The organism is Sphingobium sp. D43FB (assembly GCF_002312805.1).
GTDB lineage: Bacteria > Pseudomonadota > Alphaproteobacteria > Sphingomonadales > Sphingomonadaceae > Sphingobium.
Genome location: NZ_NMUA01000011.1, coordinates 54,380 through 154,813, shown reverse-complemented (window position 1 = coordinate 154,813; position 100,434 = coordinate 54,380). Strand labels below are relative to the sequence as shown.

Annotated in this window: 93 protein-coding genes, 3 tRNA genes and 1 riboswitch (1 of these 97 running past the window's edge); of the genes, 55 read left to right on the top strand and 41 right to left on the bottom strand. The window is 63.4% G+C overall.

The genetic code is table 11. The annotated features are described in order from the left end of the window. Positions 1-144: 144 nt before the first annotated feature. Together SxD43FB_RS11815 and SxD43FB_RS11810 are read right to left on the bottom strand one after the other, a co-directional pair. Positions 145-2,616 (bottom strand): strawberry notch-like NTP hydrolase domain-containing protein, encoded by a 2,472-nt coding sequence (locus SxD43FB_RS11815; protein WP_096062333.1) that lies wholly within the window; start codon positions 2,614-2,616, stop codon positions 145-147. A 72-nt stretch (positions 2,617-2,688) separates the two neighbouring features. Continuing rightward, positions 2,689-3,585 (bottom strand): toprim domain-containing protein, encoded by an 897-nt coding sequence (locus tag SxD43FB_RS11810; RefSeq protein ID WP_255245695.1) that lies wholly within the window; start codon positions 3,583-3,585, stop codon positions 2,689-2,691. 125 nt (positions 3,586-3,710) lie between these two features. Between SxD43FB_RS11810 and SxD43FB_RS11805 the strand changes: the two genes are divergently transcribed. After that, entirely contained in the window at positions 3,711-4,358 is a 648-nt protein-coding gene (locus tag SxD43FB_RS11805; RefSeq protein ID WP_096062348.1) for a lytic transglycosylase domain-containing protein, read from the top strand. A 214-nt stretch (positions 4,359-4,572) separates the two neighbouring features. Here SxD43FB_RS11805 and SxD43FB_RS11800 read toward each other — a convergent pair whose 3' ends face one another. From SxD43FB_RS11800 to SxD43FB_RS11750, 10 genes are all read right to left on the bottom strand, one after another. Next, the gene (locus SxD43FB_RS11800) at positions 4,573-5,775 is read right to left on the bottom strand and encodes an IS256 family transposase (RefSeq protein ID WP_096062347.1); all 1,203 of its coding nucleotides are present in this window, start codon (positions 5,773-5,775) and stop codon (positions 4,573-4,575) included. Between the two features lie 127 nt (positions 5,776-5,902). After that, entirely contained in the window at positions 5,903-7,117 is a 1,215-nt protein-coding gene (locus SxD43FB_RS11795) for a tyrosine-type recombinase/integrase (RefSeq protein ID WP_141249504.1), read from the bottom strand. Between the two features lie 1,674 nt (positions 7,118-8,791). After that, positions 8,792-9,142 carry a hypothetical protein gene (locus SxD43FB_RS25245; RefSeq protein WP_096062330.1) on the bottom strand — a complete coding sequence of 117 codons (351 nt, stop codon included), beginning with the start codon at positions 9,140-9,142 and terminating at the stop codon, positions 8,792-8,794. Between the two features lie 80 nt (positions 9,143-9,222). Then, complete coding sequence (locus tag SxD43FB_RS11780; RefSeq protein WP_255245694.1) at positions 9,223-9,612, bottom strand: hypothetical protein; 390 nt, start codon at positions 9,610-9,612, stop codon at positions 9,223-9,225. Positions 9,613-9,755: 143 nt separating this feature from the next. After that, positions 9,756-10,457 carry a hypothetical protein gene (locus SxD43FB_RS11775; RefSeq protein ID WP_096062328.1) on the bottom strand — a complete coding sequence of 234 codons (702 nt, stop codon included), beginning with the start codon at positions 10,455-10,457 and terminating at the stop codon, positions 9,756-9,758. A 263-nt stretch (positions 10,458-10,720) separates the two neighbouring features. Continuing rightward, positions 10,721-11,122, bottom strand: a complete 402-nt coding sequence (locus SxD43FB_RS11770; protein WP_141249503.1) for a hypothetical protein — start codon at positions 11,120-11,122, stop codon at positions 10,721-10,723. A gap of 175 nt (positions 11,123-11,297) precedes the next feature. Then, positions 11,298-13,262, bottom strand: a complete 1,965-nt coding sequence (locus SxD43FB_RS11765) for an AAA family ATPase (RefSeq protein ID WP_176482759.1) — start codon at positions 13,260-13,262, stop codon at positions 11,298-11,300. 203 nt (positions 13,263-13,465) lie between these two features. Further along, positions 13,466-13,720: a helix-turn-helix domain-containing protein gene (locus SxD43FB_RS11760; RefSeq protein WP_096062325.1), complete on the bottom strand. Its 255-nt coding sequence runs from the start codon at positions 13,718-13,720 to the stop codon at positions 13,466-13,468. Positions 13,721-14,160: 440 nt separating this feature from the next. After that, complete coding sequence (locus SxD43FB_RS11755) at positions 14,161-15,420, bottom strand: site-specific integrase (protein ID WP_096062324.1); 1,260 nt, start codon at positions 15,418-15,420, stop codon at positions 14,161-14,163. Positions 15,421-15,722: 302 nt separating this feature from the next. Further along, positions 15,723-16,535, bottom strand: a complete 813-nt coding sequence (locus tag SxD43FB_RS11750; RefSeq protein ID WP_176482758.1) for a sterol desaturase family protein — start codon at positions 16,533-16,535, stop codon at positions 15,723-15,725. Positions 16,536-16,702: 167 nt separating this feature from the next. On the opposite strand from SxD43FB_RS11750, the gene rmuC reads away from it, so the two are divergent. The 16 genes from rmuC to gltB all read left to right on the top strand — a co-directional run bounded on the left by rmuC (position 16,703) and on the right by gltB (position 34,058). Beyond that, positions 16,703-18,190, top strand: coding sequence for a DNA recombination protein RmuC (gene rmuC / locus SxD43FB_RS11745; protein WP_096062322.1), 1,488 nt, complete (start codon positions 16,703-16,705; stop codon positions 18,188-18,190). 95 nt (positions 18,191-18,285) lie between these two features. Beyond that, complete coding sequence (locus SxD43FB_RS25240) at positions 18,286-18,459, top strand: hypothetical protein (protein WP_176482757.1); 174 nt, start codon at positions 18,286-18,288, stop codon at positions 18,457-18,459. A 53-nt stretch (positions 18,460-18,512) separates the two neighbouring features. Next, a complete protein-coding gene (locus tag SxD43FB_RS11740; RefSeq protein WP_037475966.1) occupies positions 18,513-19,142 on the top strand; it encodes a nicotinate-nucleotide adenylyltransferase in 630 nt (209 codons plus the stop codon). A gap of 12 nt (positions 19,143-19,154) precedes the next feature. After that, positions 19,155-19,544 (top strand): ribosome silencing factor, encoded by a 390-nt coding sequence (rsfS, locus tag SxD43FB_RS11735; protein ID WP_037475965.1) that lies wholly within the window; start codon positions 19,155-19,157, stop codon positions 19,542-19,544. Between the two features lie 41 nt (positions 19,545-19,585). Continuing rightward, complete coding sequence (locus SxD43FB_RS11730) at positions 19,586-20,008, top strand: 23S rRNA (pseudouridine(1915)-N(3))-methyltransferase RlmH (protein ID WP_037475964.1); 423 nt, start codon at positions 19,586-19,588, stop codon at positions 20,006-20,008. A 4-nt stretch (positions 20,009-20,012) separates the two neighbouring features. Next, positions 20,013-21,248 carry a peptidoglycan DD-metalloendopeptidase family protein gene (locus SxD43FB_RS11725; RefSeq protein ID WP_255245693.1) on the top strand — a complete coding sequence of 412 codons (1,236 nt, stop codon included), beginning with the start codon at positions 20,013-20,015 and terminating at the stop codon, positions 21,246-21,248. A 118-nt stretch (positions 21,249-21,366) separates the two neighbouring features. Beyond that, positions 21,367-22,719, top strand: coding sequence for a S41 family peptidase (locus SxD43FB_RS11720; RefSeq protein ID WP_096062321.1), 1,353 nt, complete (start codon positions 21,367-21,369; stop codon positions 22,717-22,719). Between the two features lie 65 nt (positions 22,720-22,784). Then, the gene (locus SxD43FB_RS11715; protein ID WP_096062320.1) at positions 22,785-23,270 is read left to right on the top strand and encodes a disulfide bond formation protein B; all 486 of its coding nucleotides are present in this window, start codon (positions 22,785-22,787) and stop codon (positions 23,268-23,270) included. Continuing rightward, positions 23,267-23,821 (top strand): demethoxyubiquinone hydroxylase family protein, encoded by a 555-nt coding sequence (locus SxD43FB_RS11710; RefSeq protein ID WP_069065551.1) that lies wholly within the window; start codon positions 23,267-23,269, stop codon positions 23,819-23,821. Before SxD43FB_RS11715 ends, SxD43FB_RS11710 begins: the two co-directional genes overlap by 4 nt. A 13-nt stretch (positions 23,822-23,834) precedes the next feature. Next, a complete protein-coding gene (locus tag SxD43FB_RS11705; protein WP_096062319.1) occupies positions 23,835-24,374 on the top strand; it encodes a hypothetical protein in 540 nt (179 codons plus the stop codon). A gap of 90 nt (positions 24,375-24,464) precedes the next feature. Then, a complete protein-coding gene (locus SxD43FB_RS11700; protein WP_096062318.1) occupies positions 24,465-24,866 on the top strand; it encodes a hypothetical protein in 402 nt (133 codons plus the stop codon). 34 nt (positions 24,867-24,900) lie between these two features. Beyond that, positions 24,901-25,088, top strand: a riboswitch (yybP-ykoY riboswitch). Positions 25,089-25,105: 17 nt separating this feature from the next. Continuing rightward, on the top strand, positions 25,106-25,684 hold the full coding sequence (locus tag SxD43FB_RS11695; RefSeq protein WP_096062345.1) for a TMEM165/GDT1 family protein: 579 nt from the start codon (positions 25,106-25,108) through the stop codon (positions 25,682-25,684). A 233-nt stretch (positions 25,685-25,917) separates the two neighbouring features. Continuing rightward, positions 25,918-26,844: a complex I NDUFA9 subunit family protein gene (locus SxD43FB_RS11690; protein ID WP_037475950.1), complete on the top strand. Its 927-nt coding sequence runs from the start codon at positions 25,918-25,920 to the stop codon at positions 26,842-26,844. A gap of 152 nt (positions 26,845-26,996) precedes the next feature. Further along, positions 26,997-27,806 carry an undecaprenyl-diphosphate phosphatase gene (locus SxD43FB_RS11685; protein WP_096062317.1) on the top strand — a complete coding sequence of 270 codons (810 nt, stop codon included), beginning with the start codon at positions 26,997-26,999 and terminating at the stop codon, positions 27,804-27,806. 165 nt (positions 27,807-27,971) lie between these two features. Further along, the gene (locus tag SxD43FB_RS11680; RefSeq protein WP_096062316.1) at positions 27,972-29,417 is read left to right on the top strand and encodes an NAD(P)-dependent oxidoreductase; all 1,446 of its coding nucleotides are present in this window, start codon (positions 27,972-27,974) and stop codon (positions 29,415-29,417) included. A 102-nt stretch (positions 29,418-29,519) separates the two neighbouring features. Continuing rightward, the gene (gene gltB / locus SxD43FB_RS11675; protein WP_096062344.1) at positions 29,520-34,058 is read left to right on the top strand and encodes a glutamate synthase large subunit; all 4,539 of its coding nucleotides are present in this window, start codon (positions 29,520-29,522) and stop codon (positions 34,056-34,058) included. A 4-nt stretch (positions 34,059-34,062) separates the two neighbouring features. Here the strand turns inward: gltB and SxD43FB_RS11670 are convergent, their stop codons facing one another. After that, positions 34,063-34,551: a hypothetical protein gene (locus SxD43FB_RS11670; RefSeq protein WP_141249501.1), complete on the bottom strand. Its 489-nt coding sequence runs from the start codon at positions 34,549-34,551 to the stop codon at positions 34,063-34,065. Between the two features lie 177 nt (positions 34,552-34,728). Between SxD43FB_RS11670 and SxD43FB_RS11665 the strand changes: the two genes are divergently transcribed. The 7 genes from SxD43FB_RS11665 (at position 34,729) to SxD43FB_RS11635 (ending at position 39,795) form a co-directional block, all read left to right on the top strand. Then, positions 34,729-34,815: transfer RNA gene (locus tag SxD43FB_RS11665), tRNA-Leu, on the top strand. A 173-nt stretch (positions 34,816-34,988) separates the two neighbouring features. Next, positions 34,989-35,492, top strand: a complete 504-nt coding sequence (locus tag SxD43FB_RS11660; protein ID WP_096062314.1) for a DUF892 family protein — start codon at positions 34,989-34,991, stop codon at positions 35,490-35,492. Between the two features lie 73 nt (positions 35,493-35,565). Next, positions 35,566-36,141 carry an SRPBCC family protein gene (locus SxD43FB_RS11655; RefSeq protein ID WP_096062313.1) on the top strand — a complete coding sequence of 192 codons (576 nt, stop codon included), beginning with the start codon at positions 35,566-35,568 and terminating at the stop codon, positions 36,139-36,141. Then, positions 36,141-37,343: a zinc-dependent alcohol dehydrogenase gene (locus SxD43FB_RS11650; protein WP_096062312.1), complete on the top strand. Its 1,203-nt coding sequence runs from the start codon at positions 36,141-36,143 to the stop codon at positions 37,341-37,343. The genes SxD43FB_RS11655 and SxD43FB_RS11650 overlap by 1 nt, the downstream gene beginning before the upstream one ends. 23 nt (positions 37,344-37,366) lie before the next feature. Further along, on the top strand, positions 37,367-37,585 hold the full coding sequence (locus SxD43FB_RS11645) for a hypothetical protein (protein ID WP_096062311.1): 219 nt from the start codon (positions 37,367-37,369) through the stop codon (positions 37,583-37,585). A gap of 78 nt (positions 37,586-37,663) precedes the next feature. Then, a complete protein-coding gene (locus tag SxD43FB_RS11640) occupies positions 37,664-38,773 on the top strand; it encodes a Gfo/Idh/MocA family oxidoreductase (RefSeq protein WP_255245692.1) in 1,110 nt (369 codons plus the stop codon). After that, positions 38,770-39,795, top strand: coding sequence for an SMP-30/gluconolactonase/LRE family protein (locus SxD43FB_RS11635; protein WP_096062310.1), 1,026 nt, complete (start codon positions 38,770-38,772; stop codon positions 39,793-39,795). Before SxD43FB_RS11640 ends, SxD43FB_RS11635 begins: the two co-directional genes overlap by 4 nt. Here the strand turns inward: SxD43FB_RS11635 and SxD43FB_RS11630 are convergent. After that, positions 39,792-40,280: a MarR family transcriptional regulator gene (locus SxD43FB_RS11630; protein ID WP_096062309.1), complete on the bottom strand. Its 489-nt coding sequence runs from the start codon at positions 40,278-40,280 to the stop codon at positions 39,792-39,794. The genes SxD43FB_RS11635 and SxD43FB_RS11630 overlap by 4 nt on opposite strands. Before the next feature lie 281 nt (positions 40,281-40,561). On the opposite strand from SxD43FB_RS11630, the gene ectA reads away from it, so the two are divergent. The 11 genes from ectA (at position 40,562) to SxD43FB_RS11575 (ending at position 52,641) form a co-directional block, all read left to right on the top strand. Beyond that, entirely contained in the window at positions 40,562-41,047 is a 486-nt protein-coding gene (gene ectA, locus SxD43FB_RS11625) for a diaminobutyrate acetyltransferase (protein ID WP_096062308.1), read from the top strand. Positions 41,048-41,079: 32 nt separating this feature from the next. Then, the gene (ectB, locus tag SxD43FB_RS11620; RefSeq protein ID WP_096062307.1) at positions 41,080-42,384 is read left to right on the top strand and encodes a diaminobutyrate--2-oxoglutarate transaminase; all 1,305 of its coding nucleotides are present in this window, start codon (positions 41,080-41,082) and stop codon (positions 42,382-42,384) included. Positions 42,385-42,395: 11 nt separating this feature from the next. Beyond that, entirely contained in the window at positions 42,396-42,809 is a 414-nt protein-coding gene (locus tag SxD43FB_RS11615) for an ectoine synthase (protein ID WP_096062306.1), read from the top strand. Positions 42,810-42,833: 24 nt separating this feature from the next. Next, positions 42,834-43,751 (top strand): ectoine hydroxylase, encoded by a 918-nt coding sequence (thpD, locus tag SxD43FB_RS11610; RefSeq protein ID WP_096062305.1) that lies wholly within the window; start codon positions 42,834-42,836, stop codon positions 43,749-43,751. Then, positions 43,748-45,190 (top strand): aspartate kinase, encoded by a 1,443-nt coding sequence (locus tag SxD43FB_RS11605; RefSeq protein WP_096062304.1) that lies wholly within the window; start codon positions 43,748-43,750, stop codon positions 45,188-45,190. Before thpD ends, SxD43FB_RS11605 begins: the two co-directional genes overlap by 4 nt. A 15-nt stretch (positions 45,191-45,205) precedes the next feature. After that, a complete protein-coding gene (locus SxD43FB_RS11600) occupies positions 45,206-46,483 on the top strand; it encodes an MFS transporter (RefSeq protein WP_096062303.1) in 1,278 nt (425 codons plus the stop codon). A gap of 4 nt (positions 46,484-46,487) precedes the next feature. Next, positions 46,488-47,837: an MFS transporter gene (locus SxD43FB_RS11595; protein ID WP_096062302.1), complete on the top strand. Its 1,350-nt coding sequence runs from the start codon at positions 46,488-46,490 to the stop codon at positions 47,835-47,837. A gap of 157 nt (positions 47,838-47,994) precedes the next feature. Beyond that, positions 47,995-49,083 (top strand): endonuclease/exonuclease/phosphatase family protein, encoded by a 1,089-nt coding sequence (locus SxD43FB_RS11590; protein WP_096062301.1) that lies wholly within the window; start codon positions 47,995-47,997, stop codon positions 49,081-49,083. Further along, entirely contained in the window at positions 49,080-50,138 is a 1,059-nt protein-coding gene (locus SxD43FB_RS11585; protein ID WP_141249500.1) for a TonB-dependent receptor, read from the top strand. Before SxD43FB_RS11590 ends, SxD43FB_RS11585 begins: the two co-directional genes overlap by 4 nt. Positions 50,139-50,262: 124 nt before the next feature. Then, positions 50,263-51,774, top strand: a complete 1,512-nt coding sequence (locus SxD43FB_RS11580) for a phospholipid carrier-dependent glycosyltransferase (RefSeq protein WP_096062299.1) — start codon at positions 50,263-50,265, stop codon at positions 51,772-51,774. 42 nt (positions 51,775-51,816) lie between these two features. After that, on the top strand, positions 51,817-52,641 hold the full coding sequence (locus SxD43FB_RS11575; RefSeq protein WP_096062298.1) for a hypothetical protein: 825 nt from the start codon (positions 51,817-51,819) through the stop codon (positions 52,639-52,641). Between the two features lie 83 nt (positions 52,642-52,724). On the opposite strand, the gene SxD43FB_RS11570 is transcribed toward SxD43FB_RS11575, so the two are convergent. Then, positions 52,725-52,799: transfer RNA gene (locus SxD43FB_RS11570), tRNA-Glu, on the bottom strand. 101 nt (positions 52,800-52,900) lie between these two features. Beyond that, the gene (gene recJ, locus SxD43FB_RS11565; protein WP_096062297.1) at positions 52,901-54,667 is read right to left on the bottom strand and encodes a single-stranded-DNA-specific exonuclease RecJ; all 1,767 of its coding nucleotides are present in this window, start codon (positions 54,665-54,667) and stop codon (positions 52,901-52,903) included. A gap of 147 nt (positions 54,668-54,814) precedes the next feature. On the opposite strand from recJ, the gene SxD43FB_RS11560 reads away from it, so the two are divergent. After that, positions 54,815-56,932, top strand: coding sequence for a BamA/TamA family outer membrane protein (locus tag SxD43FB_RS11560; protein WP_176482756.1), 2,118 nt, complete (start codon positions 54,815-54,817; stop codon positions 56,930-56,932). After that, on the top strand, positions 56,932-61,140 hold the full coding sequence (locus tag SxD43FB_RS11555; protein WP_096062296.1) for a translocation/assembly module TamB domain-containing protein: 4,209 nt from the start codon (positions 56,932-56,934) through the stop codon (positions 61,138-61,140). Before SxD43FB_RS11560 ends, SxD43FB_RS11555 begins: the two co-directional genes overlap by 1 nt. 7 nt (positions 61,141-61,147) lie before the next feature. Here the strand turns inward: SxD43FB_RS11555 and SxD43FB_RS11550 are convergent, their stop codons facing one another. The 7 genes from SxD43FB_RS11550 to SxD43FB_RS11520 all read right to left on the bottom strand — a co-directional run bounded on the left by SxD43FB_RS11550 (position 61,148) and on the right by SxD43FB_RS11520 (position 67,767). Continuing rightward, positions 61,148-63,268, bottom strand: a complete 2,121-nt coding sequence (locus SxD43FB_RS11550; RefSeq protein WP_255245696.1) for a prolyl oligopeptidase family serine peptidase — start codon at positions 63,266-63,268, stop codon at positions 61,148-61,150. A 170-nt stretch (positions 63,269-63,438) separates the two neighbouring features. Then, positions 63,439-63,864, bottom strand: a complete 426-nt coding sequence (rplQ, locus tag SxD43FB_RS11545) for a 50S ribosomal protein L17 (RefSeq protein WP_037477453.1) — start codon at positions 63,862-63,864, stop codon at positions 63,439-63,441. Between the two features lie 172 nt (positions 63,865-64,036). Continuing rightward, a complete protein-coding gene (locus SxD43FB_RS11540; RefSeq protein WP_037477455.1) occupies positions 64,037-65,101 on the bottom strand; it encodes a DNA-directed RNA polymerase subunit alpha in 1,065 nt (354 codons plus the stop codon). Between the two features lie 119 nt (positions 65,102-65,220). Then, the gene (gene rpsK / locus SxD43FB_RS11535; RefSeq protein ID WP_004208752.1) at positions 65,221-65,610 is read right to left on the bottom strand and encodes a 30S ribosomal protein S11; all 390 of its coding nucleotides are present in this window, start codon (positions 65,608-65,610) and stop codon (positions 65,221-65,223) included. 78 nt (positions 65,611-65,688) lie between these two features. Then, entirely contained in the window at positions 65,689-66,057 is a 369-nt protein-coding gene (gene rpsM / locus SxD43FB_RS11530; protein WP_037477457.1) for a 30S ribosomal protein S13, read from the bottom strand. Between the two features lie 208 nt (positions 66,058-66,265). After that, the gene (locus SxD43FB_RS11525; protein ID WP_255245691.1) at positions 66,266-67,033 is read right to left on the bottom strand and encodes a glutaminyl-peptide cyclotransferase; all 768 of its coding nucleotides are present in this window, start codon (positions 67,031-67,033) and stop codon (positions 66,266-66,268) included. Next, positions 67,030-67,767, bottom strand: coding sequence for a folate-binding protein YgfZ (locus tag SxD43FB_RS11520; protein WP_096062293.1), 738 nt, complete (start codon positions 67,765-67,767; stop codon positions 67,030-67,032). Before SxD43FB_RS11520 ends, SxD43FB_RS11525 begins: the two co-directional genes overlap by 4 nt. 76 nt (positions 67,768-67,843) lie before the next feature. On the opposite strand from SxD43FB_RS11520, the gene SxD43FB_RS11515 reads away from it, so the two are divergent. Further along, entirely contained in the window at positions 67,844-69,175 is a 1,332-nt protein-coding gene (locus tag SxD43FB_RS11515) for a dihydroorotase (RefSeq protein WP_096062292.1), read from the top strand. Here SxD43FB_RS11515 and rarD read toward each other — a convergent pair. Continuing rightward, entirely contained in the window at positions 69,172-70,041 is an 870-nt protein-coding gene (rarD, locus tag SxD43FB_RS11510) for an EamA family transporter RarD (RefSeq protein ID WP_255245690.1), read from the bottom strand. The two genes, SxD43FB_RS11515 and rarD, sit on opposite strands and share 4 nt — an antisense overlap. 29 nt (positions 70,042-70,070) lie before the next feature. Further along, complete coding sequence (locus SxD43FB_RS11505) at positions 70,071-70,292, bottom strand: hypothetical protein (RefSeq protein ID WP_043150086.1); 222 nt, start codon at positions 70,290-70,292, stop codon at positions 70,071-70,073. Positions 70,293-70,451: 159 nt separating this feature from the next. Between SxD43FB_RS11505 and SxD43FB_RS11500 the strand changes: the two genes are divergently transcribed. From SxD43FB_RS11500 to SxD43FB_RS11465, 8 genes are all read left to right on the top strand, one after another. After that, a complete protein-coding gene (locus tag SxD43FB_RS11500; RefSeq protein WP_096062290.1) occupies positions 70,452-71,195 on the top strand; it encodes a hypothetical protein in 744 nt (247 codons plus the stop codon). An 89-nt stretch (positions 71,196-71,284) separates the two neighbouring features. Further along, the gene (crcB, locus tag SxD43FB_RS11495; RefSeq protein WP_096062289.1) at positions 71,285-71,671 is read left to right on the top strand and encodes a fluoride efflux transporter CrcB; all 387 of its coding nucleotides are present in this window, start codon (positions 71,285-71,287) and stop codon (positions 71,669-71,671) included. After that, the gene (locus SxD43FB_RS11490) at positions 71,668-73,122 is read left to right on the top strand and encodes an RluA family pseudouridine synthase (protein WP_096062288.1); all 1,455 of its coding nucleotides are present in this window, start codon (positions 71,668-71,670) and stop codon (positions 73,120-73,122) included. Before crcB ends, SxD43FB_RS11490 begins: the two co-directional genes overlap by 4 nt. Next, entirely contained in the window at positions 73,119-73,721 is a 603-nt protein-coding gene (locus SxD43FB_RS11485; protein WP_096062287.1) for an FMN-binding negative transcriptional regulator, read from the top strand. Before SxD43FB_RS11490 ends, SxD43FB_RS11485 begins: the two co-directional genes overlap by 4 nt. Beyond that, positions 73,718-74,377: an HAD-IA family hydrolase gene (locus SxD43FB_RS11480; protein ID WP_037474391.1), complete on the top strand. Its 660-nt coding sequence runs from the start codon at positions 73,718-73,720 to the stop codon at positions 74,375-74,377. Before SxD43FB_RS11485 ends, SxD43FB_RS11480 begins: the two co-directional genes overlap by 4 nt. Then, entirely contained in the window at positions 74,374-74,628 is a 255-nt protein-coding gene (locus SxD43FB_RS11475; protein WP_096062286.1) for a hypothetical protein, read from the top strand. The genes SxD43FB_RS11480 and SxD43FB_RS11475 overlap by 4 nt, the downstream gene beginning before the upstream one ends. Continuing rightward, complete coding sequence (locus tag SxD43FB_RS11470) at positions 74,625-75,314, top strand: ATP12 family protein (RefSeq protein WP_096062285.1); 690 nt, start codon at positions 74,625-74,627, stop codon at positions 75,312-75,314. Before SxD43FB_RS11475 ends, SxD43FB_RS11470 begins: the two co-directional genes overlap by 4 nt. Positions 75,315-75,421: 107 nt before the next feature. Continuing rightward, on the top strand, positions 75,422-76,204 hold the full coding sequence (locus tag SxD43FB_RS11465; protein WP_096062284.1) for a hypothetical protein: 783 nt from the start codon (positions 75,422-75,424) through the stop codon (positions 76,202-76,204). A gap of 35 nt (positions 76,205-76,239) precedes the next feature. Here SxD43FB_RS11465 and SxD43FB_RS11460 read toward each other — a convergent pair whose 3' ends face one another. Genes SxD43FB_RS11460 through SxD43FB_RS11450 form a run of 3 tightly spaced genes read right to left on the bottom strand, consistent with a single transcriptional unit; the run spans position 76,240 to position 78,724 of the window. Continuing rightward, on the bottom strand, positions 76,240-76,896 hold the full coding sequence (locus SxD43FB_RS11460; protein ID WP_096062283.1) for a murein L,D-transpeptidase catalytic domain family protein: 657 nt from the start codon (positions 76,894-76,896) through the stop codon (positions 76,240-76,242). Positions 76,897-76,948: 52 nt separating this feature from the next. After that, positions 76,949-77,260, bottom strand: coding sequence for a hypothetical protein (locus SxD43FB_RS11455; protein ID WP_096062282.1), 312 nt, complete (start codon positions 77,258-77,260; stop codon positions 76,949-76,951). Between the two features lie 6 nt (positions 77,261-77,266). Then, a complete protein-coding gene (locus SxD43FB_RS11450; RefSeq protein WP_176482755.1) occupies positions 77,267-78,724 on the bottom strand; it encodes a L,D-transpeptidase family protein in 1,458 nt (485 codons plus the stop codon). Positions 78,725-78,795: 71 nt separating this feature from the next. Between SxD43FB_RS11450 and SxD43FB_RS11445 the strand changes: the two genes are divergently transcribed. Continuing rightward, the gene (locus tag SxD43FB_RS11445) at positions 78,796-79,692 is read left to right on the top strand and encodes a histone deacetylase (RefSeq protein ID WP_096062280.1); all 897 of its coding nucleotides are present in this window, start codon (positions 78,796-78,798) and stop codon (positions 79,690-79,692) included. Here the strand turns inward: SxD43FB_RS11445 and SxD43FB_RS11440 are convergent. From SxD43FB_RS11440 to hisB, 7 genes are all read right to left on the bottom strand, one after another. Next, a complete protein-coding gene (locus tag SxD43FB_RS11440) occupies positions 79,689-80,258 on the bottom strand; it encodes a hypothetical protein (protein ID WP_176482754.1) in 570 nt (189 codons plus the stop codon). The genes SxD43FB_RS11445 and SxD43FB_RS11440 overlap by 4 nt on opposite strands. Before the next feature lie 74 nt (positions 80,259-80,332). After that, a complete protein-coding gene (locus tag SxD43FB_RS11435) occupies positions 80,333-80,653 on the bottom strand; it encodes a phosphoribosyl-ATP diphosphatase (RefSeq protein WP_037479619.1) in 321 nt (106 codons plus the stop codon). Between the two features lie 42 nt (positions 80,654-80,695). Continuing rightward, complete coding sequence (locus tag SxD43FB_RS11430) at positions 80,696-80,965, bottom strand: PEP-CTERM sorting domain-containing protein (RefSeq protein WP_096062279.1); 270 nt, start codon at positions 80,963-80,965, stop codon at positions 80,696-80,698. A 168-nt stretch (positions 80,966-81,133) separates the two neighbouring features. Next, a complete protein-coding gene (gene hisF, locus SxD43FB_RS11425) occupies positions 81,134-81,898 on the bottom strand; it encodes an imidazole glycerol phosphate synthase subunit HisF (RefSeq protein WP_096062278.1) in 765 nt (254 codons plus the stop codon). Then, entirely contained in the window at positions 81,895-82,632 is a 738-nt protein-coding gene (gene hisA / locus SxD43FB_RS11420) for a 1-(5-phosphoribosyl)-5-[(5-phosphoribosylamino)methylideneamino]imidazole-4-carboxamide isomerase (protein WP_096062277.1), read from the bottom strand. The genes hisF and hisA overlap by 4 nt, the downstream gene beginning before the upstream one ends. Continuing rightward, positions 82,629-83,243 carry an imidazole glycerol phosphate synthase subunit HisH gene (hisH, locus tag SxD43FB_RS11415; protein ID WP_096062276.1) on the bottom strand — a complete coding sequence of 205 codons (615 nt, stop codon included), beginning with the start codon at positions 83,241-83,243 and terminating at the stop codon, positions 82,629-82,631. Before hisH ends, hisA begins: the two co-directional genes overlap by 4 nt. Before the next feature lie 3 nt (positions 83,244-83,246). Beyond that, complete coding sequence (gene hisB, locus SxD43FB_RS11410; RefSeq protein ID WP_037479833.1) at positions 83,247-83,834, bottom strand: imidazoleglycerol-phosphate dehydratase HisB; 588 nt, start codon at positions 83,832-83,834, stop codon at positions 83,247-83,249. Positions 83,835-83,920: 86 nt separating this feature from the next. Between hisB and SxD43FB_RS11405 the strand changes: the two genes are divergently transcribed. Then, complete coding sequence (locus SxD43FB_RS11405; protein WP_037479831.1) at positions 83,921-84,397, top strand: ClpXP protease specificity-enhancing factor SspB; 477 nt, start codon at positions 83,921-83,923, stop codon at positions 84,395-84,397. A gap of 67 nt (positions 84,398-84,464) precedes the next feature. Here SxD43FB_RS11405 and SxD43FB_RS11400 read toward each other — a convergent pair whose 3' ends face one another. From SxD43FB_RS11400 to SxD43FB_RS11385, 3 genes are all read right to left on the bottom strand, one after another. Further along, complete coding sequence (locus tag SxD43FB_RS11400) at positions 84,465-86,966, bottom strand: TonB-dependent receptor (RefSeq protein WP_096062340.1); 2,502 nt, start codon at positions 86,964-86,966, stop codon at positions 84,465-84,467. Positions 86,967-87,382: 416 nt separating this feature from the next. Further along, positions 87,383-88,291 carry a Brp/Blh family beta-carotene 15,15'-dioxygenase gene (locus SxD43FB_RS11390; RefSeq protein WP_176482753.1) on the bottom strand — a complete coding sequence of 303 codons (909 nt, stop codon included), beginning with the start codon at positions 88,289-88,291 and terminating at the stop codon, positions 87,383-87,385. Positions 88,292-88,350: 59 nt separating this feature from the next. After that, positions 88,351-89,133 carry a bacteriorhodopsin-like gene (locus SxD43FB_RS11385; protein ID WP_096062273.1) on the bottom strand — a complete coding sequence of 261 codons (783 nt, stop codon included), beginning with the start codon at positions 89,131-89,133 and terminating at the stop codon, positions 88,351-88,353. A 479-nt stretch (positions 89,134-89,612) separates the two neighbouring features. Here SxD43FB_RS11385 and SxD43FB_RS11380 point away from each other — a divergent pair, with 479 nt between their 5' ends. Genes SxD43FB_RS11380 through SxD43FB_RS11370 form a run of 3 tightly spaced genes read left to right on the top strand, consistent with a single transcriptional unit; the run spans position 89,613 to position 93,042 of the window. After that, positions 89,613-90,350, top strand: a complete 738-nt coding sequence (locus tag SxD43FB_RS11380) for an ABC transporter ATP-binding protein (protein ID WP_096062339.1) — start codon at positions 89,613-89,615, stop codon at positions 90,348-90,350. Beyond that, complete coding sequence (locus tag SxD43FB_RS11375) at positions 90,347-91,789, top strand: DUF3526 domain-containing protein (RefSeq protein ID WP_096062272.1); 1,443 nt, start codon at positions 90,347-90,349, stop codon at positions 91,787-91,789. Before SxD43FB_RS11380 ends, SxD43FB_RS11375 begins: the two co-directional genes overlap by 4 nt. Next, the gene (locus SxD43FB_RS11370; protein WP_096062271.1) at positions 91,786-93,042 is read left to right on the top strand and encodes a DUF3526 domain-containing protein; all 1,257 of its coding nucleotides are present in this window, start codon (positions 91,786-91,788) and stop codon (positions 93,040-93,042) included. The genes SxD43FB_RS11375 and SxD43FB_RS11370 overlap by 4 nt, the downstream gene beginning before the upstream one ends. A gap of 39 nt (positions 93,043-93,081) precedes the next feature. On the opposite strand, the gene SxD43FB_RS11365 is transcribed toward SxD43FB_RS11370, so the two are convergent. Next, a tRNA-Thr gene (locus SxD43FB_RS11365) sits at positions 93,082-93,156 on the bottom strand. A 115-nt stretch (positions 93,157-93,271) separates the two neighbouring features. Here SxD43FB_RS11365 and SxD43FB_RS25900 point away from each other — a divergent pair. Continuing rightward, a complete protein-coding gene (locus SxD43FB_RS25900) occupies positions 93,272-93,397 on the top strand; it encodes a hypothetical protein (RefSeq protein ID WP_255245689.1) in 126 nt (41 codons plus the stop codon). Here SxD43FB_RS25900 and SxD43FB_RS11360 read toward each other — a convergent pair. Beyond that, positions 93,394-95,184 (bottom strand): aminopeptidase P family protein, encoded by a 1,791-nt coding sequence (locus SxD43FB_RS11360; protein WP_096062270.1) that lies wholly within the window; start codon positions 95,182-95,184, stop codon positions 93,394-93,396. The genes SxD43FB_RS25900 and SxD43FB_RS11360 overlap by 4 nt on opposite strands. 121 nt (positions 95,185-95,305) lie before the next feature. Between SxD43FB_RS11360 and SxD43FB_RS11355 the strand changes: the two genes are divergently transcribed. Both SxD43FB_RS11355 and SxD43FB_RS11350 read left to right on the top strand, forming a co-directional pair. After that, positions 95,306-97,369 carry a S9 family peptidase gene (locus tag SxD43FB_RS11355; RefSeq protein ID WP_096062269.1) on the top strand — a complete coding sequence of 688 codons (2,064 nt, stop codon included), beginning with the start codon at positions 95,306-95,308 and terminating at the stop codon, positions 97,367-97,369. A 141-nt stretch (positions 97,370-97,510) separates the two neighbouring features. Then, a complete protein-coding gene (locus tag SxD43FB_RS11350; protein ID WP_096062268.1) occupies positions 97,511-97,906 on the top strand; it encodes an acyl-CoA thioesterase in 396 nt (131 codons plus the stop codon). A 114-nt stretch (positions 97,907-98,020) separates the two neighbouring features. Here the strand turns inward: SxD43FB_RS11350 and SxD43FB_RS11345 are convergent, their stop codons facing one another. Continuing rightward, positions 98,021-99,871: an ABC transporter ATP-binding protein/permease gene (locus SxD43FB_RS11345; RefSeq protein ID WP_096062267.1), complete on the bottom strand. Its 1,851-nt coding sequence runs from the start codon at positions 99,869-99,871 to the stop codon at positions 98,021-98,023. Between the two features lie 251 nt (positions 99,872-100,122). Between SxD43FB_RS11345 and SxD43FB_RS11340 the strand changes: the two genes are divergently transcribed. After that, a protein-coding gene (locus tag SxD43FB_RS11340) for a hypothetical protein (protein WP_037476942.1) crosses the window boundary here: on the top strand, positions 100,123-100,434 show its 5' portion. 6 nt of this gene lie beyond the right edge of the window; 312 of the gene's 318 nt are visible here — the first part of the coding sequence; the start codon lies at positions 100,123-100,125; the stop codon falls past the right edge of the window.

Below are 100,434 nucleotides of genomic sequence, written 5' to 3'. Positions count from 1 at the left end.
CAATCCTAACGGCCCCAGCATTCAACCTTGTCAGGCAATTATCTGGAGTGAAATCATGGAAAACCGAAGGAAACCTGCGCCTCCCGCCGCCACGCTCGACATAAACTGCGACTGCAAAGAATATGTCTAATGTTGAGCTCAACATTACACGTAGTCGCGGGGACTGAGATCGATTTCCAAGTCTTCGCGTTCCTCATCGGAAAGATCGGCAAGGCGGCGATCGAGCATGGCCTCAGCGGTCGAAACCAGCTGGACGACCGCGGCATGTCCATCCGCTAGCGCCGCGTCGATTGCCGGTATCAGGCTCGGCAACTTCATCGAGAGGAGGAGCTGGGCAAAGAAGCGCTGCTTGGTTCCCTCGAAAATCGACAGCGCGGCCGACTTGGCACCGCTGTTGAGCGTGTTGCCGCTGTCCTGATCGACGATGCGGGTTTCCTCGAGCGCCTCGCGCAGGTTGGTATGGATCACTGCCCAGGCCTCGGCGTAGGCATCGTAAACCGCGATCTGGCCCTCTGTGAGGCAATGCTCGAGGATGTCGTATTCGACGCCCGCGAAAGACAAGGCACGCGCGGTGTAGAGGCCGAGTGATTTGAGATCGCGCGCGACCAGTTCCATCGCAGCGATGCCGCCATCGCGGATATCGGCCACGAAAGCTTCGCGGTTGGCAAAGGCGGTCTCCGGCCCCCAGAGTCCCAGGCGCGTTGCATAGGCGAGGTTGTTGACGTCCGAGGCACCGGTCGCGGAGGCGTAGAGCACTCGGGCGCGGGGCAGCAGGTTCTGCAGGCGCACGCCGGCGATGCCCTGTTCCGAACCTTTGACACGGCCACGCGAACCCTCACCGCCGGCGGCATTGGCCATGGCGTGCGCTTCATCGAAGACGATCAGCCCGCCGAAATGTTCACCCGCCCATTCGATGATCTGGTCGAGACGCGTGGCATCGCTCCTGCCGGAGCGCAGGGTCGGATAGGTGACGAAGAGAATACCTTCCCGCATCGAAACCTTCGTGCCGAGCTTCCATTGACCGAGCGGCTGAATGTCGATGGGCAGGCCTCCCAAGGCCAACCAGTCGCGCCGTGCATCCTCCAACAGGGCTTCGTTCTTGGATATCCAGATATGGCGTTTCTCACCGCGCACCCAGCGGTCGAGAATGACGCTGGCGACCTGGCGCCCCTTCCCAGCCCCGGTGCCATCGCCGAGGAAGTATCCCATACGATAGGCATGACCTTCGGCGCTGGGTTTGAGGATGCAGCCTTTGTCTTCCGGCGCGAACCTGCCCGGAAGATCGCGCGCATGAGCACTGGCCGCATAGATCAGTGTTTCTGCCTGCGCCGAAGAGAGCAGTCCCTTGGCGATGACGCCAGAAGGCAGCAAGGGCACTTGTGTCGGGATTGGCGCGGTGATGGAACCCATGGCTACGGACTCGACGAGCGGTGTTGGATGATCGGCGGCATCCGGGATCAATATGCGGCTTGGCCGATAGGGCAGATAGTGCCCGACCTGCTCGGCGATCGGCGCGGGTTCGGTCAAGGCCTCGAAGGTGCATGGGACAATGTCCGTCGCGGCACTTGCGCGAGCAGGTGGAACTGGACGCAGGCTGATTCCGCCAGTTACGAGGCTCAGCAGAGCTCCCTGCGGCCTCGTCGGCATCTCCGCCGGGAACTGATCGGTCTCCCTCAGCGGAAGAGCATCGATGATGTCACACAGCCCGGAAAGCGTGGATGTGGTCGCCGCAACGGGATCGTTGCTCGGCAGGGTCTTGTCGAGGACGATAAGCCTGGTCGTGATCGAGGTGCCCGAGCGCACGAAAGCGCGTTCGATCCGGGCATTGAGGCGCACAGCGATAGGACCGGTCGTGCCCGAAACAAAGCGATGCAGATCGAACCACTCGGGCATCACAGCAACGAGCCTGCCGCCTGCCACCAGCCGCTTCCAGCCCGAGCGCAGGTGCCGGCCGCCCGTTCGCCCATCAGCCCCGCGCTCGACTCCATGCGAATAGGGCGGGTTCATGAGGACAACGCTGGGGGCAAGATTGGGATCGAGCAACTCGTCGATCAGCTCACCGTCATGGCCGGAAATTGCGGCTTCCGGAAACAGGCTGGCAAGGCATTCACGGCGGAGCGGCGAGATTTCATTCAAGGCAAGACGGGCACCAGCGGCCTCGGCCCACACCGCCAGCATCCCCGTGCCGGCAGATGGTTCGAGCGACACCTCGGATGCGCCGAAGGCGCAAGCGCGTGCAGCAAGCCAGGCCAGGTACGGCGGTGTGGCGAACTGCTGCAGTTCGATTTGCTCTTCGCTTCGCACAGTCTGGCTCGGCAACTGGGCTTCGAGCCGGTCAAAGACGTCCCTGGCTGTTTCGGACGGTGATGACGGACTGAGCTTCGAGTTCCCCTGCAACCAAAGGACTTGCGCGAATTCGAGCGCGGCATGGGCATCGCGGACCGACCAGCGGGCATCAGCATCGCTGCCGCCGAACTGCTCAGTCAGAACGGAGTTGAGGATGGGACGCGTGATGACCTCGCCGACATCAAGGCGGGCTGCGAGCGATCTTGCTGCCGTAAGGACCAAAGGCTCGGGTGAGATTGGAAAGGCAAACGCGGGTGACAAATTGGACATAGGACCTCCTGACGAGACCCAATCCGTTTGCAGGCCTCAAAAGCCCCAAAGCCCACTCTCCTCTGGACCTGCTCAGGCACCCGCCATGGCTCGCGCCGTCAGAACATCGTTCCAGTCATCGCCTTCCTTCCCGGGGCGCCTCGGCACGATCCGGCGCCCCTCACATTGATAAGCCTCGCGGGCGCGCTCTTCGGCGAGGTTGCCGCCGGCATCGTGATCGATGAACAGGTGGAGTTCGCGCACGCTTTCAGGAATGGTCACCAGGCCAAACCGCTCATTGCCGAGTGTCGCCCAACACGGGATCCCAAAGAGCTGCTGGGCTGAAAGCGCGCTTTCAATGCCCTCGGCTAGCCCGAGCCTGCCGCCGCGCGGCATGGCTAACCGGACAGCCCCGGAACCAAGACTACCCAGGGCGCGCTTTGGGCCATCGAAACGCGCAAGCCGGGAAGTCTTCGGCTCAAGGAATGTGCGGTGAAGCGCGAGTATGCCCTCATCGTTGCGAACAGCGGCGAGCATGGCAGGGATGAACCGGACTGCTCCCTTGGGACCAAGCGGTGTTCGAGCGTGGTAGCGCAGGTCTGGCGAGAACATCCTGATCTGGCGGCCCGAAAGATAGGTCTGTGCCGGGCTGTCCGACAAGGCCGAGGCCGCCCGCCAAAGTCTGAGGGCGTTCTGGTTGACGACGTCATCTCGGGTCAGCGGCGCAATCGGCTCCCCTCTCCCGTCGAAGAGTTCGGCTGCTTTGACGCCAATCCGGTCCAGGCTCGCCAGGACCGCCTCGTTCGAGCATCCGGCAAAGCAGTGGAACAGGATCGCGCGAACGCCGATGGTGACGCTGAGCGACGGCGTGCGATCATCATGTGCAGGACAACAGCACATTCCGCGTGACCGCGACCAGGTGCCATCAAGGGCTTCAACGATTTCTCGGGCACGCTTTTCCAGGCGTTCCGGCATTCGGGTACGGGGCATGGGCTATCTCCAGTCCAACATGCCTCCACCGCGCAGCCTCCGCTCTGCGCCCATTACAATGCGTTTTCCTACAACACATGTTCTTTATATGTTCTCAGATGATTCGGCTAGAGAAGGAATCGCCTGTGACCAGAAAACCTTTAGCGGCTGCGTTGATCGCAGCGAGTGTGTCCTTTGCTTCCATAGGGCTGGCGCAAGAAGTGCCTGCACCAGAACCACCCTTGCCCGGTGGTTATCGAGTCGATGAGAATGCCAGCGGGTTCCAACTTGTCACCCATGGGGTCTGGGCGGCGGCGGCAACTGGCCGTGAACCTGCCCGACCCGCCGTTGCGTCAGGCAACGCCCCCTTCCAACCACCGAAAACACGATCCGCGACGCCTGCTCCATCGGGGTTTCGCAGGGCCACCTACCTGCGGCACGTTTACGCCGCAGAGAATCGATACTCCCTTCCAACCGGGTTGCTCGATGCCCTCGTCTGGACCGAATCCCGATATAATCCCCTTGCAGTAAGCAAGGCTGGTGCAGCGGGTCTTGGCCAACTGATGCCCGGCACAGCGCGCGATCTGGGTGTGGCTAACCGTTTCGATCCGATTGCGAACATATCAGGAGCCGCGCGCTACTTGCGGCAGATGCTCGACAAGTTCGGAGTGGTGCATCTGGCTCTCGCTGCTTACAACGCAGGCCCCGGTGCAGTCGAACGTGCTGGGGGGATTCCGCTTAATGGCGAGACCCCCACCTATGTGCGAAATGTCATGCGGCATTGGCAATTCTGAACATTAAAGCTTCCCATGCGTCGCGAGAGGGAACAGCCTCAAAAGCTACCTAGGATGCTACCTGAAGCTTGAGGCCCTAACCTCTCGCCAACCTAACTCCTTGAGATAATCGTGCGCCCGGAACGATTCGATCGTCCGACCCTCAGAGATGATGTCCCAGGGCGTGGTGTAGCTGGGGTCGGTCCCCGCTTATTCCGGCGTCAGTGTGAGCCGGTCATGTTCCGGGCACTGCCGAGAGCATGATGATGGGATTATCGCTGAGCGGGGCCATGGTTTCAAGCGTCATGTAGCGAGCCCGCTGGACGGCCCATTCGTCGCTTTGTTCCATGAGGATGGCGCCGACGAGTCTGGTGATGGCCGCTTCGTTGGGGAAGATGCCGACGACGTCGGTCCGGCGCTTGATCTCGCCATTGAGGCGCTCGATGGGATTGGTGCTGTGGAGTTTGGCACGGTGCTCCCTGGGGAAGGTCATGTAAGCCAGCACGTCGGGCTCGGCATCGTCCATCAGCGCGGCGAGCTTGGGGAGCTTGGGCCGCATCTGGTCGGCGACGGCGCGCCACTGCTGGCTGGCCGCTTCGGCGGTCTCCTGCGCGAAGGCCGTGCCGATAAAGGCCGAGACGACCCGCCTGCCGCTCTTGCCGGCATGGGCGAGGATGTTGCGCATGAAGTGGACGCGGCAGCGCTGCCATGTCGCGCACAGCAGCTTGGAGACGGCGGCCTTGATGCCTTCATGGGCGTCCGAGATGACCAGCTTCACACCCCGCAGTCCCCGCCGGGCAAGCTTGCGCAGGAAGGCGGTCCAGAAGGGTTCGGCTTCCGAGGGGCCGATATCCATGCCGAGCACCTCGCGGCGGCCATCGCTGTTGACGCCGACCGCAACGATCACCGCGACCGAGACGATCCGGCCGTTCTGGCGGACCTTCACATAGGTGGCGTCGATCCACAGATAGGGCCAGTCGCCCTCGATCGGCCGGTCGAGGAAGGCATGAACGCGCTCGTCGATATCTTCGCACAGACGGCTGACCTGGCTCTTGGAGATGCCGTCCATGCCCAGCGCCTTGACCAGATCGTCGACCGAGCGCGTCGAGATGCCCTGGATATAGGCCTCCTGGATCACCGCGGTCAGTGCCTTCTCGGCCATCCGGCGCGGCTCGAGGAAGCCGGGGAAGTAGCTTCCCTTGCGTAGCTTCGGGATACGCAGCTCGACGGTCCCGGCCCGGGTCTGCCAGTCACGCTCACGGTGGCCATTGCGCTGGACGAGCCGGGCGGGTGACTTCTCGCCGTATGCCGCACCGGTCAGGCCGCCGACCTCCATCTCCATCAACCGCTCGGCGGCAAACGAGATCATGTCGCGCAAAATATCGGCGTCCGGGGTCTTCTCGACCAGCAAGCGCAGGTGCATCATGGGATCGGTCATCGTGGTTCCTTCCATCAGGTTCGAGTCTTCCAACCCAAACCTATCCGGAAATCACGGTGACCACCTCAACACCCAGCTACACCACGCCCTGGGACATCATCCCCTCAGATTCACAACAAGAGCTCGACTAGCGATCGAGTACCTCCACGGCCTTAAGCTTATGCTCAGGCGCAAGGTGGGCATATCGAAGGGTCATGGAGTAGTCGCTGTGGCCAAGGAGTTCGCGAACCGTGTTGAGATCGACACCTCCCATCACCAGCTTCGACGCAAAGTGGTGCCGCATGTCGTGCCAGCGGAAGTCGGTGATGGCCGCGTTTTTTAGGAGCCGGCGCCAGGATGTGTTGACCCGATCGAAGCGGTTCCCGTCGTCATTGACGAACAGCAGGCCTTCACGCCTCCCCGTCTGTTTGCGCCATGATGCGAGCACGACCGTCGCCTCTCTATTCAGTGGGATGTGGCGGGTCCGCTTCGATTTTGCGGTCGCCCCGCTCACTGTCAAAATGCGCCTGTCGATGTCGACGTTTTCCCAGCACAGATCAAACAGCTCACCGCGTCTGGCACCTGTATTGATCGACAGGAGGACCAGCGGTTTCAGATGGTCTGTGAATGCTACGTCACGAAGATCCGGCAGGAGTTCGTGCTCCCGCGACTTGCGCCAAGCATTGGCGGAATCACGCTCAGACCTGCGCCGCTCTTCCCTGGCATCCAACGCAGTGCGCAGGCGGTTTTCCTCTACCTCAGTCAGATATCGCACCTTTATGCGGTCATCCGTCCGAGCCTTTTTCACTTTCTCCAGCGGATTCCGATCGAGCACTTCCCAATCGACTGCGCGGTTAAGGCAAGCCTTGATCGATGAGATGTCACGATTGATCGTTTCGTGGCTAAGGCCCCGCTCCACTTGCCCGCCGCGCCACCGCTCAATGTCGAGCGCCGTGACAGCGTCCAGCTTTCGGCTGAGCAGTCCCTTGAATGCGGTCTTGAGCCGCGCGAGGTTCTGCACGTGAGCGCGTTGATTTGCGCGAGCCCATGTCGCGTAATCACCATCGAGAAAGGCTTCGAGCGTCGGAACCTCGATTGGCGGTTTCCGGGCCTCGGCGGGATCGATGCCTCGATAGAAGTCGGACATTATCGCTTGCGCAGCATCATTGGCTTCGGAGTATCCAACTGCATCCGCGCGCCCGAGCCAAATCCGCTTTCCGCGGGCGTACTCGCAGTACCAAGACTTTACTCCGCTTGGCGTGACTCTGAGTACCAGGCCCTTCAGTCGGGTGTCACGATAATCGATCTGCTTCCCGGTGACGGCGATCTTCTTTACGAAGTCACGGGTGAGTGCGACGCGCATAATCAGGTCCTTCGATCCAAAATCCCCGGTGGTGCACTGGTGGTGCAAATCCGTGGAACGAGCATGAACATAATAGGAACATTTGCACCATCAGCGCAAGCTACTCATTCCCGAAAAACTACGGTGTTTCTAAGAAAAATGCATATTTACATTTACTTATAGGAGGCGCTCTGGGCGCGTTTAATCGGGCTGGGGGTGTGGGGGTCGGAGGTTCGAATCCTCTCGTCCCGACCAAAATTACCAGCAAAAGCAATGGGTTAAGTAAGCGTCGCTGCATCTAGCAGCGACACCAATTAGCGTCGTCTAGCACATGTCTAACAGCGCCGCCGACAGCCTGCGACTTCTCGCGATTCCCCCTTCATCGCAGCACCTCACGCCCGGGGGCGCTACCAGCGTCCAGCACCAGAATCTTACTATGATCGCCTAAGACCGCTATTGTGGACACTAAGGCACTGGCGTCCCTTCGCCTAGAATGGGCACTCAGCAAGCACGTTTTCGCCACTAAAGGGCGAAAAAATCCGTAACTTCCAGCGCCCCGAAAGCCTCGGAGTATACTGCGAAACGAGCGCGACTGAGGACTTGCACATCTCAATTGCTTCCCGTGCATTGGTATCGATCCGAACGTCCACAGACGAATTCCAACCGCTAACGTCGCACTTACTGACTAGGTTTGTGGCCGTCATCGCTGAGCAAACACGATAGGCGTCATCGACCGCATCAGGCGCGCGCTCCTCCGATGGAGATGAACCACATGCCGCGAGCGAAGCCAGAAGCGTCATTGGCAGCACCAACCTTACTTTCGAATGTGTCAACCAAACTCCCCCCTGACCACGCCGCTTAACTCACAATAGTTGAAAGGTTGCGCCCCGCGAGTCAACTTGCCTTGGCAGCGGACGCCCCACTCATAGCAGCACCCCACGCCCGAAGGCGCAGGGTGCTGGCAGCGTCAGGCGGGAGAAGAACCCGTCCCCGCTGCTGGACCCGATGTTATGGCTCGGGGGTCGGTGTCCTTAACCCCGGCGCGGCGTCAAAATGGAACCGCCGCGCTATCTGAATCTGTCCTCGTCTCCCCTGCATCCTTGTGCGCCGCTGCACAGCCGCAAGCGCAGAACGTCCTCTGAGAAAAATGGGCGGCGGCACTTGAGGCAGCGATGCCAGCCCACTTTTCTGACCACACGGTCGGGAATATCCACATCCGTAACCGGCTCCCGGCGCACGCACCCGTCAAACGGCCAAGGCTCCGGCTCGATGATGCCAATGGCGGCAGCTTGTCCCTTCATGCGGAGCGCCACTAGGGGATCGCGCGGACGACCTGCCGGGTTCGGGCTGTTCATCCCCTTACGCCAGTTTGGATTGCCAGCAGGGCGCTTTGGTGCAGGCGCAGATGGAGCAGGTGGCGCAGGCCGGGGCTGACGCTGCTGCTCCTGCCACGCTAGTAGCCACGCGGGCGCACCGTCAGCGGGCATATGCAACACCCTCCCAACTGCGAAGGGCAGCGACCACCTCAACCATGTCGTCAGCGGCAAGCGCTCCGCTCTCCACCCCCGGCAACACCTCGCGCTCTACCCAAGCGTCAAACGAACCATACCAAAGCGAGATAAGCGACGGCTTCGGCTTCCCTGCATCCTCCAACCGCGCCATCCGCTTCTGCAATGCCCGGATGCCCGCCACTGGTTATTGCAGTCCGAAGCGCTGGCGCAGATCAAAGGGCAGGTCCGGCGCACCAGCACGGACGGGCAGCGGTTCAGGCACGGACACGGGCACGGGCGCGACGGGGTCAGGCTCCGCAGCGACCACGGGGACAGACACCGATACCGGATCGCAACCCATGCTCGCCAGAATTGCGCGGATGCGCGGTCCAGCTTCAAGGGCATGGGCGAACCAGAAGGCAGTGATTGCCTGCTCCTCCTCCATCGCAGCGAAGTGACGGGGTGCTAGTGCAGCGCGAATCTTCGCCCACTGGTCCCGCTCCATGCGGCGGCGCTCCGCCAGCGATATGTCAGCTTTCAAGTGCTTCGTCGTCATGCCGTGCCCCCACAATGGGATTGGTCGGGCGGGTCGTTCGCATCGCCGCCTTTTCCAACCGAAGTGCAAATAATTGCAGTTTACGCTCTGGCACCGCTCGCCGCCTCCAACACCGCAATCCGGGCCTCAAGGTCTTCTTGCATTCGCATCGAGCCGAGATTTGAGATGGCGTCGATGACCTGCCTGCCAATGTCAGCCGGGACGCTTCCATCCGCGATTGCCGCGATCACCATTTCCACCTGACGGGAAACAGGTGCCTCCGGGTCAAAATCAAATTCGACCGGGCGCGCCACAGCCTTGAGCGAGGGGGTGACACGGCTGAGAATCAAACTGGCGCTGTTGCTGTCGCCAGCAAGCGCCTTCTCAATGATTACGTCCAAAATCCCGTCCGCGTTCTCCAACATGCGTTGGACCAGCTTGGATTGGGCGGTGCTACCGGGGGGACGGCCCGCCGGGTTGGGACTTTTCATGCCCTTTACCCATTTGGGGTTCCCCGGCGGTCCTGGCGTCGGCTTCGGCTCCGGGGGTGGCGCTGGCTCCCAGCCTTGTCGCCACGGAGGGGTGAGATTCGGGTCCATGATAGAGCAGCCTCAAATCAATCTGATTGGATGGTTCAAACCACGAACGACTTTTCAGCCGCCGCCTTTGCGGCACGGAGCTTTTGAACCTTGGCCTGCTTTGCGCCCACAGCCTGTTCCATTTGACCGAAAAGCAAGCCTGCGCGTTCGCCGAGCAATTCAAGTCCCGCCTTCGCCGCCCGCAATTGCTTGGCAGCACGAGGGTTCGTCTTTTCGTGATGGAGCCGGATCAGCACGTTTTGCATCTCAGGGGTGATGCCGGACAGGTAGGGAACACCGCCCAGCACCGCGCCCACCGTGCGCTCGTCACCCGCTTCAATCGCATTGCGAATAAAGCCCATCTGCTGACCTTCAGGCAGCCCTTTGACGTAAGCGCGAATCTCCGCTGACATGGCACCGACGCCGCGCCCCTCAATGGGTTGGGACAGGTCGCGCTCAAGCCCTTCAATCACGCGGGTCAGACCAGCGCTGGCACTGTCGAAGCGCTTCGCAAGCTGTAGGGTCAGCTTGTCTGCAAAATCCGCCGTTTGGATGACCTGTTGCGCCTCGTTCCAAGTCGGATTGGTCTTGGCAGCTTCACGGGCATCGTGGACGCGCCCGACACCGATATAGGCTTCGGTGAACGCCGCCTCGGTCCCCGCAAGAACGCTGGCGGTATCATCGTCGTATGCGTCAATCGCGCGCACAGTATCGGGGTGGAAAGACGGGGTGACGCGGGTGTCGATATTATCGGACATTTATAGAACTCCAATGTCGGATGCTGCTAGACATTGGCTACAGGCTAGGGATGTCGCTTGCATCGACACAAGCGAAAAATATTTAATAACAATCGCTTAGTTCAATTCGACAGCGACAGGCCGTGACATGCTATATGTGCGGGTCGGCGGAACTATTGCTGGCGCGGCAGCGATTTGGGGCGATTACAGCCCCGGCGCGCGTGCGCTGGCATATGGGTGGCGACGGACACCGTTTCGCGCACCAGTGCCCGGCGCAACCGCGCCTATGCCGCGAGCACCAGTGCCCGCGCCTGCGCTGCCCGCCGCATTTCCCGGTCCAACATCAGCACAGCGAACAACTGGTCCAAGAACTCCTTGAGTTGGTATGGCATGAACGGGTTGTCCGTATAGACCTTGGGGTCCCACGCCTCGCCGCGCTCAAATAGGTCAATCAATTCAAATGTAATCTTGCCGAGCTTCACGGCGGGCAGTTCGCCCTCCACGAAGAACAGCGATGCCTCGTTAGGAAGATTCCCAGCACCGGGAGACAGGCTGAATGAGGTAATGCTCAAATTCCAAGACGGGGAATGGCGCACATACCATTGCCCAAGCTGGCCAACACGGTTGAGCATGGTCAGGAACTGGCCCGGTTCAACCGGGTAATGATACCTATTTTCGTTAGTCACTTTCATTCTCCTTACAACATGATGCGATGCGGTGGCGCGGGCAGGCTACGGGCGGGCGCGTATGCAGGGGCGCGCAGGTCGGGTGGTAAACTCGGGGAAGTGGGGTCGGTGGTGGCCTAAGGGCTTGGTTTTGCTCACTCACCCCAGTTTCCCCACTATACCCCCCCCCCCCACTTTACCCCTTTTGTGCAGGAGGCTCTTTCGGTCGGCACCTCCAAGTTCCATCCGGGTTTTGCTTGTCTAGATGGTCTGCGCTGTGCTTGTTCCACCAACTCTCCGACACGACGCCCTCGCGCACGGCGGTCCACTTCACTTCGTCGACGGTTAGCCATGTGCCCGCAGGCTTGTTGGCGAACAGGCCCTTCAGCCACATTGCGAATTGGGGTTCCTGCCTACTCTTGGGACCGCGTGCAGGCCCCACGGCGGTCTTCGGCGTCAGCGCCGTATCCAGTTCATCCCAACTTGGGCGAGTGGCCGTGATGGGCTTGCCGTTTCGTTCGTCGGTGCCCACCGTCACCTTCTCGGTGCTGAACTTCCACGCACCACCCGGATGCTCGGGCAGGTTCACCTTCACTTGGATCATCGCCTTCTCGTGCGGACCCGGTTCGTATTCCTCGGTCGCGGGAGGCTCGATGACCGCGCACAGGCTGCGACAGGTCTGCGCGAACGCCGCTGAACCCATGACGCGGTGCAACATGGCGCGGCTGGTATCTTTTGCGAAATGCGTCACGCAAACGATAGCGATGTTATGTTCTTGCGCCAGGCGCAACCAAGGTTCGAGGATTGTGCGAAGCTGCCCAGCATCGGAGAGGTCCACCTTCCGCAGCTTCTGCCCCGGCAGGTAGCTGGTCACCGGGTCAATGACGAGCATGGCGAACGGCAACCCTTCCGCCCGTGCCGACCGGAGCCATTCGCTAACCGCTTCCAAGTCGTCCTGCATGGAGAAGGTGTTGCGCTTCCCCTGTTGAGTCACACCCTGAATCTCAATCACATTCTCAAGGTTGGCACCGCACGCCATCAGGCGCGGGACCGTCATTTCCTCGATGCTGTCCTCGCTGCCAAGCCACAACACCCGTTCCGGTTTCCGCCATGCGTCCGGGCACTCATACTCACCGGGCCAAGGCTTGCCGGTGGTAATGCGGGCGGTAATATCGCCAATGACCGTGGACTTGCCCGCCCCGGTTTCGCCAGCGAACAGCGTGATATAGCCCTTGGGAATCCAGCCAACCCAAAGCCATTCAATGGACCGCGCGGCGACCCCAGCGAGCGAGCGTCCAACGAGCTTGCGTGCAGGAGACGGGGATCCGAGGTCGATTGTGACGGTATCGGGCTGCGCCGCATTGCTGGCGGGGTTCACCCACCCGTGTTTCTGCGCCTCCGCAAAGACCGCTCGGTAGCCGGTGTCGCGTGGCTCAAAACCGGCCCACTTCCGCTCCGCCTTCTTCGGGTCGAACTTTTCGGAGGTGGCAGACCACTGCAACCAGAGGCCTCGCCCGGTGTCGCCAAGCTCCTTCAGAGCCAACCCCATGCGATACCAAACGTCATATTCGTCGGCGCGCATATGGAACAGCGCTGAGCGAAGTTCCGTTACCACCTTGGCATCGACGCAGACCTGCTCCGTGCTGGCAGACGCGGTGCGCCCAATGCCGTGACGGGGCGCAAGCACCTGTTCGACATGCCCCGCAAGGCAGACTAGCCCACCGTCTCGAATGGGCCATTCTGTGACGGTGAAATATCGCCCAGCGGCATAAGCCTCAATGCCCGTGCCGTTGGAACCTAGCGTGACGAAGTGCCGTCCATATCCAATTGCATGAGCGCCGCTCCCACTGGGGCTCCTCTCAACATATCCGGGGACGGTGTTCGCTAGGTCGGCAAGCCCCTTTTCCTGCACATGGTCAAAGTCGATACCCTGCCAATGCCCGCCAGTCCCGTCCGGTCCAAGTGCGAAGCCAAGGTGCCAACCGGGGTGGGCGGCAAGCGTGCCCTTCGCCTCATCGTAGCTGGCTAGCTGGGCAAGGTCGTCTGGACTGTCCAGCACGCCATGCCGCTTCTGACCATTGATATAGTGCGGCACCTTGTCTGGGCTGGCGACCAACCAACGGCGCTGCGCCTGCATGACGCTCATCACCGAGTCAGACATTGAATGCGCCCCTCCGGGTATGAGGGGATTCCAGCCCGTCGCCATCAACATCGGGCCAAGATTTACGCGGCCACCAAAATTGCCAAAAATGCGCCGGGGCTGGACGACCTTCGTGAAGGCCGTGTAAATTGCTGGTGTTCATTCGATACTCCAGCGGCAGGGTTCGCGCCCTGCCGTTTTCATGACGGAAAGGTCGGGAGGGGTCAGGCTGCCGCCTGTTCGCTGGTGCTGTAACGGGCACCTGCCGCCAGCCACGCGAGAACGTCGCGCTCCGCATAACGGATGATACGCGAACCGGGCGGGCTGAAATGGCGCAGCGGAACGCCGCGCGTGCGGTAGCCCTCCAGCGTGTCAACCGACAGCGCGAGAATCTCAGCCGTTTCTTTAGGGTCGAGGGGCCGTCCCTTGGGGACGTAATTGAACAGCTCACAGAGCTGGTCGAAAGACATATTCGTCATAGTCGAGCCTCATCACAAGACCGACTATTAAATCGGGTATATTGCCAGCCGCGACCGCAAAGCGGTGGGTTCGGTAACAGTCCATCAAAGATGAACCGGAAGCGGCTGGTGCTTATCCAACTATGGATTAGCTATGAAAGTTACCTTATGCTGCACGCTGCCGCGCGTGCAAGCACTATTTATTACGCATAAGCACATGCTTATTGCCATGTTCCATCTTGGAACACTCGCAGAATTTTTGATCTTCAAAACCGAGGGAGGGGTGATACCACAAGTAGCCCTCTCGACCGATTTTGCCGGAAATGCGCGATTTTGCGGGGCTGGCTACCCGACCTTCGCATAGGGGCCGCTACAGGGGCGATCGTGGTGCCACCCACCCCTACCCGGCGGCGCAATGGCGCCAGCGCTGTAGCCCCGGCGCAGCGGCGAAATACGGTGCATCACGCACGGAGAGCCACCACGTTTGCGCCGCTCGCCTTCGCCGCCTGCTGCTCAATCCAATCGCTGATTTGCTGGGTAAATGGCAGCAGATACTGAAGCTTCTGCGTGCGGGCATAGTGCTTCAATGTGATCGACTGCGGCCTATGGTTGGTCAGCAATTCCATCTTGTAGAGGTCGATGTCCAGCGTTGCCGCGCCCGTCGAAACATAAGTGCGTCGCAAATCGTGAGCCGAAATGGGCTGGTCGATTAGCTTGGCGATGCGCTCCAGCGGGGCACGGGTGTCGGTGACAAAGCCGCCCTTCCCGCGTGATGGGAAGCAATAGGGGCTGGCATCGTTGTCATCGTCCTTGGGCTTCCGTGCCCGGAGCAGTTCAACCGCCTGCGACGACAGCGGGAGCCAAACCGGATTGCCGTTCTTGGTGTTTGGCAGGTGGAACCATGCTTCATCCAGATTGACGTTACGCCACTCAAGGCTTGCCGCCTCTGACCTGCGGCAACCTGTGAGCATCAAAAATCGCACAAGGTCGATACCGGCAAGAGCGTCTTGATTCTTGGGATGTGCCCGCATTTCCGTGAGCAGGTTCCACGCTGCGCCGACATGCTTCTCGTCAATGTCGCGGGTGCGCGCCTTGAACCCCGGCCAGTCACCTTTCATTGCGGCGACCGGGTTATGGGTAAGGAGCGGCGTCCCGTCAGCGCGCTTATACCGGCGCATGGCGAAGTTAATCAGGACGGAAAGCGTCGTCATGGCAATCTGCGCCTGACCCGGTGCCGGGGTGCCGCGCAGCCCCTTGGTCGCCATCTCGGTATAGCGCTTCCGCACGTCCGCCTCGGTGATGGACGCGATGGGCTTGTCCTTCCATGCGGCGAACACCTGCTCAACGTGGCGGTTCTTCTCCACAATGGTCGTTTCCCGCAACATGCCGGGCCGCTCGTAGAAATATGCGTCCGCCACCTCGCGCAATGTCACCTTGGTAGCGGCGTCCTCCTTCTGCGCGTCACGGGGGTCGATGCCGTCCCGCATCTGCTGCAACACCTTCTGCGCCTTCTTGCGCGCCGTGTCCTCCGTATAGGTGCCGTAATTGCCGATGGTGAATTGGACTTGCTTCCCCTTCACCCGACCCATGACCATGAACACCCGCTTGCCCGTCGAGGTGACGCGCAATCCATATCCGCGCACCGCGTCATCCCAGTGCATTTCATACGCAGATACTGGAGGCTTCACCTTATCAATGAAGCTTTTTGTGAGTTTCACCATGACAAACCTCGTCTAGCAAGTTTCTAACACGTAAATACGTGCTACGACATGCGGCCACCGGCTTGCAAGTAATTCAATTTTTCATCTTAATGAGCATTTACAGGTCATTGCGTGCAACTACCGGCAACTAAGGATTTACTTGTCCCATACTGGGGGTGTGGGGGTCGGAGGTTCGAATCCTCTCGTCCCGACCAAGATTTTCGAGCATGTACAATGGGTTGCACGGGCAGCGAAAGCTGCCCGTTTCCGTTTGTGCGCGCCATGTAAGAGGCATGTAAGAATTGGGGGCGAACGCCCGATGTCTATCGCAGCTTCCTAAGCTGCAAGTCCTGCCGCGCCCGCACCGAGGCGCGCCTTTGCCGCCAGATTTGTACCGGTTTCCCAAGATAATCGAAGATCGTTCGCGGAGGAGAAACACCCTTGAGCCCCACATCGGGGTGCTCTTGCTCGCTCGGGAAATAGGCCGTACCGAACAACTGATCCCATATCGTGAAAATCGGCGCAAAGTTGTGGTCGAAATGCCTCTCCTCCATGCTGTGATGAATACGATGGAAGCGGCCATCCACAACGATCCATCGCAGCGGTCCTAAATGGACACGCGTGGGAGAATGCACAAAAAACGTCCAAAAGGAGATAGCCAGCATGGCGAGCACCGGCATGGCGACCGAATCTAAGCCCAGGAGGCTGAATGGCACCGCCTTAAACAGAAATTGGCTAATCGCCTGAAGAGGGTGGCCGTAAGCGTTAGCCCCGTGCAGTTCGGTCGGCGAATGGTGCACTGCGTGAATGGACCAAATGAACCGATGTTCAAATCTATGTTCCCAATAATTCGCGAAATCGTACATCAAAATCAGCACGACGACCTGAAGTGGACGGGAAAGCCCAGTCAGGTCCAAAATAGGCGATACGTCGAGCATATTCCACAGAGCCATAAGCGGCGGCAATATGATCCCGGCGAGTACAGGAAGAAGAAGGACAAACAAAACACCGGGAAAGCGGTCGGCGAGCGTGTATCGCTCTCGCTGGGAGATCAGCTCGACCGCTATGCAGAGCGTCAAAGCTAAAAGACTCGGCACCGCTAGCCAGGCATACCTCGCCGCGATATCCAAAATCATATTGCAAAATCCTGCTGGGTTGACACTGTCGCGATCATAAGAAGAAGCTTCTACGAAAGAATTAATCCAACACCTCGCTGGTAGCCAAAGCTGGCTCCCCCCCATCACCCCTTGCCCCCACCCCTTCCCCCCGCTAAGTTCCCTTTTCGTTCTGCAAAGGGAAATTTATGGACAGCCTTTCCGCCCTCCTGATTCTGGTCGCGCTGCTTGTCGGGCTGGCGGCGGGGTGGCTGTTGCGCGGGCGGATGCTGGCACCGTTGGCGGCGGAGAAGGCGGACCTTGCCGCGCGGCTCGAACTGGCCAGCACGCAGCGCAATGGCGCGATTGCCGAACTGGCGGTAGAGCAGGAGAGGGTGACGCAGGCCCATGCACAGATCGCCCGGCTCGACGCCGCGCAGGTCGCGTCGGCGCAGCGGATCGACGCGATCCAGGCCAGCGCGCAGCAGCGGTTCGAGGCAGCGCAGGCCGAGCGCGAGGCGGCGCTGCGCGAACTCGCGGCGCTCCAGTCCGACACGCAGGCGCGCACCGAAGCCTTCGAAGCGCAGATTGCCGCGCTCAAGGACGCCAAGGAACAGCTTTCCGCCCAGTTCAGCGAGATTGGCGGCAAGCTGCTGGGTGAAGCGCAAAAGACGTTTCTCGACCGCGCCGATCAACGTTTTGCGCAGGCGAACGAGAAGAGCGAGGCGCAATTGAAGACGCTGCTCTCGCCCGTCGAAACCACGCTCAAACGTTATGAGGAGGGATTGCAGCGGGTCGAGAAGGACCGTGTCGGCAGCTACGCCGAACTGCGCGAAGCGGTACAACAGGTGCATTTGGGCCAAGGGCAGGTGCGCGAAGAGACCGCCAAGCTGGTCAACGCGCTGCGCGCTGCGCCCAAGACGCGCGGCCGCTGGGGCGAACAGCAGTTCAAGAATCTGATCGAGGCCGCTGGCCTGTCGGCCCATGTCGATTTCAGCGAGGAAGTGTCGGTCACGGTGGAAGACGGCCGGTTGCGGCCCGACTTCATCATCAACCTGCCCGGCGACCAGCAGATGGTGGTCGACGTCAAATGCTCGCTCGTCGCCTATCTGAACGCTGTCGATCAGGTCGATTCGGCGCTGCGCGACGCCCATATGGCTGACCATGCCCGCGCGATGCGAACCCATGCCGACGCACTGGGGCGCAAGGCTTATTGGGAACAGTTCGACAAAGCGCCCGACTTCGTCATCATGTATGTGCCGGGGGACAATTTCGTCACCGCCGCGCTTGAAGCGGACATGGACCTTTGGGAGCGCGCCGCGCGCAATCGCGTCATCATCTGCGGCCCGTCCACCTTCCTGCCGCTCGCCCGGACGCTTGCAAGCCAATGGCGGCAAGCGAAATTGCAGGATCAGGCGCGCGAAGTCGCCGAACTGGGCAAGCAGCTTTACGAACGCCTCGCCGCCGCCGCAGGATCGCTCAAGAAGTTGGGCAATCGGCTCCATGGCGCGGTCGGGGATTATAACGCCTTCGTCGGCAGTTTCGAGGGTCGGGTGCTGGTGACGGGCCGTAAACTGCGCGACCTCAATATCGAGACCGGCGGCAAGGAATTGGACGAGCTTGGCCCGGTCGAGGCGCTGGTCCGCGAGCCCGCATCACCCGAAGCGCTGCGCGCCCTGCCCGACGCAGCGGAATAGCGCCACGGAACCAACCACCCTCCGCCTGCGTCTCTTTCATGAAGCCTTGAAAATCAAAGCCGTAAGGGTTGAGAGACAAGGGTCGGAGACTATCCATGTGGAAGCGATTGATCTTTAGGCGTGCGCCGCCGTCGCGCGCGGTGCCTGTCGAACCGGACATGCCACGTCGGCCGAGACAGGTTGAAGCCGATCATCCCTTTGCCGACCTCATCGCCAAACTGGATCGCATCCCCTATCCCATGCCGCATAAGGCGGCGCTCAGCTGCTAAGGCGCGCTGCCCGTCTCTTGCCCCCCTGCTTCTCCGCTGGCATGGCAAGAGCCATGACAAAGATCGGCCTGCTAGGCGGCTCCTTCAATCCCGCCCATGGCGGCCATCGCGCCATATCGCTGTTCGCGGCCAAGGCGCTTGGCCTGGACGAAGTCTGGTGGCTCGTTTCGCCTGGCAATCCGCTCAAGCCGCGCGCGGGCATGGCCCCCCTCCCCGCCCGGCTGGCCCACGCCCAGCAGATCGCCCGCCGCGCACCGATTCGCGCAACCTCGATCGAGGCGCGGCTTGGCACCCGCTACACCATCGACACGTTGCGCGCCGTCACTCGCCGCTACCCCAAAAACCGCTTCATCTGGCTGATGGGGGCCGATAATCTGGCGCAATTTGGCGATTGGCGCGACTGGCGCGGCATCGCCCGGCAAATGCCCATTGCCGTAATCGCCCGTCCAGGCTATGATAGCGCTGCCTATGGCTCTGCGGCCATGAGCTGGCTGCGGCGCTTCGTCCGGTCCCCGCGCCAGAGTGCAGACTGGACGAATTGGAGACCACCGGCGCTCGTGCTTTTGCGCTTTCGCCCTGATCCAAGATCGGCGACCCTGCTTCGGCAGGCGGACCCCCTCTGGCATCGCGAATATGAAACATCGTGTGCGCGAGATCCGCTCACGCGCCGGTTAGTGATCTAGAATGGAGCCTTTTTGACCAGACCCCACCCCGCCAACGACACGGCCGCATCGGCCGATAGCGTGGCCGCCCTGCACGCCCTCGTCATGCAGTCGCTCGACGACGACCAGGCGCAGGAAACCATCTCCATCCCCCTGGAAGGCAAGAGCAGCATCGCCGATTATATGGTGATCGCGAGCGGCCGTTCGTCGCGTCAGGTCGCGGCGATCGCCCAGCATCTGGCCGAACGGATCAAGAAGGAAACCGGCCGTTCGGCACGGGTCGAAGGGCTGCCGGTCGCCGACTGGGTGCTGATCGACGCGGGCGACGTGATCGTCCATCTCTTCAAGCCCGAAGTGCGCAGCTTCTACAATCTGGAACGCATGTGGGGCTTTGTCGATGCACCGGTTGCAGGGACAGCCTGAACCCTTCGACAGCCGAGTGACGACGGACTAGGAGGAGCGCCATGCTCCTCCACATCATCGCGCGCGGGAAAATAGGGCGAACGCCCGAAGCCGATCTGGTCGACCGCTATGCCAGGCGGTTGACCATGCCGCACAAGATCACCGAAATGCCCGACCGGGGCGGCAAGCTGCCGCCTGCCGCGCCCGGCACTGTAACGGTGATGCTCGATGAAAAAGGGCGGCAGCTTGGCTCGATGGAGTTCGCCCGGCGGCTGGAAGGCTGGCGCGACGCGGGCACCCGCGAATGCCGCTTCCTGATCGGCGCGGCGGATGGATTCGACGACGCCGACCGGGCCAATGCCGACCTGCTGATCGCATTCGGCGCGATGACCTGGCCGCATATGATGGCCCGCGCGATGCTGGCCGAACAATTGTGGCGCGCCTGCTCCATCCTTGCCAACCACCCCTATCATCGCGAAGGGTAGCGGCGTGAAACGGGGGGCGATCATCACCGGCGGGCTGCTCGCCCTTGTAGCGCTGGCCGCCACGCGCTTGCCCGCGGCCGACGATGCCGCGATCATTCTGCCCGGCACTGCAGGCACCACGCTGGCGCAGGAACAGGCCGCGCTCAAGGCCGCCCGCCGCCAGTCCGACGAAGCGCGCGATCGCTCCGCCCGGCTGGAGCAACAGGCCAGCGCGGCGCGCGACGACGCCGAGCAGGCGCGCCGCCGCGCCGCCGCCACCGCCGCGCGTATCCAGCAGGCCGAGGCCGATATTCAAGCGGCACAGGCCCGCATCGCCATCATCGCCCGCATGCAGCGTGCCCAGGCGGCGCGGCTGGCGGCGCGGCAGGAGCCGGTTGTGCGCCTGACCGCCGCACTGCAGATGATGGCCCGCCGCCCGCTGGCGCTGGCGCTGGTGCAGCCCGGATCGGTGACCGACGCGGTCCATATGCGCGCAGTGCTGGGGCAGATCTTGCCGGTCATCCAGCAACGCACAGCCGGGCTGCGCGCCGAACTTGCCCGCAGTCGCGCCCTGCGCGCGACCGCGCAGCAGGCCGCCGGTGCGCTGACCCAGGCGCAGGCCGACCGCCGCGAACGCCAGGCGGCACTCGCCGCGCTGGAGGCACAAAAGCGCGTCGCCGCGCGCGACTATCGCGCCAATGCAGGCCTTGAAAGCGAACGCGCGCTGGCGCTGGGCGAACGGGCGCGCGACATTGTCGATCTGATGGACAGGCTGGAGGAAGCAGGCGACCTGCGCGAACGGCTCGCCGCCCTCCCCGGCCCGCTGCTTCGCCCCGCCCGCCCGGATCAGACGGGCACACCCGCACCCGAAACAGCCCGCGCAGCAGGCGGGCCGCCGCCCTACCGCCTGCCCGTCATCGGCCAACTCGTGACCGGCATGGGCGAAGTGAATGACGGCGGCGTGCGATCACGCGGCCTCAGCCTCGTCACACAGCCCGGCGCCCAGACCGTCGCGCCGACCGCAGGGCGCGTTGCCTTTGCTGGCCCCTATCGCGGCTATGGCCAGATCCTCATCATCGACCATGGCCAGGGCTGGACTACCCTGATCACCGGCCTCCACCGCGTCACCGCACAGGTCGGCGATACGGTGCGTCAGGGCGACCCCGTCGGCATCACCGGCCAGGGCCGCCCGACGGTGACGATTGAACTACGCCGCAACGGCCGTCCGGTGGACATCGTGCCGCTAGTGGGCTTGGGGTGACAAAACTCCCATTAACCCGACGCTCATCGATACTGCGCGACATTGGTCGAAGCGCGCTTTTGCGTCGGAACGCGAATCGGCTTATGACGGGACGATGATGCCGGAATCAAGGATGCCCATGAAATCGACCTTTCTCCATGGCGCGCTTGCGCTTGGGGCGCTTGCGCTCATTCCCGCCGCCACCGCGACCTTCGCGGCGGGGGAAGCATCGAGCTACAAGGCGCTCGATGAATTCATGGACGTGTTCCAGAAGGTCCGCAGCGATTATGTCGAAAAGGTCGACGATGAAAAGCTGATCAAGGGCGCGATCGACGGGATGCTGGCCAGCCTCGATCCGCACAGCAGCTTCCTCGACGCGCGCGATTTCCAGAATCTGCGCACCCAGACCGAGGGCAGCTATGGCGGCCTTGGCCTGTCGGTCACGCAGGAAGATGGCGCGGTCAAGGTCATCGCACCGACGCAGGACACCCCGGCCTGGCGCGCGGGTATCAAGGCCGGCGACTATATCACCCATATCGATGGACAACTCATCTATGGCGGCACGCTGGACGAAGCGGTCGACAAGATGCGTGGTGCGCCGGGCACCGCGCTCAAGCTGACCATCGTGCGCGCGGGCCGCGACAAGCCGATCGACCTGACGCTGACGCGCGAGATCATTCAGTTGAAGCCCGTCAAATGGGAAGTGAAGAATAATATCGGCGTCATCAACATCGTCAGCTTCTCGGCCAATACCGGGGCCGACGTGCGCCAGGCGATCCGCAGCATCGACAAATCGCTCGGCCACAAGCCCACCGGCTATGTCCTCGACATGCGCTCCAATCCGGGCGGATTGCTGGACGAAGCGGTGGCCGTCAGCGACATTTTCCTGGAACGCGGCGAAATCGTGTCGCAGCGCGGCCGGGCCAAGGGCGATGTCGAGCGCTATTATGCCAAGCCCGGTGACGACGCCAAGGGCTTGCCGGTGATCGTGTTGGTGGACGCAGGCTCGGCCTCCGCCTCCGAAATCGTCGCAGGCGCCTTGCAGGACCAGCATCGCGGCCTGGTGATGGGCGAACGCAGCTTCGGCAAGGGCAGCGTGCAGACGATGCTGCCGCTCAGCAACACCAGCGCGCTCAAGCTGACCACCGCGCGCTATTATACGCCATCGGGTCGCAGCGTGCAGGAAGGCGGCATCCAGCCCGACATCCGCGTGCCGCAATTGTCCGATCCCGATTACAAGAACCGGCCGAAATATCGCGAAAGCGACCTGCGCCGTCATCTGATCAACGAGATCAAGACCGACGATAAGGCGCTGGAAGAAGATGCGAAGGACGATCCGCGCTTCACCATGACGGCCGAGGAGCTGAAAAAGCAGGGCGTCGAGGATTTCCAACTCGACTATGCGCTCAAAACGATCGCGCGCCTTGCCAGCACGCCAGGCGCGACGATCGCCCAGGCGCAGGTCGCGGCACGCAAGCCGGGGGCGAAGTAACGCGCGCCTGGCTGGGCACGCAAGTTCAGCATGACGAAAGGTGCGGGCGTGTCTAAGTGGGGGTGATGAGCAGACTCCCCCTTGCCCGCGCCCTCGCGCTGTTGCTGCCCGTCGCCCTGTTGGGCGGCGCCTACGCCTCCCAATATATTGGCGGTCTGCACCCGTGCGAAATGTGCTGGTGGCAGCGTTATCCGCATATAGCGGCGATCCCGCTCGCCTTGCTGGCCTTCGTGACGAAGGCGACGCCCCGGACCAGCGCTGCCTTCATCGCACTCGCCGCCATGGCCATTGCGGTCAGCGGTGGCATCGGCCTGTTTCATGCCGGGGTCGAATATGGCTGGTGGGAGGGTCTGACCGCCTGCTCCACTACCCCGACCGGCGGCAGCGCGTCGGACATATTGACCCAGATCATGGCGACGCCGATCACCCGCTGCGACGTTGCGCCATGGAGCCTGCTGGGCATCTCGCTCGCAGGCTATAATGGCCTCTTGTCGCTGGGTGGCGCGGTCGCCATCTTGGCACTGCTAAGCAAGAAGGGACGTCACGCATGAGCGGATCGAACGACTTTCCCCGTCCCGGCCAGCGCTTGCCCGATGGCGCGCGCGACTCCATGCTGCGTGTCGATCAGGCAGGCGAATATGGCGCGACCCGCATCTATGCCGGGCAGTTGGCGGTGATGGGCGACCGCCACCCCTATGCCCGCATCATCGCGGGCATGGCCGCGCAGGAGGAACGGCATCGCGCGACGTTCGACGCCATGATCGCCCGGCGCGGCGTGCGCCCCACGGCCTTGTCGCCGATCTGGAATGTCGCAGGCTTCGCGCTTGGTGCCGTCACTGCCGCGATCGGCCCGAAAGCCGCCATGGCCTGCACTGCCGCCATCGAAACCGAGATCGACCGCCATTATGCCGAGCAGTTGGAGCAGATCGGCACCGATGATGCGGAACTCTCCGAGGCCATCGCGGATTTCCAGGCAGAGGAAGTCGAGCATCGTGACGCCGCGCTGGCGCATGGCGCGGAACAGGCACCGGCCTACCCCCTGTTATCTGGCGCGATCCGTCTGGGATGCCGGGCCGCCATCGCGCTGTCGAAGCGCATCTGAAAAGGACGGACGAATGACCAAGACCCCGATGATTGCAGCCCTGGCGCTGCTGGCCGCCGCCGTCCCCGCCATGTCGCAACAGCCGACCGCGCCAACCGCCGTAACCGACCCGAATAACGAGAAGGTCAATATCGTCATCGTCTATGGCGAGGATGCTTGCCCGCCCAGCCAGGGCGACGAAATCGTCGTCTGCGCGCGCAAGGGCGAAGCGGAACGCTATCGTATCCCCGAACCGCTGCGCGGCGACCCCAACAAGCCGAGCAACCAGGCCTGGGGCGAACGGGTACGCTCGATGGAATATGTCGGACGCTCCGGCACGGAAAGCTGCTCGCCATCGGGCGGCGGCGGGGCGACCGGTTGTTTTGCTCAACTCGCCCGGCTCGCCAAGGCCGAGCGTCAGGCGCTCGACAATGCCAGTTGGAAGGATCTGGTCGAGGCTGAGCGCGCGAAGCGCCTGTCCACGATCGATGCGGACAGCGAAGAAATCGAGGCACGGGTGAAGGCTGAGGAAAAGGCCGCGCAGCAACAGGGCACCGGCCCGGCGCAACCCTGACGGTTTCGCATATCGGTCGGCGTCTTAAAACCGACCAGCCGGGGATTTGGGCACCCCCGGTTCATACAGGGGCATGAAGGAATTGACCCTATGCGACCTTATGTCGTGCTTCCCCTTGTCGGCCTGCTGCTGACCCCGCTGCTCTCGTCGCCTGCCCTCGCGCAGGCGGAGCCGCCGCCTGAGCGCACCATCAATCTGCTCGTTTATGGCGACGATCCCTGCCCGCAAGGTGAAGGCGACGAAATCGTCGTATGCGCGCGCAAGCCCGAGGCGGAGCGTTATCGCATCCCCAAGAAGCTGCGCGAAAAGCCAGCCGTATCGGGCGGCCCCGGCTGGGGTAGCCAGGTCGCGACGATGGAGGGCGTGCAACGGCAGAACCTGCCCAACAGCTGTTCGGTCAACGGGGCCAATGGCGCAACCGGCTGCACCGCCAAGATGCTGGAACAATGGTTTGCCGAGCGGCGCATGCAGCAAAGCCGTGGCGAACCCTAAGCGTCTTGCACAAATTGCGTCTTTGACCTAAGCACGACCCGTCATCTGGGGAGTAGCCAGCCGTTCCACCTATAGGGACGGGCCTTATGTCAACATATTTGGCCGAGAGGTCATGGCATGAGGGACGCGGGTATGTCCGCGTAAGGCGAGACCAATGGCATCGACGTTCCATGCCCGGCCGGGCGGGGAGCGCCGGTGGCATTGCGTCCTTCACTCCGCCCGGCCCCGGATAGATGCTGATGGAAGCCCTGCTCACCTCCTCCGCCCTCGTTGCGCTCGCCGAAATGGGCGACAAGACGCAGTTGCTCGCCATGTTGCTCGCCACCCGCTTTCGAAAGCCGGTGCCGATCATCTTGGGCATCCTGTTCGCGACGCTGGCCAACCATTTCCTCGCCGCGCTGCTTGGCCATTCGATCGCTGGCATATTGACGCAAGGCTGGTTCCGCTATGCGGTGGCGATCAGCTTCATCGCCATGGCCGCCTGGACCCTGGTGCCTGACACGATCGACGAGGATGAACCGCTCAAGGCACCATCCGGCGCAGGCGTGTTCATGACCACCCTCATCGCTTTCTTCCTGGTCGAGATGGGCGACAAGACGCAGGTGGCGACGATTGCGCTCGGCGCGCGGTTCGACAATCTGCTTGCCGTGACGATGGGCACGACGCTGGGCATGATGGTCGCCAATGTCCCGGCTGTATTGTTCGGCGAAGCGCTGGCGAAAAAAATCCCGATGCGCGCATTGCAGGTCGGCGCAGCGCTGCTGTTCCTGATCCTTGGCCTGTGGATGATCGCGGATCTTCAGGGCTGGATCGGGTAAGACGTTTATTTGGGAATGCGCCTTCGCGCATTCTTCCGCACCGGCCCTCACACCCACCCGGCCACCCAACGGCAGTATCATATGGGTGGCCGGGTGGGGGTGAGGGCCGGTGCGGACTTTGAAATGCGCCCTTTTGCGCATTTCCAAACACGCGCTAAGCGGTTGTCAGCGCCGCGCGGCTGGGGCAAGGGAAAAGCCAGCATATTCCTTTTCGAACGGACGTGGGACAGGTGATGAAAGACAGTCTGGTAACGGTGTTCGGCGGCGGCGGCTTTGTCGGTCGCCAGGTGGCACAGGCGCTGCTGGCGCGCGGCGCGCGGGTGCGGATCGCACAGCGCGATCCCTCGACGGCGTTGCGGGTCAAACCGCTGGGGGGCCTTGGCCAAGTCCAGTTCATCGCCGCCGACATCCGCAATCCCGCCAGCGTGGCGCGCGCCATCGCGGGCAGTGATGTCGTCATCAACCTGGTCGGCATATTGAAGGGCGACTTCGACGCCTTCCACCATCGCGGCGCGGCCAATGTCGCCAAGGCCGCGGCGGACGCTGGCGTCACCGCGCTTGTGCATATGTCGGCGATCGGCGCGGACCCGGAAAGCCCGTCCGCCTATGGCCGATCCAAAGCGGCGGGCGAAGCGGCGGTCAAAGCGGCCTTCCCGACCGCGACCATCATCCGCCCGTCGATCATCTTCGGCGCGGAAGACCAGTTCCTCAACCGCTTTGCCGAAATCATCGGCATGCTGCCGGTCATCCCGGTGATCGGCGCAGCGACGAAGTTCCAGCCGGTCTATGTTGCCGATGTCGCCCACGCCATCGCCAATGCGGCGGAGCAGCCCGGCGTCCATGGTGGTCAGACCTATGAGCTGGGCGGCCCGCAGGTCCGAAGCATGCGCGAGATCAACCAGTGGATCGCCAAGGCGGTCGGCCGCGAGAAGGCGCTGGTAGAGGTGCCAAACGGCGTCGCCAAAATGCTGGCGATGTTGCCGGGCGGCCCGATCACCGGCGATCAACTGGCGATGCTCGGCCGTGACAATGTCGTGGCAGAGGGTGCCAAGGGACTCGACGCGCTCGGCGTCGTCGCCACGCCGATGGACGGCGTCGCCGACAAGTGGATGGTCCGCTACCGCAAACATGGCCGCTTCGCCGGTCGCGCCAGCGCCTGAACCCACAAAATCCTCCCCTGCAAGGGGAGGTGGCAGGGCGAAGCCCTGACGGAGGGGTGTCACCCTGTCGATAGCAGGACACCCCTCCACCGCCGCTTCGCGGCGGTCCCCCTCCCCTTGCAGGGGAGGATCAAACTGGAGCCTGCCTACCCATGGACCTGCATTATCTGACCGTCATCCTGCTCGGCATCGTCGAGGGGCTGACCGAGTTTCTGCCGGTGTCCTCCACCGGGCATCTTATCCTCGCCAGCGAATTGCTCGGCTATGATTCCGCGACCTGGGCGATGTTCAACGTCGTGATCCAGCTGGGGGCGATCCTGGCGGTGGTGGTACTCTATTGGCGCACCTTCTGGGCGGTGGGTATGGGACTATTGCGGCGCGAGCCGGTCAGCTGGCGCTTCCTGCGCAATCTGCTGATCGCCTTTATCCCCTCGGCCGTCATCGGCCTGGCGCTGCATGACTATATCGAGATCATGCTGGGCGCGCCGCAGGTCGTCGCCTGGGCCTTGATCGTCGGCGGCATCGCGATCCTGTTGATCGAGCGCGCGGTCAAGGACCAGCGTTTTCACGGCATCGCCGATATTCCCATGGTGCGCGTGCTGGCGATCGGCTTCATCCAGTGCCTGGCCATGGTGCCCGGCGTCAGCCGGTCGGGCGCGACGATCATGGGCGCGCTGATGCTGGGCGTGGAACGGCGCACGGCGGCCGAGTTCAGCTTCTTCCTCGCCATCCCGACGATGCTGGGCGCGACCGCGCTGGAACTGATCAAGAAGGGCGACCGGATCACCAGCGCCGCGGTCGGCTGGGACAGCATCGCGCTGGGCTTTGTCGTCTCATTCATCGTCGCCTTGCTGGTCATTCGCTGGTTCGTGGGACTGGTGTCGAAACATGGCTTCGCCCCCTTCGCCTGGTATCGAATCATCGCCGGGATTGCGGCCCTGATCTGGCTGGGCGCAAGATAGGACCGAAACGGTCTATTTATCACGCTGTTTGTTGCGATCATTTCGCAATTAACCTCGCTAACTGCGTTTTTATAGTCAGTATTACTGTCCTAAATGCCAGAATCCGCGTGACTCCGCGGGTTTTTATGCTATGCGCGCCGCTGAAACTTTAGCCAGGGGCGAGCGATGGCCGACAATCCGATGCTGAAATTCGTGGGCAAGGGACAAGCCTACCCGGAAAAGCGCGCAGCCGACGACCGCGCCGACGATTTTCTGGAAATCAGCCGCAGCTTCATTCTCGACAAGGCGGAGGAGCAGGCGTCGCGCTGTTCGCAATGCGGCGTCCCCTATTGCTCGACCCATTGCCCGCTGCACAACCATATCCCCGACTGGCTGCGCCTGACCGCCGAAGGCCGCCTGCGCGAAGCCTATGAACTGTCGAACCTGACCAGCACCATGCCCGAAATCTGCGGCCGCATCTGCCCGCAGGATCGCTTGTGCGAGGGCAATTGCGTCATCGAATTTTCCGGTCATGGCGCCGTCACCATCGGCTCGGTCGAAAAATACATCACCGACACCGCCTGGAAGGAAGGCTGGGTCGAACCCTTGGTCGCGGGCAAGCCCACCGGCCAGTCGATCGGCGTCATCGGCGCGGGGCCTGCGGGTCTCACCACAGCGGAGTATCTCCGTGCGGCGGGGCATGAGGTGCATGTCTATGACCGGCATGATCGCGCTGGCGGCCTGCTGACCTATGGCATCCCCGGCTTCAAGCTGGAAAAAGACATCGTCATGCGCCGCGTCCAGCGGTTGAAGGATGGCGGCATCTTCTTCCATGAGAATTTCGAGGTCGGCCGCGACGCGACGCTCGAAGCGCTGCGCGAGGAGCATGACGCGATCCTGATCGCGACCGGCGTCTACAAGCCGCGCGACATCCGCGCGCCGGGCGTCGGCGCGCCGGGCGTGGTCAAGGCGCTCGATTATCTCACCGCCTCCAACAAGGCCGGCTTCGGCGACGCCGTGCCGGAGCATGAAGACGGCACGCTGCTGGCGACGGGCAAGAATGTCGTCGTCATCGGCGGCGGCGACACCGCGATGGACTGCGTCCGCACCGCGATCCGCCAGGGGGCCAAGTCGGTGATGTGCCTCTACCGCCGCGACCGCGACAATATGCCCGGATCACAGCGCGAAGTCGCCAATGCCGAGGAAGAAGGCGTCGAATTCGTCTGGCTGACCGCGCCGATCGCGTTCGAAGGCACCGATCATGTGACCGGCGTCAAGGTCACCAAGATGCGTCTTGGCGCCCCCGACGCCTCCGGCCGCCGCGCACCCGAACCCGATCCCGGTAGCGAACATACGTTGGAGGCCGACCTGGTCATCAAGGCGCTGGGCTACGACCCCGAAGAACTGCCCAAGCTGTTCGGAGCGGACGACTTGTCGGTCACCCGCTGGGGCACGCTGCGCGTCGATCATAAGACGATGATGACCAGCCTCGACGGCGTGTTTGCGGCCGGCGACATCGTGCGCGGCGCAAGCCTGGTGGTGTGGGCGATCCGTGATGGGCGGGATGTGACCGAACATATGCACAAATATCTCAAGGCAAAGGCCAAGACCCGCGAGAGCGTCGCGGCCTAAGCGCCCTCATTCCACCCCAGCCCGTTCGGTTCGAGCTTGTCGAGAACGAGGCGCAGGGGTTCTCGACAAGCTCGAACCGAACGGAAAAATAGGATGGCGATCATGACTGACACTCCCTTCATGGCAAGCCCCGAAGAACGCGCGCGGATCGCCGCCGAGGGCATGTATCATCCCGACCTGGAAGGCGACGCCTGTGGCGTTGGCCTCGTCGCCGCCACTGATGGCCGCCCCAGCCGCCGCGTCGTCGCCTCCGCGATCGATGCGCTGAAAGCCGTGTGGCATCGCGGCGCGGTCGATGCCGATGGCAAGACCGGCGATGGCGCGGGCATCCATGTCGATCTGCCGGTGCGCTTCTTTGACGATGCTATTGCCGACTCCGGCCACAAGCCGCTGCCCAATCGCCTCGCCGTCGGCATGATCTTCCTGCCGCGCACGGATCTGTCGGCGCAGGAAACCTGCCGCACCATCGTCGAGAGCGAGATCATCGACGCGGGCTACACCATCTATGGCTGGCGCCAGGTGCCGGTGGATGTGTCCGTCATCGGCGAGAAAGCGCAGCGCACGCGCCCCGAAATCGAACAGATCATGATCGCTGGGCCGATGCCCGAAGAGCGCGACCAGGCCGAGTTCGAAAAGGATCTGTACCTCATCCGCCGCCGGATCGAGAAGCAGGTCATCGCCGCGCAGATCAACGACTTCTACGTCTGTTCGCTGTCGTGCCGGTCGATCATCTACAAGGGGCTGTTCCTCGCGGAATCGCTGTCGGTCTTCTATCCCGACCTGCAGGATGAGCGGTTCGAAAGCCGCGTCGCGATCTTCCATCAGCGCTACTCGACCAACACCTTCCCGCAATGGTGGCTGGCCCAGCCGTTCCGCACGCTTGCCCATAATGGCGAGATCAACACGATCCGCGGCAACAAGAATTGGATGAAAAGCCACGAGATCAAGATGGCTTCGCTGGCCTTTGGCGAACAGTCGGAGGACATCAAGCCCGTGATCCCGGCGGGCGCGTCCGATACCGCCGCGCTCGACGCGGTCTTCGAAGCGATCTGCCGTTCGGGCCGCGATGCGCCGACCGCCAAGCTGATGCTGGTGCCCGAAGCCTGGCAGAGCGAAAGCGCCGAACTGCCCCGGCCCCATGCCGACATGTATGAATATCTCGCCAGCGTCATGGAGCCATGGGACGGCCCCGCTGCGCTGGCGATGACCGATGGCCGCTGGGTCGTAGCCGGGGTGGATCGCAATGCGCTGCGTCCGCTGCGCTACACGCTGACCGGCGACAATCTGCTGATCGTGGGTTCGGAAACCGGCATGGTCGTGGTTCCCGAAACGACGATCGTGCGCAAGGGCCGCATGGGTCCGGGCCAGATGATCGCGATCGATCTGCAGGAAGGCGAGCTGTATGACGACGCCGCGATCAAGGACCGGATCGCGGGCGAGCGCCCCTATGGCGAGCTGATCAAGGATTTCATGGCGATCGGCGACCTGACCGACGCGCCGACGGCCCTGCCGGGCTGGGACAAGGCGGAACTGACGCGGCGGCAGGTGGCGGCCAATCTGACGCTGGAGGATCTGGAACTGATCCTGGCGCCCATGGTCGAGGATTCGAAGGAAGCCATCGGATCGATGGGCGACGACACGCCGCTCGCCGTCATTTCCGACAAGCCGCGCACGATCAGCCATTTCTTCCGCCAGAATTTCAGCCAGGTCACCAACCCGCCGATCGATCCGTTGCGCGAACGGCATGTGATGAGCCTGAAAACGCGCTTTTCCAACCTGCACAATATCTTGGAGCAGGATGCGCAGAACAGCCATGTGCTAGTGCTGGAATCGCCGGTACTGACCAGCGCCGAATGGGCGCGGTTGAAGGCCCATTTCGGCCCGGCCGTGGCGCAGATCGACTGCACCTTCCCCGCCAGCGGGGGCCAAGAGCAATTGCGCGCGGCAATCGCCCGCATCCGCGAGGAAGCCGAACAGGCGGTCCGCGAAGGCCGCACTGAAATCTTCCTGACCGACGAAAATGTCGATGCCGATCGCGCGGCCATTGCCGGCGTGCTGGCGGCGGCGGCTGTCCACACCCATCTGGTGCGCAAGGGGCTGCGCTCCTATGCGTCGATCAACGTGCGCTGTGCCGAAGCGGTCGACACTCATTATTTCGCGGTGCTGATCGGCGTCGGCGCGACCACGGTGAACGCCTATCTGGCCGAAGCCAGCATCGCCGATCGCCATGCGCGCGGCCTGTTCGGCGACCTCTCGCTCGACGCCTGTTTCGAACGCTATCGCACAGCCATCAACGAAGGCCTGCTCAAGATCATGTCCAAAATGGGCATCGCGGTCATCAGCAGCTATCGTGGCGGCTATAATTTCGAAGCGGTCGGGCTTTCGCGCGCGCTCGTCAATGATCTCTTCCCCGGCATGCCAGCGAAGATTTCGGGCGAAGGCTATGCCTCGCTCCACTACAGCGCGATGCTGCGACATGAAAAGGCCTTCGACAGCGCGGTCGTCCGCCTGCCGATCGGCGGCTTCTACCGCCAGCGCGACGGTGGCGAGGCGCATGCCTATTCGGCGCAGCTGATGCACTTGTTGCAGACCGCGGTCGGGACCGACAGCTATTCGACCTATCTGCAATTTTCGCGCGGCGTGCGCGATTTGCCGCCCATCTATCTGCGCGACCTGATGGAGTTCAACTTCGCCCGCGAAGCCGTGCCGATCGACGAGGTGGAAGCCACCACCGAAATCCGCAAGCGTTTCGTCACGCCCGGCATGTCACTCGGCGCGCTGTCGCCCGAAGCGCATGAGACGCTGGCGATCGCCATGAACCGGATCGGCGCCAAGGCCGTGTCCGGCGAAGGCGGCGAGGATGCCAACCGCTTCAAGCCCTATGAGAATGGCGACAACGCCAATTCGGTGATCAAGCAGATCGCGTCGGGCCGTTTTGGCGTCCATGCCGAATATCTGGCATCGGCCGAGGAAATCGAGATCAAGGTCGCGCAGGGCGCCAAGCCCGGCGAAGGCGGTCAGTTGCCCGGCTTCAAGGTGACCGAGTTCATCGCCAAGCTGCGCCATTCGACGCCCGGCGTGACGCTCATCTCGCCGCCGCCGCATCACGACATCTATTCGATCGAGGATCTGGCCCAGCTCATCTACGACTGCAAGATGATCAATCCGCGTGCGCGGGTGTGCGTCAAGCTGGTGAGCCAGGCGGGCATCGGCACGGTCGCGGCAGGCGTGGCGAAGGCGCATGCCGATGTCATCCTGATCGCGGGCCATGTCGGCGGCACAGGTGCCAGCCCGCAGACCAGCATCAAATATGCCGGTACGCCCTGGGAAATGGGCCTGTCGGAAGCCAATCAGGTGTTGACCCTCAACGGGTTGCGGCACCGCGTAAAGCTGCGCACAGATGGCGGGCTCAAGACCGGGCGCGACATCGTGATCGCGGCGATCCTGGGTGCGGAAGAGTTCGGCATCGGCACGCTCAGCCTCGTCGCGATGGGCTGCATCATGGTGCGCCAGTGCCACAGCAACACCTGCCCTGTCGGCGTGTGCGTGCAGGATGAGAAACTGCGGCAGAAGTTCACCGGCACGCCCGAAAAGGTCATCAACCTGATGACCTTCATCGCCGAAGAGGTACGCGAAGTGCTGGCGCGGCTGGGGTTCCGCAGCCTGGACGAAGTGATCGGGCGGACGGAGTTGCTCAAGCAGGTCAATCGCGGGGCCGAGCATCTCGATGACCTGGATCTCAACCCGATCCTGGCCAAGGTGGATGCACCCGACGACCAGCGCCGTTTTTCGCTGACCCAATGGCGCAACGACGTGCCCGACAGCCTGGACGCGCAGATGATGCGCGATGCCAAGGCAGTGTTCGAGCGCGGCGAGAAGATGCAGCTAACCTATACGGTGCGCAACACCCATCGCGCGGTCGGCACCCGCCTCTCCTCGGCGGTGACCGACAAGTTCGGTATGTCGACGCTGGCCGACGGGCATCTGACCGTGCGGCTGCGCGGATCTGCGGGCCAGTCGCTGGGCGCGTTCCTGTGCAAGGGCATCACGCTTGAAGTGTTCGGCGACGCCAATGACTATGTCGGCAAGGGGCTGTCGGGTGGCATCATCGTCGTGCGCACGACTGTCTCCAGCCCGCTCACGAGCAAGGACAACACCATTTTGGGCAACACCGTCCTTTATGGCGCGACCAGCGGCAAGCTGTTTGCGGCGGGCCAGGCCGGTGAACGCTTCGCTGTCCGCAATTCGGGCGCGCAGGTCGTGGTCGAAGGCTGCGGCGCCAATGGCTGCGAATATATGACCGGCGGCACGGCGGTCATTCTGGGCAAGACCGGGGCCAATTTCGGCGCGGGCATGACCGGCGGCATGGCCTTCATCCTCGACGAAGATGGCAGCTTCCCGTCGCGCGCCAACCCCGAAGGCATCGTCTGGCAGCGGCTGGAAAGCGCGCACTGGGAAGCGGAGCTGAAAGCGCTGATCGCCCAGCATGCGGTGTCGACCGACAGCAAATGGTCGAACACCATATTGGATGATTGGGATCGCTGGCGTCGCTATTTCTGGCAGGTGTGCCCGAAGGAAATGATCACGCGCCTCGCCCACCCGCTCAGCGACATGGCGGCGGAAGTCGTTGCTGCGGAATAAGCGGTCAGGGGTGGTTGTGGTCGATCGTCGGCACGATGATCGGCTGCACCACTGCCCCTGGTGATATCGGCACCGGTTTCACCACAGGGTCGGCCACCGCGACTTTCGACCGATCCAATCGTGGATGTCCGACCGGCTTTTCCGATGCCGCATCGTGCATCCGCGAGCCATCGGTCACTGGATAATCCTGCGCCAGATAGTCCTGTACGAGCGGGTCGCTGCTGCCTTCGATCAGGCCATCACTGTCCATCCCCGCCATGTCGGCGGCAAAGCGCCGTTCTGTCAAAGTCGGGCCGCAACCGGTGCAGCGAATCACCGCTGGTCCCCGGTCGCCTGTGCCACTGTCTCCGAACATCGACGCTGCACGCCCCGCCTCGGCGTAGGAATTATCGTCGTCCGGGCTCCATACCTCGGCGGGAACGGCTGTTTTCTGCGGGCTGGTGACGTAGCTTCCAAGTCCCAATCCCATCGCGACCGATGCCGCCAGGGTCATGCCCGACATCATCCACCATTCCCCCGGCATCCCGCGCCTCACCTTCCCACAATCATTATATGGACCCAATCTCATCAATCATAACGCAGATGCAGATAGGTTGTTGCATGGGGCAAAAGCCTTTGCTAATGGCCACCGCCTACCAGATGCCGGCCCTGCCGGTTTCCCTTTGAGTGTGCGGTCGTGGCGGAACTGGTAGACGCGCAACGTTGAGGTCGTTGTGGCCGAAAGGCCGTGGAAGTTCGAGTCTTCTCGACCGCACCACCCCCCCCCCATAGCCGGTCGGTTTACCCGATCGATGCGCCCAAAGCGCAGATCCCCTCTGCAACAAACGCATTGATCCAGATCATGTTGGGCGGTTTTGCAGGAACCGCGCCTCGCCCCCACGCGCTCCACGCCCATGTTGGACATGCCGTCCGGCGATGTGGAGAACAGCGATGTCGACCCCTGAAAGCCTGCAAGACGTCTATATCGACGAACTGAAAGACCTTTGGTCCGCGAATGACCAGATGCTCAAGGTCATCAAGAAAATCACCGCCAAAGCCAGTGACGCCGCGCTCAAGGACATGCTGACGAAGAGCCAGGACGGCATCGCCAGCCACACGGCCATCCTGAAAGAATTGATCGCCGGGCAGGATGAAAAAGTCTCCAAGGACCATTGCAAAGGCATGGAAGGCCTCGCCGCCGAAGCGACCAAGCATGTGATCGAAGAAGGGCCGGACAAAGGCCCCGTCCTCGATGTCCTCATCATCGCGCAATATCAGCGCATGACCCATTATGGCATCGCCGGGTTCGGCACCGCCGCCGCCTTCGCCAAGGCGCTCGGCCTCAAGGACGACAATAAGAAGCTGCGCGACGCGACCAAGGATATCTACGCAAGCGACGCCTTCATGACCAAACTCGCGGAAACCTCGGTCAATCTGGAAGCCGAAGACGCCTGATCGCGCGCCGTCCGCCCGGCCCGTCCGGGCGGACAGCCCCTTCCCCTCTGCACATGACGACAGGAGAACAGCCATGACGATCGCACAGGATGACGCCCCCGCGACCACCTCCAAGGACAAAGATGTGCGCGCGCAGGAGGTGGATACACTGCCCCAACCCAAGGGCGACGCGCTGCTCGGCCGAACGGTCACCATCAATCGCCCGCGTGCCGAATTGTTCGCTTATTGGGCGGACCTCACCAACTTGCCCGCCTTCATGGACAATGTCGAACGCATCGACATGCTGTCCGACACCCGATCCCATTGGGTGGTCAAGGCACCGGCGGGCAAGACCGTCGAATGGGACGCCGTCATCACCGACAAGCGCGAGGGCGAACTGATCGCCTGGGCTTCGACCGAGGGTGCCGACGTGCCCAATAGCGGCCGCATCGAATTTCGCGACGCGGGCGACCGCGGCACCATCGTCACCGCGACGATCGCCTATGATCCGCCCGCTGGCATCATTGGCAAGGTCGTCGCCAAACTGTTCCAGCGCGAACCCGCCATTCAGGCGCGCCGCGACCTTCGCCGGTTCAAGCAACTGATGGAAACCGGCGAAATCGCCACGGCCGCCTGGACCCAAAAGCAATTGCAAGAGGAGAAAGCCTGATGCGCGCCCTCACCTGGCACGGCAAACATGACGTGCGCGTCGATACCGTCGACGATCCCGAAATCCTCAATCCGCGCGATGCGATCATCAAGATCACGTCCACCGCCATCTGCGGCTCCGACCTGCATCTCTATGACGGCTATATCCCCACCATGAAAGCGGGCGATATTCTGGGCCATGAGTTCATGGGCGAAGTGGTCGAAACCGGCCCCGGATCGACGCTCAAAAAGGGCCAGCGCGTCGTCGTCCCCTTCACCATCGCCTGTGGCAGCTGCTATCATTGCGGCAAGCATCAATATTCCGCCTGCGACAATGGCAATCCAGCGGACAATCAGGACATCGGCCAGGAAATGTATGGCCAGCCCATGTCCGGCCTGTTCGGCTACAGCCATCTGACCGGCGGTTATGCCGGTGGCCAGGCGGAATATGTCCGCGTACCGTTCAGCGACGTCGGCCCGATCGTCGTCCCCGACGGACTGACCGACGACGAAGTCCTGTTCCTGTCGGACATCCTGCCCACTGGATGGCAGGCGGCGGAAAATGCCGACATCGAACCCGGCGATACGGTCGCGGTCTGGGGCTGCGGCCCGGTTGGCCTGTTCGCGGTGCAATCGGCCTTCCTGATGGGCGCGCACCGCGTCATCGCCATCGACCATTTCCCGCACCGGCTGGAACTGGCCAGACGCTTCGGCGCCGAGACGATCAATTTCGAGGAATCGAAAACCTATGAAGCGCTGATGGAAATGACCGGCGGCATCGGTCCCGACGCTGTGATCGACGCGGTCGGCCTCGAAGCCCATGGATTCTTCGTCGATAATGTCGTCGATCAGATCAAGGCGTCGCTGTTCCTGGGCACCGACCGCATCCATTCGATCCGCCAGGCGATCCACGCCTGTCGCAAGGGGGGCCGCGTCTCGATGCCCGCCGTCTATGGCGGCTTCGTCGATAAATTCCCCTTGGGCGCGTTCATGGAAAAGGGGCTGACGCTCAAGACCGGCCAGACCAGCGTGCAACATTATATGCCCGCGCTGCTCAACGCGATCGTCGAAGGCCAGATCGACACGACCTTCCTCATTTCCCATCGCATGAGCCTAGAAGATGCCCCCAAGGGCTACAAGATGTTTCACGACAATCAGAATGAAGTGACCAAGATCGTCCTGAAACCCGATTTCGCGCCTTCGTCGACCATCGCGGCAGAATAGCTCAAATATATTGGAGACAGACCATGCCAGGCAATGAAAACGGGCGCGATCGCGCCGCCGCCCAGGGCGAAGAGATGCCCCGCCGGGGTCCTATGGGCGACGTCATCCCCAGCGATGACGATCCCGATCCCCGGACCCGTGGCGGAAAGCCGCAGGAAGAGGTAGAGGATCGACCCAATGTCGGCACGGTGACCCCGGAGGATTATCCGGCACGCGATCGCGCCGACTCTCGGCCGGACTGATCAGCAAAAGGGTGGGCTTTGCCATTTGTATGGGTTATTCTCGCCTCAAATCGGCAAACCGACCCTTAGGAGATGAGCATGACGGACGAAGGCATCGTGACGCGACGGACCTTAATGGCCGGGGTCGGCCTTGGCATCGCAGCGGCGGGCATGCCCGCGCTGGCGGCCACGCCCGGCCGCAAGCTCGGCTATGCGATCGTCGGGCTGGGTTCTTACGCCACCAAGCAGATCATGCCCGCCTTCGCCGGATGCGACCATGCCCGGATCAGCGCCCTGGTCAGCGGCACCCCGGCCAAACTGGAACAATATGGCGCGCAATATGGCGTGCCCAAGACGCATCACTACAACTATGAGACGTTCGACCGCATCGCTGACAATCCCGATATCGACGCGGTCTACGTCATCCTTCCCAATAGCATGCACGCCGAATATACGATCCGCGCGGCGCGGGCGGGCAAGCATGTGATGTGCGAAAAGCCGATGGCGATATCGGTCGCCGAATGCGAGGCGATGATCGCGGCCTGTCGAACGGCGGGCAAAAAGCTGATGATCGGCTATCGATCGCGCTTCGAACCCCATAATCAGCTGGCGATCGAACTGGCGCGCGGCGGCCATGTCGGGCCGACGCGGATCATAACCGCCGAACATGGCTTCCCCATCCAGCCGGGCCAATGGCGGCTGGATAAGCCCCTGTCGGGCGGTGGATCATTGATGGATATCGGCATCTACAGCCTCAATGCCGTGCGCTATCTGACCGGTGAGGAGCCGGTGGACGTCATGGCGATCGAATCGACCGACCGCGCCGACCCGCGCTTCCGCACCGTGGAGGACCGCATCACCTTCCTGCTGCGCTTCCCGTCGGGGATCGAGGCGACCTGCGTCTCCAGCTACAGCTCGGCGCATAACAGCTATCGCGTGATCGGCACGCAAGGGTGGATCGATATGGAACCCGCCACCCCCTATAGCGGCCATGCGATGCGCATCCGCAGGGACGGAAAGGTCAACGACCGCACTCTGCCGCCATGGCCCAAAACGCAATTTGCAGGCCAGCTCGACCATCTCGCGCAAGCGGTGCTGAACGGCACGCCCGTCATCGTGCCCGGCGAAGAGGGCCTGGCCGACCTGCGCGTCATCGAAGCCATCTACCGCTCCGCCCGCGAGGGCCGCCGGGTGAGTTTGAAGGCATGACCGATGTCATCCATGGCAATCGTCGTGAATGGCTGGCAGGCATGGGCGCGCTGGCGCTGACCAGCATGGTGCCCGGCACAAAGGCGACGACCACTACCGGCAGTGTCACGCGGATCGATCCTCGGTTTGACGCCATCATCGATGCGGATGCCAAGGTGGAGGTTCTGGCGGAAGGTTATCGCTGGGCAGAAGGCGGGGTATGGGTGCCGGACGGCAATTTCCTGCTTTTCTCCGATCCGCCCAGCAATATCGTCTACCGCTGGGATGCAAGGAACGGTGCGCAGCCTTTCCTCGACCCATCAGGCGCGCAGGGGGCGGTTCCGGCGGGCATTCGCGAGCCTGGTGCCAACGGGATGCGCCTCGACCGGAACGGCCATCTGGTTGTCGCGGATAGTGGCAGCCGTGCGATCGTGCGGATCAACCTGAAGACGCGGGAACGCACCATCCTGGTCGATCGGTTCGAGGGCAAGCGCTTCAACAGCCCGAACGACCTCGTCATCGCCGCAGACGGTGCGATCTATTTCACTGACCCGCCTTACGGCCTCAAGGACGCCGATACCTCGCCTTTGCGCGAACTGGATTTCAATGGGGTCTATCGACTGGCACCGGACGGACACCTCAGCCTGATCGACCGCAGCCGTTTCCGGCCCAATGGCATCACCTTGTCGCCTGATGAACGAACGCTCTATCTGGCGTTATCCGACCGGAAGCTCCCGCATCTATTGGCCTATCCCCTCGACGCGAGCGGGACGCCAGGCGAGGCACGACTGTTCCACGACATGCAGGCGCAGGCAGACCAAGGCCTGCCGGGCCTGCCCGATGGCGTGAAGACCGACCGACAGGGTAGGATATTCGCCACCGGCCCAGGCGGCGTTCATGTTTGCATGCCCGATGGGACGTTGCTGGGCATCATCGTCACCGGCAAGGCCGTCGCCAATTGCTGCATCGGGGAAAATGGTCGCAGCCTGTTTCTGGCATCGTCGGATCGACTATGCCGGATCAGATTGAAGCACACCGCTTAGCCCGGCTCCGTCCGGTCGATTGCACCACTGTCGAGCAGTGGTGCCACATCCATATCCTGCGCGCCCAGAATCAGACTCAATTTCTCCAGCGAGGCGAGGATCATCGCTTGTTCCCAGGCGGCGAGTGACGCGAAGCGGTCAGTGAATTGGGACTGCAGCAAGTCGGGGGCGCAGGCGAGTGCATCCCGTCCCGCCGCCGTTGCATGGAGCATGATCTGGCGCTTGTCCCGATCGCTGCGTTCGCGCGTTACCAGGCCCGATAGCACGAGCCGATCGACGACATTGGTGATCGTCGCCTGACTGAATTTCAAAGCGGACGCAATGGCGCTCGGCGTCGCCTGATCGCGCCCCTCAATTTCGCGCAAGACCAGCATCTGGGAGGGCGTCAGCCCTGTGGTCGTCGCCAGCTTGCGACTGCCGATTTCGGTCGCGCGCAGAATGCGGCGAAGCGCCTGGAGAGTGGGGTTCGAAAGGTCGGATTCCATGGCTGATAGCTATCCGTTTGCGCAGTGCCATGCCAATGTCATTTTCCTTTATATAATGAAGGACAATGCAAGGCTGAAACGGCGGACAGAGAAGGCATTGCGGCCAAAGGGTTGAAAATTTCGCTTTCATATGTATATATTGCGCCGCAGCAACAGAGGCGAAGGGATTCGCCCAGATAGTTAAATACTTTGGGAGGCTAATCATATTTGATTGTGAAACCGATGCGACGGTCCTGTCGCCACGGAATTTTGCGCGCCCTGAGAATGAGACTGGACGAGTTATGAATTTCCGCATGCCGGTGGCGCAGGACGGCCCTGCCATCACCGCGCTGATCGCCGCCTGCCCGCCACTCGATGGCAATTCGGCCTATTGCAACCTGCTGCAATGCACGCATTTCGCCGATAGCTGCATCGTCGCCGAACGCGACGGCCAGATCGTCGGCTGGGTATCGGGCTATCGCCTGCCCGCCGACCCCGGTTGCTTCTTCATCTGGCAGGTCGCCGTCGCTGCGGAGGCTCGCGGCGAAAAGCTGGCGCAGCGCATGATCGCCGCCTTGCTGGACCGCCCGTCGGCCATTGGCGTCACGCACCTGATCACCACGGTAACCCCGGACAATGCCGCCTCCTGGGCACTGTTCGATGGGATCGCCCGGCGTCTAGGCGCTGAGTTGACCAAAGCCCCGCTGTTCGAGCGCGACGCTCATTTCGCCGGCGCGCATGAAACCGAGTGGCAAGCGACGATCGGCCCCTTCGCCCTTTCTTCCTAAGCCAGCCCATAGATATTCGGAGACTTTCCCCCATGACAATGACCCCCAAACCGACCCAGATCATTCCCGATACCGGCATTTACGAGCGCCGGGAATCGATCGTCCGCAGCTATGCCCGGTCGATGCCGCGCCAGTTTCACCGCGCCGAGAATGTGTGGATGCACGATAATCAGGGGGGGCGTTATCTCGATTTTCTATCGGGCTGCTCGACGCTGAATTACGGGCATAACCATCCGATCCTCAAGCAGGCGCTGCTCGACTATATCATGGCCGACGGGATTACTCATGGGCTGGACCTGCATACCGATGCCAAGGCGGCCTTTCTGGAAACTTTCGAGGAGGTGATCCTCCAGCCGCGCAAGCTGAATTATCGCGCGATGTTCACTGGCCCAACCGGCACCAATGCGGTGGAAGCCGCGATCAAACTGGCGCGCAAGATTACCGGCCGCGAAATGGTGATCGCCTTCACCAACGGCTTCCACGGCATGACGTTGGGCGCGCTGGCCTGCACCGGCAATGCCGCCAAGCGCGGTGGTGCGGGCGTGCCGCTCAGCCATGTCAGCCACGAACCCTATGACGGCTATCACGGCCCCGACGTCGATACCGCCGACCTTTTGGAACAGCGGCTGTCGGACCCGTCCAGCGGCTTGGATGCGCCCGCCGCCATCCTGGTAGAAACCGTGCAGGGCGAAGGTGGTCTCAACGCCGCGTCGCCGGCCTGGCTGCGCAAGATTGCCGCAATCGCCAAGCGGCATGGCGCCCTGTTGATCGTGGATGATATTCAGGCCGGCTGCGGCCGCACCGGTGGCTTTTTCAGCTTCGAGGATATGGGTTTCACGCCCGACATCGTCACGCTGGCCAAGTCGCTGTCTGGCATGGGCCTGCCCTTTGCGCTCACGCTGTTCCGCGCCGAACTCGACCAATGGTCGCCCGGCGAGCATAATGGTACCTTCCGCGGCAACAACCATGCCTTCGTCACAGCAACGGCCGCCCTGCGCCATTTTTGGAGCAATGACAGCTTCGCCGCCGATGTGCGCCGTCGCGGCACGCTGCTGGAAAGCCGCCTCGACAAGATGGCGCGTGAACATGGGCTGACGACGCGCGGGCGCGGCATGATGCGCGGCATCGACGTCGGGTCGGGCGAGATTGCGTCCGTCATTACCGCCGCCTGCTTCGCGCGCGGCCTCATCATCGAAACGAGCGGCCCCCATGACGAAATCGTCAAGGTGCTCGCCCCGCTCATCATCGACGACGCCGTCCTTTCGGCCGGTCTCGACATACTGGAAACCAGCGTGCGCGAGACGCTTGCCGCCTCTTTTGGCGTGGCGGCGGAATAAGGAGATATCGCATGATCGTCCGTAAACTGACCGACATTCGCAAGTCCGACCATAACGTCAAATCCGACGGCTGGGAAAGCGCCCGCCTGCTGCGCAAGGATGACGGCATGGGTTTCTCATACCATGTCACCACCATGTACGCCGGCAAAGAGCTGAAGATGCATTATCAAAACCATCTCGAAGCCGTGCTGGTGCTCAAGGGCAAGGGCACGATCGAGGATTTGGGCACGGGGGAAACCCACCAGTTGGCCGCAGGCACCATGTATGCGCTCAACGATCATGATCGCCATATCGTGCGCCCCGAAACCGACATCCTGACCGTCTGCGTCTTCAACCCGCCGGTTACCGGCCGCGAAGTGCATGATGAGAATGGCGCCTATCCCGCAGAGGCCGACATGGTCCGCACGGCCGAACTGACGTCTTGAAATCATAAAGAAAGGGGGAGTCCCATGACAGACATCTACCCATCCCGCCAAATGGCGGAACCGCAATTCCTGCCCCGTCTCGATCCGGTCGTCCATAGCGACTGGAGCGAGGCGGCACCGCTCTCGAAAGCGCAGGCCGCGCAGTTCGAGCGCGACGGCTATCTGGTGCTGGAGGATATCTTCTCCGCGCAGGAAGTCGCCTTCCTGCAACAGGAGGCTGGTTCCCTGCTGGCCGATCCCGATGCGCTCGATAGCGACACCGTGATCACCGAACCGGGTGGCGGCGAAATCCGCTCGATCTTCGAAATTCACAGCCAGAGCCGCGTCATGCACCGGCTGGCGGCCGACGCCCGGCTCGCCGACGTCGCCCGCTTCCTGTTGAATGACGAAGTATATCTTCACCAGTCCCGCCTGAACTACAAGCCGGGGTTCCAGGGCAAGGAATTCTACTGGCATTCGGATTTCGAGACCTGGCATGTGGAAGACGGGATGCCGCGCATGCGCGCCCTGTCCATGTCGGTTCTGCTGGCGGATAACACCCCACATAACGGCCCGTTGATGCTGATCCCAGGATCGCACCGCAGCTTTCTGACCTGCGTGGGTGAAACGCCCGACGACCATTATAAGATGTCGCTCAAGAAGCAGGAATATGGCGTCCCCGATGAGGACAGCCTGGCCGACCTTGCGCATAAGCATGGTATCGTTGCGCCGACGGGCAAGCCGGGCACGGTCATCCTGTTCGATTGCAACCTGATGCACGGGTCGAACGGCAATATCACGCCCTTTCCCCGCGCCAACGCCTTCATGGTCTATAATGCCATGTCCAATCAGCTGGTCGCGCCCTTCGGCCCCGCGACGCCGCGCCCGTCCTTCATCGCGGCACGAGAGGCGGAAGCGATCAGGGTCCGTCATGGGGATCTGGTTGCGGAGGTGATGGCATGAGCGGCCTGCATAGCGTCGAGAAAATCGGCGGAACATCGATGGCGGCCACGGCCAGCCTGTTCGACAATGTCCTGATCGCGGGACGCAGCGGTGACGATCTCTACAACCGCATCTTCGTCGTATCCGCTTATGCGGGCATGACCGACCTGCTGTTGGAACATAAGAAATCCGGCGTGCCGGGCGTCTATGGCCGCTTCATCGCCGATGATGGGGCGGACGGCTGGCTGGAGGCGATGGCCAAGGTGCGCGAGGCGATGCACGATCGCAATGGCGAGATGTTCGCGCGCACCGCCAGCCTGGAGGAGGCCAATGCCTTTGTCGATCTGCGGATCGCGGCGGTGCAGGATTGCCTTGCGGATCTCGGCCGGTTGCGCAGCCATGGCCGCTTCTGCGTCAAGGAACAGTTGCTGACGGTACGCGAATTGCTGGCGGGGCTGGGCGAGGCGCACAGCGCGCACAGCACCGCGCTGTTGCTGCGCGATCGCGGGATCAACGCGACGTTCGTCGATCTGACGCTGTGGGATCAGGATGATTTGCGCAGCCTGGACGAGCGGATCGTCGAGGCGCTGGCGCCCATCGACCTGCGCCATACGATGCCGATCGTCACGGGCTATGCCGGATGCCGCGAAGGCATGGTGCGGCGCTATGCGCGGGGCTATTCGGAAATGACCTTCTCGCGGATCGCGGTGCTGACCCACGCCCGCGAAGCGATCATTCACAAGGAGTTCCATCTATCGAGCGCCGACCCCCGCCTGGTCGGGGAAGCCGCCGCGCGCAAGATCGGCCGCACCAATTATGACGTGGCCGATCAACTCGCCAATCTGGGCATGGAGGCGATCCATCCCCGCGCGGGCCGTGGCCTGCGCCAGACCAGCATCCCGCTGCGCGTCCGCAACACGTTCGATCGCGAAGATGAAGGGACGCTGATCTGCGGCGATTATGTGTCCGACACGCCACGCGTCGAAATCATCACCGGTGTGCGATCGATGCAGGCGCTCCAGTTCTTCGAGCAGGATATGGTCGGGGAGAAGGGCTATGATGCCGCGATCCTCGATGCGCTCACGCGCCATGGCGCGTGGATCGTCAGCAAATCCTCCAACGCCAACACGATCACCCACTATCTGTCGATCGACGCGGCGACGGTGAAGCGGATCATGGCCGACCTGCAATCGCTCTATCCCGATGCCGCCATCTCCGCGCAGCCTGTGGCCATGGTGTCGGTGATCGGCAGCGACATATCGCGGCCAGGACTGGTGCCCGATGCGCTCGACGCGCTGGCGGCGGCAGATATCGACATGGTCGCGATGCAGCATCAGATCCGCAACGTGGACATCCAGTTCATCATCGATTGCGCGAATTTCGATACGGCCGTGCGTGTCCTGCACCAGCGGCTGATCGAGGATGTGGTCGATCAGGGCGAAGGGCGTCAGGCGGCCTAAGCCGCTCTTCTCTTCATGCTGTCATCGATACTCCCGGTTCGCAGCCTGTTGGCCGCCATCTTCATGCTGATGGCGGGCAGCGGCTTTCTGTCCACCCTGATCAGCCTGCGGCTGGAACGGGGGGGCAGCGGCACGCTGATGATCGGCGCGGTGGCGACTGCCTATTTCGCCGGACTGACCGTCGGCGCGCTGCGCGCTGCGCCTGTCGTACAGCGAGTCGGACATATCCGCGCCTTTGCCGCCTTCGTGTCGCTGCTGTCGGCCAGCACGCTGGCTTATGCACTGTTCCAGAATGTGCTGTTCTGGGCATCGTTGCGGTTCATCGATGGGCTGTGCGTCGCGGGCGTGTTCATATGCCTGGAAAGCTGGCTGAACGAGCGCGCCGAACCGAACACGCGGGGCAGCATTTTGGCGGGCTATATGATCGCCCTCTATTCGGGGCAGGCATTGGGGCAATTTCTGCTCAATTTCGGGCGCACTCCGTCCATTCCTTTCCTGATCGCCTCCATCCTCATTTCGCTGGCCGTCATCCCGGTCGTCCTCACCCGCATCGCCGCGCCGCTACCGGGGCAGAATGCCCCTTGTACGATGCGGCAACTCTATGCTTCGTCCCCGCTGGGCTTCGTCGGCGCAATGACCACCGGGCTGATGCTGGGCGCTTTCTATGGCCTCGCCGCCGTGCATGTCCGGCGGCTGGGACTGGACCTGTCCCAGACCGCCAGTTTCATGAGCATCGTCATTTTGGGCGGGGTCGCGCTGCAATGGCCGTTGGGGCGGCTGTCGGATCGGTTCGATCGCCGCCGGGTTATCGTCACCAGCTTCGGCGCGACCATGGCCGTCTGTCTTGCGCTGACCATGGTCGATGGCATGGGACTGCCGTTGTTGACGCTGGGGGGCCTGTTCGGTGGCCTCAGCTTCGCGCTCTATCCGCTTTGTGTCGCCCACACCAATGACCGGCTGGACCCGGCCGCCCGCGTCGCTGCCAGCGGCGCACTGGTGCTGCTCTATTCGATCGGCGCAGCATTGGGCCCGACCGGCGCGGCGGCGGCGATGACGCTGTTCGGTGCGAGCGGGCTGTTCCTCTTCATCGCCGCCGTTGCGGGTGGCACGCTGGTCTTTGGCCTCTGGCGTCAGGCATCGTCCCTGCCAGTTCCGGGCGACGACCAGCAAAGCTATCAGATCCTGCCCCGCACCACGCCCGTGGCCGCGATGCTCGATCCCCACGCCCCGGAACAGAGTGCGCCCGACGAAGGCGAACCGGCCGACCGTTCGCCGCTCCCCCTTTCAGGATAGATCCATGCCCGCGCCCCATCCTACTGCCCCGCTCCAGCCTGCCGTCGATCGGACCACCTTGCGCCGGGCGATCGGTGCGTCCGCCATGGGCAATGCGACCGAATGGTTCGACTATGGCATCTATGCCTATGGCGTGACCTATATCTCCGCCGCGTTGTTTCCCGGCAATACGGAGGAGGCGGTGCTGTTCGCGCTGGCGACCTTCGCCATTTCCTTCCTGGTGCGCCCGCTGGGTGGCCTGTTCTGGGGACCGCTGGGCGACCGGATGGGACGCAAGTCCGTATTGGCGCTTACCATATTGATGATGTCGGGTGCGACCGTGTGCGTCGGCCTGATCCCCGATTATGCGACGATCGGCTTTTGGGCACCGACCCTGCTGATCCTGTTGCGGATGGTGCAGGGATTTTCCACCGGCGGCGAATATGGCGGTGCGGCGACCTTCATGGCCGAATATGCGCCCGACGACAAACGCGGCTTTTGCGGCAGTTTCCTAGAGTTCGGGACATTGGCGGGCTTTTCGCTGGGCGCGCTGCTGATGCTTGGCTTCTCGCTGACGCTGGGCGACGCCGCCATGTATGATTGGGGCTGGCGCGTTCCCTTCATGGTGGCTGGACCCATGGGTCTGGTCGGCATGTATCTGCGATCGAAGATGGAGGACACGCCGGTCTTTCTGGAAGCCGAACAGGCCGCGCAGGGGACCAAGACGGCCTCGCCGACGCTCGGCGCGCTGATAACGGGCCATTGGCGCACCTTGCTGGTGATGGGCGGGCTGGTCACCGCGCTCAACATCGTCAACTATACGCTCTTGAGCTACATGCCGACCTATCTGCAGCGTCGACTTGGCCTGTCCGCCAATGAAGCGTTGATAGTGCCGATCATCGGTATGATCTTCATGATGGTCCTGCTGCCCTTCGCCGGCTCGCTGTCCGACCGGGTCGGCCGCAAGCCGCTGTGGCGCTTCTCGCTCATCGGCCTGTTCCTGCTGGTGGTGCCCGCCTATCTGCTGATGGCGACGGGTTTCGTCGGGGCGGTGGTCGGCTTTGCCCTGCTGGGCCTGCTCTATGTGCCGCAACTCGCAACGATCTCGGCAACCTTCCCCGCCTTGTTCCCGACGTCCGTCCGCTTTGCGGGCTTCGCCATCGCCTATAATGTCGCGACGTCTATTTTCGGGGGCACGGCACCCGCCATCGGCAGCAGCCTCATTGGCCTGACCGGCAACGAACTCATGCCCGCTTTCTACATGATGCTGGCCTGTGTCGTCGGACTGATCGCGCTGCGCTTCATGCCGGAGACCGCTGGCCAGTCGCTGCGGGATCATAACCCTTCCGTCCGCTTTTCCGATCAACAGCGCTGATCACCAGGCCGAGGTGCGCAGGTGCGGCTTGTCGCATGACAGGTCGGCGTCATTTCCATGACTGTGCTGCCGCGAAAGTTTAATAGCCCCGCCGCTTAAGCGACATGGGGACGACTCATTGGCCCGCTATCCTCCGGTCAAACGGGGGGCCGTCACCATGTACCGACCATTTCGCGCTGTGTTGTTCGCAGGGCTTGTCGCGCTCGCCGCCGCCGGATCGACCCATGGTGGCGACCAGGCCGCGCCGCAATGGGGCATTGCGAAGCCCGTTTCGAACGACGGGCGATTGTCGGTCATGACCTATAATATCAAGGGACTGCCCTGGCCGATCGTGTCGGATCGGCGCGCCGCGCTGACCGCTATCGCCGACCGGCTCGCCCTGCTGCGACAGTCGGGGCGACAGCCGCATATCATCCTGTTGCAGGAAGCCTTCACGCCGGAGGCGGCGCAGATCGCCGCGCGCGCGGGCTATCGCCATGTTGCGCAGGGGCCGGACGTAGCGCACCGTTCCACTGCAGCGGCGCAGGGGGCGGACCAGTCGCATCTGGCGCAAGCGCGGTGGGATCGCGGAGAGGCGATCGGCAAGCAGTTGAGCAGTGGCCTGCAAATCCTGTCCGACTATCCCATCACCCGGATCGATCGCATGGCCTTTCCCGACTTTGCCTGCGCCGGGTTCGATTGCCTGGCCAACAAGGGCGTGTTGATCGCGCATATAAGCGTGCCGGGCTTCGACCGGCCGGTCAGCATCGTCAACACGCATCTCAACGCCCGCAAAGCCGCAGGCGTAGCGATCGACCGATCGCAGCGCGCCTTTACCCGGCAGGTCGATCTGGTGACGCAGTTCGTGGCGGCGCATGTGCCTGCCGGTCAGCCGCTGATCCTGGGCGGTGACATGAATATCGGGCAGGATCGGTTGCGCGCCCATATCTTCTTCACCCGGTTCGCGCAGGCCGACATGCGCTTCATCGCGCCGGAACTGGACGGCGCGCGCCGGGCGCTGGCGCAATCCGCCTGGGCCAGCGACGCGATCCGGCGCGACCTGACGTCTACCAGAGCGCGGGCGAAGGATTGGCTGTTCGCACGGGGTGCGGGCGACCGTCCGCTCAAAGTGGTCGCGGCGCATGTCCCCTTCGGATCGGAACCCGATAGCCAGCCGCTCTCCGACCATTTCGGTTATGTGGTCGACTACAGCCTGCGCAGCGGGGTCGATCTGGCGCGATCGGGCCGTGCGGGGGCAGTATCGTGAGCCGGGCCGTCTGGCCGTTGCTCTGGCTCATCCCTGCCTCTACCGTCGCCCAGGCGCAGGAAGTGCCGGTAGAAACAGGCATCCGCTTTTCGCTGAAGCGCCCGTCCGGTCTGTCGCCAATCACTGCGCCCCGACCAGCCTCTCCGCAGTTCCGCCCACGGATGGAAGCGGCAACGCCGGTCCAGGCCGATGATCGTGACCAGGACATTCAGATCCGCTGGCAGACGACCGCGCGGCGATTCCTTGGAACGACCGACGCGACGTCGTTCGCGCCGCATAGGCTCTCGCGCAGCCGGATGGTGCGCTATGGCGTGCAGGATCGCCGGCTGGTCAGCGAGCATCTGACCGCCACGCTGGGCTGGCATGGGATCAAGGTCAGCAACCGCAATGCCAATGTCACCGCGGGGCCAGGGCGCGAAAAACTGCGTGCGAACGACTGGTTTCTGCCGCGCGCGACGTTAGTCCTGCAGGCGCGGCAGGATTTGGCGTTGAGCCTGGATTATGCCGACACATTACGGGCCTATGGCGAAACGGGCATGAGCGGACCGATGGGATTGCGCCACGATGATTTTCTGGCGCTGCGCCGGACGCTGAAGCCGGAAACGCAAAGCCGCGTGCAGGGGCGTGCCGATTGGAGCGCTGCGCCCACGCTCGGCCTGTCCCTGTCCTTGCAGGGCGGTCGGATCGATGACCGGTTGCGCTTTACCGGACGCGGCACGGTGCCGGTCAACAGCGGCTCCGCACGGATCGATGGTGCGATTCTGGAAGCGCGCCATCAGGTGACACCGCAGTGGCAATGGTCGATCCGCTACAGCGACGCGCGGGTTCGCATGTCCGGCGGCGACATCGTGCGCGAACAGAGCCTGTCGGCCGGGTCCGTCTGGCAGGACGGTCCCTGGCGCGCGGCCCTGTCGGTTGCGCGTACCAGCGCGCCTGCCATGGCGGTGTCCGGCCCGCGCGCCGTGCGGGTCGAGGCCGGCGTCTATTATGCGCTGGCTGCTATTATGCGCTGGCTGCGGTCGGCGGGCGACCGATTACCCTGTCGCTGCATATGACCGACCCGGACAATCTGGTGAGCGGGACGTTTGCGCGCGATGACCTGTCCGGTTCGCTGCGCGCCGCCGACCAGGCGCGTGCGGTGATGGCCCGCGCGCGACTTGGCTGGTAGGCGCAAGTCCCATGCCATTGCGGATTGCCCTGCTGCTGCTGATCGCGGCCCTGATGTTGACCGTGGCGGCGTTCCGCCCGATCGATCATGACGAGGGGCAATATGTCGGCGCGGTCGCGATGATGCGCTTCGGCCTGCCCTATCGCGACTTCGCCTATCTCCAGACGCCCTTGCAGCCATTGTTGTTCGCGCCGCTGGCGTGGATCGCGGAGGGGTGGCTCTTTGCGGCACTGCGCGCTGTCAATGCCCTGCTCGCGCTGGGGGCAAGTGTTTGTCTGTGGATGGCCGCGCGGCGGGCGGGTGCGTCGGACCGGGCGGCGGCGATCGCGGCGGTGGCTTTATTGTCGAGCCATATGCTGTTGTTCGCCGGGAGTGTTGCGCGCAACGATGCGCTGCCCGTGTTGCTGATGACGGCCGGGCTGGCCGCCTTGATGAACCTGCTCCAGAATGACCGTGCGCGGTGGACCGCGCTACTGGCCGGGCTGTTGCTGGGGGCGGCCGCGTCGGCGAAAATCAGCTATGGCCTTCCGGCCGCGGCCGTTGGCCTGTTTGCGCTATGTCACTGGCGCACGCTTGGCGCGGCCAGAGTCGGCCTGCTCGCTCTGGGCGGCGTGCTGGGTGGTGTGCCGACGATGGCGCTGGCCCTGCTGGCACCCGACGCGGCCTGGTTCGGGATTATCGACTATAGCCTGAAGGCCCCGTTCGAGTGGCGCGCCTGGAATGAGAAGGCCGCCATGCTCGGCGGGCCGAAGAGTCTCGTGCGGCTGGCCCGCTTTCTGGCGCAGGGCTGCGGCCTGATTGCGCTGGTCGCCGTTGCGTTGGTGGTCACCCGGCGACGCATGCCGGTCGAACGGCTGCTCGATATGATGATCGTCGCTGGTCTGGTGGCCGCCTGGCTGCCGCGACCCATCTATGTCCAATATCTGGGGCCTTTGCTGCCCGCGCTCTTCCTTCGCTTTGCGCTGCTGACCGACGCGCCCTTCTGGCATCGTCGCGCTAGCCGCGCCCTGATCGCGTTGGGCATCGTCGCAGGCGTGGCACAGACCGCGACGAAGACAGCGGCCAATATGCTGGCGGGCCACAGTCCGGTTCAGGGGATCATGCAGGACGTGCGTGCAGTGGATCGCATTGTGGCTTCGACCGGCCTGTCCGGGTCGATCGTTACCCTGTCGCCGGAACGGGCGGTGGATGCGGCGCTGCCGGTCGATCGCCGCTTCGTCACCGGGCCTTTCCTGTTCCGCACGCGCCATATCCTGACACGCGATGAGGCGCGGGCCTTTCATGCGACGACTATCCTCTCTGCCGAAGCGGATCTGGATGCGAAGCCGCCCGCCATCATCCTGACGGGCAGTGAAGGCAAACCCACGGCGGCCTTTCCTCGCGGTTTGGATGCGGTGCTGATCGATTGGGCGCGATCGCATGGCTATCGCGCCGTCTCCTTGCCTTCGGGCACCCATCAGATGTTCCTGGCGCCGCCGTCGCCTGGCACAATGGCTGCGACCGTTGCCACGCAACCGTTATAATGCTGGCTTAGACTGGCTAGTCAACGCAATCGGAAGTCTCTCATGCCCTTTATCCTGCTGATCCTCGCGAGCCTGATGCTCGGCTTTGTCCCGGCTGGGGCGGAACCGATGGCCGAGATGCCTTCGCCGCCACCCGTTCCCGTCATACTGCGCATGGCGGCACCGGAAGCGCGGCAAGGCGTCGCATCGGACGGCACGCATCTCTATGCCATCGACAATGACCGGATCGGCAAATATAGCATCGCCAGCGGCAAGCGGGTCGCCCAATGGCAGGGGGAGCGACGGCTGTTCCCCCACATGAACAGTTGTACCGTCGCGGGGCATGACCTGGTCTGCGCCGCGTCCAATTATCCGCAGCTGCCCCAGACCAGCGCCATCGAGATTTTCGACACCCGCACGATGCGCCACAAGCGCACGATCAGCCTGGGCTTTGGCCCCGGTTCGCTGACCGCGCTCGACCGGCATGATGGCAAATGGTGGGCGGTCTATGCCAATTATGATGGCAAGGGGGGCGAGCCGAACCGGGATCATCGCTACACGCTGCTGGCGCGGCTGGACGACGCCTTCCGGCAGGAAGCGGCATGGACGTTCCCGGCCGAGGTGCTGGCGCGCTTTGCACCGTTCAGTTGCTCTGGCCTTAGCTGGAGCAAAGATGGTCGCCTCTATGCGACCGGCCATGATCGGCCGGAAATGTACGAACTGGCGCTGCCAGAAGCCGGATCGCGCCTGGAACTGCGCCGCACCATCGGCATCGCCACGCCGGGTCAGGCGATCGACTGGGATCCGGTCGAGAAAGGCCGCTTATGGTCCATCGATCGGGCCAAGACCGAAATGGTGGCGAGCGTCGTGTCGGATGGCAACGACTGAGGTCGGTGGGAAGAAATCTTGCTGCGTAGCCATGAAGGAAAATGCCGATCGGGCATTTTATTGCATCTTCGATGTAGAGAAGGTGGTGATCCCAACGGGATTCGAACCCGTATCGCTGCCGTGAAAGGGCAGTGTCCTAACCGTTAGACGATGGGACCACATACAAGCACCGCCGAAGCGGCGCTGCGAAGTGAGGGGGGCATTAGGAGGAGACGGCGCGGCGGTCAACCCCTTTTGCGGGCAAAAAAGCCCAAGCTGATCAGTCGGCCCAGGCGGCGTCGTCCAGATGCAGTTCGGCGGCAGGGCGGCTGCCCCAATCGTCGATCTTCGCGCGTCCCGCGACCCACAGCCGCCGGTCGTAGGACGCGCCCAATATCGCCTGGCCCATGTCGCTTTCGGCCTGACGAAAGGCGATGGTCTTGATCGACCGGCCGTCCGCGCCCGCCATGATGGCGCGCAGATGGCCGTTGCCGACCACATCGGCCTTGACCACGCGCATGGGGCCAGCGGCGATCCGGGGGGCGGGCCAGCCTGCGCCATAGGGGCCGCCCTGTTCGATCGCGGCGACGAATTCGGGGTTCACGCCCGCCGGGGCCAGCACCGCGTCGATCAACAACGCCCGGTCGTCGCGCGCGCGCGCCACCGCACTTGCCAGTCGGTCGTCCAAAAAATCGGCAAGCGCATCGACCTTATCTGCCGCGACGGTCAGCCCGGCCGCCATGGCATGCCCCCCGCCAGCGACCAGCAGGCCGCTATCCTTGGCCGCCATCACCGCCGCGCCCAAATCCACGCCGGAGATCGACCGGCCCGACCCCTTGCCCACGCCATCCTCGTCCAGCGCGATGACGATGGCGGGTCGGCCGGCCTTTTCCTTGATCCGCCCGGCGACGATACCGATGACGCCCGGATGCCAGCCCAGCCCGGCGATCACCGCGACGGCGCGATTGCCCTGCGCGTCGAGCAGCGCCTCGGCCTGTTCCTGCACCGTCGATTCGATCGCGCGGCGTTCCTCATTATAATGGTCGAGCTGTCCCGCGATCCGCGCCGCCTCGGCCGGGTCCAGCGTCGTGAGCAACCGCACGCCGAGATCCGCCTGCCCCACGCGCCCGCCCGCATTGATGCGCGGCCCCAGCGCAAAGCCCAAATCATGGCAGAGTGGCGCGCGGGTCAGGCGGCTGGCGTCGATCAGCGCGGCGAGGCCGATATTGCGCCGCTTGGCCATAACCTTGAGCCCCTGCGCGACGAAGGCGCGGTTGAGGCCGCGCAACTGCGCCACATCCGCCACCGTGCCGAGCGCGACGATATCGAGCAATTCCATCAGCGCGGGTTCGGCCCGCGTCGCGAACCAGCCGCGCCCGCGCAACAGCCGCACCAGCGCTGCGCCCAGCAAGAAAGCGACACCGACGGCGGCGAGATGGCCATGCGTTGCCGCTTCGTCCCCCTCGTCCAGCCGGTTGGGGTTTACCAGCGCCAGGGCTTCGGGCAACGCCGCGCTGCATTTATGATGATCGACCACCACGACATCGACGCCGGTCGCCTTCGCCATCGCCAGCGCCTCGAACGCCTGCGCACCGCAATCGACGGTGACGATCAGGCTCGCCCCTTCGCCTGCGAGGCGCACCAGTGCCTCGCCCGACGGGCCATAGCCCTCCATCAGGCGATCGGGGATATAGGGTTTGGCCTCCAGCCCCAGATCGCGCAGCAGCCGGATCAGCAGCGCCGCGCTGGTCGCGCCGTCCACATCATAGTCGCCGAAGATGCGCACATCCTCGCCACGCTGCACGGCATCGGCCAATCGCTCGGCCGCCGCGTCCATGTCGCGGAACAGGCTGGGATCGGGCATGAAGGCGCGGATCGTCGGGTTGCGATGCGCCTCCAGCGCCTCGCGCGGGCAGCCGCGCGCCATCAGCAACTGCGTGACCAGATCGTCGGGCAGATAGGAGGGGTCGCGCGCGTCCGCGCCTTCTCCGCGCCAACGCCAGGGCTGGCCCATCAGGGATCGCGAAATATTGAGCGCAAATGTCATGCGCTTGCTCTAGACGGGCCTTGGGCCGGTGGGAAGCGCCCCCGTCGCGGCTAATCGTCGCTTGGGCGGAACCGGCGCAACCCGTTGCGCGTATTGGAAGTTCGTCGGCCAATTACAGGGCTGGCGATGAAGGGGCATCGCATTTTCATGATCAGACGGCAGGCACATCATGTCCGGCGCATGTTGGGCCTTATCCTCGTCACCGCGTCGCCCCTGCCTCTCATGGCGCAGACGACCAATGACCCTGTGCCTGCGCTCCCCTATGACGCGACAGCGAGCGAAGAACCGATCCTGCCCGACGATCAGTTTGAAGCGCGCCTGCCGCAGGTCGAAAATACCGACCCAGCAGCCCCTCTTCCATCCATCGACAGCTGGATCGACCAGCAGATGCCGCAACAGGCCGACGCGCCGACACAATTGCCGCCTGCCACCGAACCCGCGCAGGAGGTGGAACTCGCCCAGCCCCTGGCCCCGCTCGACAGCGTGACCGTGCCCGCCAATGCCGCGTCCGACGATGATCCCAATGCCAAGCAGCCCGACATCCGCTATGCGACCAGCATCGACGGGTTCGGCAAGACCGGCCTGGAGGATGCGTTCAAGGATGCATCGACCCTGATCGATGGCGATGGCAAGGCGGAAACCGCAGCCATGGTGCAGGCGCGGGCGCAGGAGGATGAGAAGCTCGCCGTGCGCCTGCTCTATTCCGAAGGCTATTATGATGCGACCGCGCTCGCCAGCCTCGATCAGACCGGTGACGGCACGCTCAAGGCGGTCGTTTCGGTGACGCCGGGCAAACGCTACACGCTCGGCGATATCGTCATCACCGCCGGATCGACCGTACCCCCCGGACTGGTGCGGGACAGCCTGCCGCTCAAGACCGGCGATTATATCGTCGCCACCACGATCGAGGGTGCAGAAGCCAATGTCGCGCTGAAGCTGCCGGAAAATGGCTATGCCTTTGCCAAGGTGGGCGAGCGCGACATCCTGCTCGACCCGGCGACCATAACGGGCGACTATACCCTGCCCGTCGACACCGGCCCGCGTGGCACATTCCGCAAGATCACCACGAGCGGCGACAAGCAGGCCTTTGGCGCCGACCATATGGAGGTCATCCGCCGCTACAAGCCAGGCCAACTTTATGACAGCCGCAAGGTCGATGACCTGCGCAAGGCACTGGTGGCGACGGGCCTGTTCGCCAGCGTCGGCGTGGATCCGGTGCGCACGGGCGAAGCCGGGCCGGACGGAACTGAATATGTCGACCTGCATGTCGAACAGGAGGCGGGACCACCGCGCACGCTGGCTGGCGAAGCAGGCTATGGCACCGGCCAGGGCTTTCGCGCGGAAGGCACCTGGACCCACCGCAACCTCTTTCCGCCTGAAGGCGCGCTGATCGCCAGCGTGGTTGCCGGCACGCAGGAACAGGGCGTGTCGGGCACCTTCCGCCGCTCCAATGCGGGCAAGCGGGACCGCACGTTTCAGGCCGGGGCGCTGCTCAACCATCAGAAATATGACGCCTATGAGGCCTTTACCGCTGGCCTCAACATCACCTGGGCACGGCAATCGACGCCGATCTTCCAGAAGCGCTGGACCTATAGCTATGGCGCGGAAATCCTGCTGTCGAACGAGCAGACGACGATTAACGCCGCAACCGGCGAAAATAGCCGCCTGACTTATTTCATCGGCGCGCTGCCGGTGCAGGTCGGCTATGACCGGTCCAACGACCTGCTCAACCCCACAAGGGGCTTCCGCGCTAATTTGCGCGTGTCGCCCGAAGCCTCGTTGCAGGGTAATGTTTCGCCCTATGTGCGCAGCACCTTCGACTTGAGCGGTTATTTCCCGGTATCGGACAGCCTGGTCATCGCCGCGCGCACGCGCCTTGGCACCATCAACGGCGTGGCCCGTGACGATGTCGCGCCATCGCGGCGCATCTATGCCGGTGGCGGCGGATCAGTGCGCGGCTTCGGGTTCCAGGAACTGGGACCCAAGGACGTAAACGCGGACCCGATCGGCGGCCGATCCGTCAATGAATTTGCGGTCGAGGGCCGCTATCGCTTCGGCAATTATGGCGTGGTTGCCTTTGTCGATGCGGGGCAGGTGTATGAAAGCCAGGTCCCCGAATTTTCCGACATGCGCTATGGCGTGGGTCTGGGTGGGCGCTTCTATACCAATTTCGGTCCGTTCCGCGCCGACATCGCCATGCCGATCAACCGGCAACCGGGCGAATCCAAATTCGCCGTCTATATCGGGATCGGGCAGGCTTTCTGATGACGCAGGACGACACCCTCACCTCCGACCGGATCGACACGGTGCGCCAGGGTCGCCCCTTGTGGCAGAAGATCGTGATCGGCGTTGTCGGCTTGATCGTCGCACTGGTCTTGCTGACGGGCGTGTTGCTGCTTGGCCTTAACACCCAGCCGGGCAAGAAATTCCTGATCCAGCAGATCGCCGCGTTCCAGATGGAATCGGGGATGGCAATCGAGGTCGGGCGGATCGACGGGTCCATCTATAGCGATATGGTCATTCACGACCTGATCCTGCGCGACCCCAAGGGCGTGTTCGCGGTCAGCCCGCGCGTGCATGTGGTGTGGAAACCGTTTCGTTACATCAATAACCACATCTCGGTCAGCCTGCTCGAAACGCCTTTGGTTGTGCTGGCGCGCAGCCCCCAATTTAACGAAACCCCGACTGATCCCAACGCGCCGATCCTGCCCGACCTCGACATCGACGTCGATCGGATGAAGATCGGCAAGTTCATCCTTGCCCGGCCCGTCATCGGCCAGAAGCGCGAGATCGCCATCGACGGCGTCACGCACATCGCCGATGGCCGCGCGATCCTGTCCGCCGATGCGATCGTCGATAGCGGCGATCGGTTGCAGGCGAAGCTGGACGCCGTGCCGTCGCAGAACCGCCTCGCCATGAGCGGCACGCTGACCGCGCCAAAGGGCGGCGTCATCGCCGCCATGTCGGGCCTGACCGATGGCATGACCGCGACCTTGGATGGCAAGGGCACTTGGCAGGCGTGGGACGGGCGCATCGTCGCCACCAGTCCCAACGGCGAACTCGCCAACGTCGCCATCGCCGCGCGCAATGGCAATTTCACCGCCAAAGGTCCGGTTCGTCCCGGCCTCGTCATGGCGGGCACCGTCGATCGCCTGACCGCACCGCAACTGGATGTCGATCTGTTTGCGGGTCTTAACGAACGCCGTGTGAACCTCAAAGGCACGCTGCGCTCGCCTGCTCTATCCGCCGATGCACAAGGCGTCATCGACCTAGCCGCCAGCCGTTTTAGCGCGCTGCGCATCAACGCCGCGCTGCTGACCCCCGGCGCGATCATGGAGAAGGTGCGGGGCCGCGATGTCCGCGCCTCGATCATTCTCGACGGGCCCATGGCGACGCCGTTCATCGACTATGACATTACCGCCAGAAATCTGGCGTTCGACGCAACCGGCATCGAAAATCTGAAGGCCAGCGGGCGGGCGGTGATCGACACCGACCGCATCCGCATTCCCGTGAACGCCACGGCGAGCCGCGTGACCGGCCTGAATGCTGCGGCAGGCGGTCTGATGAACAATCTGCGCGTCAAGGGCGACTTCGCCTATGCGGGCGGCAAGCTGATCAGCGACAATCTCAAGATCGACAGTGACCGGATCGACGCAACCGCGGTCATCCTCGCCGATCTCGACAACGCCCTCTATCGCGGGGCGCTTAAAGGTAGGGTCAACGACTATAAGATCGACGGCGTCGGCATCGTCAATCTCAACACCGATGTCGAACTGGTCCCCGGCCCCAAGGGCGGCTTTGGCTTGTCCGGTCGCTTCGGCGTGCGCACCGCGCGCTGGGAGAACGCCTCCGTCCGCGATTTCCTGGGCGGCAATGCCGTGGCCAGCGGCCGCATCGGCATGACGCCGGAGGGCAAATTCACGCTCGCGGGCCTCAAGGGGGCAGCGCCCAATTTCACGATTCAATCGGGGTCGGGCAGTTACGATACGGATGGCGCGATCGCCTTCGATGCGACCGCTTCCTCGCGCCAATATGGCCCGCTTGCGCTGACCGTGCGCGGGACGATGGAACGGCCGCAGGCGGTGCTGCGTGCATCGCGGCCCAATGTCGGCGTGCAACTGTCCGACGTCGTCGCGAAACTGAATGGCGAAGCGGCGGGCTATCGCCTGGAAGCCACCGGCGGGTCGCCCTATGGGCCTTTCTTCGCCAATGTGCTGATCCGCACCGCCCAAGGGCCACTCACCATCGACGTCACCCGTGCGCGTTTCGCCGGTGTGGACATGAACGGCCGCATCCAGCAGAGCGCTGCTGGTCCCTTTACCGGCCAGCTGGCGATGAACGGCTCCGGCATCACCGGCGCGATCCGCCTCGCCGCGGTTGGCAAGGCGCAGGGCGTGAACGTCAATGCGACCGCCAGCAACGCCAAATTGCCGGGCGACGCGGAGATATTGATCGGCCGCGCGATCGTCACCGCGTCGATGGTGCTGACCGATCAACCGCGCATCACCGCCGACGCCCAGATCGCCAACGCCGCCTATGGCGACTATATCGTGCGCAAGGCGCGGGCGAAGCTCGATTATCAGGGTGGACGCGGCAAGGCCCAGCTGGTTGCGGACGGTTCCAGCGGCGTGCCCTTCTCGATCGCCGCCAATGCCGCACTGCGCCCCGAACTCTACGCCGTGGCGTTGCAGGGCAAGGCGGGCAACATCCCGTTCCGCCTAGCCCAGCCCGCCATCATCCGCACCGAACCGAGCGGCTATCGCCTCGACCCGGCGACATTGGTCTTGCCGCAGGGCAAGGTCGATCTGGCCGGGCGCTTCGGCGGCACGACGGCGGTGCAAGCGCGCTTCAAGGATTTCGACCTCGCCATCGTCAACATGGCGGCCCCCGGCATGGGCATTGGCGGTCGCATGACGGGCGCACTCGACTATGTGCAGCAGGGCAATGCTTTCCCGACCGCGACCACGCGGCTTGCCATCGCCGATTTCCGCCGGTCGAGCCTGTCGGCCGTATCCGACCCCGTATCGATGACGATGGAGGGCAAACTGTCCGCCGCCGGCGGCGACATGCGCGGGCTGATCCGGCGCGGCAGCGCGACGCTTGGCCGCTTCGTCGCGACGCTCGCCCCCCCCGGCCCCGGCGCAAGCTGGAGCGAACAGCTCCAGTCCGCCCCGCTCGGCGGCGGCATCCGCTATTCTGGCCCGGCCGATGTCCTCTTCTCCTTCGCGGGCCTCGCCGACCAGCAGTTGACCGGTGGCCTTGCCGTCGCTGCGGACTTTAGCGGGCGGCTGACGGCCCCGCGCGTCAACGGCATCGCCCGCGCCAACGCGCTGACCTATGAGAATGAGACGTTCGGCACCCGCGTCACGCAGATGAAGCTCGACGGGCGCTTCACCAACGACCGGCTCGACATCCGCGACTTTTCAGGGCGCGCTGGCGACGGAACGGTGCAGGCGTCCGGCACGGTAGGGCTGGCGGCGGATAGCGGATTTCCGATGAACATCGCGGTCAGGCTCGACCGCGCACGCTTGGCGCGCAGCGAAGCGATTACCAGCGTGGTGAGCGGATCACTGGCCATCACCAACAGCGCGGCCAATGGCGGCCTAATCAAGGGTGATCTCAGTCTGCCCGAAACCCGTTACAAGGTGGCCTGGCAGGGTGGCACGGAAATCCGTCAGCTCCAGGGCGTCCGTCGCAAGGGCGAGGGTGTCGATATCCTCGACCAGCGTATGGCCGCGCGCAAGACCGCGGCCCAGCCTGCCGACTGGAAGCTCGACATCCGCGTGCGGGCCGACAATGAAATCTATGTGACCGGCATGGGCCTCGATTCCGAATGGAAGACCGACATGCGCGTCACCGGCACCACCGCCAATCCGCGCGTCGTCGGCAAGCTGGAAGTGCTGCGGGGCCGTTACAGCTTCTCCGGCAAGCAGTTCGACTTGGAGCAGGGCATCATCACCTTCAACGGGCCGATGATGAACCCCACGCTGGCGATCAAGGCGGAGACGCGGATCGATACGGTCACGGCGGGCCTGCAAGTCACCGGCAGCGCGCAACAGCCCGACATCGCCTTCATCTCGACACCCAGCCTGCCGCAGGATGAAATCCTGTCGCGCATCCTGTTCGGCGATAATGTCGCCAACCTGTCGGCGACGCAGGCGATCCAGCTGGCCGCAGCCTTGAACGGCCTGCGCGGCGGCAGCGGAGGGCTCAATCCGATGGGCAAGCTGCAGGGCGCAACCGGCATCGACCGGATCGGCATCGTCGGCGGCGACGAGCAGACGGGGCGCGGCACATCGCTCGCGGTCGGCCAGCGTATCTCCAACGATATTTATGTGGAGATCATCACGGACTCGCGCGGCTTTACGGCGACCCAGTTGGAAATCGCCCTGTCGAAGACGCTCAGCCTGCTGTCCAAGACTGGCACCAACGCCGGGTCGTCAGCCAACCTTCGCTATTCGAAGGATTATTGAGGGCGCGTCATTGGGGCTTTCGCTGGATCGTCAGTCCGGTGAAATGCGCCAGAAAGGCATAGCTGTCGGCATATTCGTCGATCAGCTTGTCGATCGGCTTGCCCGCGCCATGGCCCGCACGATTTTCCACCCGCAATAGCCGGGGCCGGTCCCCGACCGCTGCGGCTTGCAGGGCGGCTGCATATTTGAAGCTGTGCGCAGGCACGACCCGGTCGTCCGTATCGGCCGTGGTCACGAGGATGGCGGGATAGTCCTTGCCGCCCAATATATTGTGATAGGGCGAATAGCCGTAGAGGAGCGGGAAATCCTTGGCCCGGCCCGGCGAGCCATAATCATCGACCCAATAGCGCCCGGCGGTGAAGCGGTCGAAACGCAGCATGTCCATCACGCCCACGGCAGGCAGGGCAGCGGCGAACAGGTCGGGCCGCTGGTTGACTACGGCACCGACCAGCAACCCGCCATTGGAGCGCCCTTCGATCGCCAGGCCGTCCTTGGGCGTATAGCCATTGCTCTTGAGCCATTCGCCCGCCGCGATGAAATCGTCGAACACATTCTGCTTGTTCGCCCCGCGCCCGGCCTCATGCCAGGCCTTGCCGAACTCACCGCCGCCGCGCAGATTGGCGATGGCATAGACCCCGCCCTGCTCCAGCCAGGCGAGCCGCGTCGCCGAATAGCCGGGCGTCAGGCTGATGTTAAACCCGCCATAGCCATAGAGGATGGTCGGCGCGGCGATCGCCCGGTCGGCCAGCACCTTTTTGCGGATGATGGTGATCGGGATCGGCGTGCCGTCCTTGGACGGGTAGAGCCGCTGTTCGATGCCGAAATCATCGGGGTTGAAGGGCAGGTCGGGCTGCGCGAACACGCTGCTTTCCATGGTTGCGGTGTCGAACCGATAGATGCTGGAGGGGGTGACGAAGCCGGAAAAGCTGAAGAAGGTCTCCGGGTCGCCATCGCGCCCGCCAAAGCCCGCCGCCGTCCCCATGCCCGGCAGCGGCACGTCCGCCACCTTGCGCCCGTCCAGTTCGACCAGTTCGGCAATCGTCTCCGCCTCGCTGACATAGGCGAGGACAAGGCGGTTGCCGACCAGCGACCCGCCCGCCAGCATTTCCGCCCGCTCCGCCACCACTTCCTTCGCCCCTCGGCGCGGCCGTGCGGCGTCGAGCGTTACCAACCGCGATCGGGCAGCGGCTTTGTTGGTGATGAAGTAGAGTGTCGTCCCCCGGCTGCCGACCAGCCGCCAGTCATGCGTCGGTCCCTTGACCAGCAGGCGCGGCTTGACCGGCCCGCCGTCCAGCACGGCGACATGGACTTCGCGTCGGCTGTCGATGCCTTCGAAACTGTTGATCACCAGCCAGCCGCCATCGCTCGTCACTTGCGCCTGATGGCTGAGCTTGGGCCGGTCGGGCGTTTCGTAGACAAGTTGGTCCTGGACCTGCTCCGTGCCGATCCGATGGTAGAAAAGCTGCTGCCCCTCATTGGCAGAGCGAAATGTCTCGCCGTCCGCCGGAGGGGCATAGCGGGAATAGAAGAACCCCTCGCCCCGCCCGTCCCAGGCAATCTGCGAGAATTTTACCCATTCGACCCGTTCGTTCAGCGTCCGTCCGCTATCCACGTCCAGCACGCGCAGGGTGCGCCAGTCGCTCCCCGCCTCCTGCATCGCATAAGCGAGGTAGCGGCCATCGGGGGATGGTGCCCATTCGGCGAGCGCGCTCGCGCCGTCCTTGGCCCAGTCATTGGGATCGAGCAACAGGCGCTGCGCACCCGTCAGTCCGTCGCGCACGTAGAGCGGGGTCTGGTTTTGTAGGCCCTTGTTGTAGCCGTAGAAATAGCGGCCACCCGCCTTGCGCGGCACGGTGTAGCGACCATGCGACAACAAGGCCTGCATCCGCGCCTTGAGCGCATCGCGGCCCGGTAGCCCGTCGATATAGCGGCGGGTCAGGGCATTTTCCTGGGCCACCCAGTCGCGCACCGCCGGATCGGCGCGCAGGTCGTTTTCCAGCCAGCGATAGGGGTCGGCGACCTTTACGCCGAAATGATCCTCGACCAGATCGAGCCGTCGCGCGGCGGGGTAGCGCAGGCTGCCATCCTGCGCGCCCGCATCGATGATAGCCGCATTCGGCCCGGCCAGCGCAGGCGTCGCCGCCAGCAGCAGCGGCAGCAGGGTCAGGCGAAACACGCGCGCATCCTCTCACAGTCTTCTTCAACGCCAACAGGCCGCAGCTCTCTTGAGAGCCACGGCCTGTTGATAAAGCAATATGGTCCGACTGTCAGGTCATGCCGACAGTCGGAACTGACGGATCAGGCTGCTTCCAGCTCGTCTTCGTCTTCATTCTGCAGCGGGCCGGAATCCTGACCCTTGGCGCTGACGTCGCGGTCGACCAGCTCGATGATCGCCATCGGCGCAGCGTCCGACGCGCGGAAACCGGCCTTGATCACGCGGGTATAGCCGCCGTTGCGATCCTTATAGCGTTCGGCCAGCGTCTCGAACAGCTTGATCAGCTGCGTGTCGTCCTGAAGCCGCGCATGGGCGAGACGACGGTTGGACAGGCCACCCTTCTTCGCCAGCGTGATCAGCTTTTCGACATAGGGACGCAGCGCCTTTGCCTTGACCGTGCCAGTCATGATCTGCTCATGCTTGATGAGCGAGGCGGCGAGGTTGCGCAGCAGCGCGTTACGATGGCCGGTGGCGCGTTGCAGCTTACGCTGACCCATTTTATGACGCATAATCTCTTCCTTCGTTCGTTAAGGGGCCGTTCGAGGTACCCCAGACCAGGCGGTGACGGGACCGCCCCATTGTTCGTCATTCCCGCGCAGGCGGGAACCCATCTCCCAACCCATCCCCAGGCGCAAGGCTGGGAGATGGGTCCCCGCTTTCGCGGGGATGACGGAGTTTTCTTTAGCCCAGCAGCTCTTGTTCGAGCTTCTTGGCCATTTCCTCGATATTCTCAGGCGGCCAGCCGGGGATGTCCATGCCCAGGCGCAGCCCCATGGACGACAGCACTTCCTTGATTTCGTTCAGCGACTTGCGACCGAAATTGGGGGTGCGCAGCATCTCGGCTTCGGTCTTCTGGACCAGATCGCCGATATAGATGATGTTGTCGTTCTTGAGGCAGTTGGCCGAGCGGACCGACAGTTCCAGTTCGTCCACCTTCTTGAGAAGATAGCGGTTGATCTGGTTGGTGTCGCCTTCGCTGTCCGACGTCGATGCGACGGCATGGCCGCCCTGCGAGGGGGCTGCGGTCGGCAGCGCGTCTTCGAAGTGGACGAACAGCTGGAGCTGGTCCTGCAGGATACGGGCAGCGAAAGCCACCGCGTCTTCCGGCGTGACGGTGCCGTCGGTTTCGACGGTCAGCGACAGCTTGTCATAGTCCAGTTCCTGGCCGACGCGGGTGTTGTCCACCTTATACGCGACCTGACGGACCGGCGAGTAGAGCGCGTCGATCGGGATGAGGCCGATCGGCGCATCGGCCGGGCGGTTGGCAACGGCGGGGACATAGCCCTTGCCGATGTCAGCCGTCAGTTCCATGTTGAGCGTGGCGCCCTGGTCGAGATGGCAGATGACCAGATCGGGGTTCATCACCTCGATATCGCCGACGACGCTGATGTCGCCTGCCTTGACCACGGCGGGACCAGTGGCGGAAAGCTGCAGGCGCTTTGGCCCGTCGCCTTCCATCCGCAGCGCAACCTGCTTGATGTTGAGGACGATATCGGTCACGTCCTCACGCACGCCAGCGAGCGACGAAAATTCGTGCAGGACGTTCTCGATCTTGATCGAGGTGACCGCCGCGCCCTGGAGCGAGGAAAGAAGAACCCGGCGTAGCGCGTTGCCAAGCGTCAGGCCGAAACCGCGCTCTAGTGGCTCGGCGACGAAGGTCGCCTTACGCTTGCCGTCGCTGGTTGGCTTGATTTCCAGCGCGTTGGGCTTCTTCAATTCCTGCCAGTTCTTCATGTTGACAGTCATGTAATTCCCCTGGGGATGTGGCCGAAACGCTTATGATCCTGGACCCGACAGGACGTTGCGGCCGATGCAGACGGGTAACGGGCGGCGCGTCCGCCGCCCGCCATATCGCTCAGCCGTGGTTAGACGCGGCGGCGCTTGGACGGACGCACGCCATTGTGCGGGATCGGCGTCACGTCGCGAATCGAAGTGATGTGGAAGCCGACGGCCTGCAGCGCGCGCAGAGCCGATTCACGACCCGAACCAGGGCCCTTGACTTCGACTTCCAGGGTACGGACGCCATGTTCGGCGGCCTTGCGGCCCGCGTCTTCGGCGCACACCTGAGCGGCGTACGGGGTCGACTTGCGGCTGCCCTTAAACCCCATCATGCCGGCCGAGGACCAGGAAATCGCATTGCCCTGGGCGTCGGTGATGGTCACCATGGTGTTGTTGAAGCTGGCGTTGACGTGCGCGACGCCGGCCGAGATATTCTTGCGCTCACGGCGCTTAATGCGCTGGGGTTCGCGTGCCATTTTGCTCTATCCTACTGAAATCGTTTAAAAGGAGAAGTCGCCGGAGGGTCAGGCCAAAAGGCCTGCGACCCTCAACGATTACTTCTTCTTACCGGCAATCGCCTTTGCCTTGCCCTTGCGGGTGCGCGCATTGGTGTGCGTGCGCTGGCCACGAACCGGCAGACCCTTACGATGACGCAGGCCGCGATAGCAGGCCAGATCCATCAGGCGCTTGATGTTCATCGCGGTGTTGCGACGCAGATCGCCCTCGACCGTCAGGTCGGCGTCGATGGTTTCGCGGATCTGGAGCACTTCGGCGTCCGAAAGATCCTGAATACGACGGCTCTGGTCGATGCCGAGCTTGGTGGCGATATCAACGGCGGTCTTGCGACCAATGCCGTGAATGTAGGTGAGCGCGATGATTACGCGCTTGTTGGTCGGGATGTTAACACCCGCAATACGTGCCATGGTACTTAAATCTCCTGCTCCACGGGGCGATTGGCGTCACCCCATCTCAAAGCGTCAAAGGCCGGTTTTCCTGGCGGAAAAGCGCGATCCATACTATCCTCCGAGACGCAAAAAAGACGGTCAGTGCGCAAAGCACTGCCGGTCACCTGCGTGTCGGGATCGGTCGCCACTAGCGATTCGGCCGCTTCCTGTCAACCACATGGCTGGTCTATTCGGCTGCGCGGGCGACCTTTATCTCGAACAGCTTGGGCCAGTTCTTGCCGGTCACGAACAGGCGATCCCTTTTACTGTCCCAGGCGATGCCGTTGGCCACCGCTTCGCTGTCCGTCACCCCCGCCGCCTTGCGCAGCGCGGATATGTCGACCCAGTCGATCACGGCGCCATTGCTGGGGTCGACCCGGGCAATCTTCGTGTCATACCAGATATTCGCCCAGATTTCACCGCGCACATATTCCAGCTCGTTCAGTCGATCGACCGCCCGACCGTTCCAGCTGACGGTGATGCGGCGCTGTTCGGTCAGCGTGTCAGGATCGAGGAAGCGCAGTTGCGCGGTGCCATCGCTCATGATCAGGCTCTTGCCATCCTGCGTCAGGCCCCAGCCTTCGCCTTCATAGCGGAAGTCGGCGATCGGCGCGAAATCATCGAGCCGCCAGACGAAGCCGCGCCGGTGCCGCCAGGTCAGGCTGACGATCCGGTCATTCCAATTGACCATGCCCTCCCCGAAATAGGGGCGATCGACGGCACGGCGGGCCAGCACTTTGCCCGTGCGTAGCGCCACTTTGCGGATGTCCGACCGGCCTTCCAGTCCCGTGCTTTCGTAAAGCGCGCCGTCGTGGAAGAAGAGGCCCTGGGTAAAGGCGGTCTCGTCATGCGGGTAGGTTTTGACCAGCGTCCAGGGCGTGTCGGCCATGGCTGGGGTAACGAGGAGGGCGAGTAGGGCCAGAAGGAGCGTCCGCCCCATGCGTCGGCAGGTCATTCCGCCACCTGCGCCGCTATGGCTTGCGCCAGCCAGTCCGGCAGCAGCGCGGGGTCCAGATCCTCCACCCGCCGCAGTTCGATCGACAGACCAAGGTCGGGCAAGGCAGCCCGCTGGCGCTTCTCCTCTGCCTGCGCCAGCGGCACCGCGACCAGCCGCCGGTTCACCTTGGCGCGATAATGCATCCGCGCGGTATTTTCCTGCCCGACATAGCAGCCCTTGTCATAATCGACGCCATGCAGTTCCCCGGCATTGGTTTCGAGCCAGAGCGTCTGATCCTGTCCCAGCTCGCTCACCCCTTCGAACACGCCGATCGCCAGCCGATGCGCGCGGAAGGCGGCAGAGGCATCCCCCTCCCCCGCTGGCGCGATCCAGCGATGGCCGAGCGCGGGCAGGCGCGGGTCGAGCGGCCTGTCCTGCGCATCGGGTGCCCAATGCACCGCCAACGCATCGTCCCGCGCAATTACCACCTTGCGGCGCAGGCGATAGAGGGTGAGGCGCCTGGCGAGCGCATCGGCTTGGCCAGCCTCGCAGTCGATCAGCACATCCTCGCCGTCTCCCCACAGCAGGAAGTCGAACAGCGCCTTGCCCTGCGGCGTCAGCAACCCGGTCCAGCGCGCCTCCCCTGGCTTGAGCGTCAGCACGTCGCGGGTCAGCAGCCCTTGCAGGAAGGGCTTTGCCTCCTCGCCCGAAATTCTGAGGAGCGCGCGGTCGGTGAGGGTGGTGCCGGTCATCGGCTTTAGGTAGGACAGTCGCGCTGAATAACCAACCCGTTCGGGCCGAACGGGTTTTGACAAGCGGAACCACGCCATGACCCAGACTTTCGACCTGATCCTCAAGAACGGCACCGTCCATACACCGGGCGGCGCGGAGCAGACGGACGTGGGCGTGCGCGCAGGGAAGATCGTGGCGATCGGGACGAGCCTGGGCGATGCAGGCGAGGTGATCGACTGTAGCGGGCTGGACATATTGCCCGGCTGCATCGACAGCCAGGTGCATTTCCGCGAGCCGGGCCTCGAACATAAGGAAGACCTCGAATCAGGCAGCCGCGCGGCGGTGCTCGGCGGGGTGACCGCCGTGTTCGAAATGCCCAACACTAATCCCAACACCGACACGGCCGCGCGCGTCCATGACAAGCTGGTCCGCGCCCGGCATCGCATGTGGTGCGACCATGCCTTTTATGTCGGCGCGACGGCGGACAATGCCGAACAATTACGCGAACTGGAACGCATCCCCGGCACGGCAGGGGTCAAGATCTTCATGGGGGCCTCGACCGGCAGCCTGCTGGTCGATGACGATGATGCCCTGTCGCGCGTACTGGCCAGCGGCACCCGCCGCGTCGCCATCCATGCCGAGGACGAGGCGCGGATGAACGCGCGCAAGGATTATCGGGTCGAGGGCGACCCATCGTCGCACCCTGTCTGGCGCGACGATGAAAGCGCGATGATCGCGACCAAGCGGATCATCGCGCTCGCCCGTGCCGCGCGGCGGCGCATCCACATCCTGCACATCACGACGCCGGCCGAGCTGGAATATATCGGCCAGAACAAGGATATCGCCACATGCGAAGTGACGCCGCAGCATCTGACGCTGGCGGCGGAGGACGCCTATCCGCGCCTTGGCAGCTATGCGCAGATGAACCCGCCGATCCGCAGCGCCGCGCATCGCGACGGGCTGTGGCAGTGGCTCAATCAGGGCGTGCCCGACGTGTTGGGCAGCGACCATGCGCCGCACACGATCGAGGAAAAGGCCAAGACCTACCCGGCCAGCCCCAGCGGCATGCCGGGCGTGCAGACGCTCGTGCCGCTGCTGCTCAACCATGTGGCAGAGGGGCGGCTGACGCTGCGCCGCTTCATCGAACTGACCTCGTCAGGGCCGCAGCGGGTGTTCGGACTGGTCGGCAAAGGCCGGATCGCGCTTGGCTATGACGCCGACTTTACCGTGGTGGACCTCAAGAAGCGCTGGACCGTGGGCAAGGCTTGGCTCGCCTCGCGCTGCGACTGGTCGCCATTCGAGGGGATGGACCTGACCGGCAAGGCGGTCGGCACCATCATCCGCGGCCATCGCGTGATGTGGGAAGATGCGCTGGCCAATGCCGCGGTGGGCGAACCGGTGCGGTTCGAAGCGACCGAATTTTCCTAAGCCGTCGCGACCCGATTGCGGCGGGCGGCCTTCACGCTGTCCGTCGCGAACAGGATGAGGCCGACCCAGATCAGGCCGAAGCTCAGCATCTGGCCCCGGCTTAGCGTCTCGCCGAACAGCACGACGCCGCAGACAAATTGCAACGTGGGTGCGAGATATTGCAGCACGCCCAGCGTCGCCATGGGCAGGCTGCGCGCGGCCGTGGCGAACAGCACCAGCGGCACGGTGGTCACTACGCCTGCGATGATAAGCAAGGCAGTGGTCGATACATCCTGTCCAAAGCCGATGGGACCATGGCTCGCCTCCCAGGCGAGATAGGCGACCGCCAGCGGCGCAAGGAGCAGCGTTTCGACCCCCAACCCCGTCATCGGGGCTACCGGCGTCATCTTGCGGATGAGGCCATAGAAAGCGAAGCTGAAAGCCAGCGTCAGGCTGATCCACAGCGTCGTAATCGCGGACGCCGCCAAGATGGCGACTCCCACCGCCGCAAAGCCGATCGCCAGCATCTGCCCGCGCCGCAAGCGTTCCTTGAGTACCAATACGCCCAGCGCCACATTGACCAACGGATTGAGGAAATAACCAAGGCTAGTCGCCACGACATGGCCGTCATTGACCGCCCAGACATAGACCAGCCAGTTGATCGCGATCATCACTGCCGATCCAGCCAGCGCCAGCAGCAGACGACGATCGCGCAGCACGGCGATCATCGGGCCGATACCGTTGCGCAGCGCCAGCAGCGTCAGGATCAGCAGCAGCGACCAGAGGATGCGCTGGGTAACGATTTCCACCGGATCGACATGGTGCAGCAGCCGGAAGAAGATCGGCAGCAGCCCCCAAAGCCCATAAGCGCCCAGCGCCGCGAGCAATCCCCGGCGTGTACTGGCGTCCGCGTCGGTCAGATAAGCCCCCCGCCCATGAACAGCCGCAACGCGCCGAACGCCGCGACGATCAGGCAGAAATTGCGGCCACCATTTTTCGAGGAGAACATGCCGATAAAGGCGCCGAACAGCGCCATGGGCACGAAGATCCAGTTGAGCGCGCCCAGAAACGGAAAGACCGCCGGGATCATCATGATAAGGGTGACAAGGCCGATAAAGCCGGACAAGATATTGAGCATGATGGTCAGATGATCCTTTCGCCGCGCGCGAACAAGTCGGTCGACAGGGCCAATGCGCAGAAACTGGCCTTGCGATAGGGGAATTTTTCGCGATTCACCAAATGTCCTAACGAAAAATTAACCTCCGTTCTTCATGCCTTGTTTACGAAGGAGTGAAGAATGGCGTTTTTCCGGTCTGTTTCCCTGCTCACGCTTATGGTTGGCCTGGCCGCCTGCGGCAAGGGCGACAAGGACGCCAATCTCGCCGCGCTCGACGCGCAGCTCACCAACAATGCGGTCGATCCCGCGCTCAAGGGCGCGCTGGCCGACCCGATCGTGGTCGATCCGCAACTGGTGGGCCAGTCCAACCGCAACGCCGTGCGCCCCGCCGACCAGCCCGCCAATGGCGCAGTGCCGGTGCTGTCGGGCGATGCCGGTGCGGCCCAGGCGCAAGCGGTCAAGCAGGCGGGCGGCAAGCTGCTCTCTGCCCCTGCCGCCAGCGAAGGCACCGCCATGGCGTCGCGCGTCACGCTGGGTGCCGTCGCGCGCGAACAGGCGACGCGGCGCGGCGGCACGGCCAATTGCTCGAAGAAACTCGCCTATGGCATGGAATGGGCGCAGCGCCTGCCCGACCCCTTCGCCCTCTATCCCGGCGCGCAGCTGACCGAAGCGGCCGGCGCGGAGACCGACGGCTGCACCCTGCGCGCGGCCAGTTTCGTTACCCCCGCCCCACGCCAGGGGGTGATGGACTATTATTATACCGTAGCCCGCCGCGCGGGTTACGACGGCGAGCATAAGATATTGGGCGGCGACCATGTGCTGGGCGGCACGCGCAAGGCCGATGGCAGCGCCTATTTCATCCTCTTCACCGATGCGCCCGGCGGCAAGACCGGCGTGGACATCATCGCCGACAACGGAAAGTAACAGGCGTCCGCTTCCTGCGCTTGAGGCGCAGGAAGACTGTTTCACCATCGACCTTTCCCCTTTGGCGGAATCGCTATAGGGCGATAGTCATGACCAATATCTTTCTTGTAATGGGCGGCGGCGCGGTTGGCGCGGCGCTGCGCTACCAGCTTGGGCGCTTCGCCGGGCATTTGACGCCTGGCGCGACCTGGCCCTGGGGCACCTTTGCCGCCAATCTGATCGGCGGTTTCGCCATGGGACTGCTGGCCGGATGGCTGGCGCGCGGCAGCGCGGTGGCGGGCGAACCGATCCGGCTGCTGCTCGGCGTCGGCCTGCTCGGCGGCTTCACCACCTTTTCCGCCTTCAGCCTCGAAACACTGCTGATGTTCGAGCGCGGCCAGATGATCGTCGCCTTGGGCTATGCGCTGGCGTCGGTGATCGGCGCAGTCGTGGCGTTGGCGCTTGGCCTTACCGTGATGCGGAGTATCGTGGCATGAAGGGTCGTCCCCCACCCAAAAGCGACGCCCCGCGCGGTCGCAAGCCTGCCGCGCCTGGCAAATCCACTGGCGGCAAACCCGCTGGGAGCAAGTCAGGGTTCGGCAAGGCCGCTGATGGCAAGCCCGGCGGCGGTGCGAGATCCTTTGCCAAGCCATCGGGCGCGCCTGGTCGCGCTCGTGGCGGAGCCAAGGCCGCGACCGCACGCAAGGGCGAAGGCGGCAAGCCTGCCTTCAAGGCCCCCTTCAAATCCGGCGCGAAGCCAGCGGGCAAGCCCGCCGCCAAAGCGGCGGTGGCGAAAGTCGCCATCGTACCGTCCACGCCAGCCAAGCCCAGCGTAGCGAAGGGCGTCTCGCTCGACGTGCGGCAATATCGGGTCCAGCCCGACGATGACGGCATCCGCCTCGACCGCTGGTTCCAGCGGCATTTGCCCGATGTCGGCTTCAACATCGTGTCGCGCTGGTCGCGGACCGGTCAGTTGCGCATAGACGGCGCGCGTGCCGCACCGGGCGACCGCGTTGCCGAAGGGCAGATGATCCGCGTACCGCCCGCCGAAGCCAAGGCACCTGCCGCCGAACGGCCCAAGCGCGCCCGCGTCATCGACCTGACCGAGGACGAGATCGCTTTCGTACAGGAGATGGTGATCCATCGCGACGCGCAGGCGATCGTCATCAACAAGCCGCCGGGCCTGTCGACACAGGGCGGCACAAGGACCGACGAGCATGTCGACAAGCTGCTCGACGGCCTGATGTTCGATTCCGAATCGCGCCCCAAGCTGGTCCACCGGCTGGACAAGGACACGTCGGGCGCGCTGCTGATCGCCCGCACCAGCCGTGCCGCCGCGCATTTCGCCAAGGCCTTTTCCAGCCGCACCGCGCGCAAAGTCTATTGGGCGCTGGTGATCGGCGTGCCGTCCATCTCCGACGGGATGATCGAACTGCCGCTCGCCAAGCAGCCGGGCACCGGCGGCGAGAAGATGCATGTCGATGAGGAAGAAGGCCTGCCCGCCCGCACCCGCTATCGCATCATCGAGCGCGCGGGCAACCGCGCCTGCTGGGTCGAGCTGCAACCCTATACCGGCCGCACCCACCAGTTGCGCGTGCATCTGGCGGCGATCGGCCATCCGATCGTGGGCGACGGCAAATATGGCGGCAAGGATAGTTTCCTGACCGGCTCGATCAGCCGCAAGATGCATCTCCACGCCCGCCGCATCCGCGTCGATCATCCCGATGGCGGCCGGGTCGATGTGATGGCCGAGCCGCCGACGCATTTCGCCGCCAGCCTCGCGGACATGGGCTTCGACCTCAGCCTTGGCGACATGCTGCTCGACGATGAGATCGACCGGACCCCGACCCGCGAGGATGAAAAGAAGTTCGCGCGCCAGCATGCCAAGCAGGTCCGCAAGGACCGCAAGGGCGAACGCCGGTCGCGCGGAGGTTCTCGCGACGAATGACGCCGGGCGCGCCCTATCGCTGGACCGATGAGGCCGCGATCCGTGATTTCGTGACGCAGACGGGCTTCGGCCTGCTCTGCGTCGCTGCGCCCGATCGGATGCATGTCGTCCATTTGCCGCTCATCTGGCTGGACGAGCGGCGGATCGGCCTGCACCTCCACCGCGCCAACCCGATCGTGCCGCATCTGGACAGGCAGGACGCGCTGATCGTCGTCACCGGCGATCAGGCCTATATCAGCCCCGACTGGTATGGCTTGCCCGATAAGGTGCCGACCTGGAACTATGTCGCGGCCGAACTGCGCGGGCCGATGGCACGATTGGATAAGGCCGAAACCATCACGCAGATCGATGCGCTGAGCCACGAGCAGGAGCGACGGCTGGCACCCAAGCCCTTATGGACGCGCGACAAGATGAGCGATGGCCTGTTCGACAAGACCATGACCGGGCTGGTCGGCTTTGCGATGCAGGTCGAGGCGATCCACGGCACTGCCAAGCTGGGGCAGGACAAGCCCGAAGCAGCGCGCATCGGCGTTGCCGACGCGCTGGATGCCGTGGGCGAAGGCGCGTTGGCGTCGCTGATGCGGGGGACATTGGCATGAGCAATCCGCTTGTCGTGTTCGATTGCGACGGGACGCTGGTCGATAGCCAGCATAGCATCTGCACCGCCATGACCCGTGCGTTCGAGGAAGCTAAGCTCGCGCCGCCCGATCGGCCCGCCATCCTCTCGGTCGTCGGCCTGTCGTTGCCGCTCGCCATCGCGCGGCTGTTGCCCGACGCGGAGGCGGATTTTCATGATCATCTGTCCGACCGCTACAAGCTGGCATTTCAAGCGATGCGGCGGGAGGAGGGCGTGTGCGAACCGCTCTATCCCGGTATTGCCGATCTGGTGGTGGAACTGGATGCGGCGGGTTGGCTGCTGGGGGTCGCGACCGGCAAGTCCGATCGCGGGCTGGCGCTGTGCCTCACCCATCACGGCCTGATCGACCGTTTCGTGACGCTCCAGACCGCTGACCGCCACCCGTCCAAGCCGCATCCCTCCATGCTGCTGACCGCCATGGCCGAAGCCGGAGCCGCGCCCGACACGACGGTCATGATCGGCGACACCAGTTTCGACATCGACATGGGGGTCGCAGCGGGCGTGCGCAGCATCGGCGTCGCCTGGGGCTATCACCCGCCTGCCGAGCTGCTAGCATCTGGCGCGCAGGCGGTCGCGATGGACAGTGCGGCTTTGCGCGGCCATATCGGCGCACCATGACAGATATGCCCCCGATTCCGCCCATCGACCGCGAGAAGATCGCGCGTCAGCGACACTTCGCCATCGGCCTGTTCCGCCTGTCGGGCGCGTTCGTCGTGATGATCGGCTTCCTTGCCATCATGCAGCGCTTTTCCTGGGTGCAGGGTGACAAGGCCAAGGCGTTCGGCGCGATCATGGTCGTGGTTGGCCTGTTCCAGTTCCTGGTGGTGCCGCGCCTGATGCTGGCCCTGTTCAAGCGGACCGGCGCATGAAGCGTTTCTACAAGGATGTGACGATCGTCGCCGAGGGTGATGGCCATGCCATTCGCCTCGACGATCGCCCGGTCCGCACCCCTGCCCGCGCGCTGCTGACGCTGCCGACATTGGCGCTGGCGCAGGCAGTTGCCGAGGAATGGCGGGCGCAGGGGGAGACGGTCGATCCGGCGTCCATGCCGTTCACCGGCCTCGCCAATGCAGCGATCGATCATATCGTACCCAATTGCGCGCAATTTGCCGCCGGGATCGCGCGCTATGGCGAGAGCGACCTGCTCTGCTATCGCGCCCAGGCACCCGAAACGCTGGTGGCACGGCAGGCTGCCGCTTGGGATCCGTTGCTCGACTGGGCGCGCGCGCGCTATGATGTGACGTTCGTGGTGACGCAGGGCATCTTGCCGGTCGCCCAGCCCGAAGCGACGCTCGCCCGGCTGCACGCCGCAGTTGCGGCGCACGACCCGTTCCGGCTGGCGGGCCTGTCCACGCTGGTAACGCTGAGCGGGTCGCTTGTTTGCGGCTTGGCGGTAGTGGAAAATAGCCATAGTGCTGAAGCAATATGGCCGATCGCCGAGATCGACGAGGCTTGGCAGGTCGAACAATGGGGCGAAGATGCGCAGGCGGCAGCCCGCAGCGCCCGGCGCAAAAGCGAATTTTCCATGGCCGGAGCCTTTTGCGCGATGAGCTGAGTTTGACGGGGTGGGAACTCCATCGTTCCTTCGTTCATTAAAGATGTTGCGGGGCAGCAATGATGCCCAACCGATATTTTTAGACGACGAACAAGGAGACCCTGACGTTGCCAAAGTCCGCACTGATCGCATTTCTGACCCTTTCGACGGCGATGACCGCCCCTGCATTCGCGCAGGAAGCGCCCGCCGCGCCCGCCGCTTCGGCACCGGCCGCCACGACGCCGGCCGATCCCGCCGCGCCCGCAGAGGCCGCGCCTGCAGCAACCGCGATGACGCCGGAACAGATCGCCGCCTTCAACACGGCCGTCACCGATTTCACCGCCGGGCAGAGCGCGCAGCAGAGCGGCGACAACGCGACGGCCATCACCAAATATGAAGCGGCCATCCCCGCCATCAAAACGGCGGTCGAATCCGATCCGTCCAAGATGGACAATGTCAATTTCCTCGCCAATGCGCTGTACGCCAACGCCGCTGCCTATGGCGCGATGGGCCAGTTGGACAAGACGATCGCCCTCTACGGCGAATCGCTCCCCTATTGGCGCAAGGTGGTGGAAGCCAAGCCGACCGACGCAGCCAGCCGCAACATCCTGGCCGGCATCCTGATCCAGATGGGCAACCAGAAGCTGGGTGCGCAGGACAAGGCTGGATCGGCCCCGCTCTATAGCGAAGCGCTGACGCTGGCCCGTAAGTCGGTCGCGGAAAATGCCACCGACAATGTCAGCAAGAATATCCTGCTGTCCGCGCTGATCGGTGCCAGCCAGTCGACCAGCGACACGGCGCTTCAGGCCGAAGCCGTCGAAATGTCCAAGAAGATGCTGGCTGACGGCAGCGTCGATGCGACCAACAAGCCTTCGGCGCAGGCGCTGACCGGCGCGCCCCAGGCTGGCTAAGAGGTTGTAGGGTTGAGGGGGCGCTAAAAACCCCTTCAACCCGCTCCGATCTTGTCGGCGTAGAGCAGCCGACCCGTGCCGAGCAGCCCCAGCAAGTGCGGCAGCATATGCGGCGCGACCGCGAAACAGCCTTCGCTCCGGCCGCATTTACCCCAAGCGGCGATATGATCCTCGCCCACATAATCCGCACCGTGCAGAACGATGGCGCGCGGCTCCGCATTATTATTCTGCGGGTCCAGGCCCGCGAGCCGCATCGCCTGCCCATGCTGCCCAACATACATCTCACCCGTCCGAAACGCACCCGATGAACTTGCCAGCGAATTGGGTTCGTTGGAAAAGCTCTGCAGCCAGCCGGAATGAGCGGGGTCGGACCCGCGGCCATGCGCGACCAGATAGCTGCTGGACTGGCCGTTCATCAGATCGACAACGTGAAAGCGCAGATCCTTCGACGGGGCATCGAAATCGGCGATGGCCACCCGGTCCCGCAATAGGACGGCACCCGCATGGCGGTCCAGTGCCGCCTTCGCGCGTGCGAGCAGCCCCGCATAGGGGGGCTGCGGCGCGGCGCGCGGCATCGCGGGGAGGGGTACAGGTTGGGGCGCCGTCGGCAGCGCAGCCTTGCCCATCGTGTCGGGCAGAAATGTCAGGGCGAATCCGCTTAGGGCGAATTTCGTGAAATTGCGGCGATCCATCCGCACGCTATAGCAAAGGGAACGCCCCGGTCCAAGACCGGGGCGATGCGCTTCATTCCTCCGTACCGCTCGCCTCGTCCGCTGGCTGCGCATCATCGCGCATATCGGGCAGGCGCGCGGTCATGCCGGTCGCATCGGCGTCGTCGAGAATCTGCTGCTGCTCCGACACCGATGGCGGCGCTGCGGGCGTCGGCGCGACGGCGTTGTTCGACGGCATCGGCAGCGCCGTATCCGGCTCTTCGATGATCACATTTTCGACCGGCGGTTCGACCAGATTGTTGACGACTGGCGCCTCCTCTTCCTTCTTGCCGCACGCCGACAAGGCAAGGGCACCGATGAGCGCGGCAAAGGCAATTTTACGCATGGGGGATCAATCCTTCAAAGCTACAGTGGCGGCGGGGGCAGCGGTCGGATCGACACGTCGGCTCGACGCTTCGATCTTGCTCGCAAGCAGCTTGTCCCAACCATAGGGGTCGGCACGGAAGCTCATTGTGCCATTGTTGCTGGCAAAAGCAGTCCAATACAGCAGATAGACCGCCACATCCTTGGGCAGGGACACGCGCTGGGTCTTGCCTTCGTCGATCAGACTCTGGATCTGGCCATTCAAGGCCGGGTCGCTCGCCACCATCAGTTCGGCCAGCGATACCGGCTTTTCCAGGCGGATGCAGCCATGGCTCGCCAGCCGGTCATAGCTGGAAAACTTGCCCCGCGAGGGCGTGTCGTGCAGATAGACGGCGAACGGGTTGGCGAAGTCGAACTTCAAACGGCCAAGCGCGCTGTTGGGTCCGGCAGGCTGGACGATCCGCTCGCCGCCTTCGGGCGTCTTGACGATCTTGTAGCCCTGCTTGATCAGCGTCGCCCGCCCCTTGGGGAAAAGCTCGCGCCGGGCGATCGACATGGGCACGTTCCACGGCGGATTGACGACGATCGAATGGATGTTCGACATGAGCATCGGCGTCGCATTGTCGGGGCTGCCCGTGACGGCGCGCATCGAACTGATCGGCTGGTCGCCTTCGAACATGGTCAGCACGGCCGCCGCGATATTCACCTGGACCCGGTTGACCGGCAAGTTGCGCGGCATCCAGCGCCACCGCTCCATATTCGCCATGATCGCCGCGATCCGGTCATCCACGCTGACGTTGAGCGCCGCCAGCGTGCGGGTGTCGAGCAGGCCGGTGGGGTTGAGGCCATAGCGGCGCTGCGCGCGCTGCAACACGTTGCTCAGCTTCTCGCCTGGCGTCACGGCGCTATCCTCGATCGCGATACGCGCGCGCACCACGTCGGGCGCGGACTGCGCGGTCAGCGTCGGCCAGCCGCCTTGATCGCGAATCGCTTCGTAGCGGACCAGTCCCTGGCGCAATCCTTCATAGCCCGCATAGGGCGGGGTCAGGCTGCTCGCCCATTGTGCGAGCCGATCCTCGGCCACGGCCCGCGCCAGCGACGGGCGGGGGTCGAAAGGTGCGGGGCGGAGCGCCCAGACTTCCAGGAAATCGGCGGTATCGACGCGCCCGGTGGACAGCGCCTTGGCCCGGTCGAGCAGTGCGCGCACCAGCGCCTCGCCCGACAGCGGCCCGCTCGCCTTCTGCCGCGCCATCAATCCCTGCGCCGCGCCCTGCTTCAACCAGTCATTGGCCCATGCCTCCTGCGCCGCTGACAAGGGCGGGATCGGTGCGGGCAAGGGCGCGGCCGGAATCGCTTGCACCATGCCAGGCGCGGGCGAAGTCGGCGCGGGCATGGTCGGCACCACCACGGGCGGCGCGGCCAGGCTTTGGGCGGCGACGGACACCGCACTGACGCCAAGCAGCGCCAGCAACGGAAGACGGATCATATCGGGACGGTTCATGCTGGACCAGATAGCGCAAAGCGGCCATCGTTCAAACGACCATAGCGGAAAAGATCATGCTGCACGTTGTTCACCATTCCGCCTATGTCTCTCCAGCAACACCCGGCAGCCGCTTCCGCTTCGACAAATATGGGCTGGTGATGGAAGCGCTGCGCGAATCTGGCGCACCCATCACCGTGCATCAGCCCGATCCGATGCCGCGTATCTGGATAGAGGCAGTACATGATCCCGCCTATGTCGAGCAGGTCGTGACCCTCTCCGTCCCGCCCGACAAGGAACGGCGGATCGGCTTTGCCGTCACGGAACGGGTGATGCGCCGATCGCTGCTGTCACCCGGCGGCACCTGGGCCGCGGCGCGGCTGGCGCTTGTGCATGGCTATGGTGCCAATGCAGCAGGCGGCAGCCATCATGCGCTGGCCGATAGTGGCGCGGGCTATTGCGTGTTCAACGACCTCGCCATCGCCGCCAACCGCCTGATCGCGGAGGGCGACGCGGCGCGCATCCTGATCCTCGATCTCGACGTGCATCAGGGCGACGGCACTGCGTCCCTGATGGCGGGGCGCGGCGACATCTTCACTTTGTCGATCCATGCCGACAAGAATTTCCCGGTGCGCAAGGCGCGCTCGACGCTCGACATCGCCCTGCCCGATGGGTTGGAGGATGCCGCCTATGCGGCCATCCTCGCCGACACGCTGCCGCCCATCTTGAACGACTTCGCGCCCTACCTCATTCTCTATCAAGCCGGGGTCGATCCCCATGCCGACGACCGGCTGGGGCGACTGGCGCTGACCGATGCGGGCCTTGATGCGCGCGATCGCTATGTCATGCGCCAGGCCAGGGCGCGCGGCATCCCACTCGCCAGCACCATGGGCGGCGGCTATGGCGAAGACCGGATGCTGGTCGCCCGCCGCCACGCCGCCTGCATGATCCGCCTGGCGCAGGAAGCGGCTTAATGGATGGGATCGGTGCCCACCATGGTCGCCTTCGTCTCCATCAGCTTGGCCGCGATCACGCCCGCAATCGCGACGCCGACGAAGTCGCTGAACGCCAGATAGAGGATATAGCCCCAGGGCGCGTGGTTGAACACGGCCTGGCCGACATGCATCCACAGCACGGCGGCCAGCGGGAACAGGATTGCCACGCGCATCCGGTCGCCAAAATTCGCCGCGATGAAGCGCAAGGCCATGGCGATGATCACGCCGACGATCAGCGCCAGGATCAACCCGCCGATCAGCGCGCCGCTGTCCATCACCGGAAAGCCGCCTTCATTGTAGAAAATCTGGGCGACCGGTCCCTTGCCATAGAGCACGGTGCCCTGCGCGGAGGAGGGATCGGGAATGGTATAGACGCCGGTGCCGGTCGGCGTCAGCGCTTGGGCCATGGCAGCCTGCAGATTGGCGCTTGCCTGTTCGTCGGTGCGGCTGAGCGCCAGCGCGCTCAAGGGCGTACCCCAGAAGATGAAGCCGGTAATGAACAAGGCGAACCCGCCGACCAGGCCGCCGATAACAGTACGCACCATGATAATCTCCCCCGTAAGGATAATAAGCTGACGCCCCAACGCTTGGCGCGCAACATCTATCCGATGGAAAAGAGTCAGTCTGCGGGGCGCGCGGCCTTTTCAACGATCCCCGACACCCCTTCGCGCCGGTCGAGTTCGTCCATCACCTCGTCCAGGCTGATGTCGAGGTCGGCCAGCAATATGATGAGATGAAATAATAGATCGGCGCTTTCGCCGATCGCGCCGTCCCGATCGCCCGCCATCGCAGCGATCACCGTTTCGACCGCTTCCTCGCCGACCTTCTGCGCAATCTTGCCGCGGCCGCGCGCCGTCAGCTTGGCAACATAAGAGGTGGAAGGGTCAGCCGTCCGCCGCTGGCGAATGGTTTGTTCAAGGGTGTGAAGGGTCGCGCGCATGCCGCGCATCAAGCGCCGCGCGCGCGACCCGTCAATCTAAATTTACTTGCGCTTGCGGCGCGACACCATGACGCGACCGACCAGAACCGCTGCGCCCATCGCGAACAGCGCCATCTGTTCCGGCTCAGGCACCGGGGTCGGCGTGCCGCCCGACGAGCCGCCGGTGCTGCTGCCACCGGTGGAGCTGCTGCCGCCCGTGCTGGTGCCGCCGCACTTGCCGAACCAGCACCATGTCGCCTGCGCCGGTGCGGGCAACGCAACGCCCATGAATGCCGCCGCGCCGACCGCCAAAAGCATCTTGTTCAAAGTCATTTCCTTACCCTCCCTGCGCCAAACCCCCATTGGTTGGCGATAGACGCAGAAGGATAATGCAGAGCGCGTGCCGAACCGCAAAATACCAGCTTTTCCGCCAGAAATAAGGGTTAACAGCGTGATGGTGAATATGGTTACTGTAAAGTAAATCGACGCTTTTGGACGTGATCAGCTACCACGCACCGGCACGCCAGCCACGGCAAGCGCGCGATGCGCGTCGCCGATCGTATGCTGGCCGAAATGGAAGATCGACGCCGCCAGCACCGCACTGGCATGACCCAGCGTCACGCCTTCCACCAGATGATCGAGCGTGCCGACACCCCCGCTGGCGATCACCGGCACCGATACCGCATCGGCAATCGCGCGAGTCAGCGCCAGGTCATAGCCTTTGCGCGTGCCATCGCCATCCATCGAGGTGACGAGCAATTCGCCCGCGCCCAGGTCCGCCAGCCGCAGCGCGTGCTCCAGTGCGTCGATCCCGGTCGGCTGACGCCCGCCATGGGTGAAGATTTCCCAGCGGCCTTCCGCAACCTTTCGCGCATCGACAGATCCGACGATGCACTGGCTGCCGAAGCGATCGGCGATGTCGGCGACCAGTTCGGGACGCACCACCGCCGCGCTGTTGACCGCCACCTTGTCCGCCCCCGCCAGCAGCAGCGCGCGCGCATCCTCGGCGCTGCGCACCCCGCCGCCCACGGTCACCGGCATGAAGCAGACTTCCGCCGTCCGCCGCACCACGTCCAATATGGTCCCGCGCGCCTCATGCGTCGCGGTAATATCCAGAAAGCATAGTTCGTCCGCCCCGGCCGCATCATAGAGCCGCGCCTGCTCGACCGGATCGCCCGCATCCTTCAAATCAACAAAATTGACGCCCTTGACCACGCGCCCATTGGCGACGTCGAGACAGGGTATGACCCGCGTGCGGACGGTCACGCCGCCGCCCGCGCCACCGCCATCGCGGCTTTGAGGTCCAGTCGCCCGTCATAAAGCGCGCGGCCCGTGATCACGCCTTCGATCCCGTCGTCGGCATGCAGGCTCAATATGCGGATGTCGGCGATGCCCGCCACGCCGCCGCTGGCAATCACCGGAATATCGGTCGCGCGCGCCAGTTCGACGGTGGCGTCGATGTTGCAGCCCTTGAGCATCCCGTCACGGCCAACATCGGTGAAGAGCAGGCTGGCGACGCCTGCATCCTCGAACCGACGGGCAAGGTCGATCACCGGCATGTCGGACTTTTCGGCCCAGCCATCGGTCGCGACGAAACCGTCGCGCGCATCGACCGCTACCACGATGCCGCCGGGAAAATCGCGCGCCGCCATCTTCACGAAGGCCGGGTCTTTCAGCGCCGCCGTGCCGATCACGATCCGCGAGATACCCAGATCGAACCAGCGCTCCACCGCCTCGCGATTGCGAATGCCGCCGCCCAGTTGCACATGGCCCGGAAACGCCTCGACAATCTTCTCGACCGCGTCAGCATTGACCGCACGGCCCGCAAAGCTGCCGTCCAGATCCACGACATGGATATGCTGCGCGCCGGCCTGCGCGAACAGCATCGCCTGCGCGGCGGGATCGTCGCCATAGACGGTGGCGCGGTCCATATCACCTTCGGCCAGGCGGACGACCTGGCCATTTTTCAGGTCGATGGCGGGAAAGACGATGAGGCTCAAGGACACCACTCCAGAAAGCGCGAAAGAAAGGAAAGGCCATAGGATTGGCTCTTTTCCGGGTGGAACTGGCAGCCGATGATCGTGTCACGCGCCACCGCCGCGACCAGCGGGCCGCCATGGCTGGTGACCGCCGCGACATGGGCCGGGTCGGTCGCTTCGAAATGATAGCTGTGCAGGAAATAGGCCTCACCCGGCTCCAGCAACGGCGGCGCGCCCTGCAGGATCACATCGTTCCAGCCCATATGCGGCACCTTGATGCCCGGCTCGGCCGGTTCGATCAGCCGCACCGTACCCGGTATCCAGCCCAGCCCCTCATGCCGCCCGAATTCCTCGCCGGCATCCGCCAGCAACTGCATCCCCACGCATACGCCGAGGAACGGCACCGCGCGGCTGCCCACCGCCTCGCCCATCGCCTCGACCATGCCGGGGATTGCCACCAGCGCGTCGCGACAGGCGCGAAATGCCCCAACGCCCGGCAGGACGATGCGATCGGCCCGGCGGACCAGATCAGCGTCGGCGGTAATGACGACATCCTGTGCCCCTGCCTTGCGCAGGGCATTATGCACCGAATGGAGATTGCCCGCGCCATAGTCGATCAGGGCAATGGTCATGCCTTACAACATTCCCTTGGTCGAAGGGATCGCGTCCGCCTTGCGCGGGTCGATTTCGACCGCCTGGCGCAGCGCGCGGGCAAGCCCTTTGAACGCGCTTTCGACGATATGATGGTTGTTCGCGCCATAGAGCAATTCGATATGCAGCGTGATCCCGGCGGCTTGCGCGAAGCTGTGGAAGAAATGCTCCACCATCTCGGCATCCCACTCGCCGATCTTCTGCACCGTGAAGGGCAGTTTGCACACCAGCCAGGGGCGACCCGAAATATCGAGCGCCACGCGGCTGAGCGTCTCGTCCATCGGCGAATAGACGCTGCCATAGCGGCTGATGCCCCGCTTGTCGCCCAGCGCCCGCGCCACCGCTTCGCCGATGGCGATGCCGGTATCCTCGGTCGTGTGATGCTGGTCGACATGCAGGTCGCCGACCGTCTTGACGGTCATGTCGATCAGCGAGTGCCGCGACAATTGTTCGATCATATGGTCGAGGAAACCGATGCCGGTCGACACCGAATAGAGGCCAGTGCCGTCAAGGTTGACGGTCACGTCGATCTGGGTTTCCGCTGTGTTGCGGTGAATCTCGGCCGTGCGCATGGCTGCCCTATAGCGTGTGGTGCGCGCCATGCAATCTGCGCGTGCGGGGGTTGACCGCATGATTCGCGCCGTTAGGACATTGGGCCATGAGCGATGACCTGCCCGACAGCCTGATTCCCTATGACGAAATCGTGCAGGAAGCCCTGCGCGCCGTGGTCGGCCGCGTATTGGGCGAGGTGGAACGCAGCGGCGGGCTGCCCGGCGCCCATCATTTCTACATCACCTTCAAGACGCAGGCACCCGGCGTCGATATCCCCAAGCGGCTGATCGAGCGCTTCCCGGACGAAATGACCATCGTCCTGCAGAATAAATATTGGGATCTGAAGGTCAGCGACCAGCATGTCGAGGTGAGCCTGACCTTCAACCAGGTCGCCGCCCACCTTTATATCCCCTTTGCCGCGATCACCGCCTTCGTGGACCCCGCCGTCAACTTCGCCCTGCAATTCCAGGTGCAGACAGACGCCTTGCCCGAACCGCATGACGAAGCCGAAAATGACGGCCCGGTCGTCACCAGTGAAGACGGCTCCAACGTCGTCAGCGTGGACTTCGGCAAAAAGAAATAGGTCGGGGCGGCGATCAAGCCGCGCCCGACCCAGCGACGCTTCCAGATGCTCGACCGGCCGCCCCGGTTCAGAAGGCGTAGCGCACCGATGCCGAAATCGTGCGGCCATTGGCCGCCCGTCCCCAGCCGACACCATTGGCGGGAACGGTCGTCTGGCTGATCTCGATGATCGCCACCTTGTCGAACACATTGTTGACGTTGACCATGAATTGCAGCCGGTCGATGGGGCGATACTGGACGAACGGGTTGATCAAAACATAGCCGGGTATCTTGAGGGCATTGATATCCTGGGAAAAGCTGCTGGTGTTGCCCACGATATAGGCACCCAGGGTCAGTTGCCTGCTCTCATATTGCGGTGTCGCCTGATAGATCAGCTTTGGCTGGCGGCGCGGGACCATCCCGGCCACGGCTGCATTCAACCGGTCGCTGACGATTTCGGCGTCGGTGTAGGTCAGGCCGCCGGTAATGCTGAGGGGGCCGCGTTGGAAGCCCGCTTCGACTTCGGCACCATGCGCGCGGTATTTGCGATCGGTTGTGATGGCACCGGCCTGGACGTTGGTGTCTTCGGTCTTGGCGATGAAGCCGGTGATGTTGAAGGTCATCCCCGGACGGCGAAGCTTCAGGCCGAATTCGGCTTGGGTGACGACGTCCGCGCCGTCGGCCGAATCGGGCATGCTGCCGTCAACGACGCTGACTTTTGACGAGAACAGCACTTTATCGGCGTTCGCGCGCGCACCCCGGCTGTAGCGCGCAAACACGGCCAAGGGCTCGGCGATGCGGAAATTGATGCCCGTCGAATAGCTCAGATAATGATAATTATAATTCACGGGCGCGGGGCGGGTCAGGGGCAAGATATTGGTCTTCGACTCAGCGACCGAAATCACCCCATCACCGTTAAAGTCGTAGGAGGTTGTCCCCACCCGTCCGCCGCCCAGATCGGACCCGAACAACTGGCCCCTCACCTTGCCCATATCGTAACGGATGCTGCCGCCGATCGCGATCCTGCCGATATGGTAGTTGACCGACCCATAGGGGGCCGTGACATCATATTGCACGTCGTAGGTGCGGCGGAAAAAGCCGGTGCTGCCCGACCGTGTGAAACCCAGAAAGCCGTCCTGGCTCTGCGGCACGCCGGCTGCATTGGTATAGTTGATCAACGCCGAATTGCCGCCGCCGTTCAGATCTTGCGTGATATTGGAGTAGAGCCAGTCCGATGTGAGATCCTGAACCGCTTTGTACATGCCGCCGGTCAAGGTAAACTTGCCCTGGCCAAGGTCGAAAACGCGTGTTGCGCGGATGTCGCCGGTGAAATTGTCGAGCGAACGGATGTCGATTTTAGACAGAGATGTCGCGCCGATCAGGCCGTTGCCATTTATATTGTCTGCGGGCGTGATGACCTGACCGACATTGGGGCCGTTGGCATAGCTAAGTGTGCCGGTGCCTGCCCCCAGCGACGCGGGTAGCCCGTTGGCCGGGTAGATGTTCGCGACGAGATCACGGATGGTGGTGCCCGAAATCTTCGAATAGCGCGTGCGCCCGGTAATGGTCCAATCGCCGATATCGAATTGCGATTCGAGGCCGACCGACTTCACTAACGCACTCAGGCCTTGGCGCATCGGCACATTGATCGGCTGGTTATTGCCGTCGAGCGTGGGGAAGCTGGTAATGTAGCGCGACTGAACGGAGTCGCGACGAACATCGAAATTCTCGAAGCTGGAATAGGTCGGGTTGGCATTCGTCCCCGTGATCTGGATCGGCCCGGGCAGATAAGCGGGTGCCCGGTCATCCAGATATTTGGCCGATAGGCGAATATAGCCGGCGGCGAACTGCTTGGTGATGTTGAATTTCAGCTGGCCGCCCTGATAGGCGTTGAAGCCGACGGCGCGCTGCCCTTCGCCCGTGCGATAAAATCCGCCAATGTGAAAACGCAACGTGTCGTTGATCCTGCCCCCATAGTCGAAGTCGAGCCGCTTCGTGTCATAGTCGATGCCAGTCGTCAGTTCGATGGCACCACCCTCCACATCGCCGGTCTTCGAGATCAGGTTGATCACACCGCCCGGTGAGTTCGACGCAAAGGTCGATGCCGAACCGCCCCGGATTGTCTCGATCGCAGAGAGGTTGGTGTCGGCCCGGATGAAAAGGTCCGAAGCCACATTGAAGAAGTCGCCAAATTCGAGAACGGGCAAGCCGTCTTCCTGGATTTGCATGAATTTGGAACCACCTGACGCGAGGGGCAGTCCACGGATCGTATAGCTGCCATTGGCCTCTCCGGTCGAGGATTCGGTCCTGATTCCGGGGATGCTGCGGAAAATCTCGGCGAGCGAGCGCGCCCCGATTTTCTGGATCTCGTCTGCCTGGAGCGAACTTGTCGAGGTCGCACTATCGAGGCGATCCCGCCCTTTGGCGACGCCGGTGGAAAAGGTTGCTTCGGCCTTGGGTTTGCTGACCGACCTTTTAGTGGCTTCGCCGGTCGTGATGGCACCTTGGGCATCGGAGGCATCTTTGGCCATGGCAGCGGGCGCAAGGGCCCAAGTCGCGACGCTCAATAGCAGATAATATTTCGACGACATGCGCATATCTTCCTCTCACTTTACTGACTTCTAGGAGAGGAATCGGCGAACCGGTCTGGGGTGATGAAAAACTATGCTTCGAACATTGGGCATCACAACGGAGAGGCCGTGCCTTCTGGCGGGTAAAATCTGTTCGCAACCACTCTGTCGCAATGCGGGATAGGGCCGAATCTTGTGACGTGCGGCACAGCATCGCGACCATAAGGCCCATGACGAAGCCGAAAAGGACGGCCGGTGGTCATTAGCGACGACGGGTTCAACGTCCTCAGCGTGGATTTCGGCCAGAAGACGCAGGCAGCGTCAATCTCGCAGACATCCACCCGGCTGTTTGCGAATGTGACTATCGGGCATCGCTCCCCCCGATTCCAGACCAACCAGTTGCCCGTCGCATTTGAGCGAAGCTGCAAATTTTCTTATTAAAGATTTGCGGATGGTTGGCGACCCTGTGCCATTCGAAGGATCACGGGCACCGCCATGTGCGGCGCGGTGAGGACCGATAGAGCCATGAAGCTGCTGACAAAAATGCTGTCGGTCAGGGACTGCCCGCTCCCCAATGCGAAGATGGCAACGGCAATGCCCAATCCGCCAAGGGTTAGCGGAATGACGATCCCGCCCCACTGGCTGATGCCTCGTAAGCCAAGCGCTGCGGCGTGGGCGCGAAACTGAATGGGCGAATGGACAAGGCAGAAAAAGAGCGCAAAGCCGAGCACTGGCGGTAGCACGAGCATGGCCATGAGCGCGCAGGCTGCCGAAAGCGCCAGCTTGCGCCGACCAATGCGCCACAACATGGCGACACCGACCATAGCCAGCAGCAGCATGGTGGGCGCCACAAGCAGCAGGCAATCGGCCAGCACGGCGGCAGAGGCTTGACCGGACAAGGTCGTGAACAAGGGGCCAAGGCTATCGCCATGCAGTAACGATGGCGCGGAAAGCAGCGCAAGCGCCATGCCCGCGGCAATGAAGGAGGAACCGCATTCGTCCCAATCCTCGGCAAAGTGGATGACCGACATGAGGATGAATGCCGTCAACGCCGCGACCGGTGCCACTCGCCACAAGAGATACATCGCCGCAGCGCAAGCCAGATACAGGCTGATCAGCGCAACACGGGAGCGGAATATCCCTTGGGCCGATGATCCATTTTGCAGCAACGCGAGATCGAAACTGCCATGCGGCATACCGACGATAAGCAAAGCCGCCGACGAGAGCGCTGTCATCGCGGCGGTATCGACCACCAGTCCGAACTGATAGAGACAAATGATGCCGATCGTCGCCAGCAACAGGCTCGCGATACGCCAATCGTCAAACCGGGTCGGGCTGTGATCCATGCTTCTATCCTTGGCATGAACCGGCAGGTTAGTTGCAACCTGCCGGTTCATAGCCGGTCTCAATGCGTCGCCGTTACGGCGGCGGGCTTGCCCGGCTCACCATATTCGGCCGCCGATTTGCGCACGGCGATCATGTAGACGAGGATGCCTACGCCAGCCTTGGCGATAAGATCGGCAATAGTGTAGCCGATCTGCACGCCGGTTTCGACCGCACCACCGGCCAGATTAGTGTAGGGGATCATATAGACGATGGGATAGAAGCCCCATGACGCGAAGGTCAGCAAGCGTGCCTGCTTGATCAACCCGCGTGCGCTTTCCGGCTGCCGCTCGATCGCATCGCCCAGCCCCTTGAACAATTCCCACACGATGTAGAGGAAGGGAATGGACGACAAGGTGCCCCACAAGGCGCGCGTGCTGTTGTTGTCGGCAATTTCGCCCGGATAGCCCAGGATGATCATCAGCGCCGCGGCCGAACCCAGGCGGACCGACGTAGACACCGTCGCACTTTGCGACAGGCGCATCACCAGCACCAGTTCGATCAGCAGCAACGGGACCGTCAACAGCCAGTCGACATAGCGATAGGCGTCATTGAAGGCGACGCCGCTCGCCGTGATGACGCCATCGGTCAAAGCATAAGCTTCCGACCAGCTCTCGAAAATGCGGTAATAATGATAGGCTGCGATCGCCGTGACCAATCCCGTGATCGTCAATGCCGTCTTATAGGCCGGCCCGACCTGCGATCGCCCAAACCAGAAGAATAATGTGGCCGCAGCCATCGAGGCGAATGTGAACGAAAATGCGTTATAGACCAATAGATATTGGTCTGCCGTAATCATATCCATAATAGACCCCTGAACAAAATCGCGATGAGCGAATGATGAGCATTATATCGATGCATCTTTACTTCGCTGGCCACGTGATCATATGGATTAGGCGGGCATAAAAAAGATACCCATAACACCGTGGGAAAGCACGAAGCGTCTTGCCTCGATCATGCCGGTATCGAACCAATTTCTTGTATCTTCTATACGGCCTTTAGGGCGTATCAGCCCATGACATGGTATAAGCGGGCCGCCATGGCGACTCATTGGACGTTGCATGGCTGTCGCCATTGGCGTGCGTGGACGTTTCGAAGCATCGCGAATGTTGGCGCGGCGCAGTTGCAGCGATCAATCAGGGTGATCCAAGACTCTCGGTATCGGGCCATGCCCAGCGATATTGCGCGGCATGACCCAGCCGTTAATTGAAATGTTATACTATTTCATTGACAGATTGCTGCAACGGCGAAATGCTCCGCGCCAACAGCCAAGGAGCCCATATCATGTCCCTGACGGCCACCGGCCAGCGCATCATCTTGTCCGACGTTCACCTATCCTATGGCAGCCAGCGCGTGCTGCGCGGCCTGAGCCTGCATGTCGATGCAGGCGAAATCTACGCGCTTCTGGGCGGCAATGGCGCGGGCAAGTCGACCACCATGTCGGCCCTGTTGGGCTTTGCCCGGCCAGATAGCGGCACTATCCTTGTGGCCGGGCATGATCCGATCGCACAGGCCGACAAGGCGCGTGACCAGATCGCTTATGTACCGGAAAATGTCGCCCTCTACGAACATCTGACCGCGCGCGAAAATGCCGCCTATCTGCTCGCACTGGCCGGTCGCCACCCCGCCCCGCAGGATATCGACGGCGCGTTCGAGGCCACCGGCCTGCAGACATCGGCCTGGGACAAGCGGATGGGCGGCTTTTCCAAAGGCATGCGGCAGAAAGTGGCGATTGCCATCGCCCTGCTACGCGCCGTGCCGGTGCTGCTGCTCGACGAGCCGTCATCGGGCCTTGATCCGCGCGCAACCGCCGATTTCAACAGGCTGGTCCACGACGTGGCGCGCAGGGGCGCGGCGGTGCTGATGGTCACCCACGACCTGCTGTCCGCCGCCGACATTGCCGATCGCATCGGCTTCCTGGAATCGGGCCGGATCATCGACGAGGCAGCGGCGCAGGGCGCGGACCGCTTCGACGTGCGCGACCTGCACCGCAAATTTGCGCGGGAGGCCGTCACCGCATGAACGCCATCACCCTGATCGCCCGCGACGAATTGCGATTGATGCGGCGCAATCGCGTCACCGTCATCGCCTTCGCGCTGCTCACCCTCCTCACGCTCGCCGCCGCCCTCATCAGCTGGTCTCATCAGAGCGGCATCGCCGAAACCCGCGCTCGGTTCCAGGCGCAGGCAGCGCAGGAATTTACGGCGCAGCCCGACCGGCATCCCCATCGCATGGTCCATTTCGGCAATTTCATCTTTCGCCCCCTGCCGCTACTCGCGGCCTTCGATCCGGGCGTCGATGCCTTCACCGGCAACAGCATGTTCCTGGAAGGCCATCGGCAGAACAGCGCCAATTTCGGCGATGTCCGCCAATCATCGCTGCTGGTGCGCTTCGGCCAGCTGACACCGGCCTTCGTCCTGCAAGTGATCGCCCCATTGTTGCTGGTTTTCCTCGGCTATGGGGCAGTCGCGCGGGAACGGGAACGCGGCACGCTGCGCCAGATGCTCGTCCAGGGCGTTTCCGCGCGCGCGCTGCTGCTGGGCAAGTTGCTGGCGCTCGCCATAGTCGCGGCGCTGGTCGGCCTCCCCGCGCTGGCCGCCTTTCTGCTGATCGCGGGACAGCCGGGCGCGCTGGCCGGGCCGATGGCCGTCATGGTGCTGGGCTATGGTGCCTATCTGGCGCTTTGGTCGATCATCGTCATCCTGGTTTCCGCGCTGGTGCGGCGCGGGCGCGACGCGCTGCTTGCGTTGCTCGCGCTCTGGACGGTGCTTGTCATCCTGCTCCCGCGCGTTGCGCCTGACATTGCGGCGCAAACCCACATGCTCCCCACCCGGCTCGAAACCGACATCGCGATCCAGCAGGATCTGCATCGTCTCGGCGACGCACATAATCCCGACGATCCCTTCTTCACCGCCTTCAGGCAAAAGGTGCTGCGCCACTATGGCGTCGACAGGATCGAGGATCTGCCGGTCAATTATAACGGCCTGCTCGCGGTCGAAGGTGAGAAGCTGACATCGCGCCTGTTCGACGATTATGCCAAGCGCAGCTTCACCGTCCAGCAGGCGCAGAGCCGACTGACCGACGATTTCGGCATCATCAGTCCAGCCATCGCCCTGCGCCGGCTGTCGATGGCTGCGGCAGGCACCGACCTGGAAGGCCATCGCCGGTTCCTGGCTCAGGCCGAAGCCTATCGTTATGCCATGGTCCAGCAGCTGAACCAGTTGCAGGCCGACACCGTCCGCTATGCCGATGACAAGGCCAAGGATGCCGGTGCCGATCAGCGCAAGCGCATCTCCGCCGACCATTGGCAGACGATCCCGCAATTCCGCTTCAAACCGGCGACCACGGGCGATCTGGTCGAAGCCAGCCTGCCTGGGCTTGGCCTGTTGCTCGCCTGGCTGGCGTTCGCGCTGCTGGCGTTGCTGCCCGTTGCCCGCATTCTTCAGAAAGCTCGTGCATGACCCTCCTCACCCATGAATTGCGCCTGCTGCTGCGCTCCCGCATGGCGCTGCTGGCGCTGTTGTTGGTCGCTTTGCTGGCGGCTGCCTCCGTGGCGGCCGGCATGGCCGAAGTCGCCCGCCAACGCGACGTCATCGCCCGGATCCAGCCCAAACAGGCGCAGGATATGGCGGCCGTCGCGCAATGGGCGGCCGAGACGAAAGACCCTGGCACCGCGGCCTATTATAGTTTTCACGCCACTTGGGACACGCCTTCGCCGCTGGCCTTTGCCGCCCTAGGCCTGCGCGATGTCGCGCCCTATATCCTGCGTGTTCGCGCGCTTGGGTTGGAAGCGCAGCTTTATGATGGCGAGGCGTTCAATCCTGAACTCGCCCTGCCGGGTCGTTTCGATTTTTCCTTCGTGCTGGTCTATCTGACCCCCTTGTTCGTGATCGCCCTGTTTCACGATCTGGTGTCGGGGGAACGGGAAGCGGGAAGGCTGCGCATGCTGGACGCCCTGACGGGATCGGGTAGGTCGCTATGGCGTCGGCGCGTGCTGCTGCGCGGCGGCTTGCTGTTCCTGGCGCTTGCGGCGCCGCTGACGATAGGCGCCATCCAGTCCGCCGTGCCCTTGCCCACCCTCCTGTCCGTGCAGGGTCTAGTCGCGCTCTACCTCGCCTTCTGGATCGGCGTGACGTTGCTGGTCGGGCGGATGCGCTGGAGTTCCGTCGCCAATGCCGCGACGCTGGCCGGTATCTGGCTGGTGCTGACGCTGATCCTGCCGACCATCGCCCATGTCGCGATCAACCGCCTCATCCCGGTTGGTGAGGGCGTGGAACTGACGCTCGCCCAACGCGAAGCGGTCAACCGCGCATGGGACATCCCCCGTGCGGACACGATGCGCGCATTTTACGCCGGTCATCCCGAATGGAAAGATAGCCCGCCGCTGACGGACGCCTTCCACTATAAATGGTATTTCGCCTTCCATCAGGTCGGCGACGAAAGCGTAGCGCCAAAGGTCGCTGCCTATCGAAACGGCATAGAAGCGCGCGATACCGCAGCGCGCGGGATCGGCTGGCTATTGCCGTCGGTCGGGGTGCAGGCGGCTCTGACCCGTCTCGCCAACACCGACATGGCAGCCCAACTGGCCTATCAGGATCGAATCCGGGCCTTCCATGAAAAATTGCGGAATTTCTATTACCGCTATCTGTTCACCGATACGCCGTTCGAAAAGGACGACTTTGATCGCGCGCCGACCTTTGTCGGCGGCGCTTAGTCCTGCGTCACGAACCTGATGGAATTAAGGGGATAAAAATGGTGCTGCTGGGGAGGATTGAACTCCCGACCTCGTCATTACCAATGACGCGCTCTACCACTGAGCTACAGCAGCACTCTGTTTCTCATCCGCAAGCGCTCGTCGCGCTGGGAGCCGGGCCTATGGCTGCGTGCGCTGCCCTTGTCAAGGCGGGTTGCGGCGGATGATGCAATTTGCTTAGGGCGTCGGCATGGCCGAGACACAGGATGACAAAAAGGCGCGACTGGCGCAGGCGTTGCGCGACAATCTGCGCCGTCGCAAGGCGCAGGCGCGGGAGACGCCACCCGCCCCCACGCCCGATCCCGCCAAGGATTAACCCGCCGTCAGCGGCGCGCAGGCCGCCTTGAGCCACGCCAGCGCGTCGCCCTCCAGTTGCGGCCCGACCACGTCCAGCACCTGGGCATGATAGCTGTCGATCCACGCCTGCTCTTCCGCGCTCAGCAGGTCGGTGGCGATGAGCGCCCGGTCGATCGGCGCGAAGGTCAGCGTTTCGAACCCCAGCATCGGCTTTTCCGCGCCCGGCACGGCGCGTTCCTCGACCAGCACCAGATTTTCGATGCGGATGCCATATGCACCAGTCTTGTAATAGCCCGGCTCGTTGGACAGGATCATGCCCGCCTGCAACGGCTCGTCGCCGCCGCCAAAGGTTGCGATCCGCTGCGGCCCTTCATGTACCGACAGGAAGCTGCCGACGCCATGGCCGGTGCCATGGGCATAATCCAGACCCTGCGCCCAGAGATATTGCCGCGCCAGCACGTCGAGCTGGCCGCCGCGAGTCCCCACCGGGAACACCGCCCGCGCCAGCGCGACATGGCCCTTCAACACCAGCGTAAACCGCTCCTGCATCTCGCGGGTCGGCGTGCCGATCGCCAGCGTGCGGGTGACGTCGGTGGTGCCGTCGCGATATTGGCCGCCCGAATCGACCAGATAGAGCGTACCTGTCTCGATCGGGCGGTTGGTCTTGTCCTCGACCCGGTAATGAACCACCGCGCCATTCGGCCCCGCGCCGCTGATCGTGTCGAACGACAGGTCTTCGAGCAGGCCTGTGTCCTTGCGGAAGGCTTCCAGCCGGTCGGCGGCGGACATTTCGGTGAGGCCGCCCTTGTGCGCTTCGACCGACACCCAATGGAGGAAGCGGCTGAGCGCCGCGCCATCGCGCGCCTGCGCGGCCTTGTGCCCGGCAATCTCGACGTCGTTCTTGATCGCCTTGGGCAGCACGGCCGGGTCGCGCAGCGGCAGCACGGTCGCGCCGCCATCTTCCAGCGCGTCGAAGATCGCGGCCACCGCCCGTTCGGGGTCGGCGACCACCGTCTTTCCAGCAAAATCCTGCAGCGCGGCGGCGAAGTTCACACCGTCGCTGACCCGCACGGCGTTGCCCAGATGCTGGGCGACGGCATCGTCCATCTTTTCGGGCGCGACATAGAGGTCGGCGGTCGCATCGGCATGGATGATCGCATAGGCGAGCGCTACGGGCGTGCGATCGACATCCTTGCCGCGGATGTTGAAGGCCCAGGCGATCGAATCGAGCGCGGACAGGACGGCGGCATCCGCGCCTGTCTCCACCAGCCAGTCGGCGATCGCCTGCCTTTTGTCGGCGGCGCTGCGCCCGGCAAAGCGATCCTCATGCACCACCAGCCGTGCGGCGCTGGGCGCGGGGCGGTCGGGCCAGACCGCGTCGATCGGGTTGGTGTCGACCGCGACCAAGGTCGCGCCCTTCTTCGCCAACGCGGCGCTCGCCGCCTTTACCCAGGCGCTGGTGTGCAGCCAGGGGTCATAGCCGATCCGGCCGCCGCTGGGCGCATGAACGCCCAGCCAATCGGCGATCGAGGTCTGCGGCACGCTCTCGTAAGCCCAATGCGCTCCGTCCACCTGCTCGCGCACCTGCAACGTATAGCGGCCGTCGGTGAAGATCGCCGCCTGTTCCGGCAGCACCACCGCGCTGCCCGCCGACCCCTGAAACCCCGTCAGCCAAGCCAGCCGCTGGGCATAGGCGCCGACATATTCGCTCATATGCTCGTCGGTCAGCGGCACGACGAAACCATCGAGCCGGTCCCGCACCAACTGCGCGCGCAGCGCCTTCAGCCGGTCTTCATAGGTGGACATTCATGCTTCCTTGTCTATCGGCCCTTGCGCAGGCCGCAAAGGCGACAACATAAGCGGGCAAAGGCGCTTATGCCAGCGCCGCCGACCCGATCAAAACGACCCGATCATATATGGACACTGAATGACCGATCTTTCCCAGCCGCCCGTTGCCGCCCGCCGTCCGCACAGCTTCACCCATCATGGCATCACCCTGACCGACGATTATGCCTGGCTGCGCGACCCCGGCTACCCGGAGGTGACGGACAGCCAAGTGCTGGACTATCTGGCGGAAGAAAACCGTTATTTCGAAGCGGCGATGGCCCCGCACAAGGCGCTGACCGACACATTGTTCGCCGAGATGAAGGGGCGGATCAAGGAAGACGACCAGTCGGTGCCGCAGAAAGACGGCGACTATATCTATTGGCGCGCCTTCGAAATCGGCGCGCAATATCGCAAATGGTATCGCAAGCCTGTGGCGGGCGGGCCGGATCAGCTGATCCTGGACGAAACCGCGCTGGCGCAGGGGCATGACTATTTCCGGCTAGGCGCGATGTCGGTCAGCCCCGATGGCCGCTATCTCGCCTATGCGATCGACACCAACGGCTCCGAACGGTTCGAAGCGCGGATCAAGGATCTGCTGAGCGGCGAAATCCTGCCCGAAATCATCCCCGACACGCTGTCATCGCTGGTGTGGACCAGCGACAGCAAGGGGCTGCTCTACGGCATCGCCAATGACAATTGGCGCACCGACAATACGCGGCTCCATTGGCTGGGCCAGAGCGTCGCGAGCGACGTCGAACTTTTCCATGAGGATGATGAAGGCTTCCGCGTCTCCGTCGGCCTCACCTCCTCGGAAAAATGGATCGTCATCGCCACCGGCGACCATGTGACGACCGAAGCCTGGCTGATCCCCGCCGACAATCCGCTGGCCGACCCGATCCTGGTCGCGCCGCGCCAGCCGGGCCGCGAATATGATGTCGATGAGCATGAGGGCCGCCTCTACATCCGCACCAATGACGCCCACCCCAATTTCCGGTTGGTGACGGCCTCGCTCGACGCGCCCGACCAGTGGACGCAGGTGATCGCGCCCGACGATCATTTCTACCTGACCGACTTCACCCTGTTCCAGCGCTTCTACGTCACCGAAGGGCGGCAGGACGGGCTCGACCAGATCGAATTGCGCGATTACGCCACCCACAGGCCACAGCGCATCCCCTTCCCCGAAGCCAGCTATTGCGCGGGGCTGGACGATAATCCCGAATATGATGTGACGAAGCTGCGCATCGGTTATGAATCGATGGTCACGCCCGACACCATCTATGATTATCATCTGGATGACGGACGGCTCGAAGAGTTGAAGGTGCAGGCCATCCCGTCGGGCTATGACGCCAGCCGCTACACGACCGAACGGCTGATGATCCCGGCGCGTGATGGCACCGCGATTCCCGTGTCGATCGTCTACCCCAAAGACCTGCCCCGCGACGGCAGCGCGCCGCTGCATCTCTATGGCTATGGCGCCTATGGTCTGGCGATGGAGCCGGGCTTTTCGACCGGGCGCCTGTCGCTGCTGGATCGCGGCATGGTGTTCGCGCTCGCACATATTCGCGGCGGCGATGATCTGGGCCAGCAATGGTATCTGGACGGCAAGCTCGACAAGCGCACCAACACCTTCACCGATTTCGTGGACGTGGCAAAGGGGCTGGTCGACCTTGGCTATACAGCGGCGGGCAAGATCGGCATTTCCGGCGGGTCGGCGGGCGGCGAGCTGATGGGCGCGGTGATCAATAGCAATCCCGACCTGTGGGGTGCTGTGGTGGCGCATGTGCCCTTTGTCGATGTGCTCAACACGATGCTGGACGAAACGCTGCCGCTGACACCGGGCGAATGGCCCGAATGGGGCAATCCGATCGCGGACAAGGCTGCGTTCGAGACGATTTTGGGCTATGATCCTTATAGCAATGTGACGGCGCAGGCCTATCCGCCGCTGATGGTGACGGCGGGCCTCAACGATCCGCGCGTCACCTATTGGGAGCCGGCCAAATGGGTGGCAAAGCTGCGCGCCAACAAGACCGACGACAATATCCTGCTGCTCAAGACCAATATGGGCGCGGGCCATGGCGGCAAGTCGGGCCGGTTCGAGAGCTTGCACGAAATGGCGGAGGAGTTTGCGTTTCTGCTGTGGCAGTTGGGGGTGGTCGAGGCGTGAAAGGGCCAACCTCTCACCCGTTCGGGCTGAGCCTGTCGAAGCCTCTTTCTTCCTTCCAGGAAGTAATGCCCCCTTCGACTGCCCGCCTGCGGCAGGCGCTCAGGACAGGCTTCGACAAGCTCAGGGCGAACGGAGGATAATATGCCATCATCCTACACCTGCCAGATCACCGCTACCCCCGACGACATCGACATTCTTGGTCATGTGAACAATGCGGTCTGGGTCCAGTGGATGGAACGTGTGTCGGTCGAGCATTGGAACCGCGATGCCGACCCGGCGCATGTCGATGCCTATATCTGGGTCGTGACCCGGCATGAGATCGACTATCGCGGCAATGTGACGGCAGGCGACAGCGTCACCGCGCGCACCTGGATAGCGGAGGCACCCCGCGGGGCGCGCTTCGACCGGATGATGGAATTTACCGATGCCGACGGCAAGGTGAAGGTCGCGGCCAAATCCACCTGGGCGATCATCGACAAGGCCACCGGCCGCATCCTGCGCGTGCCGCCGGAGGTGGCGGCGAACTTCGTCGATTGAGGCCATGACGCGGTAACGACGAGAGGTAGACCGTTCCCCGGCGGAGGCCGGGGTCCAGGGCGACGCGGCACCGCGCCTGGGGCCTCTGGACTCCGGCTTGCGCCGGAGAATAGGTCAGGAGGATGGCACCACCACCTCGAACACATCGCCAACGCCCCCCTCACCCGGCAGCGCTTCCCGCTCGCTCGCCTGCCGGTTCCACATCAAAGCGTAAAGGCCATCGGCGCGCACCAGATCGGCGTGGCGGCCGCGTTCGACGATGCGGCCCTGGTCCAGCACGATAATCTCTTCGGCATCGACCACGGTGGACAGGCGATGCGCCACCACCAGCGTCGTGCGCTTGCGGCTGATGTCGCGCAGCACGGTCTGGATTTCGGTTTCCGTGCGGCTGTCGAGCGCGCTGGTGGCTTCGTCCAGCACCAGCAAGGGCGGGTCTTTGAGTAATGTCCGCGCAATTGCCACGCGCTGCTTTTCCCCGCCCGACAGCTTGAGGCCGCGTTCGCCGACGCGCGTGTCATAGCCTTTGGGCAGGCTGAGGATGAAGTCGTGGATCGACGCGGCCTTGGCCGCTGCTTCGATCTCGTCCTGCGACGCGCCTTCGCGACCATAGCCGATATTATAGCCGACCGTGTCGTTGAACAGCACCATGTCCTGCGGCACGATGCCGATCGCGGCACGCAGCGAGGCCTGGGTCACCTTGGCGATATCCTGCCCGTCGATCGTCACCTGGCCCGACTGGATATCGTAGAAGCGGAACAGGATGCGCGCGATGGTGGACTTGCCCGCGCCCGAAGGCCCGACGATCGCCAGCGTATGCCCGGCGGGCACTTCGAAACTCACGTCATGCAAAATCTCCCGCTCCGGGTCATAGCCGAAGCGGACATGATCGAACCGCACCGCGCCGCCCGGCGCCCGTAGCACCGTCGCGTCCGGCGCATCGGCGACCTCGGCCTGGGTGTCGATCAGTTGATACATCGCCTCCATGTCGATCAGCCCTTGGCGGATGGTGCGATAGACCATGCCGAGCAGGTCGAGCGGCCGGAACAGCTGGGCGAGCAGCGTATTGACCAGCACGACGTCGCCGGTGGTGAACTGGTCGACGCTCCAGCCCCACACGCTATAGGCCATCGCGCCCGCCATCATCAGGTTGGTGATCAGCGACTGGCCGACATTGAGCCAGGCAAGGCTGTTCTCGCTCTTGATCGCCGCCTTGGCATAGCGGCGCATCGCCCCACTATAGCGGTCGGCCTCCCGCTGTTCCGCGCCGAAATATTTGACCGTTTCGAAATTGAGCAGGCTGTCGACCGCATGGGCGACGGCGCTGGTGTCCATGTCCACCATGTCGCGGCGCAGCTGGTTGCGCCATTCGGTCACGGTGCGGGTGAACCAGATATAGGCGACCACCATGACGAGCGTCGCAGCGACCAGGCCCCAGCCGAACTTGAACAGGAAGATGGCGCAGACCGCGACCAGCTCGATGATGGTGGGGGCAATGTTGAACAGCAGGAAATAGAGCATCGTGTCGATGCTCTTGGTCCCGCGCTCGACGATCTTGGTGACCGCACCCGTGCGCCGGTCGAGGTGGAAGCGCAGCGACAGGCGGTGGAGATGGACGAACACGTCATCGGCGAGGCGACGGCTGGCCTCCTGCCCTACCTTCTCGAACACGGCATTGCGCAGATTGTCGAACAGCACCGCGCTGAACCGCGCACCGGCATAGACCAGCACCAGCGCGATGGCGAGACCCACCGCCGGTTCCATGCCCGGTGCCATCCGGTCGATCACGCCCTTATAGGCAAAGGGCATGGCGATGCTGATGAGCTTGGCGAGCAGCACCAGCAGCATCGCGATGGCGACGCGGCGGCGCAGCGCGGGCGCGTCGGCCGGCCACAAATAGGGCAGGAAGCGGCGGAAGGTCGCCCAGACGGGCGGCAAGGGAGCGGTTTCGGGCGTTTCGGGAGGCATAAGAGGGCTATGTAGGGCTTATGGCCGGGCGGTCCAGTGGCAAGGGGGGTGCGGGCCGAAGGACAGGCGGCGTCGCGGCCTTAGCTTCGCACTTTTCCCGCACATTGCGATACTATGTTGCGCCGCATTGATCCTATCGCAAAGCCTGGGCGAGAGCATAGCAGCGTTGCGGCCGGTAGGACAGCGCGCTTGCGCAGGCGGGTCTGCCATGGCAGCTTTCGGTTCGTCTCGAACGAGCGAAGGACGGCCCGATGCAACCCTTCACCATGGCGCTGGCACCCGAAAAATTGTGGCAGGCGATCAATCCTCTCTATTGGACGCAGAATGGCGGGCAGATCGGCCTCGTCAACATCACCCTGGGGCAGACGGCGCGGCCCGACATCGAACGCACGGTGCTGGACGAGGTCGGCAGTTATGGCCGCCAGATCGGCCGCATCGGCGACGCGCTCGAAATATTGATCCGCCATTTCGACACGACGGACCTGCCCCAGCCGGAACGCGACGCACTGGCGATACTGATGGGGCAGCTGGCCGACGTGCGCAAGATCAAGGCGCGCGAGCGG

Bases quoted from the DNA above. Each gene is read 5' to 3' on its own strand.
- SxD43FB_RS11815 (WP_096062333.1), bottom strand. From the start codon at position 2,616: ATGTCCAATTTGTCACCCGCGTTTGCCTTTCCAATCTCACCCGAGCCT.
- SxD43FB_RS11810 (WP_255245695.1), bottom strand. From the start codon at position 3,585: ATGCCCCGTACCCGAATGCCGGAACGCCTGGAAAAGCGTGCCCGAGAA.
- SxD43FB_RS11800 (WP_096062347.1), bottom strand. From the start codon at position 5,775: ATGACCGATCCCATGATGCACCTGCGCTTGCTGGTCGAGAAGACCCCG.
- SxD43FB_RS11795 (WP_141249504.1), bottom strand. From the start codon at position 7,117: ATGCGCGTCGCACTCACCCGTGACTTCGTAAAGAAGATCGCCGTCACC.
- SxD43FB_RS25245 (WP_096062330.1), bottom strand. From the start codon at position 9,142: ATGACGACGAAGCACTTGAAAGCTGACATATCGCTGGCGGAGCGCCGC.
- SxD43FB_RS11780 (WP_255245694.1), bottom strand. From the start codon at position 9,612: ATGAAAAGTCCCAACCCGGCGGGCCGTCCCCCCGGTAGCACCGCCCAA.
- SxD43FB_RS11775 (WP_096062328.1), bottom strand. From the start codon at position 10,457: ATGTCCGATAATATCGACACCCGCGTCACCCCGTCTTTCCACCCCGAT.
- SxD43FB_RS11765 (WP_176482759.1), bottom strand. From the start codon at position 13,262: ATGTCTGACTCGGTGATGAGCGTCATGCAGGCGCAGCGCCGTTGGTTG.
- SxD43FB_RS11760 (WP_096062325.1), bottom strand. From the start codon at position 13,720: ATGACGAATATGTCTTTCGACCAGCTCTGTGAGCTGTTCAATTACGTC.
- SxD43FB_RS11755 (WP_096062324.1), bottom strand. From the start codon at position 15,420: ATGGTGAAACTCACAAAAAGCTTCATTGATAAGGTGAAGCCTCCAGTA.
- SxD43FB_RS11750 (WP_176482758.1), bottom strand. From the start codon at position 16,535: ATGATTTTGGATATCGCGGCGAGGTATGCCTGGCTAGCGGTGCCGAGT.
- rmuC (WP_096062322.1), top strand. From the start codon at position 16,703: ATGGACAGCCTTTCCGCCCTCCTGATTCTGGTCGCGCTGCTTGTCGGG.
- SxD43FB_RS25240 (WP_176482757.1), top strand. From the start codon at position 18,286: ATGTGGAAGCGATTGATCTTTAGGCGTGCGCCGCCGTCGCGCGCGGTG.
- SxD43FB_RS11740 (WP_037475966.1), top strand. From the start codon at position 18,513: ATGACAAAGATCGGCCTGCTAGGCGGCTCCTTCAATCCCGCCCATGGC.
- SxD43FB_RS11730 (WP_037475964.1), top strand. From the start codon at position 19,586: ATGCTCCTCCACATCATCGCGCGCGGGAAAATAGGGCGAACGCCCGAA.
- SxD43FB_RS11720 (WP_096062321.1), top strand. From the start codon at position 21,367: ATGAAATCGACCTTTCTCCATGGCGCGCTTGCGCTTGGGGCGCTTGCG.
- SxD43FB_RS11715 (WP_096062320.1), top strand. From the start codon at position 22,785: ATGAGCAGACTCCCCCTTGCCCGCGCCCTCGCGCTGTTGCTGCCCGTC.
- SxD43FB_RS11710 (WP_069065551.1), top strand. From the start codon at position 23,267: ATGAGCGGATCGAACGACTTTCCCCGTCCCGGCCAGCGCTTGCCCGAT.
- SxD43FB_RS11705 (WP_096062319.1), top strand. From the start codon at position 23,835: ATGACCAAGACCCCGATGATTGCAGCCCTGGCGCTGCTGGCCGCCGCC.
- SxD43FB_RS11700 (WP_096062318.1), top strand. From the start codon at position 24,465: ATGCGACCTTATGTCGTGCTTCCCCTTGTCGGCCTGCTGCTGACCCCG.
- SxD43FB_RS11695 (WP_096062345.1), top strand. From the start codon at position 25,106: ATGGAAGCCCTGCTCACCTCCTCCGCCCTCGTTGCGCTCGCCGAAATG.
- SxD43FB_RS11690 (WP_037475950.1), top strand. From the start codon at position 25,918: ATGAAAGACAGTCTGGTAACGGTGTTCGGCGGCGGCGGCTTTGTCGGT.
- SxD43FB_RS11685 (WP_096062317.1), top strand. From the start codon at position 26,997: ATGGACCTGCATTATCTGACCGTCATCCTGCTCGGCATCGTCGAGGGG.
- SxD43FB_RS11680 (WP_096062316.1), top strand. From the start codon at position 27,972: ATGGCCGACAATCCGATGCTGAAATTCGTGGGCAAGGGACAAGCCTAC.
- gltB (WP_096062344.1), top strand. From the start codon at position 29,520: ATGACTGACACTCCCTTCATGGCAAGCCCCGAAGAACGCGCGCGGATC.
- SxD43FB_RS11670 (WP_141249501.1), bottom strand. From the start codon at position 34,551: ATGACCCTGGCGGCATCGGTCGCGATGGGATTGGGACTTGGAAGCTAC.
- SxD43FB_RS11660 (WP_096062314.1), top strand. From the start codon at position 34,989: ATGTCGACCCCTGAAAGCCTGCAAGACGTCTATATCGACGAACTGAAA.
- SxD43FB_RS11655 (WP_096062313.1), top strand. From the start codon at position 35,566: ATGACGATCGCACAGGATGACGCCCCCGCGACCACCTCCAAGGACAAA.
- SxD43FB_RS11650 (WP_096062312.1), top strand. From the start codon at position 36,141: ATGCGCGCCCTCACCTGGCACGGCAAACATGACGTGCGCGTCGATACC.
- SxD43FB_RS11645 (WP_096062311.1), top strand. From the start codon at position 37,367: ATGCCAGGCAATGAAAACGGGCGCGATCGCGCCGCCGCCCAGGGCGAA.
- SxD43FB_RS11640 (WP_255245692.1), top strand. From the start codon at position 37,664: ATGACGGACGAAGGCATCGTGACGCGACGGACCTTAATGGCCGGGGTC.
- SxD43FB_RS11635 (WP_096062310.1), top strand. From the start codon at position 38,770: ATGACCGATGTCATCCATGGCAATCGTCGTGAATGGCTGGCAGGCATG.
- SxD43FB_RS11630 (WP_096062309.1), bottom strand. From the start codon at position 40,280: ATGGAATCCGACCTTTCGAACCCCACTCTCCAGGCGCTTCGCCGCATT.
- ectA (WP_096062308.1), top strand. From the start codon at position 40,562: ATGAATTTCCGCATGCCGGTGGCGCAGGACGGCCCTGCCATCACCGCG.
- ectB (WP_096062307.1), top strand. From the start codon at position 41,080: ATGACAATGACCCCCAAACCGACCCAGATCATTCCCGATACCGGCATT.
- SxD43FB_RS11615 (WP_096062306.1), top strand. From the start codon at position 42,396: ATGATCGTCCGTAAACTGACCGACATTCGCAAGTCCGACCATAACGTC.
- thpD (WP_096062305.1), top strand. From the start codon at position 42,834: ATGACAGACATCTACCCATCCCGCCAAATGGCGGAACCGCAATTCCTG.
- SxD43FB_RS11605 (WP_096062304.1), top strand. From the start codon at position 43,748: ATGAGCGGCCTGCATAGCGTCGAGAAAATCGGCGGAACATCGATGGCG.
- SxD43FB_RS11600 (WP_096062303.1), top strand. From the start codon at position 45,206: ATGCTGTCATCGATACTCCCGGTTCGCAGCCTGTTGGCCGCCATCTTC.
- SxD43FB_RS11595 (WP_096062302.1), top strand. From the start codon at position 46,488: ATGCCCGCGCCCCATCCTACTGCCCCGCTCCAGCCTGCCGTCGATCGG.
- SxD43FB_RS11590 (WP_096062301.1), top strand. From the start codon at position 47,995: ATGTACCGACCATTTCGCGCTGTGTTGTTCGCAGGGCTTGTCGCGCTC.
- SxD43FB_RS11580 (WP_096062299.1), top strand. From the start codon at position 50,263: ATGCCATTGCGGATTGCCCTGCTGCTGCTGATCGCGGCCCTGATGTTG.
- SxD43FB_RS11575 (WP_096062298.1), top strand. From the start codon at position 51,817: ATGCCCTTTATCCTGCTGATCCTCGCGAGCCTGATGCTCGGCTTTGTC.
- recJ (WP_096062297.1), bottom strand. From the start codon at position 54,667: ATGACATTTGCGCTCAATATTTCGCGATCCCTGATGGGCCAGCCCTGG.
- SxD43FB_RS11560 (WP_176482756.1), top strand. From the start codon at position 54,815: ATGATCAGACGGCAGGCACATCATGTCCGGCGCATGTTGGGCCTTATC.
- SxD43FB_RS11555 (WP_096062296.1), top strand. From the start codon at position 56,932: ATGACGCAGGACGACACCCTCACCTCCGACCGGATCGACACGGTGCGC.
- rplQ (WP_037477453.1), bottom strand. From the start codon at position 63,864: ATGCGTCATAAAATGGGTCAGCGTAAGCTGCAACGCGCCACCGGCCAT.
- SxD43FB_RS11540 (WP_037477455.1), bottom strand. From the start codon at position 65,101: ATGACTGTCAACATGAAGAACTGGCAGGAATTGAAGAAGCCCAACGCG.
- rpsK (WP_004208752.1), bottom strand. From the start codon at position 65,610: ATGGCACGCGAACCCCAGCGCATTAAGCGCCGTGAGCGCAAGAATATC.
- rpsM (WP_037477457.1), bottom strand. From the start codon at position 66,057: ATGGCACGTATTGCGGGTGTTAACATCCCGACCAACAAGCGCGTAATC.
- SxD43FB_RS11525 (WP_255245691.1), bottom strand. From the start codon at position 67,033: ATGACCTGCCGACGCATGGGGCGGACGCTCCTTCTGGCCCTACTCGCC.
- SxD43FB_RS11520 (WP_096062293.1), bottom strand. From the start codon at position 67,767: ATGACCGGCACCACCCTCACCGACCGCGCGCTCCTCAGAATTTCGGGC.
- SxD43FB_RS11515 (WP_096062292.1), top strand. From the start codon at position 67,844: ATGACCCAGACTTTCGACCTGATCCTCAAGAACGGCACCGTCCATACA.
- SxD43FB_RS11505 (WP_043150086.1), bottom strand. From the start codon at position 70,292: ATGCTCAATATCTTGTCCGGCTTTATCGGCCTTGTCACCCTTATCATG.
- SxD43FB_RS11500 (WP_096062290.1), top strand. From the start codon at position 70,452: ATGGCGTTTTTCCGGTCTGTTTCCCTGCTCACGCTTATGGTTGGCCTG.
- crcB (WP_096062289.1), top strand. From the start codon at position 71,285: ATGACCAATATCTTTCTTGTAATGGGCGGCGGCGCGGTTGGCGCGGCG.
- SxD43FB_RS11490 (WP_096062288.1), top strand. From the start codon at position 71,668: ATGAAGGGTCGTCCCCCACCCAAAAGCGACGCCCCGCGCGGTCGCAAG.
- SxD43FB_RS11485 (WP_096062287.1), top strand. From the start codon at position 73,119: ATGACGCCGGGCGCGCCCTATCGCTGGACCGATGAGGCCGCGATCCGT.
- SxD43FB_RS11480 (WP_037474391.1), top strand. From the start codon at position 73,718: ATGAGCAATCCGCTTGTCGTGTTCGATTGCGACGGGACGCTGGTCGAT.
- SxD43FB_RS11475 (WP_096062286.1), top strand. From the start codon at position 74,374: ATGACAGATATGCCCCCGATTCCGCCCATCGACCGCGAGAAGATCGCG.
- SxD43FB_RS11470 (WP_096062285.1), top strand. From the start codon at position 74,625: ATGAAGCGTTTCTACAAGGATGTGACGATCGTCGCCGAGGGTGATGGC.
- SxD43FB_RS11460 (WP_096062283.1), bottom strand. From the start codon at position 76,896: ATGGATCGCCGCAATTTCACGAAATTCGCCCTAAGCGGATTCGCCCTG.
- SxD43FB_RS11455 (WP_096062282.1), bottom strand. From the start codon at position 77,260: ATGCGTAAAATTGCCTTTGCCGCGCTCATCGGTGCCCTTGCCTTGTCG.
- SxD43FB_RS11450 (WP_176482755.1), bottom strand. From the start codon at position 78,724: ATGATCCGTCTTCCGTTGCTGGCGCTGCTTGGCGTCAGTGCGGTGTCC.
- SxD43FB_RS11445 (WP_096062280.1), top strand. From the start codon at position 78,796: ATGCTGCACGTTGTTCACCATTCCGCCTATGTCTCTCCAGCAACACCC.
- SxD43FB_RS11440 (WP_176482754.1), bottom strand. From the start codon at position 80,258: ATGGTGCGTACTGTTATCGGCGGCCTGGTCGGCGGGTTCGCCTTGTTC.
- SxD43FB_RS11435 (WP_037479619.1), bottom strand. From the start codon at position 80,653: ATGCGCGCGACCCTTCACACCCTTGAACAAACCATTCGCCAGCGGCGG.
- SxD43FB_RS11430 (WP_096062279.1), bottom strand. From the start codon at position 80,965: ATGACTTTGAACAAGATGCTTTTGGCGGTCGGCGCGGCGGCATTCATG.
- hisH (WP_096062276.1), bottom strand. From the start codon at position 83,243: ATGACCATTGCCCTGATCGACTATGGCGCGGGCAATCTCCATTCGGTG.
- hisB (WP_037479833.1), bottom strand. From the start codon at position 83,834: ATGCGCACGGCCGAGATTCACCGCAACACAGCGGAAACCCAGATCGAC.
- SxD43FB_RS11405 (WP_037479831.1), top strand. From the start codon at position 83,921: ATGAGCGATGACCTGCCCGACAGCCTGATTCCCTATGACGAAATCGTG.
- SxD43FB_RS11400 (WP_096062340.1), bottom strand. From the start codon at position 86,966: ATGTCGTCGAAATATTATCTGCTATTGAGCGTCGCGACTTGGGCCCTT.
- SxD43FB_RS11390 (WP_176482753.1), bottom strand. From the start codon at position 88,291: ATGGATCACAGCCCGACCCGGTTTGACGATTGGCGTATCGCGAGCCTG.
- SxD43FB_RS11385 (WP_096062273.1), bottom strand. From the start codon at position 89,133: ATGGATATGATTACGGCAGACCAATATCTATTGGTCTATAACGCATTT.
- SxD43FB_RS11380 (WP_096062339.1), top strand. From the start codon at position 89,613: ATGTCCCTGACGGCCACCGGCCAGCGCATCATCTTGTCCGACGTTCAC.
- SxD43FB_RS11375 (WP_096062272.1), top strand. From the start codon at position 90,347: ATGAACGCCATCACCCTGATCGCCCGCGACGAATTGCGATTGATGCGG.
- SxD43FB_RS11370 (WP_096062271.1), top strand. From the start codon at position 91,786: ATGACCCTCCTCACCCATGAATTGCGCCTGCTGCTGCGCTCCCGCATG.
- SxD43FB_RS25900 (WP_255245689.1), top strand. From the start codon at position 93,272: ATGGCCGAGACACAGGATGACAAAAAGGCGCGACTGGCGCAGGCGTTG.
- SxD43FB_RS11360 (WP_096062270.1), bottom strand. From the start codon at position 95,184: ATGTCCACCTATGAAGACCGGCTGAAGGCGCTGCGCGCGCAGTTGGTG.
- SxD43FB_RS11355 (WP_096062269.1), top strand. From the start codon at position 95,306: ATGACCGATCTTTCCCAGCCGCCCGTTGCCGCCCGCCGTCCGCACAGC.
- SxD43FB_RS11350 (WP_096062268.1), top strand. From the start codon at position 97,511: ATGCCATCATCCTACACCTGCCAGATCACCGCTACCCCCGACGACATC.
- SxD43FB_RS11345 (WP_096062267.1), bottom strand. From the start codon at position 99,871: ATGCCTCCCGAAACGCCCGAAACCGCTCCCTTGCCGCCCGTCTGGGCG.